Origin of the sequence: Micromonospora sp. WMMD1274 (assembly GCF_049179035.1) — a bacterium.
Taxonomy (GTDB): Bacteria; Actinomycetota; Actinomycetes; order Mycobacteriales; family Micromonosporaceae; genus Micromonospora; species Micromonospora tulbaghiae.
On sequence record NZ_JBMHMG010000001.1, the window covers coordinates 230,686 to 346,028 of the forward strand.

82 protein-coding genes, 9 pseudogenes and 2 riboswitches (1 of these 93 running past the window's edge) are annotated in these 115,343 nt (G+C 67.2%); of the genes and pseudogenes, 57 read left to right on the forward strand and 34 right to left on the reverse strand.

The genetic code is table 11. The features are described from left to right. The 3 genes from ACN27D_RS00795 to ACN27D_RS00805 form a co-directional block, all read right to left on the reverse strand. A protein-coding gene (locus tag ACN27D_RS00795; RefSeq protein WP_244933305.1) for a hypothetical protein crosses the window boundary here: on the reverse strand, window positions 1-206 show its 5' portion. 40 nt of this gene lie to the left of the window's left edge; the window shows 206 of its 246 coding nt (coding positions 1-206); its start codon is at window positions 204-206; its stop codon lies beyond the left edge, outside the window. Between the two features lie 10 nt (window positions 207-216). Continuing rightward, window positions 217-975, reverse strand: a complete 759-nt coding sequence (locus ACN27D_RS00800; protein ID WP_420900508.1) for a helix-turn-helix transcriptional regulator — start codon at window positions 973-975, stop codon at window positions 217-219. Window positions 976-1,163: 188 nt separating this feature from the next. Next, on the reverse strand, window positions 1,164-1,310 hold the full coding sequence (locus ACN27D_RS00805; protein WP_421498261.1) for a hypothetical protein: 147 nt from the start codon (window positions 1,308-1,310) through the stop codon (window positions 1,164-1,166). Between the two features lie 148 nt (window positions 1,311-1,458). Between ACN27D_RS00805 and ACN27D_RS00810 the strand changes: the two genes are divergently transcribed. The 10 genes from ACN27D_RS00810 (at window position 1,459) to ACN27D_RS00855 (ending at window position 14,992) form a co-directional block, all read left to right on the forward strand. After that, on the forward strand, window positions 1,459-1,728 hold the full coding sequence (locus ACN27D_RS00810) for a DUF2249 domain-containing protein (RefSeq protein ID WP_244933303.1): 270 nt from the start codon (window positions 1,459-1,461) through the stop codon (window positions 1,726-1,728). Between the two features lie 99 nt (window positions 1,729-1,827). Continuing rightward, the gene (locus ACN27D_RS00815; RefSeq protein WP_120569358.1) at window positions 1,828-2,268 is read left to right on the forward strand and encodes a hemerythrin domain-containing protein; all 441 of its coding nucleotides are present in this window, start codon (window positions 1,828-1,830) and stop codon (window positions 2,266-2,268) included. A gap of 497 nt (window positions 2,269-2,765) precedes the next feature. Further along, window positions 2,766-6,431: a nitrate reductase subunit alpha gene (locus ACN27D_RS00820; RefSeq protein ID WP_120569357.1), complete on the forward strand. Its 3,666-nt coding sequence runs from the start codon at window positions 2,766-2,768 to the stop codon at window positions 6,429-6,431. Further along, a complete protein-coding gene (narH, locus tag ACN27D_RS00825; protein ID WP_421498262.1) occupies window positions 6,431-8,128 on the forward strand; it encodes a nitrate reductase subunit beta in 1,698 nt (565 codons plus the stop codon). Before ACN27D_RS00820 ends, narH begins: the two co-directional genes overlap by 1 nt. Next, the gene (gene narJ, locus ACN27D_RS00830; protein ID WP_120569355.1) at window positions 8,125-8,745 is read left to right on the forward strand and encodes a nitrate reductase molybdenum cofactor assembly chaperone; all 621 of its coding nucleotides are present in this window, start codon (window positions 8,125-8,127) and stop codon (window positions 8,743-8,745) included. Before narH ends, narJ begins: the two co-directional genes overlap by 4 nt. Then, a complete protein-coding gene (narI, locus tag ACN27D_RS00835) occupies window positions 8,742-9,503 on the forward strand; it encodes a respiratory nitrate reductase subunit gamma (protein ID WP_421498263.1) in 762 nt (253 codons plus the stop codon). Before narJ ends, narI begins: the two co-directional genes overlap by 4 nt. Window positions 9,504-9,589: 86 nt before the next feature. Further along, a complete protein-coding gene (locus ACN27D_RS00840; RefSeq protein ID WP_120573723.1) occupies window positions 9,590-10,783 on the forward strand; it encodes a molybdopterin molybdotransferase MoeA in 1,194 nt (397 codons plus the stop codon). Between the two features lie 223 nt (window positions 10,784-11,006). Next, window positions 11,007-12,149, forward strand: a complete 1,143-nt coding sequence (locus tag ACN27D_RS00845) for an MFS transporter (protein ID WP_205776094.1) — start codon at window positions 11,007-11,009, stop codon at window positions 12,147-12,149. 1,191 nt (window positions 12,150-13,340) lie between these two features. Then, window positions 13,341-13,691: a histone-like nucleoid-structuring protein Lsr2 gene (locus tag ACN27D_RS00850; RefSeq protein ID WP_120569351.1), complete on the forward strand. Its 351-nt coding sequence runs from the start codon at window positions 13,341-13,343 to the stop codon at window positions 13,689-13,691. Between the two features lie 761 nt (window positions 13,692-14,452). Then, the gene (locus tag ACN27D_RS00855) at window positions 14,453-14,992 is read left to right on the forward strand and encodes a GNAT family N-acetyltransferase (RefSeq protein ID WP_350817332.1); all 540 of its coding nucleotides are present in this window, start codon (window positions 14,453-14,455) and stop codon (window positions 14,990-14,992) included. 15 nt (window positions 14,993-15,007) lie between these two features. Here ACN27D_RS00855 and ACN27D_RS00860 read toward each other — a convergent pair. Continuing rightward, window positions 15,008-15,882, reverse strand: a protein-coding gene (locus tag ACN27D_RS00860; RefSeq protein WP_350817331.1) for an IS5 family transposase whose coding sequence is annotated in 2 segments (ribosomal slippage) — window positions 15,008-15,535 and window positions 15,538-15,882 — 873 coding nt in all. Because the reading frame shifts where the segments join, the coding sequence is not laid out codon by codon here. Window positions 15,883-15,951: 69 nt separating this feature from the next. Further along, window positions 15,952-17,271 (reverse strand): IS701 family transposase, encoded by a 1,320-nt coding sequence (locus ACN27D_RS00865; protein WP_420891099.1) that lies wholly within the window; start codon window positions 17,269-17,271, stop codon window positions 15,952-15,954. 612 nt (window positions 17,272-17,883) lie between these two features. On the opposite strand from ACN27D_RS00865, the gene ACN27D_RS00870 reads away from it, so the two are divergent. Both ACN27D_RS00870 and ACN27D_RS00875 read left to right on the forward strand, forming a co-directional pair. Beyond that, window positions 17,884-19,074: a low temperature requirement protein A gene (locus ACN27D_RS00870; protein ID WP_244933301.1), complete on the forward strand. Its 1,191-nt coding sequence runs from the start codon at window positions 17,884-17,886 to the stop codon at window positions 19,072-19,074. 267 nt (window positions 19,075-19,341) lie between these two features. Beyond that, a complete protein-coding gene (locus ACN27D_RS00875) occupies window positions 19,342-19,860 on the forward strand; it encodes a hypothetical protein (protein ID WP_421498264.1) in 519 nt (172 codons plus the stop codon). Between the two features lie 855 nt (window positions 19,861-20,715). Here ACN27D_RS00875 and ACN27D_RS00880 read toward each other — a convergent pair. Further along, window positions 20,716-20,871, reverse strand: a complete 156-nt coding sequence (locus tag ACN27D_RS00880; protein WP_162959083.1) for a hypothetical protein — start codon at window positions 20,869-20,871, stop codon at window positions 20,716-20,718. Between the two features lie 104 nt (window positions 20,872-20,975). Here ACN27D_RS00880 and ACN27D_RS00885 point away from each other — a divergent pair, with 104 nt between their 5' ends. The 6 genes from ACN27D_RS00885 to ACN27D_RS00910 all read left to right on the forward strand — a co-directional run bounded on the left by ACN27D_RS00885 (window position 20,976) and on the right by ACN27D_RS00910 (window position 34,178). Further along, on the forward strand, window positions 20,976-21,359 hold the full coding sequence (locus ACN27D_RS00885; RefSeq protein WP_244933126.1) for a hypothetical protein: 384 nt from the start codon (window positions 20,976-20,978) through the stop codon (window positions 21,357-21,359). Between the two features lie 5,212 nt (window positions 21,360-26,571). Next, on the forward strand, window positions 26,572-26,817 hold the full coding sequence (locus tag ACN27D_RS00890) for a winged helix-turn-helix domain-containing protein (RefSeq protein ID WP_120569349.1): 246 nt from the start codon (window positions 26,572-26,574) through the stop codon (window positions 26,815-26,817). Between the two features lie 897 nt (window positions 26,818-27,714). After that, on the forward strand, window positions 27,715-30,348 hold the full coding sequence (lanKC, locus tag ACN27D_RS00895) for a class III lanthionine synthetase LanKC (protein WP_421498265.1): 2,634 nt from the start codon (window positions 27,715-27,717) through the stop codon (window positions 30,346-30,348). Between the two features lie 15 nt (window positions 30,349-30,363). Further along, window positions 30,364-30,483, forward strand: coding sequence for a SapB/AmfS family lanthipeptide (locus ACN27D_RS00900; protein ID WP_120569348.1), 120 nt, complete (start codon window positions 30,364-30,366; stop codon window positions 30,481-30,483). 72 nt (window positions 30,484-30,555) lie between these two features. Continuing rightward, entirely contained in the window at window positions 30,556-32,286 is a 1,731-nt protein-coding gene (locus ACN27D_RS00905) for an ABC transporter ATP-binding protein (protein WP_120569347.1), read from the forward strand. Between the two features lie 251 nt (window positions 32,287-32,537). Further along, entirely contained in the window at window positions 32,538-34,178 is a 1,641-nt protein-coding gene (locus tag ACN27D_RS00910; protein WP_421498266.1) for an ATP-binding cassette domain-containing protein, read from the forward strand. Here ACN27D_RS00910 and ACN27D_RS00915 read toward each other — a convergent pair. Next, window positions 34,062-34,661, reverse strand: coding sequence for a response regulator transcription factor (locus ACN27D_RS00915; RefSeq protein ID WP_120573721.1), 600 nt, complete (start codon window positions 34,659-34,661; stop codon window positions 34,062-34,064). The genes ACN27D_RS00910 and ACN27D_RS00915 overlap by 117 nt on opposite strands. Before the next feature lie 96 nt (window positions 34,662-34,757). Continuing rightward, window positions 34,758-35,285 carry a response regulator transcription factor gene (locus ACN27D_RS00920; protein ID WP_162959359.1) on the reverse strand — a complete coding sequence of 176 codons (528 nt, stop codon included), beginning with the start codon at window positions 35,283-35,285 and terminating at the stop codon, window positions 34,758-34,760. Between the two features lie 1,343 nt (window positions 35,286-36,628). Here ACN27D_RS00920 and ACN27D_RS00925 point away from each other — a divergent pair. After that, a complete protein-coding gene (locus ACN27D_RS00925; protein ID WP_120569345.1) occupies window positions 36,629-36,967 on the forward strand; it encodes a hypothetical protein in 339 nt (112 codons plus the stop codon). Between the two features lie 1,250 nt (window positions 36,968-38,217). Here the strand turns inward: ACN27D_RS00925 and ACN27D_RS00930 are convergent. From ACN27D_RS00930 to ACN27D_RS00960, 7 genes and pseudogenes are all read right to left on the reverse strand, one after another. Further along, window positions 38,218-38,564: pseudogene (locus ACN27D_RS00930) on the reverse strand (IS5/IS1182 family transposase); the annotation flags it as partial. A 1,339-nt stretch (window positions 38,565-39,903) separates the two neighbouring features. Beyond that, window positions 39,904-41,223 carry an IS701 family transposase gene (locus ACN27D_RS00935; RefSeq protein ID WP_420891099.1) on the reverse strand — a complete coding sequence of 440 codons (1,320 nt, stop codon included), beginning with the start codon at window positions 41,221-41,223 and terminating at the stop codon, window positions 39,904-39,906. A gap of 110 nt (window positions 41,224-41,333) precedes the next feature. Then, window positions 41,334-42,069: pseudogene (locus ACN27D_RS00940) on the reverse strand (IS701 family transposase); the annotation flags it as partial. Window positions 42,070-42,121: 52 nt separating this feature from the next. Continuing rightward, complete coding sequence (locus ACN27D_RS00945) at window positions 42,122-42,916, reverse strand: APH(3')-V family aminoglycoside O-phosphotransferase (RefSeq protein WP_421498267.1); 795 nt, start codon at window positions 42,914-42,916, stop codon at window positions 42,122-42,124. A 205-nt stretch (window positions 42,917-43,121) separates the two neighbouring features. Next, window positions 43,122-44,189 (reverse strand): annotated as a pseudogene (locus ACN27D_RS00950) (MAB_1171c family putative transporter); the annotation flags it as partial. Next, complete coding sequence (locus ACN27D_RS00955; RefSeq protein ID WP_120569341.1) at window positions 44,179-44,694, reverse strand: hypothetical protein; 516 nt, start codon at window positions 44,692-44,694, stop codon at window positions 44,179-44,181. The pseudogene ACN27D_RS00950 and the gene ACN27D_RS00955, both read right to left, overlap by 11 nt. 536 nt (window positions 44,695-45,230) lie before the next feature. Beyond that, complete coding sequence (locus ACN27D_RS00960) at window positions 45,231-45,740, reverse strand: hypothetical protein (RefSeq protein ID WP_120573719.1); 510 nt, start codon at window positions 45,738-45,740, stop codon at window positions 45,231-45,233. Between the two features lie 202 nt (window positions 45,741-45,942). Here ACN27D_RS00960 and ACN27D_RS00965 point away from each other — a divergent pair, with 202 nt between their 5' ends. The 12 genes from ACN27D_RS00965 (at window position 45,943) to ACN27D_RS01020 (ending at window position 59,954) form a co-directional block, all read left to right on the forward strand. After that, window positions 45,943-46,965 carry a zinc-dependent alcohol dehydrogenase gene (locus ACN27D_RS00965; RefSeq protein WP_421498268.1) on the forward strand — a complete coding sequence of 341 codons (1,023 nt, stop codon included), beginning with the start codon at window positions 45,943-45,945 and terminating at the stop codon, window positions 46,963-46,965. A 149-nt stretch (window positions 46,966-47,114) separates the two neighbouring features. Next, the gene (locus ACN27D_RS00970; RefSeq protein ID WP_120569339.1) at window positions 47,115-48,389 is read left to right on the forward strand and encodes a DegT/DnrJ/EryC1/StrS family aminotransferase; all 1,275 of its coding nucleotides are present in this window, start codon (window positions 47,115-47,117) and stop codon (window positions 48,387-48,389) included. 56 nt (window positions 48,390-48,445) lie between these two features. Continuing rightward, entirely contained in the window at window positions 48,446-49,585 is a 1,140-nt protein-coding gene (locus tag ACN27D_RS00975; RefSeq protein WP_162959081.1) for a 2-deoxy-scyllo-inosose synthase, read from the forward strand. A gap of 115 nt (window positions 49,586-49,700) precedes the next feature. Then, window positions 49,701-50,909 carry a glycosyltransferase family 4 protein gene (locus tag ACN27D_RS00980; protein ID WP_421498269.1) on the forward strand — a complete coding sequence of 403 codons (1,209 nt, stop codon included), beginning with the start codon at window positions 49,701-49,703 and terminating at the stop codon, window positions 50,907-50,909. Next, window positions 50,906-52,759 (forward strand): ABC transporter ATP-binding protein, encoded by a 1,854-nt coding sequence (locus tag ACN27D_RS00985; protein ID WP_120573718.1) that lies wholly within the window; start codon window positions 50,906-50,908, stop codon window positions 52,757-52,759. The genes ACN27D_RS00980 and ACN27D_RS00985 overlap by 4 nt, the downstream gene beginning before the upstream one ends. Further along, on the forward strand, window positions 52,756-54,546 hold the full coding sequence (locus tag ACN27D_RS00990) for an ABC transporter ATP-binding protein (protein WP_421498270.1): 1,791 nt from the start codon (window positions 52,756-52,758) through the stop codon (window positions 54,544-54,546). The genes ACN27D_RS00985 and ACN27D_RS00990 overlap by 4 nt, the downstream gene beginning before the upstream one ends. Window positions 54,547-54,602: 56 nt before the next feature. Beyond that, window positions 54,603-56,228 carry a GMC oxidoreductase gene (locus ACN27D_RS00995; protein ID WP_162959079.1) on the forward strand — a complete coding sequence of 542 codons (1,626 nt, stop codon included), beginning with the start codon at window positions 54,603-54,605 and terminating at the stop codon, window positions 56,226-56,228. 63 nt (window positions 56,229-56,291) lie between these two features. Beyond that, complete coding sequence (locus tag ACN27D_RS01000; RefSeq protein WP_421498271.1) at window positions 56,292-57,191, forward strand: radical SAM protein; 900 nt, start codon at window positions 56,292-56,294, stop codon at window positions 57,189-57,191. Next, on the forward strand, window positions 57,188-57,847 hold the full coding sequence (locus ACN27D_RS01005; RefSeq protein WP_120569333.1) for a histidine phosphatase family protein: 660 nt from the start codon (window positions 57,188-57,190) through the stop codon (window positions 57,845-57,847). The genes ACN27D_RS01000 and ACN27D_RS01005 overlap by 4 nt, the downstream gene beginning before the upstream one ends. Before the next feature lie 5 nt (window positions 57,848-57,852). Continuing rightward, on the forward strand, window positions 57,853-58,092 hold the full coding sequence (locus ACN27D_RS01010) for a DUF6137 domain-containing protein (protein WP_120569332.1): 240 nt from the start codon (window positions 57,853-57,855) through the stop codon (window positions 58,090-58,092). Further along, complete coding sequence (locus ACN27D_RS01015; RefSeq protein WP_120569331.1) at window positions 58,085-59,128, forward strand: hypothetical protein; 1,044 nt, start codon at window positions 58,085-58,087, stop codon at window positions 59,126-59,128. Before ACN27D_RS01010 ends, ACN27D_RS01015 begins: the two co-directional genes overlap by 8 nt. Beyond that, on the forward strand, window positions 59,121-59,954 hold the full coding sequence (locus tag ACN27D_RS01020; protein ID WP_120569330.1) for a PIG-L deacetylase family protein: 834 nt from the start codon (window positions 59,121-59,123) through the stop codon (window positions 59,952-59,954). The genes ACN27D_RS01015 and ACN27D_RS01020 overlap by 8 nt, the downstream gene beginning before the upstream one ends. Before the next feature lie 83 nt (window positions 59,955-60,037). On the opposite strand, the gene ACN27D_RS01025 is transcribed toward ACN27D_RS01020, so the two are convergent. Next, a complete protein-coding gene (locus ACN27D_RS01025) occupies window positions 60,038-61,906 on the reverse strand; it encodes a hypothetical protein (RefSeq protein WP_421498272.1) in 1,869 nt (622 codons plus the stop codon). 116 nt (window positions 61,907-62,022) lie between these two features. On the opposite strand from ACN27D_RS01025, the gene ACN27D_RS01030 reads away from it, so the two are divergent. Together ACN27D_RS01030 and ACN27D_RS01035 are read left to right on the forward strand one after the other, a co-directional pair. Next, window positions 62,023-63,273 carry an aminotransferase class III-fold pyridoxal phosphate-dependent enzyme gene (locus ACN27D_RS01030; protein WP_421498273.1) on the forward strand — a complete coding sequence of 417 codons (1,251 nt, stop codon included), beginning with the start codon at window positions 62,023-62,025 and terminating at the stop codon, window positions 63,271-63,273. Between the two features lie 51 nt (window positions 63,274-63,324). After that, window positions 63,325-67,134 carry a hypothetical protein gene (locus tag ACN27D_RS01035; RefSeq protein ID WP_421498274.1) on the forward strand — a complete coding sequence of 1,270 codons (3,810 nt, stop codon included), beginning with the start codon at window positions 63,325-63,327 and terminating at the stop codon, window positions 67,132-67,134. Here ACN27D_RS01035 and ACN27D_RS01040 read toward each other — a convergent pair. Then, the gene (locus ACN27D_RS01040) at window positions 67,123-67,296 is read right to left on the reverse strand and encodes a hypothetical protein (RefSeq protein WP_162959076.1); all 174 of its coding nucleotides are present in this window, start codon (window positions 67,294-67,296) and stop codon (window positions 67,123-67,125) included. The genes ACN27D_RS01035 and ACN27D_RS01040 overlap by 12 nt on opposite strands. Window positions 67,297-67,443: 147 nt before the next feature. Between ACN27D_RS01040 and ACN27D_RS01045 the strand changes: the two genes are divergently transcribed. The 13 genes and pseudogenes from ACN27D_RS01045 (at window position 67,444) to ACN27D_RS01105 (ending at window position 84,175) form a co-directional block, all read left to right on the forward strand. After that, window positions 67,444-67,857 carry a transposase gene (locus ACN27D_RS01045; RefSeq protein ID WP_421498275.1) on the forward strand — a complete coding sequence of 138 codons (414 nt, stop codon included), beginning with the start codon at window positions 67,444-67,446 and terminating at the stop codon, window positions 67,855-67,857. A 123-nt stretch (window positions 67,858-67,980) separates the two neighbouring features. Then, window positions 67,981-68,427, forward strand: a pseudogene (locus ACN27D_RS01050) (IS110 family transposase); the annotation flags it as partial. Window positions 68,428-68,536: 109 nt separating this feature from the next. After that, window positions 68,537-69,019 carry a transposase gene (locus ACN27D_RS01055; protein ID WP_421498276.1) on the forward strand — a complete coding sequence of 161 codons (483 nt, stop codon included), beginning with the start codon at window positions 68,537-68,539 and terminating at the stop codon, window positions 69,017-69,019. 2,145 nt (window positions 69,020-71,164) lie between these two features. Continuing rightward, window positions 71,165-72,346 carry a S1 family peptidase gene (locus ACN27D_RS01060; protein WP_421498277.1) on the forward strand — a complete coding sequence of 394 codons (1,182 nt, stop codon included), beginning with the start codon at window positions 71,165-71,167 and terminating at the stop codon, window positions 72,344-72,346. Window positions 72,347-72,765: 419 nt separating this feature from the next. Continuing rightward, a pseudogene (locus ACN27D_RS01065) lies at window positions 72,766-73,079 on the forward strand (IS110 family transposase); the annotation flags it as partial. Window positions 73,080-75,486: 2,407 nt separating this feature from the next. Beyond that, window positions 75,487-76,194, forward strand: coding sequence for a GntR family transcriptional regulator (locus tag ACN27D_RS01070; RefSeq protein WP_421498278.1), 708 nt, complete (start codon window positions 75,487-75,489; stop codon window positions 76,192-76,194). A 494-nt stretch (window positions 76,195-76,688) separates the two neighbouring features. Then, a complete protein-coding gene (locus ACN27D_RS01075) occupies window positions 76,689-77,579 on the forward strand; it encodes a dihydrodipicolinate synthase family protein (RefSeq protein WP_421498279.1) in 891 nt (296 codons plus the stop codon). Beyond that, window positions 77,579-78,580: a proline racemase family protein gene (locus ACN27D_RS01080; protein WP_421498280.1), complete on the forward strand. Its 1,002-nt coding sequence runs from the start codon at window positions 77,579-77,581 to the stop codon at window positions 78,578-78,580. Before ACN27D_RS01075 ends, ACN27D_RS01080 begins: the two co-directional genes overlap by 1 nt. Next, entirely contained in the window at window positions 78,577-79,983 is a 1,407-nt protein-coding gene (locus ACN27D_RS01085; protein WP_421498281.1) for an aldehyde dehydrogenase family protein, read from the forward strand. The genes ACN27D_RS01080 and ACN27D_RS01085 overlap by 4 nt, the downstream gene beginning before the upstream one ends. Beyond that, window positions 79,980-81,395 carry an aminopeptidase P family protein gene (locus ACN27D_RS01090; RefSeq protein WP_358177656.1) on the forward strand — a complete coding sequence of 472 codons (1,416 nt, stop codon included), beginning with the start codon at window positions 79,980-79,982 and terminating at the stop codon, window positions 81,393-81,395. Before ACN27D_RS01085 ends, ACN27D_RS01090 begins: the two co-directional genes overlap by 4 nt. Further along, window positions 81,392-82,540 (forward strand): NAD(P)/FAD-dependent oxidoreductase, encoded by a 1,149-nt coding sequence (locus ACN27D_RS01095; protein WP_120569317.1) that lies wholly within the window; start codon window positions 81,392-81,394, stop codon window positions 82,538-82,540. Before ACN27D_RS01090 ends, ACN27D_RS01095 begins: the two co-directional genes overlap by 4 nt. After that, window positions 82,527-82,781, forward strand: a complete 255-nt coding sequence (locus tag ACN27D_RS01100; protein ID WP_358177650.1) for a (2Fe-2S)-binding protein — start codon at window positions 82,527-82,529, stop codon at window positions 82,779-82,781. Before ACN27D_RS01095 ends, ACN27D_RS01100 begins: the two co-directional genes overlap by 14 nt. After that, window positions 82,778-84,175: an FAD-dependent oxidoreductase gene (locus ACN27D_RS01105; RefSeq protein WP_421498282.1), complete on the forward strand. Its 1,398-nt coding sequence runs from the start codon at window positions 82,778-82,780 to the stop codon at window positions 84,173-84,175. Before ACN27D_RS01100 ends, ACN27D_RS01105 begins: the two co-directional genes overlap by 4 nt. A 101-nt stretch (window positions 84,176-84,276) precedes the next feature. Here the strand turns inward: ACN27D_RS01105 and ACN27D_RS01110 are convergent, their stop codons facing one another. The 7 genes from ACN27D_RS01110 to ACN27D_RS01140 all read right to left on the reverse strand — a co-directional run bounded on the left by ACN27D_RS01110 (window position 84,277) and on the right by ACN27D_RS01140 (window position 93,555). After that, window positions 84,277-85,647: an L-serine ammonia-lyase gene (locus ACN27D_RS01110; protein ID WP_421501084.1), complete on the reverse strand. Its 1,371-nt coding sequence runs from the start codon at window positions 85,645-85,647 to the stop codon at window positions 84,277-84,279. Window positions 85,648-85,751: 104 nt separating this feature from the next. Next, entirely contained in the window at window positions 85,752-86,678 is a 927-nt protein-coding gene (locus tag ACN27D_RS01115; protein ID WP_421498283.1) for a proline dehydrogenase family protein, read from the reverse strand. A 90-nt stretch (window positions 86,679-86,768) separates the two neighbouring features. Next, on the reverse strand, window positions 86,769-88,037 hold the full coding sequence (gene glyA, locus ACN27D_RS01120; RefSeq protein WP_120569312.1) for a serine hydroxymethyltransferase: 1,269 nt from the start codon (window positions 88,035-88,037) through the stop codon (window positions 86,769-86,771). A 7-nt stretch (window positions 88,038-88,044) separates the two neighbouring features. After that, window positions 88,045-88,422: a glycine cleavage system protein GcvH gene (gene gcvH / locus ACN27D_RS01125; RefSeq protein ID WP_120569311.1), complete on the reverse strand. Its 378-nt coding sequence runs from the start codon at window positions 88,420-88,422 to the stop codon at window positions 88,045-88,047. A gap of 32 nt (window positions 88,423-88,454) precedes the next feature. Then, window positions 88,455-89,579 carry a glycine cleavage system aminomethyltransferase GcvT gene (gene gcvT / locus ACN27D_RS01130; RefSeq protein WP_421498284.1) on the reverse strand — a complete coding sequence of 375 codons (1,125 nt, stop codon included), beginning with the start codon at window positions 89,577-89,579 and terminating at the stop codon, window positions 88,455-88,457. A gap of 44 nt (window positions 89,580-89,623) precedes the next feature. Next, window positions 89,624-89,718: riboswitch (glycine riboswitch) on the reverse strand. Then, window positions 89,719-89,807, reverse strand: a riboswitch (glycine riboswitch). It abuts the riboswitch before it with no gap. Window positions 89,808-89,910: 103 nt separating this feature from the next. After that, window positions 89,911-90,873 (reverse strand): LysR family transcriptional regulator, encoded by a 963-nt coding sequence (locus ACN27D_RS01135; protein WP_120569309.1) that lies wholly within the window; start codon window positions 90,871-90,873, stop codon window positions 89,911-89,913. Between the two features lie 105 nt (window positions 90,874-90,978). After that, the gene (locus ACN27D_RS01140) at window positions 90,979-93,555 is read right to left on the reverse strand and encodes a collagenase (protein WP_421498285.1); all 2,577 of its coding nucleotides are present in this window, start codon (window positions 93,553-93,555) and stop codon (window positions 90,979-90,981) included. Window positions 93,556-93,829: 274 nt separating this feature from the next. On the opposite strand from ACN27D_RS01140, the gene ACN27D_RS01145 reads away from it, so the two are divergent. Next, window positions 93,830-94,567, forward strand: coding sequence for a response regulator transcription factor (locus ACN27D_RS01145; protein ID WP_421498286.1), 738 nt, complete (start codon window positions 93,830-93,832; stop codon window positions 94,565-94,567). A 645-nt stretch (window positions 94,568-95,212) separates the two neighbouring features. Here the strand turns inward: ACN27D_RS01145 and ACN27D_RS01150 are convergent. From ACN27D_RS01150 to ACN27D_RS01190, 9 genes and pseudogenes are all read right to left on the reverse strand, one after another. Continuing rightward, window positions 95,213-96,048 (reverse strand): annotated as a pseudogene (locus ACN27D_RS01150) (GNAT family N-acetyltransferase). A gap of 78 nt (window positions 96,049-96,126) precedes the next feature. Continuing rightward, window positions 96,127-96,513, reverse strand: a complete 387-nt coding sequence (locus ACN27D_RS01155; protein ID WP_421498287.1) for a hypothetical protein — start codon at window positions 96,511-96,513, stop codon at window positions 96,127-96,129. Between the two features lie 107 nt (window positions 96,514-96,620). Continuing rightward, window positions 96,621-96,800, reverse strand: coding sequence for a hypothetical protein (locus ACN27D_RS01160; RefSeq protein ID WP_421498288.1), 180 nt, complete (start codon window positions 96,798-96,800; stop codon window positions 96,621-96,623). Between the two features lie 232 nt (window positions 96,801-97,032). Beyond that, window positions 97,033-97,272, reverse strand: a complete 240-nt coding sequence (locus tag ACN27D_RS01165) for a hypothetical protein (protein ID WP_120569304.1) — start codon at window positions 97,270-97,272, stop codon at window positions 97,033-97,035. A 571-nt stretch (window positions 97,273-97,843) separates the two neighbouring features. Next, window positions 97,844-98,806: a LysR family transcriptional regulator gene (locus tag ACN27D_RS01170; protein WP_120569303.1), complete on the reverse strand. Its 963-nt coding sequence runs from the start codon at window positions 98,804-98,806 to the stop codon at window positions 97,844-97,846. A 506-nt stretch (window positions 98,807-99,312) separates the two neighbouring features. Further along, the gene (locus ACN27D_RS01175; RefSeq protein ID WP_120569302.1) at window positions 99,313-99,705 is read right to left on the reverse strand and encodes a universal stress protein; all 393 of its coding nucleotides are present in this window, start codon (window positions 99,703-99,705) and stop codon (window positions 99,313-99,315) included. After that, complete coding sequence (locus ACN27D_RS01180; protein ID WP_120569301.1) at window positions 99,702-101,207, reverse strand: tripartite tricarboxylate transporter permease; 1,506 nt, start codon at window positions 101,205-101,207, stop codon at window positions 99,702-99,704. Before ACN27D_RS01180 ends, ACN27D_RS01175 begins: the two co-directional genes overlap by 4 nt. Then, window positions 101,208-101,879: a tripartite tricarboxylate transporter TctB family protein gene (locus tag ACN27D_RS01185; RefSeq protein ID WP_421498289.1), complete on the reverse strand. Its 672-nt coding sequence runs from the start codon at window positions 101,877-101,879 to the stop codon at window positions 101,208-101,210. After that, window positions 101,876-102,859, reverse strand: coding sequence for a Bug family tripartite tricarboxylate transporter substrate binding protein (locus ACN27D_RS01190; RefSeq protein ID WP_421498290.1), 984 nt, complete (start codon window positions 102,857-102,859; stop codon window positions 101,876-101,878). The genes ACN27D_RS01185 and ACN27D_RS01190 overlap by 4 nt, the downstream gene beginning before the upstream one ends. 123 nt (window positions 102,860-102,982) lie before the next feature. Here ACN27D_RS01190 and ACN27D_RS01195 point away from each other — a divergent pair, with 123 nt between their 5' ends. The 6 genes and pseudogenes from ACN27D_RS01195 to ACN27D_RS01220 form a co-directional block, all read left to right on the forward strand. Continuing rightward, window positions 102,983-104,668 carry a sensor histidine kinase gene (locus tag ACN27D_RS01195; protein WP_205776026.1) on the forward strand — a complete coding sequence of 562 codons (1,686 nt, stop codon included), beginning with the start codon at window positions 102,983-102,985 and terminating at the stop codon, window positions 104,666-104,668. Further along, entirely contained in the window at window positions 104,665-105,342 is a 678-nt protein-coding gene (locus ACN27D_RS01200) for a response regulator (RefSeq protein WP_120569298.1), read from the forward strand. The genes ACN27D_RS01195 and ACN27D_RS01200 overlap by 4 nt, the downstream gene beginning before the upstream one ends. A 196-nt stretch (window positions 105,343-105,538) precedes the next feature. Then, the gene (locus ACN27D_RS01205) at window positions 105,539-106,939 is read left to right on the forward strand and encodes an IS1380 family transposase (protein ID WP_421498291.1); all 1,401 of its coding nucleotides are present in this window, start codon (window positions 105,539-105,541) and stop codon (window positions 106,937-106,939) included. A 207-nt stretch (window positions 106,940-107,146) separates the two neighbouring features. Next, the gene (locus tag ACN27D_RS01210) at window positions 107,147-107,926 is read left to right on the forward strand and encodes a transposase family protein (protein ID WP_421498245.1); all 780 of its coding nucleotides are present in this window, start codon (window positions 107,147-107,149) and stop codon (window positions 107,924-107,926) included. A gap of 658 nt (window positions 107,927-108,584) precedes the next feature. After that, window positions 108,585-109,133 (forward strand): glyoxalase superfamily protein, encoded by a 549-nt coding sequence (locus ACN27D_RS01215; RefSeq protein ID WP_421498292.1) that lies wholly within the window; start codon window positions 108,585-108,587, stop codon window positions 109,131-109,133. Between the two features lie 343 nt (window positions 109,134-109,476). Further along, window positions 109,477-109,846 (forward strand): annotated as a pseudogene (locus ACN27D_RS01220) (transposase); the annotation flags it as partial. A gap of 100 nt (window positions 109,847-109,946) precedes the next feature. On the opposite strand, the gene ACN27D_RS01225 reads toward ACN27D_RS01220, so the two are convergent. Beyond that, a complete protein-coding gene (locus ACN27D_RS01225) occupies window positions 109,947-110,918 on the reverse strand; it encodes an IS481 family transposase (RefSeq protein WP_421498293.1) in 972 nt (323 codons plus the stop codon). Between ACN27D_RS01225 and ACN27D_RS01230 the strand changes: the two are divergent. From ACN27D_RS01230 to ACN27D_RS01245, 4 genes and pseudogenes are all read left to right on the forward strand, one after another. Next, window positions 110,917-111,536 (forward strand): annotated as a pseudogene (locus tag ACN27D_RS01230) (IS5/IS1182 family transposase); the annotation flags it as partial. The gene ACN27D_RS01225 and the pseudogene ACN27D_RS01230 overlap by 2 nt on opposite strands. Window positions 111,537-112,085: 549 nt before the next feature. After that, window positions 112,086-112,526: a hypothetical protein gene (locus ACN27D_RS01235; RefSeq protein WP_421498294.1), complete on the forward strand. Its 441-nt coding sequence runs from the start codon at window positions 112,086-112,088 to the stop codon at window positions 112,524-112,526. 60 nt (window positions 112,527-112,586) lie between these two features. After that, window positions 112,587-113,365 (forward strand): annotated as a pseudogene (locus tag ACN27D_RS01240) (transposase family protein). A 938-nt stretch (window positions 113,366-114,303) separates the two neighbouring features. Beyond that, window positions 114,304-115,302: a TerC family protein gene (locus tag ACN27D_RS01245; RefSeq protein ID WP_421498295.1), complete on the forward strand. Its 999-nt coding sequence runs from the start codon at window positions 114,304-114,306 to the stop codon at window positions 115,300-115,302. The last annotated feature ends 41 nt before the right edge of the window (window positions 115,303-115,343 follow it).

A 115,343-nucleotide genomic window follows, 5' to 3' on the forward strand; every position in this document is an offset into this window, starting at 1 on the left:
CCCACCGGGCGCCGAGGGCTACCCCGCATTCCAGCGCCACCAGGGTGCCAAATGAAGCCCAGCACCATCAGCGGACCGTGCACCCGCTCCAGCGGGACGTGCGGCGCGGGCACCGGCGGGTCGAGCAGCAGCAGGGCGGCGTAGAGACCGCTCACCAGGGCGAAGCCGCCGGTGGCGAGGACGGGGAGCCGCCGACGCAGGGCCATCGGCAGGGGTTCATGCCGGCTTTTCGGTGATATTCGGCAGGGCCAGCCGCACCACGCAGGCGTCGGGTGCGCCGAAGGGTTCGAGCACAGCGCCGGCCGGTGGGGCACCGGCGTGTTCGAGCGTGCCGCGGACGACGCCGACGTGCAGCGCGCAGATCGCGTCGGGGTTGCGGTTAACCAGTTCCAGGAAGGGGCAGGAATGCAAATAGATCTCGGTCGTCCCGTCGGCCGTACTGTGCCGGCGAGGGCTGAAGCCGAGTCCGCGCAGGACGTCGAGCAACGTGTCGACCGGTTCCCTGCCGGGTGGGGTGGTGGCGGCGAGGTGACGTCCCCAGTCCTGGCCGGCGCGGGTGGCCTCCGCCCGGACGTCGCCGTGGCCACGCCGCGACAGGTATTCGAGCAGGGCGGCGGCGAGCGCCCGGTACGGAGCGGGTGCCGGGGCCTCCGCGACGGCAACCCGGTAACGCCACGCCGGCCGTCCGGGCTGGCCCCCACTGGCCCGCGCTTTGACCAGCAACCCGGCGTCGACCAGGCGGTCGAGGTGGGTGCGTGTGGTGGACAAGTGAAGGCCCGTCCGCTCCCCGACCTCGGCGATCGTCATGCCAGCGCCGGCGGCCCGCACGAGCTCCAGGATCGAGGCTCGGCTGGCAGTTCCGAGAGCCCGGTGGCGCTGCGGGTCGATAGTCTCGCCGACCGGCCCTGTTCTCGATGTTTCCACGGCAGAGAACGTTACAACGTCGTTCGCCCGCAAAACCCTGGAGGGTTCCATGTCCGCCTCACGCTCCCCTGCCGACCGCGAGGCCGCGCAGGCCGTCGTCCGGGGCCACGCCCAGCTCGCCGTCGACCTCGACCGGCAAGTCGGAAACCTGTTGACCGCAGCCGACCAGGGCGACGCCGCAGGGCGCTCCGGCACCGCGACGAACTGCTGCCGCACGCGCACGCCGAGTAGGACTCGCTCTACGCCGCCGACGGTGAGCTGCTGGTCCGGGGGATGCAGACGAGCACCAGGCGATCACCGGCCTGGCCGCCGAGCTGGAGACCGGTAACCGGCCGGCACGCCTCGCCGGCGCCGCGCACGCCCTCGCCACTCTCTTCGCCGTCCACCTGGCAAAGGAGAATGACCTGGTCGTCCCGCTGCTCGTGGACGTGGTCGACGTCTTGCTGGCGACATTGCTGGAGGGGATGCACGATCTACTCGGCTCCTCGGAAGGCTCGAATGGCGGCGTGTGCGGTGGTGGCTGCGGCTGCGGTGGTGACCGAGCCCCCGGCCGACGCGCCGGCCCCGACCTTGGGCATCGATCCCCGGCTGGTCGTCCGGCAGCTGCCGCACGACCAGCGCCACGCGCGGGTGCTGGAGGCGCTGCCGGGCGGTGGAGCGCTGGTGCTGGTAGCCCCGCACACACCCCGCCCGCCGCTGGCCGAGGTCGCAGCCCGCTTGGGCGACGGCGTACTCAGCGAGTGGCTGCAGGACGGGCCGGACGTGTGGCAGATCCGCCTCTCCCGCCAGCCGGCGGCGATCTGAGCAGTCTGCCGTCCTGGCGCACCGGGCCGTTCGTCCCTACTGGCCGGGGTTGCCGGTACGCACGATGAGGTCGTCCACCCCTCGCGGTCAGGAGACGAAGTGTGTTGCTACTGCGGCTGCCGGGAGTTCCCGGCGATCGGCCGGCTCTCGGCCGAGCACGAGGCGATCGCGAACGCGGCCGGTCGGCTGCGCGGCGCGGCGCGCACCGGCGGCCCGGGCGCCCTGGCGGCGCTGGACGCGCTGCTGGCGCTGCTGATGCCGCACACTGCCACAGAGGAGGATGGCCTCTTCGCGGAGCTGCGGGCCGAGGGCAGCCTGATCGAGGCAGTGGCGAAGCTCTGCGCTGAGCACGACGACATCCACGGCGTACTTGGCCGCGTCGACCGGGCCGACCCGGACTGGCCCGCGGTGCTGGCCGCTCTGGACCGGCTGCACCGACACATCGACAACGAGGAGCACGGTCTCTTCCCGGCAGCGGTGATCGCGCTGCCGGTCCCGGCCTGGGACCGGATCACCCCGGCGGCCGAGGCGTCCAGGTGAACCATCCCGGGGGGCAACTACCAACGCCGCCACGCGGCTACCGGCGGCTAACCGGCTGCCGCTTCGCCGTGCCGATGAGCGGTGGGCGCGTGCGCCGGGTCTTCGACGGACGGTGTAGTCCGGTCTGATCCGGCGGCCTCCGTTCGGTCCGCCTCGCGGAACCGCCCGGGAACGCGCCAGCCCTCTGCCCTGGGGATGCCGGACCGATCTGTTGGCCGTCTGGTCGCTCCCCCTGGTTCGTCGGCGCTGTCCGCGTCACGAGGCAGACGTTGGCTAATGGCAGCCGCCCGGGCCAGGGAGCACGTCACCGCCGGGGCGGACCCAAAGGCCCGCCGCGTTGCCTGCAGGTACAACGCCTGGTGATTTCGGGACCTTCGGCCCGGATCGGCGAGGTAATAGCTCGGCAGGATTGCCCGCGACGCCCCTGCTTGCGGTTGTGCGACTGCGCACCGTCGTGAAGGTGGGCATCACGGCTCCCTATCGAAGGAATGAGGCTCATGTCGCGAGCGACCGAGAGTGCGGGTCGAGCGCTGCTGGCGGTTGGCGGCCTGCTACGCCGGGCCGAGGTGTCGGCCGACGGCAGGACGCTGCACCAGATCGGCGGCCGGGAGGCGGACGTCTTCTACCGGGACCGCTGGTCCTACGACAAGGTGGTCCGTTCCACGCACGGGGTGAACTGCACCGGTTCGTGCTCCTGGAAAGTGTATGTCAAGGACGGCATCATCACCTGGGAGCAGCAGCAGACTGACTACCCGAGCGTCGGACCGGACCGGCCAGAGTACGAGCCTCGGGGCTGCCCCCGGGGCGCCGCCTTCTCCTGGTACACCTACTCCCCCACCCGGGTGCGCTACCCGTACGCGCGGGGCGTGCTGGTGGAGATGTACCGGGAGGCCAGGGGCCGCCTCGGTGATCCGGTGGCCGCGTGGGCGGACATCCAGGCCGACCCGCAGCGCCGCCGCCGCTACCAGAAGGCCCGCGGCAAGGGCGGCCTGGTCCGGATCGGCTGGGACGAGGCCCAGGAGATGGTCGCCGCCGCGCACGTGCACGCTATCGCCGAGTACGGTCCGGACCGGGTCGCCGGCTTCTCGCCTATCCCGGCGATGTCGATGGTGTCGCACGCCGTCGGCGCCCGGTTCCTGTCCCTGCTCGGCGGCTCGATGCTGTCGTTCTACGATTGGTACGCCGACCTGCCGGTGGCCTCCCCGCAGGTCTTCGGCGACCAGACCGACGTGCCCGAGTCGGGGGACTGGTGGGACGCCTCCTACTTCGTCATGTGGGGCTCCAACGTGCCGGTGACCCGCACGCCGGACGCACACTGGATGGCCGAGGCGCGCTACCGCGGGCAGAAGGTCGTGGTGGTCAGCCCCGACTTCGCCGACAACGTCAAGTTCGCCGACGAGTGGATGCCCGCCCAGCCGGGCACCGACGGCGCCCTGGCGATGGCGATGGGGCACGTCATCCTCAAGGAGTTCTTCGTCGACCAGCGCACCCCGCGCTTCGTCGACTACGTCCGCCGGTTCACCGACCTGCCGTTCCTTGTCACCCTGGAGCCGGGCGTCGACGGGGCGTACCGGCCGGGCAAGTTCCTCACCGCCGACGACCTGGGCGAGACGGACAAGGAGGCGGCTTTCCGGACGGTGCTCTGGGACTCGGCCACCGACGCTCCCGCCGTGCCGCGGGGCAGCCTCGGCGACCGTTGGGCCGAGCAGCAGGGCCAGTGGAACCTGGACCTGGGCGACCTGGAGCCGGCGCTGACCTGCCTCGGGGCGGGCGACGCGGTGGAGGTGGAGCTGCCTCGGTTCGACACCGACACCCCGCAGGCGCTGCGCCGGGGCGTGCCGACACGCACGGTGCGGGGCCAGTTGGTGACCAGCGTCTTCGACCTGGTGCTGGCCCACTACGGGGTAGGCCGCGACGGCCTGCCGGGCCAGTGGCCGACAGGGTACGACGACGTCGAGGCGCCGTACACGCCGGCGTGGCAGGAGCCGGTCACCGGCGTGCCGGCGGCGCAGGTGGCCCGGGTGGCGCGGGAATTCGCCGACAACGCGGACCGCTCCGGCGGACGGTCGATGATCCTGCTCGGCGCCGGCACGAACCACTGGTTCCACTCCGACGCCACCTACCGGGCGATTCTGGCGCTGGTCACCCTCACCGGCTGCCAGGGGGTCAACGGCGGCGGTTGGGCGCACTACGTTGGGCAGGAGAAGTGCCGCCCGGCGACCGGCTGGGCGCAGCTCGCGTTCGGCCTGGACTGGGTCCGCCCGCCCCGGCAGATGATCGGCACCGCCTTTTGGTACGTGCACACCGACCAGTGGCGCTACGACACCTACTCCGCCGACGTGGTCTCCTCCCCCACCGGCACCGGCGCGTTCGCCGGCAAGCACACCATGGACCTGCTGGCCCAGTCGGCCCGCTCGGGGTGGATGCCGTCGATGCCCACCTTCGACCGCAGCCCGCTCGACCTGGCCGACGAGGCCCTCGCCGCCCGGCCGGACGACCCGACGGGCTGGGTGGCCGAGCGGCTCGGCGAGGGCGACGTGACGTTCGCCTGCACCGACCCGGACGCGCCGGAGAACTGGCCACGGGTGCTGACCGTCTGGCGGGCCAACCTGCTCGGCTCGTCGGCCAAGGGCAACGAGTACTTCCTGCGGCACCTGCTCGGCACCTCCGCAAACCTGCGCGCCGAGGAGGCGCCGGAGGAGTTGCGGCCCAAGGACGTGACCTGGCGGGAGGAGGCCCCGGAGGGCAAGCTCGACCTGCTGCTCAGCCTGGACTTCCGGATGACCTCCACGACGCTCTTCTCCGACATCGTGCTGCCCGCTGCCACCTGGTACGAGAAGCACGACCTGAGCAGTACCGACATGCACCCGTTCGTGCACGCCTTCACCCCGGCGATCAACCCGCCGTGGCAGACCCGGACCGACTTCGACGCCTTCCACGGCATCGCGAAGGCGTTCTCCACTCTCGCCGGGCCGCGATTGGGCGTACGCAAGGACCTGGTCGCGGCGCCGCTGCTGCACGACACCCCGGACGCGATGGCGACCCCGCACGGCCGGGTCCGCGACTGGGCGGCGACCGGGGAGACCCCGGTGCCGGGCCGGACCATGCCGAAACTGGTGGTGGTCGAGCGGGACTACGGCGCAATCGCCGACAAGATGGCCGCGCTCGGGCCGCTGATGGACACCCTCGGCACCACCAGCAAGGGCTTCTCGGTCGACGTGCGGCCGGAGGTCGAGTATCTGCGCCGCAAGAACGGTGAGGTGCGCGGCGGCGCCGCGGACGGGCGGCCGTCGCTGGCGAAGGACACGCACGCCTGCGAGGCGATCCTGGCACTGTCGGGCACCACCAACGGGCGAGTCGCCACCGCGGGCTTCCGGGACGTGGAGAAGCGCACCGGGGTACGCCTGGCGGACCTGGCGGCCGAGCACGAGGGCAAGCAGATCACCTTCGCCGACACCCAATCCCGCCCGGTGCCGGTGATCACCAGCCCGGAGTGGTCGGGCAGCGAGCACGGCGGCCGCCGCTACTCCCCCTTCACCATCAACACCGAGCGGCTCAAGCCCTGGCACACGCTCACCGGCCGGCAGCACTTCTTCCTCGACCACGACTGGATGCACGAGGCCGGCGAGGCGCTGCCGATCTTCCGGCCGCCGTTGGACATGCACAAGCTCTTCGGCGAACCGCGACTCGGCCGCAACGGGGAGCTGGAGATCACCGTCCGCTACCTCACCCCGCACTCGAAATGGTCCATCCACTCCGAGTACCAGGACAACCTGATCATGCTCACGCTGTCCCGGGGCGGACCGACGATGTGGATGAGCGAGGCCGACGCGGCGAAGATCGGCGTCCGGGACAACGAGTGGATCGAGGCGGTCAACCGCAACGGCGTGGTGGTCTGCCGGGCCGTGGTGACGCACAAGATGCCCGAGGGCACGGTCTACATGTACCACGCCCAGGAACGGGTAATCGACGTGCCCAAATCGGAGACCAACGGCCGGCGCGGCGGCATCCACAACTCGCTGACCCGGCTGCTGGTCAAGCCCACCCACCTCATCGGCGGGTACGCGCAGCTGTCCTTCGCGTTCAACTACCTCGGCCCGACCGGCAACCAACGCGACGAGGTCACCGTGATCCGCCGCCGCTCACAGGAGGTGCAGTACTGATGCGGGTCATGGCACAGATGGCGATGGTGATGAACCTCGACAAGTGCATCGGCTGCCACACCTGCTCGGTCACCTGCAAGCAGGCGTGGACCAACCGCTCCGGCGTCGAGTACGTCTGGTTCAACAACGTGGAGACCCGCCCCGGGCAGGGCTACCCGCGCACCTACGAGAACCAGGAGCGCTGGCAGGGCGGCTGGGTGCGGACCCGCTCCGGCAAGCTCAAGCCACGCTCCGGTGGCCGGATGAAGAAGATGTTCAGCATCTTCGCCAACCCGAAGCTGCCATCCATGCAGGACTACTACGAGCCGTGGACGTACGACTACGAGCACCTGATCAACGCGCCGGCCGGCGAGGACACCCCGGTAGCCCGGCCGAAGTCGCTGCTCACCGGCCAGAACACGAAGATAACCTGGAGCGCCAATTGGGACGACTCGCTCGCCGGCGGCAACGAGATCGCCGCCGGCGATCCGGTGCTGGCGAAGGTCTCCGGCCAGGTGAAGCAGGAGTTCGAGAAGACCTTTATGTTCTTCCTGCCGCGCATCTGCGAGCACTGCCTCAACCCGTCCTGCGCGGCCTCCTGCCCGTCGGGGGCGATCTACAAGCGGGCCGAGGACGGCATCGTCCTGGTCGACCAGGACCGCTGCCGGGGCTGGCGGATGTGCGTGACCGGCTGCCCCTACAAGAAGGTCTACTTCAACCACCGCACTGGCAAAGCCGAGAAGTGCACCTTCTGCTTCCCGCGCATCGAGATCGGCCAGCCCACCATCTGCTCCGAGACCTGCGTGGGGCGGCTGCGCTACCTCGGGCTGATGCTCTACGACGCCGACCGCGTCGCCGAGGCCGCCGCCATCGCCGACGAACACGACCTGTACGACGCGCAGCGGTCGGTCTTCCTCGACCCGCACGATCCGGCCGTGGTTGCCGCCGCCCGCGAGGCCGGCGTCCCGGACGACTGGATCGACGCTGCGCAGCGCTCGCCGATCTGGGATCTGATCATGCGCTACGAGGTGGCGCTGCCGCTGCACCCGGAGTACCGGACGATGCCGATGGTCTGGTACATCCCGCCGCTGTCGCCGGTGGCTGACGTGCTGCGGGAGACCGGCCACGACGCGGAGGAGGTCGGCAACCTCTTCGGGGCCATCGACGCGCTGCGGATCCCGGTGGAGTACCTCGCCGAGCTCTTCACCGCCGGCGATCCGGAGCCGGTGCGCGGGGCGCTGAACCGGCTCGCCGCGATGCGCGCCTACCAGCGCCGGATCAACCTGGGCGAGGAGCGCGACGAGTCCATCGCCGCCGCGGTCGGCATGACCGGCGCGGAGATGGACGAGATGTACCGGTTGCTCGCCATCGCCAAGTACGAGCAGCGGTACGTCATCCCCGCCGCGCACGCCGAGGACGCGCACCGGCTGGAGAAGATCGCCACCGAGTGCAGCCTCGATTACGAGGGCGGCCCCGGGATGGGCGGCGGCGGCCCGTACGGCCAGGGGCCCTTCGGGGAGTCCTCCGGCACGCCGGTGCCGGTCCAGGTGGAGACCTTCCACATGCTGCGCGACCGGCAGACGACGGAGGGCTTCACCGACCCGGGCGACGAACCTCGCCGGGTCAACCTGCTCAACTGGGACGGCAAAGGCAGCCCGAATGGCCTCTTCCCGCCCCGCAGCCACGAATCCGCACCCGTCGACGGAGGTAACCCGTGAGCCAGCCGATCTGGCGGGCGGTGGCCGCCCGCGCGGCGTCCCTGCTGCTGCGCTATCCCGAAGAGGAGGTCCTCGCGGCGCTGCCCGCCGTGCGGGCCGCGCTCGACGGCCTGCCGGCCGAAGTCGCCCGGGCGCTGCGCGAGGTGGTCGCCCACCGGGAAGCCGCCGCGCCGGTCGACCTGCGGACCGCCTATGTGGAGGTGTTCGACTTCCGGCGCCGCTGCTGCCTGCACCTGACCTACTACACCTGCGGCGACACCCGTCGCCGGGGTGAGGCGCTGGTCGACTTCGCCGCCGCATACAAGGCGGCCGGACTGACCGTTGTCGACGGCGAGCTGCCCGACTTCCTGCCCGCTGTCCTCGACCTGGCCGCTGCCGACGACGACGGGTGGCGGCTGCTGCGGGAGAACCGCGTCGGCCTCGACCTGCTGGTCGAGGCGCTGGGGCGGGAGAAGTCGGTGTACCGGCAGGCCGTCGCCGCCGTCCGGGAGATGCTGCCGCCTGCCCAGGCCGGGGACATCGCCGCCGCCGCCCGGCTGGCCCGCACCGGGCCGCCGGTGGAGCAGGTCGGACTCGAACCATTCGGACTGGTCGACACGACTGGAGGACGCCGATGAACATCCTGCTGTGGGTGGTGTACCCGTACCTGTCGATCGCGGTCCTCGTCGGCGGCCTGATCTGGCGCCACCGCTACGACAAGTTCGGCTGGACGACCCGATCCTCCCAGCTCTACGAGAGCAGCATCCTGCGGTGGGGTAGCCCGCTGTTCCACTTCGGGGTACTGATGGTCTTGATCGGACACGTCGGTGGCCTCGTGGTCCCGAAGTCCTGGACCGAGGCGGTCGGCGTCACCGAGCACACCTACCACCTCATGGCCGTGTTTATCGGCACGGTAGCTGGCTTCTGCACCCTGATCGGGCTGGGCATCCTGATCGCCCGCCGCCGGTTGACCGGGCCGATCTTCGCCGCCACCACCCGCAACGACAAGGCGATGTACGTGGTGCTGGCGGGGGTGATCGTGCTGGGCCTCTGGGCCACGGTGCAGGCCAACGTCGCCGGCCCCGGCTACGACTATCGGGAGACCATCTCTCCGTGGTTCCGGTCGCTGTTCTACCTCCGCCCGGATCCGGAGATCATGGTCGACGTCCCGATGGGCTTCCAGATCCACATCCTGGCCGCCTTCGCGCTCTTCGCGTTCTGGCCGTTCACCCGCCTCGTCCATGCGTTCAGCGCCCCGGTCGGCTACGCCACCCGCCCCTACGTCGTCTATCGCAGCCGGGACGACCGGCCCGGACTGCGGCCGACCCGCCCCGGATGGGAAGGGCCGCCCCGGCTGCCCGCCCCGCGCGGCGGTCGGACCCGCTCGCGCCGGTGACCCACCGCAGCCTCGACCGCCTGGAGACCGCCCCCGGCTGCCTCCGGCGGACGGCAGCCCGACGTCCCGGCAGGGAGGAACCACCGGTGACCATCGCACCGCACCACACCGACAGTCACCATTCGCCCCGACCCGTGACGGAGTGGGCCGCTGCGCGGGCGCTAGCCCACCGGCTCTCCGCTCCCCTGCCCGCGGAGTCGGTGCCGCTAGCCTCCGCCGCCGGCCGGACCCTCGCGGCGCCACTGATCGCGGCGGTCCCGCTGCCCGGGTTTGACAACTCCGCGATGGACGGATACGCGGTGCGAGGGCCGGGCCCATGGCGGGTGGTCGGCCAGATCCTGGCCGGTCGCACCCACGCCGTCGCGCCCCTGGTAGAGGGGACCGCCGTAGAGGTGGCAACCGGCGCTCCTGTCCCGGGCCAGGCGGACCGGATCGTGCCCTACGAGATCGCCGACCGGATCGGTGACGTCCTGCGGGCGGCGCCGGGCGATCGTAGGCACATCAGGTGCGCGGGCGAGTATGCCGCCCGCGGTCAGGAACTGGTGCCGCCGGGTTCGCCGGTCACGCCGGCGGTGCTGGGGCTGGCCGCGAGCGTCGGCCTCGACCGCCTAACAGTCCGGGCCCGACCCCGGGTCCGCCTGTTGATCAGCGGCGACGAGGTGGTCCACGCCGGCCGTCCCCCGTGGGGCAGGGTCCGGGACGCGATCGGCCCGATGCTGACCCCGCTGCTGTCCGCCTGGGGAGCGGACCTCCTCGGTCCGCGGATGGTCGGCGATCAGCCCGACTGGTTCGCCGAGGCGATCGCGGACAGCACGCGAGAGGCCGACGTGACGGTCGTCTGCGGGGCGTCCTCCGTCGGCCCGGCGGACGGGCTGCACGCATCACTGCGGCACGTTGGGGCCGTGACGTACGTGGACGGGTTGCGGTGCCGGCCCGGGCACCCACAGGTCCTGGCCCAGGCCGGGGCCCGCTGGATCGTCGGCCTGCCGGGCAACCCGTACGCGGCGCTGGTCGCCGCGCTCACCCTGATCGACCCGCTGCTCACCGGGCTAGCCGGACGGCCGCCGGTCGATCTGGACACCGCCGTCCTCACCGATCCGTTGCGCCTCGACGAGCGGAACACCCGGATCGTGCCGGTCCGGCGCGGCGCGCAGGGCCTTCGGCTGGTCGGCGGTGCGCACCCGGGATACCTCGGCGCGGCGGCGGAGGCCGCCGCGCTGGCCGTGGTGCCGCCCGGTTGGCGTCCCGGCACCCCGGTCGGTCTGCTCACCCTGCCGTGACAGGTGGGACGTCCTCCTGGGCCAGGTCTTCCGGCCCTGCCGGGGTGGGTTGGCTCGAGCAAGGCTCGTACCGGTGAAGCGGACCGCGCATTCCCCTTTTGGCGCCGCGACAGCAGCACGACGATCCCGACGGAGTTGAACGATGACCAGCATCCGTAACCGGCAAGCCGGGTCCACCGCCCCGGTCGGGCGTCCCACCTCCGGCGCCGCCCTCCAGCTAGCCATGGCAACCGTCGGTTTCCTGGTGAACTTCTGGGCATGGGCACTGCTCGGTCCGCTGGGCCCCGGCGTCAAGGAACAGCTGGGGCTCGGCTTCGCCGCGCAATCCCTGCTCGTCGCCGTACCGGTGATCGTGGGCTCGCTGGGCCGCATCCCGGTCGGCGCGCTCACCGACCGGTACGGGGCCCGAGTAGTCTTCCCGCTGGTCACCGTCGCCACCATCGTGCCGGTGCTGACCCTCACCACGGTCTCCTCCTACCCGGCGCTGATCGTGACCGGCTTCTTCCTCGGCATCGGCGGCACCGCCTTCGCCGTCGGCGTTCCGCTGGTGTCCGGCTGGTACCCGCCGGCCCGGCGCGGCTTCGCCATCGGCGTGTTCGGTGTCGGCATGGGTGGCACCGCGATCGCCAACTTCACCACCGTCCGGCTGGCTGACACCTACGGGGAACGGGCCCCGTTCCTGCTGGTCGCGGCGATCCTGGCGGCGTACGCGGTGCTGTCGTTCCTGCTTCTGCGCGACGCTCCGGGCCCGGTCCGGCCCACCGGGTCGGCCTGGCAGCGGCTCGCTGGCGTCGCCCGGCTGACCATCACCTGGCAGCTGTGCTTCCTGTACGCGGTCGGGTTCGGCGGATTCGTGGCCTTCAGCGTGTACCTGCCGGCGTACCTGCACACCGCCTACGGGCTCAGTGCCGCGGACGGTGCGCTGCGGGCCGCCGGGTTCGTCGTGCTCGCCGTGCTGGCTCGCCCGGTGGGCGGCTGGCTCTCCGACCGGCTACACCCCGTGCCGGTGCTGGTGTGGTGCTTCGCCGGGGTGGCCGGGTTCGCCGTCCTGCAGGCCTTCCAGCCGGCCCTGATGCCGGTGGCCACGGTCGCGCTGCTCGGCATGGCGGGGCTGCTCGGCGCGGCCAGCGGCGCGGTGTTCGCCTTGGTCGGCAGGGTCGCCCCCGCCGACCAGGTGGGCGCGGTCACCGGGCTAGTCGGGGCGGCCGGCGGGCTCGGCGGGTTCGTGCCTCCGCTGGTGATGGGTTGGGTGTACGGATCGCAGGGCTCCTACGCTATCGGGCTGATGCTGCTCTCCGACGTCGCGCTGGCTGCCGCGGTGTTCACCGCGGTGAAGATGGAGGGCTTGGCCCGCCGCGCCGCCTGAATTGTCGTTCCGGACCCGGTCGGTCCGGCCGCGCCCTCGGCCAGTTCGAGGTCGTGATGGGGTCACTAGCGTGATAGTGGATGCGGCCCCGCCGAGCCGCCAATGCTTCATCTATGCAGGTGCTCGGACCAACGCTCGCTCGTCTCGTAACCTGCGACCGGGGGGTATCCTCCTGGCTGGGGTCGGCGAAAGACGATAGTCGCGAGGCAGTAACGGCCAGAGCAAAGTCGAAACCGGAGTCCTGTGGCATCCCCGCTGCGGATGCCAGCGCCTAGGGTGCGTGCGGCATCTCGGGAACCGTGACGGCGGTGAAGTTCTGCGGCATCAGCCACCTCGAAAGTAGCAGGTTCCGCGCGCCGCCTGCCGGCGTTTGGGACGCCCTCAAGGGTCAGCCCGATCCTGGTGCGAGTGGCCGCAGTCGTCTCCCCGATCTCGTAGAGGCAGTCGATGGTCGATCCCGCCAGTCGATGGAAATGAACGACAGCATCACGATGCTCGGCTCGATTCCACCAAGGACTTCTCCTTAACCCAGCCGCCTGACACCCATGAGTAAGTCAAGGCTTCTGGAGGCCTTCGTCATCACGTCCATCTACGTCGTGTCGCCACGCGACGTCGACCAACGTCCCTGGACAGTACATCTAGGCGTTGCAGGCACAGGGTGGAGTGGGATGGGTTCACGGCAAGCGAGAACGCTGATCCGTGGAGCCGCGGGGTGAGCTGCCGAGTGCGCCCCTCGAAGAGGCGGTCGGGCAGCCTGCCGATCTTCAAGTCGGCGTGCAACCGCCGGCAAGACTGCGAGCAGCGCGTGGCCATCGGGCTCCGGCAGCCCGCGGGAAGCCATTCCCGCCCACTCACCGTGAAACGCCTTCGATGCCACTCACCGTGAAACGCCTTCGATGCCACTCACCGTGAAACGCCTTCGAGGCCACTCGCTGCATCGGTGCTACGCGGGTCCGCACCGCGGCGAGGTGGTGATGCCGCCGACCGGTGGTATGGGATTGAGAATCGACCAGCTCTTGATGGCGCTGACTAGCCTGTATACCCGAAACGAGTCTGTTCTCGCTATCCCTGAGGAGGCCCAACGCATCAGCGCGCCCTTGTGGCTCCTGCTGGTGCGGCGCGCATCGGGTCGGGCTATTGTGCTCCTGGTAACCGCGAGAAGCATTACCTCCTTCGAAAGGAACGTGGGACGTGGCTAAGCAAATCGTTCATAAGCTGGTCGATGACCTGGAGGGCGGGGACGCTGACGAGGCCGTCAAGTTTGGACTCGATGGCGTGCAGTACGAGATCGATCTGACGGCAGCCAATGCCCAGAAGTTGCGTGACATATTCGCCCCGTATATCGCCCACGGCGCCAAGGTCGGTCGCGGTGGGGTGGTGGTCGGCGGCCAGGCCGCACGCGGCCGGAGCGGTGCTACCGCCGGTCGCGAACAGAACATGGCCATTCGGGCCTGGGCCAAGAAGGCTGGCCGGGACATCTCCGACCGCGGCCGCATCCCTCAGGAGATCGTCGACGAGTATCACGCGAAGGCGGGCCGCTGAGCCCACGCATGACAGCCCACGACGCCTTGCCCATCGGGTCGGTCAGCAGCTCTACCCGCGCACTATGTCGGCTATGTGCAGAAGCTGCTGACGTGCCAGCTGGAGCATCTCGCGCCGACGCACCCCGATGCCAGCCACGTCAATGTCCATGACGCGACGAACTCATGACGGGCGTCATGGCGGCAGCGCCGCACGCCGTAATGATGCTCACCATGGGCGCTCCCCTGGTTGCAGCCCCCGCGCCTGCGCAGTTCGATTAGGGCCCGGGCAAAAGCGCCAGGTGCCCGCCTTGATGCGCCTGGTGTGGAGCCGTGAGTCCGTGACGCATGCGGTGCCGTGCGCCGGTCCGGGTCGGTACATTCCTAACGGGCGGGCCACTGCCTTCGCCACCTGTTGGGCGGCCTGTTTGCGGATGGCGGCTGCCCCGGCCAGGGGGTAGGCCGCATCGGTGAACAGATGCGTAGCGAGCTGCTCATAGTGATCGTCGATGTGGGCATACCGCTGCCGGTCAGCTCGTCGGGGCGGCCGCAGGCGAGGCTCGTGGCCGTATGGTGACGCGCTCATCGATGTCGTCGGGCGATGTCGTAGCGCGAAGCTGTGTCGTCCGCCGGCGCGGTCGGTCGCCGTCGACGTCTGAGCCGTCGCCGTGGCCCCTGGGATCGCTGTCTGCGGAGCCGCCTCGGCCACCTGTTCGATCGTCGGGCTAGGGTCTGTTGCGAAAGTCGCTGGTCACGGGCCTTGGGCTGTGTTTCCATGCCGCAGTGAAGAGCGAGAACGTGTCCGGCGCGGATGTACCCCCGAGTGTTCGACAGCGGACTGATCGCGACCTCAGTGACTGTGTGCGGGTGCTGGCAGAGGTCCATGAGCGCGACGGCTATCCGGTGAACTGGCCCGATCTCCCGGACGCATGGCTCACGCCGCCATCGCTCATCGCCTCGTGGGTGGCGGAACTGGATGGCCGCATAGCCGGCCATATCGGCTTGTCCCGGAGCGACGCGGGAGACGCGGCACCTGGGCTGTGGGGCGCTCGTGCAGGTGTGAGTATCGACGCGACCGCGGTGGTCAACCGACTGTTCGTCGCTCCGTCGGCCCGCGGTCATGGGATCGGTGCGCTGCTGATGGCGCAGGCTGTCAGAGAAGCACAGGATCGCGGCTTGCATCCGGTGCTCGACGTGGTGGCTTCTGACACTGCGGCGGCGGCTCTGTACGAGAGGCTCGGCTGGCAGCTGCTGGCCACAGTCGAACAGCAGTGGAGCCCGGAGCAGAAGCTGGCCGTCCGGTGTTATGCGGCGGCAACCTGACGGTAGTGCCCCTGGTCACAGCCACTCGTTGAGGACTGCGACCAGCACGGTCGCCTCGTAGCGGACGGCAAGCTTGTCGTATCTCGTGGCGACCGCGCGGTGGCGCTTGAGCCGGTTGATGCCGCATTCGACCGCGTGCCGCTCGCGGTAGTCGGTCTTGTCGAACTTCGGCGGCCGCCCGCCGCGAGAACCGAGTTTCTGCCGGTTGCGGACCCGGTCCGCCGGGACCGGAATCGTCGCTTTGATACCGCGTCGGCGCAGGTAGGCGCGGTTCTTGCGGGAGTCGTATGCCTTATCGGCCCGGACTCGGTCCGGGCGCTTCCGCGGCCGTCCCAGGCCCAGCCGGGGAACCCGGATCGCTTCCAGGACCGGCTCGAACTGCGGGGAATCACCCCGCTGACCGGCCGTGATCACCACGGACAGCGGCTTCTGCCCCTGCTCGACCGCCAGGTGGATCTTGCTGGTCAGCCCGCCCCGGGACCGGCCAAGTCCGTGGTCGCCCGGCTCGACGAAGACCCCGCCGGGCGACTCCTTCTGGAGATCCCCCTTTTCGCGGCCCCGGCGGCGTGCTGATGTGCCCGGCAGACAGTCGAGTCGACGTTCACATCCCAGGTGATCAGACCCTTCGCGTCGGCCTGGGCCTGGAGCTGGGTGACGATCCGTGCCCAGGTGCCGTCCCTCTGCCAGCGCCGGAACAGGTCGTAGACCCGGTCCCATGGCCCGTAGCGTTCCGGGACGTCCCGCCACGGGGCGCCGGTCCGGGTCCGCCACCGTATGCCGTCTATCAACTGCCGCCGCGTCCACACCGGCGGACGGCCCGGCTTGATGCCCGAAGGCAGCAACGGCTCAAGCCGGGCCCACTGGCCGTTCGTCAGATCCCCGCGTCCCACAGAACCTGATCATTAACGATCAAGATCCACTTTCGCAACAGACCCTAGTACGGCAGCCGCCGTTCGGGATCATGGCTGGAGTTCGAGGTTGAGGCGTCGGGCGTAGTGGGCTTGGCGGGCTCGGGCTTGATGGCGGCGGCGCCAGTCTGACCAGCGCAGACGGTGGGTGAGGTCGCGGATCGGGCGGAGTACGAGGGTGTTGATCAGCCGGCGGGTCTCGTTGACGGTCAGCTTGATCAGTCCTGTGTCGGTGGAGTCGTCGTCGGCGTCGGCGGCGCAGATCGCCAGAACGGCGAGGGCGGCCAGGGCCAGGGTGGTGAAGCGGTGCCAGGAGTCCCAGCGGCGGACCTGGTGCTGGTCGAGGCCGACCTGGCCCTTGGCGGCTTGGAAGCTTTCCTCGACTGTCCAGCGGATGCCCGCGACCCGCACGAGTTGGGCAAGAGTGGCCTGTTGCGGGGTCCAGCAGCGGTAGAAGGCCAGCTCGCCGGTGGTGGTGTTGCGGCGGATCAGGAGGCTGTGGTGGCCGCCGTCGTCGGGGTCGGCATCGGTGCAGACGTCGTCGAGCCAGGCCCAGTCGTAGAAGCGTGGCCCTTTCGACCCGGCGCCTGCGCTGCGGCGCTGCCACACCGAGGCCGGTAGGTCGGCGGCGACCCGGTCAGCCCGCACCCGAGTCTTGCCGCCGTCGAGAGGGACCAGGTGACTGCGGGAGACGCCCAGGACATAGCCCAGGCGGTGTTCGCGCAGGTGAGCGCGGAAGACGCTGCTGTTGCCGTAGGCCTCGTCCGCAGCCGCCCACGCGGCGGGGACGCCGGCGTCGACCGCAGCGGTGATCATGTCGGCGGCCAGCTCGGACTTCGTGGCGAAGACGACCTCATCGGGAACCCCGGCGGCCTGGCATCTGTCCCGGTCATCGGTCCACGACACCGGCAGGTAGACCCGGCGGTCGATCAGCGTGTGCCCGTGCCGGCTGGCGTAGCCGCAGAACACCCCTACCTGCGCGTTCTCGATCCTGCCGGCGGTGCCGGTGTACTGGCGTTGCACCCCGACCGAATGCGTGCCCTTCTTCAGGTCCCCGGTCTCGTCGACGACCAACACCGCGTCCGAGTCGCCGAACCGGGCCACGACCACGTCGCGCAGATCGTCGCGGACGGCGTCGGCGTCCCACACCGCCCGATACAACAGCCTCTGCATCGCGTCCGGCCGGGCATGCCCGGCCTGCTCCGCCAACTGCCAACACGTCTTGACCTCGACATCCGAGAGCAGCCCGGCCACGAACGCCGTCGCCGTGCGCCGCGGCTCGACCCGCCCGAACCGTCCCGCGAACGCCTCGCACACCCCGGCCAGAACCTGCCGCCACCGGGCAGGGTTTACGCTGTGGCACGCGGCCACCGCCAGATCTGAAGTTATGTCCACAGCAGACAGACGATCACGCGGTGGCCGCACCTCGTCTACCCGGCCCCACCAGCGACATCTCAAACGGCGGCTGCCGTACTAGCAGCTGCCAAACCTTGCGCCCGTCGGAGGTGCGACTGAGGACCTCGGGTTCGGATGCGCAGGTGGTCGGTATCGGCGGCCGGGGAGGCAAGCCAGACGTCCCGCGTGGGCGGTGCGCCATGGCTTTTCTGTTGACCCGCCAACGCCGAAGCCGGGCAGAGAGGACCCGTCGCTTGCCCGCCCTTCGGGTAACCAGCGGGCGGGCTGCTGCCTCTGGCGATGATCGATACGGCGGGCCGCACTCGCGCGCCCACGACGGTGCCGATGCCGCCTTGATCCGCTCTCCCATCGCCAGCGCGGTTCACCCGAACGAGGCACCCGGATGCCATCCGGACGTGGCCATTCGGCGGGCCGGGGGTCGAAAGCGAGATCCCCCGTGGCGGTGAACACCATGGTCTCGACCGGCCCCGGCGGCATGGGCAAGTCACTATCTGGTCACCGGCCTCGTGGGCTCGTCAACCAGATCGGGAAGGGGCGGCAGTGAGCTGGCGATCCCGTCAGGGCCCGGTGGCTACGCCGATGGTGCGGCAGGTCCGCGCGACGTTCCTCGAGTTGTTCTTCGACCTCGTGTTCGTCTTCGCCTTGACCCGGATCGTGTCGAGGGTGTTCGAGCACCTGGTGATTGATCCCTACGGCAGCGCCTGGCCGGCGGCTATCGCCCAGGCCGCAAGGACACTACTGCTTCTGCTGGCTCTGTTCGGCCTGTGGCAGGGGACGTCGTGGACCACCAGCCGTTACCATCCTGACTCCCTTGCTGTGCAGGCAGTTGTCACGGTCGCGCTGGGAGCGGGACTGGTGATGGGTGTAACCATCCCTCGCGCCTACGACGGATACGGCCTCGCCTTCGCGCTGGCCTACCTGATCGGGCAGCTCGCTCGCCCGCTGATCCTTCTGCTCGCGCTGCCCGACAAGAACCGCCGGGCCTTGAAGACACGCATGCTGCTCACCTACGGCATCATCGGGCTCTTCTGGATCTGCGGCGCGGTCGCCGGCGGTGCGGCGCTGGGGCCGCTTTGGGCGTTGGCCCTCGCCCTCGAGTACGCCGCTTCACGCACCGGCTGGCCGCTACCAAGGCTGGGCCGCTCCGATGCGGAGCACTGGGACATAGGAGCCGAGCACCTCGCCGAGCGTTACCAGCAATTCTTCCTCATCGCCCTGGGCGAAACGATACTCGTCATCGGCTTCACCTACAGCACCGGGCCCTTCACCCGCAATCACACCCTGGCGTTCGTCACCGCCGCGATCACCTCAGCTCTGCTGTGGCGCCTGTACTACTACCGTGCCGGCCGAATCCTCGCCGACGCGATCACGCACGCACGTCGGCCCGCAGCGATCGGCCGGGCAGCAGCCGACACACATTTCATCATGATCATTGGAGTGGTGACCACCGCGCTGGGCTACGAGATCACCATCGAGCACCCCTTCACCCACGCTCCACCAAGCTGGATCGCGCCCATACTTCTCGGTCCCGCCATCTTCATCGCCGGACGTGCCCGCTTCGAACATCACGTGTTCGCCCGTGTATCGCCCGCCCGCTACCTCACTCTCACCGCGCTGCTGTTGTGCTACCCCGCCGCCACACGCACGCCGCCCATCACCGCCGCGGTGACCGCGACAGCGATCCTGCTCGCCGCCGCCGTCGCTGACGCCCGGCGCGCCCGTCGTCACCCAGATGAGCCCCCGACGCCGTCACGCTGACCAGCCACATCGACACTCGCCTCGCGGCCTTCGACCCGCAGCTACCGTAGTCACCAGGCGACGTGACGCTGGCCCACATCACCGCGGCCACCTCCTCGCGCAGTAGGCGAAAGCCCTCGACATCGCGTCCGAGGCTTCCACCAAGGCCGGCGGAAAGCTCTGGGCAATCTACAAGGGCGGACAGGACGAGCGGAGGAACACTCTGGCCGGTTGCGGTGAGTGATTCAGGGATGACGTGAATGAGATCTTCATGTTTGACTGACATTCATGCGATCAGGGCAGGCGCGGCTGGCGATCGACTACGGCAGCGCCGACACCACCGCCGTACTGGCATGGCCGGACGGCACCTGGACGCCGCTGCTCTTCGACGGCGAACCCGCCCTGCCCAGCGCCGTCCTCCTGAGCGAGGACGGCACCACCGTGACCGGCCACCACGCCTGGCGGGCCGCGCCGGTCACACCGCACCGGTTCATCCCGCACCCCCGCCAACCCTCCGAGCAGCGCCTCACCGTCGCCGACACCGACGTCGACCCGCTCGACCTGGTCGCCGCGACCCTGCGCCACGTCGCCGGGCAAGCCCACCAGCTCGCATGGCTAGACATCAACCGGCCCTCGGCAGAGACTAGGATCACAAACTGGGGAGTGTGGATCCTCTCGTGGGTGCCGACGATGACGTTACGCAGGTGGCCGCAGTCGATGGCCGCCTGCCCGCGTCCCGCAATCGGTAGAGCGCACGCTGGCCGGGAGAGTGCCAGAGGCGGCTCGATCTGCAAAGACCCTCGGTGAGGGCCGCGCGCAGTTTGCCCTCCATATGCCCCTGCGGGCAAGGTGCCGGCTTGCTCGGCCGTTTACTCGAAGGCGGCGTGCACGGCCATGCTGCCCCGCCGCTCGTTGCCATCGCCACACCCGCGTGCAGCGAGGCACCGAGCGGCCATCCTGTCATCAGCGACGAGGGGGTCTGATTCCCTTGGCCGGCGGCGTTTGGATCGCTGTCCGAGTCGCCTGCGACGTGCGTCAGCGCAGAACGTGGCCTGACTCCCGCTCCTGCTGCCGCCCTCACTGATGCTCCCCATGGGGCAAGGGTTGAGGCGGCCAAGTCGGCGCGTAGGGCGATGCAGAGTCGTGAACCGCCCCGGATCTTGTAGAGACCACGCGAACGGTGTAGTGATTGAGGCCGCCTCTCAGGAGAGCACGCGGGCGCAAAACGACCATTGGCCATACCGCTTTGCCATAAGGAGTCGATCACTGTCTGTGCTCAGGGGGCACTGGCGTTACCGTGGCTGAGCCTCGTCCACAAGGCAGTGGCGGTCCGGGTTGATGAGAGCCGGCTCGGACCGCCACTAGAGCCTGTTTCATAAGAACTGGTCAGCCTGCGCGGAGTCCGGACGACGACCGGCGACGTTGCGGTTTCGTCCGAGTACGACACCGGTATCTAAACGAAACCGCGCCTTGCCGGACCGCCGTCCGGACTCCGCCTCGGCTCGACCGCCCTCATGAAACAGGCCCTAGCCGAAGCGGCCCACCTCTCCCCGAGGAGGACAGGGGTCACTCGACGTTGGTTGGGACGTCGCCGAGGCTGCGGTGCCCGCCACTGCAGTGGCGTTGCACCGCGTCCGCGAGTGTGGTCACCACCGATTGGAATTAGGCGCCGGGCAAGGCGACCCCGAAGGCCTGGACGAGCAGCAGCCACAGGACCACTGTGGCGCGCAGCAAGTCGGCGAAGCCGGTGGACCCGGTCAAGGCGGCGAGGCCAGCCAGGACCATGGTGATGTAGAGGACGGGACGGGGACGATGCATCAGGGGTTCTCCTCAGACTCGCAGCCCTCGGATCCTCCGGCCGGCTTGGCCGGGGTCGGCTGCACGGCGGATGGATCTAGGGGGTTCCCCGGTACGGTCTCGGCATGGTGCAGGTGACGGCGTTGTCGCAGCGTGAGCGGCTGATCCTCGCCGAGCTGTCCGGCGTAGCCGGCCGCTACAGCACCGGCGTCGACCGGGACCGCTCCCAGGATGAGGCGATCGCCGCGATCCGCGCAGTCACCACCGACGCGCGGCTGCTCGGCATCCAGGCCGGGGTGGCGCTGGCCGACCCGTGCCAGATGAGCGGAAAAACGGTGCGACTGTTGAAAGCGGCCGGCGCAGACATGGCAGTCGCAGCCGGACACGCGATGGACGTACGGGAGCGGATGCGACGGCAGGGCGCCCGCTACCCCCACGAGGATCTGTCACCCCGTTGGGCCAGCGGAATCAGATTCGGCGGGATCGGGTTCGGCGGGTCCGGCTCGTGACCGGCGCAGCGCAGCTGATAGGCGTACCGGCCGGCGACCTGGCGCCAGAAGCTCAGCACGCAGACCTTCCCGGCGGCCAACCGCTCGCCCTCCCCGGCGCAGCGACCTAGAGCAGCCAACGCCGCCCACTCGGCAGCCCGGCACCGCAACGCAAAGACCCGCAGACCAACACCCACACCCACACCAGAGCGCCGGCACCCACCAGCCCGGCGACCACAACAACGACCAGCCGACCACTGGTCAACTCGACCCTCCATTACGGACATGCGCCTCCAGGCGGCCTCCCGCCGCCGGTTCGGACGAGTTCTCTGGGTCGGCCATGACCACCCGGCTCGCGCAGCCAAACTCGCCACGCTGCTGGCCCAGGCTCTCGTGGCCAGGTAGAACGACGCGGTGCGGCGACTCCGTCGGATCTAGCCGAGGCGCCTAGGGCGGCCCGAAGCTCGGACCGAGAAGACCCCTCTTTACGCCTGCCGATCATCAGCAAGCGAGCACAGCAGCGCTGCAGTGCGTGCCACGATCGACTGTGAGGTGATTGCTCCCAGCCGTTCACGAAACGCAAGTCAGTCGGCTACGTAGGCCACTGATCTAACAAGGTCCATCAGTTAAGCAGGCATGACGCAGCTGCGAGGAGCGGAACCGTTGCGGTAGAACATGTTTCGCCCGAGCCCGATAAGACCTCCTTCGTCGTTTAACATATCCCCCTCGATGGCGTTGGAGACGTCACGTAAGCAGGGTGGAGCCGCATCAGCGCTGCGGATACGCGGCGCCGCGCCCAGCACCTCGCCGCCGCCGTCGGCCCGGCGACCTATCGCCCCAAGTCCTTCCATGCTGCGCGCGCAGGCGATGGCTGTGGCTGCGCTGATCGAGCACACGGATGGGATAAGGCGGCATGAACCGTAAGGACGCAGTCCCGCCTCCGCCACTCGCGGCAGCCGCCTATGTGATCTTGAGTCGAAGGAGTTGGGAGGGCGTCGGTGCAGTGCCCTGACCGCGACGCTGGATCTGCCCCGCTCGGTCTGCGGACCTGGCAGTCCGGCATGTCACCGCTGTCGAGGCCGAAGCCACCGAGAGCAATACGGCGACGACTATGCCCTGCCTACGTCTTCCTTCGCCCCATCGACGCCCTCGAACTCCTTTGAGCCAGCCGATGACCTGCCGAGCTGTCCCCGCTGGCCGCCCTTCAGCCTAGCGCCGCCTCAGCCCCGCACGAATCGCGGCCAAGACCCCACCAGCGATCAGCACGAGGGCGGCAACTACACAGAACACCGTGTCGATAAGCCACATCTCTTCCACCATCTGACTGCATGTCGGCCTAGCGCCGCCTTCGACTAGCCCGGACCGCGCCGAACACCACACCGCCCACCAACGCGAGGACAGCAACCACGCAGAACACGGTGGCGACATGCCACGGCTTCACAGCACCCATGGCGCGGACCGTACCCAAGGCTTTTGGCAGCTGCTACCCACGGGATCGCGAATAGCACCCTGCGCTACCGTCCGACCACGGCAGGGACTGGTGCGCACGGGCAGCACACACCAGCCCCTGGGCCCCCGTGGGGCCGCCACCCGCATCCCCACGCCCAGCAACGCCAAACCCACCCGCACCCCTTCGAGGAGACCGCGACCTCCCCGCGCCACCTGCCTGCCCATCACCTGTCCGCCCCTCGCCGCGGCGGCGTAACCCTCCACTCATCCTCACCCGCCTCACCGGCGAAGAAGGGCCAAGATCACCCCTGAGGACTACGAGACGCTCGCCCTGCTCCGCTCCGGCGTCGGGTCGGCGCCACCCCCTCGTCCGAGACGCCACGCAGCGCAATCGCCGCCGACCGTCGGCAGCCCGCCTGAACCGCTGGGCTGGCGGCTCGCCTGCGTCCAGCAGCGCACCGCAGGTCCCGCCGGACTCCCGCTCGGTGCCGCGGCCTTCGTCGCCCGCGCCTCGACCCGCTCAACACGGGGTCAGAGTGAGCCGGGCTTCGATTACGGCATGCCGGATGCGGTAGGCGTCGCGCACCCCTGGCCCGCCGCGTCATCCTGAAGGGAACCGGTAGCCGTCCTGGGGCACGATGAGGCCATGAGTCAGCCGAAGATGTACCGAGCAGCCGACAAGGCTCGTCACCAGCCCCAGAATTGCCCGCAGTGCGGTAAACAGGAGGTGACACGGAGCTGGTCCAGAGATTGCCGATCAATCGGCACCTTCTATCTGCCGACCGACGGCTGCATCAACCCGGACTGTTCCCGAGGAACTCGCAATGGCAACCGGTGACAGCACGGCCTGGGGTGCGGGTGCGACACATCCCAGGCCGAGCCCGGACACCAACAGCCGGAGCCGCAGCCGCTCCCCAGAAATCGGGCGACAAGCGACCTTATGCTTGCGTTAGGCCAGGCGGCAGCCCAGGAAACGGCAGCGTTCCAGAAGGGCTGGGCGCTCATGATCCTCGACCTGCATACCGGTGGTGAGGCGGGCTCATCTGGCGGCACTCCTAGGCCGCGACGTCACATCCACCACAGCTGCTGGCGCAGACGCAGAGCCCTGACGGTCGTGTCCCCCTCGACGAAGCCGCGATCACCGAGCGGGACAACCGGATGCGGACAGGATAGGGGTCGACCGATCGAACTGACGTCGCGACGCCGCGCGAGAGAAGGGGGACGAACGGCTCGTAAGGCGGGCTCAGCTCCGCGGGTGATTCACCGCCCATGCGTAGTGGTGAAGCGACTGCCGCCACCCAGCGACTACACTTTTGTCATTTGCCGGAGGCGGCACCGGGCGACTTGGTGCAACGGGATCCGCTGAAGTGCAGCCGCTGCCATCGAGGCTTGGGGGCGACGCTCCGTACACGGGTGGTCCCGCCAGCTTAAGCTCGAGCCCGGCTAAGCTCTTCCGTCGCTTATCGCTTGGATGGTTAGGGTGCGCCCACGGCCCAGGTCGAGTCCCCACGGCTCCGCGGGCCGTCCTGCGTCCAGGGGCGCGCCAGGGATGCGGGAGCAGGGGCGGGGCGGCGAGGCGCAGCCGGATTGGCTTGGGGCGGATCCCTGCCCATCGCCCACCTCTCACGGTGAAGATGTCGCTGACACGCCGTCACTGACACCCTCGGGGATCGACCCTAGCGCACCCGTGAACATGCAGCCCAGGCAACACAACACGAGCAGCACCAATGGTCCCACCAGCCAGGCCACAATCACCCAAACGCCCACCATCGCACCCTTATTCGTCTGCTGATGCACCACAGCGGACGGCGGCGGAGGTGGGCAACGCGGCCCTACCGGCGGCGGAGGCGGGCAATACGGCCTCACCGGCGGTGGAGGGGGCAGGTACGGCTGCGGCGAATGCGGCTGCGGCTGCTGCTCGGGGTCCTGTGGATTCACGCTGGTCATAGTCCCGGCCATGCACCGCCGGCGGGGTATAGCAGCTAACCCTTCGATTTACTGATAACCGTCATTGCTTGATCGACTTCCTCGCAGGGCGCAGAAGCTCCCGACCCTGGTCGACCAAGAGCCGGGCCGTCGGCCATGCAGTCGGCGACCAAAGGGAGTAGAAGGGTGCCGGCATCCCGGGAACAGGAGCAGGGGCGCCGGACGGCGCACGGGGCCGAGTGTCAGGCCCGCCCGCGCACGTTGATGCTGGGGCGCACATCGCCAATCTTCAGACGCAGCGCGCCCACCAGTTAGCTGCCGACGAGCGCCGGGCGGCTAGTGCCTGGAGGAGTCAGTCGATGAGCCCGGCCTTCCTGATCGGGCTGTGCGCGCCCAGGGCGGTGGCTTCAAGGAATATTGGCGTCGGAGGATGTAGCGCGTGAGTCGTCGTTATGAGTTAACTGACGTCGAGTGGGAAGCCTTTGTCCAGATACCTGACGTTGGCGGTGTGGTGGTCGGCCTCGCGCCGATGACCGTCGGGTGCTCAACTGGATCGTGTGGAAGATCCGGGCCGGGGCGGCGTGACGGAGCATACCCGCCCGCTACGGTCCGGGCAGTCGATCTACACACGTTTCCGCAGGTGGTGATTAGATGACACGCTCGAGCAGATGCTCACAGGCGTCCATGCCGACGCGGTCGCCGCCGGGGATGTCGACTGGCTGGTCTCGGTCGACTCGGCCCTCGTGCGAGCCCACCAGTACGCCGTCAGCGCTAAAGGGGGACTCCGCGAAACGGAAGAAGCACAAGATCACGGCGCGCAGTTCAGTGCAGCTGTCGTCACGCTGATGGACGTGCGATCATCCGGGGAGAGGTGTTGGCAACCCGGGGGGAGCGCAGGTTGAGCGGCGAGTGGATGAGCGTCGTCGAGGCGTGTGCGGCCCTGGAGGTGTCCGTCCGCACCGTGCAACGATCGCTGAAGAATCCGCAGCAGCGCGCAACCGAGTGGGGCGGCGAAGGGCAGGGCTGGCGGTACAAGCCGCTGTCAACTCGGGGCATCTATCAGCTACGTCGGTCGTGGGTTAAGCGGAAGGCCGGCCAGCCTGAGATGTAGCGGCATGCTTTGGCACGGTTCAGGCATCTGACGCGGAGCGCCCCCACCTGCTCGGGCGTGGGCGCTCCTTATACGGCTAGGGCATCTATCGGGTCTCGACACCCTGGGCGGCCTGTTGGCACCGCTGGACGCGCCGTAGGCACTCCGTCAGCTCGTCGAGCTGGTGCTGGCGGCGTTCCGCTTCGTTGGCTAGCCGCACGGCAGGGGCCGGGTTCTGCTCTGGCCAGCGGTTCGCGCGGACGCTGCCGAGGAGCATCAGTATGGCGCCGACGATTCATCGGCAACGGGGACGGCCTGCACGATCATGGTGCGCCGAGCGCGGCCAAACCCTGGTCACCCTTCCCGTTGGCGGGGCAGCCGGCCGAGGGCTCGTGCGCGTTCGGCGCGATAGGCAGCGAGTGCCCGAACAGCGTAGGCGCCGGTTTCGCACTGCCCCGCACCGCAGGCCTCGCAGCCGCGGTGCGCTGCGGCGAGGGCCGCCGCGACCGTGACGTCCCCGCTGCCTCCCGGCGCGTCGTACATAGAGGTCACACACGGCTCCTGACATCGCGGGAGAGCTGATACCGGGCGGGTGCGCGTTCCTGGGGGGCCGACCCCCGCCCGGCCGGGTCGCCTCATGCCCAACGCCAGCCAGGTAGAAGGTAACCCGCCATCCAAGCTAGGTCACTCTGTGACCATTGGTCAAACAGTGGTTGAGGCTTATGGGCATGCGTGATGAAATCTGGATCGCCAGCCAGGGAGATCATCATGCCCATACCCATGTCCTCGCGTCAGATCGCCGACGACCTGACCGCCCGTATCCGCGGCCACGAGTACCAGGCCGGCGAAAAACTGCCCACCTTGAAGGAACTCGCCGACCTGTACTCGGTGAGCGTGTCCACCATCCAACGGGCCCTTGAACTGACCCGCGACCGCGGCCTGACGATCGGCCGCCCCGGCGCCGGCGTCTACGTTGCCGAACAGCCACAAGACGCGAGCCCTTCCCTCAGCTGACGAATCAGGTTCAAGAATCTGAACCGGCGGCACTTGTCACTCACCCTAGGAAGCTGGCTCTCACTCCACCCGGCCGCTGCCTGCTCTAAAAGCCGAGATTCTGTCAGCTTCGCTACCGCTGTCTGCAAGTGTGGATTGACGACGGCGGGCGGGAAGCAGGTCAAGGTCTGACTGCGCTGAACTCGTGAGGTGAGGTGACCCCTATCGGCCGGACCAAGGTGTCCGGTTTCAGGGGGTCGCTTCATCTTGACGCCGTCGCGATACGCCGCTACCCGCAATTCCACCGCGCAATGAGCAGTCGCGATGCTTACAAGCAAGCTGCACCTGGGCGGCGAGCAGAGGCACAAGCCCTTGGCGATGGTGCCAGCCGGGCGGCGAGGTACCAGTCCGCAGCTCATCCCGGCCTCGCTTCGATCCGTATACCGCGTGTGACCACCGCCCGCCGGCAGTGGATGTTGGCTCTGACAAGGCGTACGCATCGATGGTGATCCGGGCCGCCTGTGTCGAAGGGACCTCGCCGCAATCACTGCGAGCAAGGGCGACCAGGGCGGCCGCCGGCAGGCTACGGGTTCAAGAACGGGCTGCCTTCTACCCACACGCCTACCAGCAGGGTCACGTCGTGGAGGGCGAATCATCTGTCGGCAGCGCATTCGAAGCGTAGTAACGCGGTTCGACATCCTCATGCGCTACAAAGCCGCCATCCCCTAGCGGTCATCAACGCGCGGCTGCGACCGACTTGGACACAGGCCGCAAGCCATGACTGGTGTCATGTGTGTCCGTGGATCACGCACCATCACGTCATGACTAAGCACACTGGGATAGCGCTTCCGCAGCGATAAAACTCGACACCAACGCCGGTGCCGTCACCGGTCGGGGGATGTGGGAAGGGAGCGGGACGTGGACGATCGTTACGACAGTTACTGCGCGGCCGACCCGTTGTTCTACGACTCCCTGGGCAGCTCGGTGGATACGTCGTCGTTCTCCGCTGCCGAGCGTCCGGTGCCCGTCGGCTGGCGATGCGAGCCGCTCGGTGATTGGCTGATCTACGCTCCGGAGAGCGGCTCTCTCCCGCAACAAGGCTGGAAGGTCCATGTTTCGGCCAGCCTGCCGAACGCCGAGCGGGTGCTCACGGCCGTGTGGGATTACTGCGTGCCGCGAGGTCTGTCGTTTAAATTCATCCGCAGCCCGCGCGCGCTGCTATTGCGCAACTCCAAGTACGCCAACCGCAGTGCCAGCGGCAAGTTCGTCACCATCTATCCCCAAGACAATACTGAGCTGGAGTTAACCTGCAAGGAACTCGACGAGCTGCTCGCGGGCGAGCCAGGGCCCTATATCCTCAGCGACCTGCGGTACGGCGCCGGACCCGTCTACGTACGCTACGGCGGCTTCGCCGCCCGGTACTGCCTCTCCTCGGACGGTCAGGTGGTTCCGGCCGTGGAGGACGGCTCTGGGACGCTGGTGCCCGATCGCCGTGACCCGGTCTTCCACGTGCCGGCGTGGGTGACCCTGCCCGACTTCCTCGCTCCGCACCTCGCCGCCCGCAGCGCGACCAACACGGACGAGGTCCCCTACCGGATCGAGCGCGTGATTCACTTCTCTAACGGCGGCGGACTCTACATCGGCCGCGATGTACGCACCAATACGCCGGTCGTCCTTAAGGAGGCCCGGCCGCACGCGGGCCTGGACGCCGACGGCGTCGACGCGGTCGCCCGACTGCTCCGGGAGGCGAGCGTTCTCCGTCAGCTCGCGGACCTGCCGCAGGTTCCCAAGGTGCACGATGAGTTCGCTCTCGGCGAACACCGGTTCCTCGCCCTGGAGTACATCGAAGGGCTGCCGCTCAACAAGGCGCTCGTCGAGCGGTACCCGCTGATCGACGCGGACGCGACGGACGAGGATCGTGCTGACTATGTTCGCTGGGCCCGACACATCCACGCCCAGGTCGAGTCGGTAATCGGAGCGATCCACGACCGTGGTCTGGTGTACGGCGACCTGCACCTGTTCAATGTCATGATCCGGCCGGATGACCGGATCACGCTGGTGGACTTCGAGGTCGCAGCTCCCGCAGAGGGGCACCACCGCCCAGGGCTGCGCAACCAGGGCTTCGCCGCTCCACGTGACCGGATCGGACCGGCGGTCGACCGCTACGCTCTAGCCTGCCTACGCTTGGCGCTGTTCCTGCCGCTGACTCAACTGGTGCGCCTCGCGCCAGCGAAAGCCACCCACTTGGCCGACGTGATCGCCAGCGCCTTTCCGGTCCCACGGTCTTTCCTTGACCCGGCTATCGCGGAGATACTCCCTACCCCCCCACCTGGAACCAACTGCACGGCTTCCGCTGCTGGTGGGCGGACCGGGAACACTGACCCGGGGCGGCATCTGGCCGCCAACGACTGGCCTGGGCTGCGGGACCGGCTCGCCAGCGCAATCCTGGCCAGTGCGACACCCGAGCGAGACGACCGGCTCTTCCCCGGCGATATCGAGCAGTTTCACAGTGGAGGGCTGAACTTGGGCCACGGTGCCGCCGGTGTGCTGTACGCCCTCGCCATCAGCGGGGCCGGGCAGTGGCCGGAGCACGAGGACTGGTTGGTTCGGCGGGCGACCGCCCGCGTGGCCGGCACCCGGTGTGGCTTCTACGACGGGCTTCATGGCGTCTCGTACGCGCTAGAGCGGCTCGGCCGCCGCCAGGATGCCCTCGACGTGCTCGACATCTGCCTCGCCGAACCTTGGGAGCAACTCGACCATAGCCTGGAGAACGGACTGTCCGGAATCGCGCTGAATCTCGCCGAGTTGGCCGCACGCACCGGCGAAACCGCTCTGCACGACGCCGCCTTCCGGGTCGCTGAACGGATGATCGAGCAGCTGGCTGACGACCCCGGCGGCGACATTAGCGGCGGCCGTCACCCGTACGCCGGGTTGCTGCGCGGACGTACCGGGCCGGCGCTGCTGCTAGTCCGGCTCTACGAACTTACCGGCGACCTGAGCCTGCTGGATCACGCCGCCGCGGCGCTGCACCAGGATCTGCGCCGATGTCTCGTGCGCCCGGATGGCGCGCTGGAGGTCAATGAGGGCTGGCGGACCATGCCGTACCTGGGCCGGGGAAGCGTCGGCATCGGACTTGTCTTGCACCAGTACCTGGAACACCGCGTCGACGAACGGTTCGCCGAGGCGAGTGCGGGCGTCGCCCGGGCTGCCCGGTCGCCCTTTTACGCCCAGTCGGGCCTCTTCACCGGCAGGGCAGGCATCATCGCGTACCTAGCCGCCACCGCCCACGACGCCGACCTGCGACAGGAGCTAGACAGCCAGGTGCGGCGGCTGGCGTGGCACGCGCTGCCGTACCGGAATGGCATCGCCTTCCCCGGCGAGCAGTTGCTCCGGCTCTCGATGGACCTGGGAACGGGCACCGCAGGCGTGCTCCTTGCCGTGGCCGCTGCTCGGTACGGCCAGCCGCTGCCCCTGCCCTTCCTCACGCCCCTGTCGGGCGCCCAAAACTCCCCCGCACCCGCGGGGGCGACCGGAATGACTGGCAACAAGTGAAGGAGGTGACACGACATGGCGCTTCTCGACCTTCAGGGCCTGGAGATGGCTCCGGCCGACCGCACGGGCGGTGGTAGCCGGGCGAGCCTGCTGCTCTGCGGCGACAGCTCGCTGTCCATCACGACCTGCAACTGATCAGGTCACCAAGCGGAGCCCCGGGCGGGTATACGTACTCGCCCGGGGTTCCACGCGCAGCAGGAGGAGCGGATGAACGACCGGACCGCTGGTGACCGACTGCTACGTCGGGCCGCGCTGGAGGGTGGTAGCTGGACAGCCACCCTCGCGGTGGTCGCAGTGCTCGGCGCGATCGCCGAACTGCTGTTGCCTGCGACGCTGGGGCTCGCCGTGGACGCCGCCCTGGGCGGCGGCGCGGGTTGGTGGCCGGTCGTCGCCTGCGGCCTGATCGCCGCGATGATCGTCACAGATATTGTGGGCGGCCTGGCGGTCGGGTACAGCGCCGCGCGGGCCACCGCCCGGCTGCGCGGAACGCTGCTGCGACACGTGCTCGCGCTGGACGTGCGGACCGCCCGCAGGTACCCGGTCGGTGACCTGGTCGGGCGGCTGGTGAGCCAGGCGGCCGACGCCGGGCAAGCCGGCAACGCGCTGGTCTTCGGCTTGGTCGCGCTGCTACCGCCGCTGGGCAGCGTCGTCGCGCTCACTCTCTTGGAGCCGCTGCTCGGGGTCACTCTGCTCGGAGGGCTCGCCCTGATGGCCGTGCTGATGCGGGCCTTCGTCACCGATGCCTCCGCAGCCACCGCCGACTACCAACGGGCCCTCGGCACGATCGCCGGCCGGCTACTGGAGTCTCTTTCCGGGGCCCGGACAATCGCCGCCGCGGCGACCGTAGGACGCGAGGAGGAGCGGGTTCTGGCGCCACTGCCGGAACTGACCGACCATGGCTGGCGGAGCTGGCGGCTGCTGGCTCGAGCCAGCGCGCGTACCGCCGCCGTGGCACCGTTGCTGAACCTCGCCGTGATCGCTGTCGGCGGGTACGCGCTGACCAGAGGGTGGCTCACCACGGGACAGCTGGTCGCCGCTCTCCGGTATGCGGCCCTAGGTGCGGGTTTGGGCGCGGTGGTGGCCGCTCTCAATCGCGTGGTCCGATCCCGGGTGGGAGCGCGACGGCTCGCCGAATTGCTCGCCCGGCCGGTGCTGGCGGACGGTCACCGTGGCCTCCCACCCGGGCGTGGCGCTCTTCGACTGCAACGGGTCACCGTGCGTGGTGAAGACGGTCGGCCCGTCCTGCACGGCGTCGATTTGGCCGTGCCGGCTGGAGCCACGGTGGCGGTGGTCGGGATGTCCGGTGCCGGCAAGTCCACCCTGGCGGCCGTGGCCGGCCGGTTGTACGACCCGGATGAGGGCGAGGTGCTGTTGGACGATGTGCCATTGCCACAGCTACGGCAGGTGGAGCTGCGACGAGCGGTCGGACACGCCTTCGACCGGCCGGTCCTGGTGGGCCCGACGGTCCACGACGCAGTTGGCCTCGCCTTACCCGCCGACGCTGCGGCGCCGCCTGACGACGGATCGACGGCCACCGCGCCGGTGCTGCGAGCGACCCGGGACGCGACGGTCGAGGAGTGTGTCACTCGACTGCCGGAGGGCTTCCGCACCTGCCTCATCGATGCCCCGCTCTCCGGCGGGGAGGCGCAGCGGCTCGGGCTGGCCCGCGCTCTCACGGCGCGGCGGCTGCTCATCCTCGACGACGCTACCTCCAGCCTGGACACTGCCACGGAGCACCGGGTAACCCAAGCGGTCAGTGGGCGGGCCGGCGAGCGTACCCGATTGGTGGTGACCCACCGGATCGCGACGGCGGCCGCCGCAGACGCAGTGGCCTGGCTCGACGGTGGCCAGTTGCGCGCGTTTGCCCCGCACCTCCGACTCTGGGCAGATCCCGACTATAGGGCGATCTTCGGACCCTCCCTCCCTGGATCACCATGACCAAGGCGGACGTACGCCGGGTCACCTGGGCGGCGTTGCGGGCTAGTCGGCGTGACCTCTGCCGACTAGCCGCGTGGTCTGTGCCAGAGGTGCTGCCGGCCCTACTGTCTGGATACGTGGTGGCCCGCGCCGTGGACGAGGGTTTTCTTGCGGGCCGGTTTGGCACCGGTCTGGCCTGGCTGGGCGCACTCGCGCTAGCCGCGCTGCTTGGGGCGGCGGCGACTGGGCGGGTTTACCGTAGCCTAGGCGCCGTGGTGGAGCCTTTCCGTGACGATCTCGCCCGTCGAGTCGTCCGCGGGGCACTGTACGAGGCTACTGCCACGGGTGGCGCACCCGACAGCGCCGCCGTAAGCCGGCTGACCCACCAAGTGGAGATCGTCCGGGACACCTACGGTGGCCTGCTGATGGTGGTCCGGGATTTCCTGTTCGCCTGCGGGGCGGTCCTGCTCGGTCTACTCGCACTGGCGCCTGTGGTGGCGGCCCTGGTCGCGGTCCCTCTTGTCGCCGGGCTGGCCGTTTTCGGCGCGGCGCTGCCAAGGATGATCTCTCACCAGCGCACCTATGTGCGGGCTGGCGAGGCACTCGGCCGTTCGGTGGCCGTTGTGTTGGCGGGGCACCGCGATGTCGTCGCCTGCGGTGCGCAGGAGCGGATGGCAGCAGCGGTGGGCCGGGAGGTGGCTGCGCAGGCCGCCGCAGAACGGACCCTGGCCAGGATGACTGCGCTGCGCAGCCTCAGCCTCGGGCTGGCCGGCTGGCTGCCGCTGGCGGTGCTGTTGCTCGCCGCTCCCTGGCTGGTGCAGCGGGGACTTACTGCAGGCGCCGTGCTCGGCGCGATGGTCTACGTCGGGACCGGGCTGCAACCCGCCCTGCACTCCCTCGTGCAGGGGTTGGCCGGCGGTGGGCTGCGCTATGCGGTGACGCTGGAGCGGATCCTGTCGACCAGCCCACGTCCGGGTCACCTGAGCGATATGGCGGGCCTGCACCGGCAACGTGGCCCCTTTGGCGGTGCCGGCTCCGCTTCAGCAGTCCAGCTGCGCGCAGTGACCTTTCGCCATGGACCGCGGGCGCTGCCGGTTCTGGCTGATTTCTCGCTTACCGTGCCGGCTGGCGGGCACCTGGCGGTAGTCGGACCAAGCGGGGTCGGCAAGTCCACGCTCGCCGCGATCATGGCCGGGATGCTGCGGCCACAGGCCGGCACAGTCGAACTGGGCGGCATTCCACTGGCGAGTCTTGCGCCCGCCGCGGTCGCTGGCCTGCGGGTGCTGGTGCCGCAGGAGGCGTACGTCTTCAGCGGCTCGCTCGCCGACAACCTGCGCTATCTACGGCCCGAGGCGAAGGGTGCCGCGCTGGAGGAGGCACTGGGCGCACTCGGAGCAAGTGCTCTCGCGGCCCGCCTCGGCGGCCCGTCCGCTCTCGTAGAGCCCAATGCACTGTCCGCAGGGGAACGCCAGTTGATCGCCGCGGCCCGGGCTTGGCTCGCGCCTGCTGCACTGGTGATCCTGGACGAGGCGACGTCGCATCTCGACCCCTCCGCAGAAGCGGTCGTCGAGGACGCCTTCATGCGCCGCGCTGGCACGCTGGTCGTCGTCGCGCACCGAATCAGCTCGGCCATCCGGGCCAGCCAAGTGCTGCTTCTCGATGCCGAGGGCCCGGTGCTCGGCTCGCATCCGGAACTGCTGGCCCGATCGGCGACCTACCGGCAGCTCGTCGGGTACTGGGACGAGGCACCAGCGCCAGTCCGGGAAGCGCGTGGCGACGGCGACGAGGCCAGCAGGTTAGATCCAGCCCGCGTCCCGAGCGACCTGTACCGCCTCGACTCGGGTACGCGCACCACACTTGCGGGTGATTCGGGTCAGGTGGTTACGGACCGTGCCGGGGCGGAGCCCGAGTGACGCTGCCACCTCGGCGACGGGCGACCCTGCCGCTGTCAGCATCAGGACATCGGTCTCTCGAACCGTTAGCGGACCGTCCACGGGCGGCAGGTCGACCTCTAGCGCGGCGACGACCAGATCCGCGTCGACCACTGGTTCGCCGCGGGAAAGCCGCCGGACCCCGTCGACCACGGCCTGTGGCGGTACGTTGTTGCCGAGAATACCGATGGTCCGGCCGGTGGAAAGCAGGTCGCCGAGGCCGTGCGCCCGCCGAGGATCGGTGAGGACCAACAGCGGACAGGGGTTGGTAGCTATGGCCACGGCGTCGTCTACGAGATCGAGGTCAACCACTGCAACATCGGGCAGTTGCGTCCAGAGCGCCCGCCCTACCGGCTCTCCCCCGTCTAGCTCCGCAACCACCATGATGTCGTCCTCGGCGTCGAGGACGAGCGACATCGCACCACGGACCAGGGTGCCGTCGAGGGCGAGCAGTGTGCGAATCACGTCGTACCACTCCCATCCGAACAACCCCTCAGGTAACCGACCGTCATCATTCCAGCACGGGTAAAGTTATCCTGCTCGGTACGGATCCGTGCCCGGCTACAGCCAGCCGTGCTGTTGGGCCTTCCGGACCGCCTGCAGCCGGTTTTCGGCACCGGTCTTACGCAGCACTGCCGAGAGATAATTACGCACCGTACCGTGCGCCAAAAAGAGACGCTGTGCGATCTCCTTGAGTGGTAGGCCCTCGGCTGCGACCCGGAGCACCTCCAGTTCCCGGCAGGTGAGGGGACAGGTCGCAGGCTTCAGTACCGCCACGGCAGCGGTCGGATCGATGGCCCGCTGCCCCCCGGCCAAGGAGCGGACCATCCGGATCAGCTCGTCCAACGGCCCGTCCTTACCCACGAAGCCCCGCGCCCCGGCCTTCGCCGCTGCCTTGAGTACTCGAGGGCTCCACCGGCTGCTCATCGCCAGGACGGCGGCACCGGGGACCACGGCGGTGACATCCGCTATCACCGCAGTCGGATCGGGCGCCTCGACGGCCAGGCTGAGCAGTACAACGTCCGGTGGGCACCGGCGCACCAGGGTCGGCAGGTCGGCGACGTCGGCGACGTCGGCGACGACCGTCATGTCGCCTTGGCTGGACAGCACAGCGCATAACGCTGCACGCAGCAGTCCCAGCTCCTCGATGACGGCTACGTGAATCGACGGATGCTGGAGCGGCCAGCCGACAGCTGGCCCCCAGACGAGTCTGGTCGATTGCAAGGCAGTGTCGCCCGGCTTCGTACTGTCGCAGTTCGCGTCGCTCTGCGCGGGTGCGGACGAAGCCACCGAGTCCGCGTCGTGGGACCCGGTCACCACGCCGCAAAGGCGGCGAGCTGGCGGGGGAATGACACGACCTGCACATCCTTCCCTTCGCACCGACGCCGAATCATATCGCCGTGACCAATTGACGGCGCTCAGTAATGTCATCGTTTTGGCCATCAGCCCGACGAATGGGCAGCCATCCCCGCAGCCGGGCGGGGCTGCCTTCGTGATCGTTTCCAGCCAGGAACTTCGCAGTTGCTTGCCCGTGAGAACGACGTGCCCCTGTCGCACGGATGATTCGGGGTTTCGTCGCCAGGTGAGTACGACGGCGGACCGCTGGTGCCACAGCTGCTCCCTGCGAAGCTGGTTTTCTTCGTCATCTGGCTGTCGGTAGGCAGACGCCCTCGACTACAGCCAAGGCGGCGACGAGGCGTGGAGGCGGAGGGTGCGCGGCGAGCACGGCGCCTTCGCCTTAGCTTCGACGTCGGGCGTAGCGACACCAGGCTCGCGGGTTGGCAGCGTACGGCACACGGTTGCACGATGCGCCGTCGCCGAGCCTGAGGCGGTGCCAGCAGATGGCGGCACTGGCGAGGCAGGAATGCTCCATGAATGTGGACGCTGATCTCCTTGGGGGCCTGAAGGGGCGCAGAACTAGAGCAGCAGGGCGATGGCCAGCTCGACTACAAAACGTCGGGCAGCCAGTCCGCGCAGGGGTCAGTGCCGCGCTGGACGATGATGGAGTGGCCCTCTTCGCGCCTTACTGGCGACGATAGGAGTAGTAGCGTAGCTGCGGCCGGCGTGGACCCGTTCGGCTCGTTGCCAAGATGGCGCGGACACCATAAACCGGGGGACCTGTCGACATGGGCAGGATTTCACTGCCGCCGGTCAGGCTGACCGCAAGGGAGGTGCGGGGGCATCGGCAAGGCGTTGCGTTCCGACCTATTGCAGCATCAATGCCCACCGGTGTGGACTGGGTGGCAACTTCGGTCATGGGTCGCCGGGAGGTACGAGGCGTACGGGCATGATTCGGTGATCCCTGTCACTGCGGCAGGGACCGCTGCGAAGCCGGATGCGTTGAAAGGCTCGCACCTCATCGAGATGATCCTCACCAGATGCACTGGTGGGAGGGCAAAGCACCCACGGCCAAGACCTGACCTGAGGGACCAATGACTACAGAACCACCTGTCGACGTAACCGCAGAAATCACCGAGTTCACCAGCCTCATGCGAGCCCGCCTGCTCGGCGCGTTCGACGATGAGCACCCCGTCGGACAGTCACCTAACGAGATCCTCTGGAACCAGGTGCACGGCTGCGGCCGACTGGAGGCTGACACCGTCGAAGAGCTGCGGCGGAAGGTCCGGGACATGGTGGTCGTCAAACGCAACGTCGCCTGCCTCATCGCATTAGCGCTTGCGGCGGATCTGGCAAATCTCAGCGGCCGGTCCGCGATCGAGCACATCAACGAAGTCGAGCAGTGGCTGCTAGAGCAGCCCCCACCCGCATGAGCCCGCAGCGGCGGCGCTGGAGACCAGGACAGGAAGCCTCGGGATACCCAGGCGCACCTACCGTACGGCATGGCTCAATAGCCAGAAGCACCTCGGCACTTTGGCGAGACGGTGAAGTGCCACAAGAACTACCCGCGCTACAAGACGTCACTCGACTAGGTCTTGTCCCCCGCTGTTGGTCGATACCGCCGGCCTGGGTGCTCGTCGCGCTTGGGGGACAACGTTGTCTTTCCGAACGCGGAGGTGCGCGATCGACGGTGTGCGCGGGTCGCTGAAGGCCGTGACTCCAGGCACGAGGAGGGTGGGTGCGCTGGTGGCGGCGACGATCCTGCTGCGCCGAGCAGGCTGGGACGGGGCCACGGAGAGCAGGTGAGCGGCGGCGATGCCGCCAACGTCCGCCGTCGGCACCCGGACCGATCCCACGAGCACCGATGCGACGGTGGACTGGCGGCATCTAGGGGCGCCCGAATATCGGGGTTGGCCGTGGTAAATCTGTCGACGACATCGAGCCGCACTTGTACCACCCGAGGCATCGCCGTCCAGGACGGTTAAGAGTTGCCGCCCGGATGAACAGGTCCTCTCGGACAGCCGGGCGTTGTCCTGTCCGCATGCGGAGGTGCGCCCCCCGGGTTCCCGCAGGCCCGGGGGGCGCGGCTTACCGCCAGCCAACGGGGAGCCGCCGGCGGCAAGCGTTCGTGCCGCAACTGCGTGATCGACGGTACTGGACTTGGAGCCTTCTGGATCATTCGATCGTGGTATATGTCACCATGATCCGGCAGTGTCGGTGCCAGCCTGCGATAGCGGACATGCTGGCCATATCGCAGGGTGCAGAGCATGCCGGATCTCCGCGAGGCTGACCATGGGCCGCTATCGCGGAGACGGAGCGGTTCTCGGCCTCGACGACAGGCACCCCCTCGCGTGTCCTTATGAAGTCCGCCCGCCCGGCATTGCGTCGGCCGCGGGCCGGCCGACGAAGTCTGTCAAGCGTTCCTCACAGCGCAGCCGACACGGGAGGTAAGTGCTACACATACGTCATGTGCCACCACGGGCGTCCGACGTGTCCCGCAGCTCCCGCACACTGCCTACCTCACCCTGGCAGCGCCTCCCGCGAGAATTGTCCAGCCGCTAGCGGACGTGGCGCAGCACGGTGGAGGCCAGCGACTCTCAACCGGCGGCCGTTAGTCGGTGGCTTCGGCGTCATCGGGTAGAGAGATGCATTTGGCGTAGCCGGTGGCCAGGTCACGCAACTACTTGAGTCGGTCTAAGCAGCGTTCCACGGGGATAGGTCACCGTGTCGAAGGCTACTGGTCGCCCGCCGCTGCTGCCCCTTGGCAGCGCAGCGGCCGCCCTGGTTGGACGGGCGGGAACTGCATGCTCGGATACCGCGTTGCCGCAGCGCTCGGCGGGTCGAGTTGTGGGCGTCTCTCTTGTGCGCGATCAGCATGTCGGGGCGTTTGCGGAGCCGGCTGGGCCTGGGCTCGTTGACCCCGGATCGCATCGAGCAGCGCGTGGAGTTGAGGTTGTCGACAGCTGGCCAGGTCAGCAGGATCGACAGCGGCCAGCAGCGGCCGTGGATGGCGAGATGGATCTTCGTGCTCTACGGGCCCGGAGGTATGGTTGCGCCCCCCGCCCGGCGGCACCGCATGCAGCTTGAGCAAATCCAGAGCACTTCGGACGTTCTGGGCCTTGACGCAGTGCTGGGGTAGGCGGATCGTCGAGGGAGTGCCTCCTGCAAACTAGGGCACCTCCCTTTCCTCACTAGCATGAGCAGCTTGGTGGCGGCAATATTCACGGCGCCCACTGGATGGCCGGCCCGCTGTCACCCGCAACCGGGTCACCGACCGTTCTCGCTGACCCCGTCTAGGTGATTCCAGCCATGCGGCGGCACGTGCTACTCGGTAAGGCCCCTCCCGCCGAGGGCGGTTCATACCGAGGATCGGGTCAACTCGAATGCGACCATCGCAAGGACCACAACAAGCGACAGCAGACCAAGGATGAGGGCGCGTCGAAGGCTGACTGCGCCCCGCTCCGCAGCATCGGATGAATGTCGATTGAGTCTGGTCATCCCAACCTCCGGTACGTCGGTGATTGCGCAAGCACGGCACTTCCGCTCGCCGCGTCGCCTTCATGGCGTGTAGCTATCGGCAATAAAATAAGGATCAACGACTATCCGAACGCCCCCGGCCAGCCGAGTAACAGCAGCCGGTCCTAAACCAGGATCACGCGCCATTGCCCTGGCTACCGCTGGCGCAAGTCCAGGCTCGGCACCACGTCTGATAGGCCCAGCGGAGCTGGCAGTGGCAGGAGGATCAGCCACCATGGTTAGCGGTAGCTGGCCGCGAGCGCTACTCACTCCGTCACCGGTGCCACGACTACATCCTTCTGCGCGAAAGCGCCCCCACCAGCTGGTGGGGGCGCTTTCGCCTCTCCGACGACCGATCAGAGAGGGCTCACGGCCCCGCCCACGTCTGTGACCGAGGCCGCTCTTGGCCTGGGGGCCTAGATTAATATAGCTCTCGCGGGCGACGGCTTGGAACTAGCTATTTCCATCCTCTATGGACGGTCGAACGTGCATCGTGACCCCGTTGAGGAACCAAGACATCCCCGGCCTGCAAGCAGGGCATGCATGACCTCCGGTGATCACCTGTGGGCGCGCACAGACCGCCCGCTCTTCTGCACCGTGCTGGGCTGGACCAAGCCGCACCGGGCTCGGGGGCGGTCGACCCCGGTTTGCCCGACCTGATCCTGACCTACGGGCTCAAACCACCTGCGGGAGCACGCGCCAGAAGATCTGCCTGTGCGTCCTGAGCGAGACCGCCCATCGCAAGGCCAAGGGATCCCGAAGGCATTCGGCCGTCCGCGTTCGGTCCGGCCGACTACCGATTGCGGTGAGGCGCGGTATCAAGCAGCTCTAGTACGGCAGCCGCCGTTCGGGATCATGGCTGGAGTTCGAGGTTGAGGCGTCGGGCGTAGTGGGCTTGGCGGGCTCGGGCTTGATGGCGGCGGCGCCAGTCTGACCAGCGCAGACGGTGGGTGAGGTCGCGGATCGGGCGGAGTACGAGGGTGTTGATCAGCCGGCGGGTCTCGTTGACGGTCAGCTTGATCAGTCCTGTGTCGGTGGAGTCGTCGTCGGCGTCGGCGGCGCAGATCGCCAGAACGGCGAGGGCGGCCAGGGCCAGGGTGGTGAAGCGGTGCCAGGAGTCCCAGCGGCGGACCTGGTGCTGGTCGAGGCCGACCTGGCCCTTGGCGGCTTGGAAGCTTTCCTCGACTGTCCAGCGGATGCCCGCGACCCGCACGAGTTGGGCAAGAGTGGCCTGTTGCGGGGTCCAGCAGCGGTAGAAGGCCAGCTCGCCGGTGGTGGTGTTGCGGCGGATCAGGAGGCTGTGGTGGCCGCCGTCGTCGGGGTCGGCATCGGTGCAGACGTCGTCGAGCCAGGCCCAGTCGTAGAAGCGTGGCCCTTTCGACCCGGCGCCTGCGCTGCGGCGCTGCCACACCGAGGCCGGTAGGTCGGCGGCGACCCGGTCAGCCCGCACCCGAGTCTTGCCGCCGTCGAGAGGGACCAGGTGACTGCGGGAGACGCCCAGGACATAGCCCAGGCGGTGTTCGCGCAGGTGAGCGCGGAAGACGCTGCTGTTGCCGTAGGCCTCGTCCGCAGCCGCCCACGCGGCGGGGACGCCGGCGTCGACCGCAGCGGTGATCATGTCGGCGGCCAGCTCGGACTTCGTGGCGAAGACGACCTCATCGGGAACCCCGGCGGCCTGGCATCTGTCCCGGTCATCGGTCCACGACACCGGCAGGTAGACCCGGCGGTCGATCAGCGTGTGCCCGTGCCGGCTGGCGTAGCCGCAGAACACCCCTACCTGCGCGTTCTCGATCCTGCCGGCGGTGCCGGTGTACTGGCGTTGCACCCCGACCGAATGCGTGCCCTTCTTCAGGTCCCCGGTCTCGTCGACGACCAACACCGCGTCCGAGTCGCCGAACCGGGCCACGACCACGTCGCGCAGATCGTCGCGGACGGCGTCGGCGTCCCACACCGCCCGATACAACAGCCTCTGCATCGCGTCCGGCCGGGCATGCCCGGCCTGCTCCGCCAACTGCCAACACGTCTTGACCTCGACATCCGAGAGCAGCCCGGCCACGAACGCCGTCGCCGTGCGCCGCGGCTCGACCCGCCCGAACCGTCCCGCGAACGCCTCGCACACCCCGGCCAGAACCTGCCGCCACCGGGCAGGGTTTACGCTGTGGCACGCGGCCACCGCCAGATCTGAAGTTATGTCCACAGCAGACAGACGATCACGCGGTGGCCGCACCTCGTCTACCCGGCCCCACCAGCGACATCTCAAACGGCGGCTGCCGTACTAGCTGCACCGGTCCATGGCTGCCCGCTAGTTGTACTGCCCAAGGAGGTGGTGATGTCGTGTGCGCTCCCGTCCGCGTGGACGGCCAGTACGTAGTCGATTTTCCGGTCGGTCAGGCCGGCCGCTCGGGTGGGCGTTGGCGCCGTAAGCGGCGTCGGCCACGACCACCGGCGGCGTCATGGCCCAGCCGGCCAGCTCATCGAGCATGTCCAACGCCAGCCGCCACTTCTCACGGTGTCCGATCCCGTGCGGGATGCGGGTAACGGTGCGGCGGTCGGTGTCCGCCGCCCACCGCTTGGGCAGAAGCAGGCGCCACCGCAGCGGGCAGGAGGCGATGGCACTGGCGGCATGGACGCTGACCGGAATCTGGCAATTGGCGCGCTTACCTGTGGCCCCGCAGTCCTGCGGGGCCACAGCGACCGACATTCCTCCCTCCTTGGGCACAGACGCGTCGTCGATCACCCAGGCCGTCGGGCTGATCAGCGACAGCATTCGCTCCCAGATCCGCCGCTGCACCGGCACCGGGTTTCAGGTGGACTGTTTCACGAACTGCAGGTTCTACTCGCTGCCGTCCGGCAGCCTCGAGGCCATGGCCTGGACCGACGTGCGGGGGCCGTCCAGCATCAATCCCCACAGATAGCAGTCGCCCTTGGCCCGCTGGTCCTTACGCGGCGCCGATGCGAACACGTCAGCCACGTACAACGTCAACTTCGCCCGGACACGGTTCACTTCATGTGCGTCCATCCATCCACCATGTCCAGGAACAGACCGCACCCGAAGACCTAACGGAGCCTTTCTAGAAAAACTCGTCGAGCAGCTGGTAAAAGGCCATCTTGTTCTCGTCGACGTGGTGCGCGCCGTAGCGTTCGAGGAACCGCTGGGCGTACTCGGGGCCAAACCAGGGATCCTCGTCGATCTCCAGCTCGCGGGCGGCGAGGGCCAGGTCGGCGTGGCGATCGGCGCGGCCGAGGCGGCCCACATCGATCATTCCGGTGACTCGGCATGTCTCGGGATCGAGCAGCACGTTGTTGGGGCACAGGTCCCCGTGGCAGACGACCAGATCCTCTTTCTCGGGCCGCGTTCGGTCGAGCTCGGCGAGAAGCTGGTCACCGGACCAGTTGGCGTGCTCCTCTTGGAGGTCGTCCAGGTCCACGAGGCCCTCGCGTAGGTTGTGGCGGGCTTCGGCAACCGTCACCGCCAGGCTGCGATCGAAGGGGCAGCCACCGACGGGCAGTTCGTGCAGGGTGCGGGCGAGGTCGGCCATCGCCTCGACGACGGCGAAGCGCTGGTGCTCCGGCCACTCCTCGGCGGCCGATACGCCGGTGACGGCCTCGGTGACGAGGAAAACCGAGGTGTCGTCGCCGCCGCACTCGACAATGCACGGAACCGGGATGCCGTGGCGGGTGAGCCAGGTGAGCCGGTCGGCCTCGCCCGCCAGGTCGAACGCGGAATTTTCCGGTTCGCGCGGAGCGAATTTCACATAGAGCTCGGGCTGCTGTCCGGCGAGGCGGTAAACGGAGGCGCCCGAATCTCCTTCGTTCACGGAGGTCCATTCGTAGTGCTGGTATTTCCGGCGCAAGATGGCGTACATGGTCGGAATCATGGCAGAGGTCACGCGGCTTTCTCCGGGAATGTTGATACTGCTTGAACAATTTCGGACACGAGCGGTTCGGCTCACTGAGGATCGCCTGCGGGGGTGGGCGTGGGCGTCCGTCGAAGTCCCGTGCGCACGGGGAGAGATAAGCCTCGGTGAGCTGCAGCAGGAAGGCCGTCTCCGCTGCGAGGTCGCCCGTGTCCTGGTTGGTGCTGAGAACCACGGCGGCGGGGCCCGGCTGGGCGCCGGCCAGCTTGGCGGTGCGGGCCCGGCGGAGCACACAGGCGGTCACGTGGGCGTCCGTGTGCTCGGCGGGCACACCTTGGCGCGCCACATGGGCGCGCGCGCTACGCAAAACGGCCGGATCCGCGTAGTGGCTGAGGATGAGGATGGCGTCGCGGATCTCGATGACCGTCCGATAGGCCATCAGTTGACGCGGGACAAGAGGTTGGAGGAGCACTAGCACCCGGGAGCGGGTGGCCGACAGGGCGACGTGTGGTACGGCGTCGACCAGTTCCTGCCATAGGGGCCAGATCCGCCAGATGGTGCTGGCGTGTCGGACGGCGTGGCGCACTTCTACGACTGTGGGTACCAGGAGCGCGGCGGCGCGCAGAACGGCGTGCAGGCTCATCAGGGCGCGTAGCGCGGTGCCGGGGTTGGAGCCGATGGCGAGGAGCACAAGATGGGCGAGCCAAAACAGTCCAGCGAACGCGGTGCCCCATCCGAAGAGAGCCAGACCGAGGTTGACGGACGGGTGAGGGCCTCGCCGCCCGTAAGTCCAGCAGACCCAGACGCAGACCACGCAGGCCGTGATGTGAACAGCTGTGAGGAGCAACCAGTAGGCGGCGCAGGGGATGCTTGCGCGTGCGAAGAATGGCCCGTGGCTGTTTGGGGGGACAGCTCCGAGCCCTGCGAGTGCCAGGAGCATGGCCATCACGGTGGCCATGGCGGCGAGGAGTGCGCCGCTGCGGAGCCGTGCCCGGGTGGCGCGGACAGTGAAGAGCAGGACGGCGCCGGCGGACATCACGCCGATCTGGTTCCTGACGATGGCGACGGCCCGGGGTGAACCGGTCACGGCGGCGATCCACTCGCGGACCGGTTCGATGTTCAGGATCATGGCGAGAGCGGCGGAGGCGACCGCGAGCCACAGGGCCCGATGGTGGGGTTGGCGGATCGCTGGGAGGGCCCGCAGCAGGAGGGCCGCACACAGTAGGCCGATGCTGGAGAGGTCCAGTGCGAGGGCCCAGTCTCTCGGTAAGTCAGAGCTCATGGTCAGTGCTCACTCCGAGGGCCGCGTGCAGGTTGCCGTAGATGTTGGACGGCCGGCTCCGCTCGGCGCTGGCCTCTCCGAGGCGGATGAGCGTGGCCAGCATCTCGGCCTCCTGTTCCTGGCTGGTGGAGTAGTTGGTGCGGGCCAGCATGCGGCTGACCAGCCGAGGACTGAGGTCGCCGAAGAGGGCCTTCAGCGCGCCGGCATCGGTCAGGGCGTGGTGGCCGAAGAGCATGTGGCCGATCTCGTGGAGAACGATGTGTTCCTGGTGGGACCGTGCAGTGCGTTGCTCGTAGAAGATGTGGTCGTCGGTGTCGGTGGCAATCCACAGGCCGCATGCCCCGGCCGCGACGGCTTGAAGGGGAAGCGGGTGAAGGCGGAGCGGACGCCTGCGGTATGCCACGAGATACGCACACAACGTCTCCAAGGAGTAGGGGTGAGGCAGGTCGAGTCGGCGCAGCAGCGGCCGACAGCGTCGACGCAGCCTGGCGATCCTGTACGACATGCGGCAGTTACCGTTCGGCCTTCCTTTGGGCGGCATTGGAACACCGCGGACCGTCCACTGAGAGCTCGCCCGCGCGGCCGTGTGAGGCCGTGACGGCACGGCTGGAGGGCCGCGGGCCGTCTGGGCCGGATGGCGTTATGTCGGCGCAGCGGCCTGACGGCATCGGCGTCTCGCCCGCACGCACAGGGGGCGTAGCGGAAGGTCTGGGCAGGGCGAGCCACCAGACGGTCGCCGCATGTCGCGATGGCGAGGCGCGAGCGAAATAGTCGGTGGAGCGCTCCAGCATGCGGACAAGCGGTCGACGTCGACCGTGTCTAGGTCCGTGTGTGGGCCGTTGGTGCGCTACCACTCAGTCAGGAAGGAGGGGGAAGCGGTTATTCCCCGTCTCGGACCGCTCACGCAACTCTTGGCGGCGGGTGGCGTGGAGGGCATTACCCCACGCCTTCGTCGGTCGGTGTGAGAATAAATGACAGCCTCCCCATGTTGGGCGTCCTGGACGACGCCTATGGGCGTATTCCGGTCGCCCTGGATTTCGCTTACGTTGTATCCCCGGGTGTTTCGATCTGGCCGCCGTCCGGAGCGGCCTGGTGGTCCTGGTCGTCGAGAGACGCGAGGTGCTGCACCTTGCGTGCTGCGTTGACCATGATGAGAAGGGCGTCCAGGCTCTCTGCGGACAGTCCCTCGGCCCGCAGGGCGAGGTTGCGCACCCGGGCGTCGCGCAGCGCGGTGGCCAGCTTGAGCTGCGAGTTGACGCGTTCGGCCGTCTCCTCGTTGAGGAAGTACTCAGGCGGCACCCCGAAGAACTCGGCCAGTACGTCCAACTGCTCCAGTGTGACGTTGCGCTTCTTGCCCGTGGCCAGCTCCCACAGGTAGGTGCCCGAAATGGCGCCGCCCGTGGTCTCGCGGATCTCCTTGGCCAGCCGGCCGTAGCCCGGCCGTTTGCGCTCGTCCGGGTACAGGGCGGCGATCAACTCATTGAGGCGCTGGTCGAACTTCCGCAGCAGCGGACGCTCCGACGGCTTGGGGGTCGCCCCGCTGACCGGCATGCGCATCTCTCCTTCCCGCTCCGGCTAGTCCCCGGACGCGCCCGCTCAAGCGGACGCCATGCACCCGATCATCAAAACAGCCATCAGCCTATGTTGACAAGTTCGTGTCAACTCGGCGTACCATCATGCGCAGCTTCATCCACTTAGTGAACAGCCCGCCCGGCGGACCGCCGGGCCCTCCTGACCACGGAGGTTCGGCACGATGAAGGCTCTGGTATTCGAGGCCCCCGAGCGGGCTCTTCTCACCGACCGGGAGATACCCGATCCGGCTCCAGGCGAGGCCCTGATCCGCGTCGCCTACAACTCCGTCTGCGGCAGCGACCTCTCCTTCTACAAGGGTGTCTGGCACGGCTTCACCTACCCCGTCGTCCCGGGGCACGAGTGGAGTGGCACCGTCGTCGATGTGAACGGTCCGCAGGGTGCCGAACTGATCGGCACCAACGTGGTGGGCGACCTCACGTGCTCCTGTGGCACTTGTGCGCATTGCGAGGCCGGGAAGCCCACACTCTGCGAGGACCTCCAGGAGTTGGGGTTCACCCGGGACGGCGCCTGCGCGGAGTACATGACCATCCCGGTCGCCAACCTCAAGCGCCTGCCGGACAGCCTTCCGCTGCGTTCCGCCTGTCAAGCCGAGCCGCTGGCGGTTGCCCTCAATGCGGTGGACCGGCTGAATGTCACGGCCGGGGAGAAGGTGGCAGTCGTGGGTGCCGGCGGCATCGGACTACTGCTGGTCGAGGCCGTGCGGCTGCGCGGCGGCATCGTCACGGCGGTCGCCGAGCCGGTGTCGGAGCGCCGGGCCGCGGCGCTGGCCATGGGCGTTTCGGCAGTTGTGTCCGGTGAGCCGGGCGCCTTGATCGACCTGACCCGGAAGAATCCAGAGGCGGTGCCCGACATCGTCATGGAGGCGTCCGGCTACCCGGCCGCTGTACAAGAGGCCCTGGAGGCCGTCCGCCCAGGCGGACGGGTCGGTCTGGTCGGCTACCGCATCGAGGAAGCCGCTGTGATGGCCCCCCACCACATCGTGCTCAAGGTGCTCACCGTCCAGGCGTCCATGGGCCCCGGCACTCGGTTCGACGAGGCCATCGACGTCCTCGCGTCCGGCGCGGTCGATGTCGTCGCCCTGCTGAGTCACGAGTTCGCGCTCGACGACTACGCCAAGGCGCTCGACGTCGCGCTACGCCGCGCCGACGGCAACACCCGCTCCTACTTCAATCTTCAGGCCTGAACGCCAGCCCGCCGGAGCTGGGCGGGCGCCGCCGGCGCAATGACAGGGGAAACGCCCCGCACGGGCCATTCCTGGCGCACCGTCCGGCGGCTCCTCCCCTCCCGTTCACCAAGCGCAGATTCACGGCATCACTTCAGGAAGGAAGGCCTATGGCTTCCCGGTTGGCAGTCAAAGGTGGCGAAGCGTTGCGCGAGCGCCCCTGGCCGGTCTGGCCGCAGCCCGCTCCCGGTGTCCCCGGCGCGGTGGCGGAGGTGTTCGGCTCCGGCCGATGGTCGATCAGCGGCCCCTACCGCGGTGCCGATTCCCGCGAGCAGCGCTTCGCCCGGGCATTCGCCGCCTACAACGGCGTACCCCACTGCGTTCCCGCAGCCAGCGGCACCGCGAGCCTGATACTCGCGCTGGAAGCGTGCGGTGTCGGTGCTGGGGACGAGGTCATCGTGCCCGGCCTGTCCTGGGTCGCGTCCGGTTCCACGATTCTGGGCGTCAACGCCGTACCCATCTTTTGCGACGTCGATCCCGACACGCTGTGCCTCGACCCCGAAGCGGTCGAGGCACACATCACCGAACGCACCCGGGCCATCGTCGTGGTCCACCTCTACTCCGCCGTCGCCGACATGGACGCGCTGAAACGGATAGCCCAGCGTTACGGATTGCCCCTCATTGAGGACTGCGCCCAGGCCCACGGCGCGACATACCGAGGCGTCAAAGTGGGTGCGCTGGCCACCGCCGGCACGTTCAGCATGCAGCACGCAAAGGTCCTCACCAGCGGCGAGGGCGGTGCGGTGATCACCCATGACAGGGAGTTCGCCCGCCGTGTCGAGCATCTGCGGGCCGATGGGCGCTGCCTTTCCGCCACCCCTCCCGCGCCCGGGGCGATGGAACTCGTCGAGACCGGCGAACTGATGGGCAACAACCGATGTCTCTCAGAATTCCAGGCTGCCATCCTCGTCGAGCAGCTCACCGTACTCGACGAACAGAACGAGCGGCGTCGCGTGAACGCTGCACTGCTCGACAGTCAACTCGGCGAACTGGGCCTGCGTCCACAGGCCCCGTCCAAGGGCACGACCTTGCGTACATACTACACGTACGCGGTCCGCCTCCCCGAAGGCGTGCTGGAGGACGTCCCCATCGCCGACGTGACCGGCGCGCTCACCGCCGAGCTGCGCTTGTCCGTCGTGCCGAGCTACACCCCGATCCCGGCCAACAAGCTGTACGCGCCGCACACGCGCAGGCGCTACACGCTCGGCCAGGCCCACGAGAAACGAATCGATCCAAAGCGATTCACACTGCCTGTGTGCGAGGAGGCCGCCCGGCGGACCGTGACCCTGCCCCATTCCGCCCTGCTCGGCGACGCCGACGACATGGCTGACATCGCCGCGGCCTTCGCGAAGGTTCTGCGGCACAGCGCCGAACTGGCGCAATGACCACGGCGCCAGGCCGCGCCCCAGCCACGACAACCGCCGGAGGATCGGGAAAGCGTATGCAGTTCAACGTTATAGCGATGGAAAATGCATCGTTCCCCTACCGACTCGGAACCGACTGCGCCGAGGACATCGTCGCAAGGCTGGCTGCACTCGCCGCCAGCAGTTACATCGTGGTGGCGGACACGACGGTGGCCGCGCTCTACGGCCTCGACCTGACCGCCCGCATCGACAAGGAGGCCGGACCGGCCCACCTGCTCACCCACCAGGTGGGCGAACCGCACAAAGGGCTGGCCACCGTCGATGCACTCGCCGAACAGGCGCTGGAGCACGGCGCCGATCGCCGCACCGTCGTCGTCGCGCTTGGTGGTGGCGTGACCGGCAACATCGCTGGCCTCATGGCATCGTTGCTCTTCCGCGGCGTCCACCTCGTTCATGTGCCCACCACCGTGGTCGCCATGCTCGACTCGGTCCTGTCGCTGAAGCAGGCGGTCAACACCACCTTCGGCAAGAATCTGGTGGGTACCTTCTACCAGCCCGTCGAGGTACTCGCGGACACGGCGATGCTGCGCACACTGCCGGCCCGGGAAATCCGTTCCGGGACGGGTGAGGTGATCAAAAACGCTCTCGCCATCCGGCCCACCATGCTCGACGAGCTCGGGCGCTTGCTGCGCGCCGACGCACGCTACGACGACGAGACCCTGTGCTGGTTCATCGCCGAGAGCTTGGTGGCCAAGGCCGACGTCACCTGGGATGACAAGCACGAGCGCCGCTCCGGGCTTGTACTGGAGTATGGCCACACCGCGGGGCACGCCATAGAACATGCTTCGCGCGGCGCGGTTGCGCACGGCGCGGGCGTTGCCGTCGGCATGACAATCGCCGCCGAGGTCTCCCGCCGCCTGGGCCACGCCGACGCCGAGCTCGTCGCTCTGCACCGCGAACTGGTCGCCGCATGTGGCGTAGAGCCTGTGGTGCCTGCCCACGTCGACACCGCGCTCGTGAAGAACTGGCTCGCGTACGACAACAAGCGCGGCTACCTCGACAGTCCGTCCGGGCACACCCCGATGGTGCTGTTGTCGGCGCCCGGCGAAGTGCTGCGCACAGGCTCGCTGCCGCTCGTTTCCGTCCCGCTGGCGCTGCTGGAGGAAGTCGTCGACAGAACGGCTGCGCGGGGCGCAGGTACCGCCCCACTGCCGTAGCCGGCTACCGCATCGCTCACCGCTCTTGCCGACGGCCGTCCAAACCGTGGAGTTCTCCGTGCGTGTGCTGCGACTCACCCCCTTCTTCCACCATGACTGCGTCACTGACTGGCCTGTGGAATTCGACGCCGTCGGCGGTATGCAGGTGCAGATCCTCCGTCTGTCGCGGGAGCTGGCCGACCGCGGTGTGGAACAGCACGTTATGACCGTGGGTTTCCCCGGGCTGCCGCGCCTACGTGTTGACCGGCCCGGGCTCACCGTCCGGGTGACCCGGGCTCCCCTCCCTCGGCTGCGCTCGGAGCTGACCGGCCTCGTCGGGCTGAACCAGGCGTGGCTGGCCGCGGTGTTGGCCGCGTGCCTGCCGCTGCGCCGCAGATGGCGACCGGACCTGGTACACGTCCACGCCGACGGGCAACTGTCGGCGCTGCTCGTCGGGCCCCTCGTGTCGCGCATCGTGGGCGCACCCTACTGCATCACGCTGCACTGTTCGCGCCTGGCCGTGTATGAGCCCATGTCCCGCTTCGACCGGATGCAGCACCGCCTGGTGCACGCCGCCGAGCGGTACGCCCTACGGCACGCCCGCCGGGTGTCGACGCTCACCGCGCGCACGGCCGACGAGGTGGCGCGGCTGCTGCCTCTCGACCGTGCTCAGGTGGACGTGCTGCCCGACTCGGTCGGGGACGTACGGCCTGTGCCGGTCGAGGAGGCCGAGGAGTACGTGCGCTCGCTCGGCGTACCGGCGAGCGTGCCCGTGGTGGGCTGGGTTGGCCGGGTCGCGCATGAGAAGGGGTGGCGGGACTTCGTGGCCATGGCGGGGCAGTGGGACGCGGTGTCGGGGGCGCCGGGAGCGGTGTTCCTCGTAGTGGGTGACGGGCCCCAGGGAAAGCGGATGCGCGACGCCGTTGCGGCTGCCGGGCTGGCGGACCGGTTCGTGTTCACCGGCTTCCTCCCGCACGACGCCGTGCCGTCTGTGATGACTGCTCTTGATGCGCTGGTCATGCCGTCGGCCCACGAGGAACTCGGCGGCAGCGCCCTGGAGGCCATGGTGTGCGGGACGCCGGTAGCGGGCTACGCCGTCGGCGGGCTGCGCGACACAGTCGGCGGGGTTACCCCATCGCTGCTGGTGCCGCGAGGCGACGTGGCGGCACTGGCCCGTGCGGCCGGTGCCGCGCTCGCCGACGCGCCCCGGCACCGAAAGGCGGTCGACGCGGCGCTTCCGGGGCTGCTGACTGTGTATGGCGCCCACACCGTCGACCGGGCGCTGGAGCATTACCGGAGGGCGCTCGGCGACGGCTCTAAGGGTGATGCCGGGTGGACGCCATGACGTCGTTGCGGCGTTGCGCCCCCTACCTTCGCGCGCACCCCTGGCTGATGGCCGGGGCGTGCGGGGCGGCGTTCGGGTCGATGCTCGCGGGCTTGGCCATGCCGCTGGTGCTCCAGCGGCTGGTGGACGGTCCCGTGGAGGAGGGCGACTTCGCCGCACTGCCGTGGTTCATCGGAGGGATCGCGCTACTCGGAGTGTTCGAGGCAGTCCTCCTGGGGGCACGCCGACTGCTCGTGGTCAGGCCCGCGACCCGCCTCGAGACGGCGATGCGGGCGGATGTGTCGGCGCACATCCAGCGGCTCCCGCTGTCGTTTCATGCCCGCTGGCAGTCGGGACAGTTGTTGTCGAGAACCGTGTCGGACGTGACGGAGATCGGGCGGTTCGTGGCCTTTTCCGCGATCTACCTGATCGTGAACGTCGCGGCCCTGGCCGTCGGCTTGATTGTGCTGGCCTGGCTTGCACCGGTCCTGGCACTGAGTGTGTTCGTGGCATACGTGCCGATGGTCGTGGCCACCACGGTGTTCGAGCAGAGGTTCCGGTTGGTGGCGCGCTCCGCGCAGGAAGTGAGCGGTGACCTGTCCACCATGGTGGAGGAGTCGGTACTCGGCGTGCGGGTGCTGAAGGTGTTCGGGCGCGGTCCGCAGACGGTGCGCCGATTCACCGAGCAGGTGCACCGGTTGCGCGGCTTGGAACTGCGCAAACTGTCGTACACGGCGGGGCTATGGTGGATCATCACAGCGCTGCCCGACCTGGCCATCGTGGCCATGATCGGCTATGGCGGCCACAGCGTCGCCACCGGCACACTGACGCTGGGCACGCTGATGGCGGCGGTGACGGTGGCCACGTACCTCCGCTGGCCCGCCGACACGCTGGGCTGGCTGACCGCAGATGCCTCCACGGCTGCCGCTGCGGCCGATCGATACTGGCAGGTCCGGGACGAGCCGGTAACGGTGACCGATCCCGAGCAGCCGCGGCTCCTGCCGTCGCCACTGCGTGGCGAGATCCGCTTAGAGGACGTGCACTACGCACACCCTGGCGGGCGCGTCGCGGCGCTGCGGGGGGTGGCCTTGACGATCAGGGCCGGCACCACTGTGGCTGTGGTCGGGGCGACGGGTTCCGGCAAGAGCACCATGCTGTCGCTGCTGTCCCGGTTGGGCGACCCGACGTCGGGCCGTATCACCCTGGACGGTGTCGACCTGCGGGAGTTGGCGCTGGCGGATCTGCGGTCGGTGGTGTGCAGCGCCTTTGACGACCCGGTGTTGTTCTCCGGGACGGTGCGGGACAACGTCACGCTGGGCGTGCGGGGCGTCGACCGCGACCGGGGCGTCGGCGGGGCGCGCGAGAAGGCCGGTGAGGGAGCGGACGGCGACGCGGCCGTCTGGGAGGCGCTGCGGACGGTGCGGGCCGACGGGTTTGTCCGTGCGCTGCCGGAGCGGCTGTCGACAGTGATCGGCGAGGAAGGTCTGGGCCTCTCCGGCGGTCAGCGGCAGCGCCTCGCTCTGGCCAGGGCGATCCTGCCCCGACCTTCGGTACTCGTGCTGGACGACGCACTGTCGGCGCTGGACGTGCGGACCGAGCGCGAGGTGGAGGCCGCCCTGCGTGGACGTCTCAGCCGGGTCACCACGGTGGTGGCCGCGCACCGTCCGGGCACCCTGCGGCTCGCCGACCAGGTGGTCTTCCTCTCAGGCGGGCGCGTGGCCGCGACGGGCAAGCACGATGAGCTGATGACCCGTGAGCCGGAGTACCGGTTGCTGGTTCAGCCGTCCCTGCCTGCCCGGGCCAGGGCGCGGGGAGCGGACTGTACGGCCGGATCCGCGGGTGAGATCGCAGGAAAGATGCACACGTTATGAGCGGCCGCGATGACGGGCGGTCACGGGCCCGAAGGAACGCCCTGCTACGCATCCTGTTGTGGCCCAAGCGGCGGAGGCTTGCCGCTGCCACAGCACTCGCCCTGGTGGAGAACCTGTGTGGGCTGGTCTCGCCCTTGCTGATCGCCGCCGCCATCGACCGCGGCGTGCCCTCGGCGACCGATGGGCGGTGGATCCCTCTACTCGGCTTCACGTCCGCCGCGCTGGCGGCCGGGCTGACTACGGCCACCGTCAAGTACTGCTTCCTGCGCTACTCGGGCAGCATCGCCCAGGACCTGCTGTTCGAATTGCGGCACCGGGCCTTCGCCCACGTCATGGGCCAGCCGTTGCCGTTCCACGAGTCGTACCCGTCGGGCCGGGTGGTCGCCCGGCTCTCCAGCGACGTGGAGTCGGTCGAAGAGATGCTGGAGATGGGCCTGGACGGGCTGTTCTCGGCACTCTTCTCCATGGTCGGCATCCTCACGGTGATGCTCTGGCTGGACCAGCCGATGGCCGCGGTCGTGGTCGCGCTGTTCGTCCCGCTGTACGCGCTGACGAGGTGGTTCCGGCACCGGTCCCGGCAGGCTTACCGCCGCACCAGGACGGCCGTCGAGGGCGTGGTCCAGCACACCATGGAGGCGTACAACGGCATCCGGGCGGTACAGGCGTTCCGCCGTGAGGAAACCAACGCGCAGCGGCTGCGCGAGATCGACACGTCCTACGCCGCGGCGCGCGCGGAGGCCGGCCGGGTCAGCGCAGCCTTCAGTGGCGGAGTGAAGCTCATCGGCAACCTGTCGCTGCTCGGGCTGCTGACGCTGGGCGTGTACCGCATCGACCAGGGCCGACTGGAACTCGGCACACTCACGGCGTTCCTGCTCTACGTGCATCGGCTGTACGACCCGATCGACGAACTCGCGAGCTTCGCCAACGCGTTCTCGGCAGCGTCGGCGGGTTTGGAGAAGATCGGGACGCTGTTCGTGCGTCACCCGGCGGTCGCCGAGCCGGAACACCCCGTGGCGCTTCCGCCCGCGGGCAGTGGAAGGGCGGAGATGGGTGCCGTGCGGTTCGAAGGCGTGCACTTCCGCTACGGCGAGCAGGGTCCGCCAGTACTGTCCGGTATCGACCTGGCACTCGAACCGGGCCAAACGGTGGCGCTCGTGGGTACCACCGGCGCCGGCAAGTCCACCATCGCCAAACTGCTGGCGAGGCTGTACGACCCCACGGCAGGCCGGGTCACGCTGGACGGTGTCGACCTACGCGACCTGTCCGACGCCGAACTGCGCGGCGCCATCTCGATGATCACCCAGGAGTCGTTCTTCTTCTCCGGTTCGGTGGCACAGAACATCGCCCTTGGCCGCGCGGATGCCTCGCGCGCCGAGATCCTGTCTGCGGCTGCGGCAGTGGGCGCACATGGGTTCATCAGCGCCCTGCCTGACGGCTACGACACGGACGTGCACAAACGTGGCACGGGTCTCTCAGCCGGTCAGCGGCAGCTCATAGCGGTGGCGCGGGTGATGCTGATCTCGCCGCGCGTGGTGATCCTCGACGAGGCGACATCCAGCATGGACACGCCCTCGGAGAGGGCAGTGCACGACGCGCTGACCCAGGTCCTCGCAGGCCGCACGGCCGTGATCATCGCGCATCGGCTCTCCACGGTCGCCATCGCCGACCGGGTCCTGGTCATCGAGGACGGGGCGGTGATGGAAGACGGTCCTCCGGAGGATCTGAAGGGAGCGGGTGGGCGGTTCGCCGGCATGCATCAGGGGTGGCTGGCCGCGACGTCCGCGTAATGCGCACCCTTCACCGTCTCCCTTCCACGCAACTCCCCTTCGACGAAAGGCACACGATGGAGCGCCTCAGGGGCACCCTGCCCACGGACACCAGGCACGCGTGGCACCCCGATCCGCTCGGGCCTGCGCACCGCGATGGGTGGGATTCCCAGGACGACGGCCGGGTCTGGGACGTCGTCGTCATCGGCAGCGGCGCCAGCGGGTCGGTGGCCGCCGACCGGCTCGTCCGGCAAGGGCTGGACGTTCTGATGATCGAGGAGGGCTTCCGGCTCTCCCCGGACCTCGGCAACCCCGAACTCGACGACATGTGCCGCACAGCGCTGGTCCGGGACGGCGACGGCGGCTGGTCCGACGAGGGCTGGCCGTGGACGACGTCCAACCTGGGCGGCGGAACGGTCTTCTACGGTGGCGCTTCCTGGCGCTATCGACCGTTCGACTTCGACCCGAGCGAACTGATCGACGCCGGTGACCTGGATGTGCGCTGGCCATACGGGCTCGCTGAAATCGCCCCATACTACGACGTACTGGAACGTCGGCTCGGCGTGTGCGGGGGCGAGGGGAAGCAGAGCAGCCGTGGTGCGGCGCATCCGCCGACGGCGGCCGCGGAGGTGCTGTACGAAGCGGGCACGGAGCTGGGCTACGAGCCGTTCCCCACACCGCTGGCTATCAATCGCCACGCATACGACCGGCGATCGGCCTGCGCCCGGACTTCGCTTTGCGTGAGCCACCAGTGCTCAACCGGTGCAAAGGGCGACGCCGTGGCTGTCTTCCTGGCACCGATGGCTGGACATCCCAACTTCACGTTGCGGACCGGGGTAAGGGCACTGCGGCTTGACCAGGACAGCCGCGATGCGGTCACTGCCGTCACCTGCCTGGACCGGCTATCCCGTACCGCGCACCGGATCCGCGCTTGGTCGTTCGTCGTCGCCTGCAATGCGATTCAGACAGCCGCTCTACTGCTGCGGTCCCGCGGCGTACACGCCCCGGATGGCGTAGGCAACCACTCGGGTCTGGTGGGACGTGGTCTGACAATGAAGCTCAGCGAGTACGTCGCAGGCTACGTCGAGGCTCCGGCGGGGACGACGCTCGCGGACTGGCGCACGCACTCAGGGCCGTTCTCCACGATCGCCTTCCTGGACCACTACCTGGACACCGACTGCCCCACCGGGGTGGGAGGCCTGATCTACGAGTCGAAAAACGACATGCCCGAGCGCTTCCGGGACGACGTACTGGAATTGCGGATCGAGACGATCCTTGCCGACCACCCGAACCTGGACAACCGGGTGCGGCTTTCCCGCCACGTCGATGAGGATGGCGTACCCGCCGTCGTCATCGACTACACGCCGGACCCGCGTGACCTGCGCCGCCTCTCCTACATGACGGACCGTTGCGAGCAACTGCTGCGACAGGCGGGCGCGACCGGCATCCAGCACGAGGAGAGCGACTTCGCGCACGGCAGCTGCCATCTGCACGGCACGTGCAGGGCCGGGAGCGACCCCGCCACGTCCGTGGTGGACGGCTGGGGCCGGGTCCACTCCGCGCCCAATGTGTATGTGGTCGACGGCAGCTTCATGCCGTACCCCGGTGGTCTGAACCCCACCCTGACCATTCAGGCCCACGCATTGCGCAGCGCCAGGGCGGTGGCGGGCGATCTTACGACCCGGCACGCCGTACATGCCTGAGCCACCCGCCGCACAAACCCTTCTCACCCGAGCACCCTTCACACTCAGCGAGGAGTCAGGACCATGGCATCCGACATCATCTGGCCGCCGCCCGTACGGCAGATCCGCGCCTACCGCAACATCGTCGTCGACGGCGCCTGTAACATCCGGTGCTCCTACTGCGAGGTCAAGAAGACCCGGGTCGACCAGCCGGCCACAATCCGCTCCTTGGACCGGATTTTCGCCGAGTACGAGCCCGACACTGTGCTGTTCCGGGTGGAGTCCGACGGTGAGATCACCCTCTATCCCAAGATCGTCGATCATCTGCAGAAGCGCGCCGCCGAGGGCTACCGCGTCGAAGTGCTGAGCAACGGCACCAAGCTACCGAGGGCCTTGGAGGGCCGACCGGACCTGCTGTGGGTCTTCTCGGTCGACGGGCACACCGAGGCGATGAATGCCAAGCGCGGCCTGAAGCAGGAGCAGGTCGACCGTATCCTCAACGCCGCCGTCGAATTGAACGCGGAGCTCCAGACTGTCTATTGGGGCCAGTCGGTAAAGGAGGTCAACGCCTACATTGACCTGCTCAAGTCCCGCGACTATCAGGGCCTGCTGCACTTCATGCCGCTGCTGGCCTTCAAGGGGCAGCCGCTGACGGTAAACCTACGCTACGAGGACCTACACCCGGCCGACTTCCTCGCACCGCCAGAGTACTTCCGCCGATGGAACCACATCTACGAGACCGGCAAGCGGGACGCGGTCTGCGACCAGATCACCAACGGCTACAACTACCAGGTGTCCGGGGACGAGATCCGGATGGTCAAGTGCGACTGCTACTCGGTGCCCAAGCACACGGTGCACGGGTTCGGGCCGATCCGTGAGTTCGACAACTGGCCGTGTGGTACGTGCATCGCCAACCAGGAGTTCAACAACTCACGCGAGCGGATGCGCGTACCACAGGGGCGCATCCCGCTGCCGCTCGTATGACCGCTGCCCAGCGGTTCGTGCTGGTCCGGCACGCGGAGGCCGACGTCAACGTACTGCGGGACGAGGACGTCCTGCCGGGCATCGACCCACACGCCGGGCTGACACCGCTCGGTGAGCGGCAAGCCCGGGCACTCGCCCGCCACCTGCCCGGGGACCCGGCGGTGCGGACAACAGACCCCGGCGTGCGGATATTCAGCAGCCCGCAGCGGAGAGCGGCGCGCACGGCGCAGGTTCTGGGCGCGGCGCTGGGCATACCCGTGACGGCGGACGCCCGACTGGCCGAGCTGCGGGCGCCGGAGATCTTCCCGCGGCCGATCACGCTCCGGGAGTGGGACGCGGTGCTGGAGGAACGGCTGTGCTTGCCGACGACCGAGGTATTCGGCGTGGAGAGCTGGACAGCGCAGCGTCGGCGTGTGCGGGAGTTCCTGGACGAGCGCTGCCCGGCGGGCCACGGCGGCGGACCGTGGGTGCTCGTGTCGCACTCCGAGACGATGCAGGCCCTCCTCTTCGAACTGATGGGACTCGACGACGACCTGCTCCACCACACTCGCTTCAAGATCAGCAATACCGGTGTGTTCATCGTGGACAGAATGGAGGACGGATGCGCTTTCTTGGTGGTGGCGAACAGCAAAACGCACCTTGCCAGGACCGCCTGACCCGCATGCTCGTCCTGAAGTGCCTCAGTGACGAGACCGGCGACGACGCCGGTGACATCGTCACCCAGGGGTTCGTGGACGTCGACGACCGCGAGTTCGTCAACATCGTCAACCGGCTGGAGGGCTATTTCGACTGCACGCTCTCCCTCCGGTCGGAGCCCGGCCGGCGGTTCGTGGTGCGGGACCTCGTGGCGCGGGTGACGGCGGCGATCACACGGTGCTCACCGGAGGCGGACCATGTCTGAGGTTCCGAGCCGACGAGCGGCGAGAGCCCTGTTCGAGATCTACGACGAGGGCTTCGACTCCCTGTCGTGGGGTGGGGTGGAGACAGCCCTGTGGCACCTTGGGCGTGCGCTGCGCGAGGCCGACGTCGACGCGGAGTTCTACCGCGAGTCGGGGGAAGCCGACCTGGACGCGCTCTCGGCGCGCGTAGAGCGGGACCGAGTCGACGCGGTGTTCCCCCTGGTGGAGAGCGCGCTGTTCGGGGGCGACGCATGGCGGCGGCTGCCGGGGCTGCACTCCCGGACGGTACGGATCTGGCACGACGTCAGTCGGCTGTCGGTGGACCTGTCCACGCCGCGGCCGTGTCCGGTGCACGCCTCCGAACCGGCCGCGTCGGGCGCGACCACGGAGGACTCGTGCCCTGCGCGGGGCACGCACCCGGACGGTCCGATGCGCGAGGTGTTCCTTCGGGATCTGCCTTGGACCTGGTGCTTCCGGCGCCGGTCGGTCATCCCTTGGGCTGCCGACCACGTTCCGGCGAGGGAGCTGCACGACCCATCCGGGCCGGTGGTGCTCCAGCTCGGCAAGATCGACACGCCCGACGCAGAGCGTTGCCTGCGTCGACTGATCGGCGCCGGTGTGCCGCTGCGGGTCATCTTCGCCACCTGGTCGCGGCGGGGCCGCGAGGCCAGGGAACTGGTGCACGCGCAGCGAGAGGCGGGCCAGAAGATCGAGATGTTCGACACGTATGACATCCGCACAGACTGGGAGAAGGTCTTCGGCGGCGCCGCACTGTTCCTGCTGCCGTCGGTGTTCCACGAAACGTTCAACTTCGCAGCGGCCGAGGCCGTCCAACTCGGCGTGCCGGTGGCCACGCTGGGCGAGGGGGGCAACCTGCCCCAGTTCGCGTCGCTGCGCGCCCCCACCCTGGACACGCTGCTGGACCGGGTGCTGGCGGACAACCGGACGCTGGCGCCCCAGCCGCGGCTGACAACGGGCTGGCGGGACGTGGCTGCCCGGTACGCCGAGGTCATCCAGGAGGGACGGTCTGATGGGTGAGCCCATATGGGAGGCGACCGAAGAGCCGGGCCGGGGCCTGGCAGCGCGGCTGCGGGAAGGGCGCACACTACTGGTCTCGCCGCACCCGGACGACGTGGCGTACTCGTGTGGCGGGCTGCTGGCCACGGTGGGCCGGCCGGCGCATGCCACGCTGATGACGGTGTTCACCCGGTCCGCGTGGGCGCTACCGAAGCGGCTGCGGCGTGCAGGGACGCGCATCATCAGCGCCCAGCGTCGAGAAGAGGAGCTGCGTTACTGCAGGCTGCGCGGCCTGGCGGACTATCAGCCGCTGGGGTTCGACGACGCGAGCCTGCGCGGCTACGACGATGAGGCGGAGATCTCGTCGCCGGCCGACACGGACAACCTGCGCGGGGCGGTGGAGGATGCTGTGGCGACCGCGGTCCGTGCGTCGGGTGCCGACACGGTATTGGCCCCGGCAGCCGTGGGCAACCACATCGACCACCTGCTGGTGCACGGTGCGGTGCGCGGCGCGGTCCGGGAGGGCACTCTGGTGCTGTTCTACGAGGACCTGCCCTACGCAGGTCAGCACGAGCTGGCGGACGTCGAGCGCACACTGCGGAACGAGCGCGGGCTGTTGCCCTACACCGACATCGACATCTCCCAGGTGGTGGAGCAGAAGGTTCGCGGCATGCACGTGTACAGCAGCCAGACCGACGACGAGTGTGTGCGAGAGACGTTGCGGCACGCCCGTCGCACTGCAGCGGCTTTCCGGACCCATGTGGAGCCGGCTGGTCCTGTCGTCACGGCCGCCACGCCCCAGGCCGAGCGGGTGTGGACCGTGGCCAGTACGGCGGAGGAGCGGTGAACGGGCACGGCGGGTCAGGTGTCCCGGGCCTTCGGCGTTTCGGTGGAGCCGAGCTCGGGCCTGGCAGTCCCCTGGGCCGGGGCTCAGCCCAGCCCGACTACGTAGTTTGCCTGCGCGGTGAGTTCGGCCTCGATGCGGTCGGCTGCGGCACCGCTGACGACGGGACAGCGCCGCAGCCACGTCTTGATGTTCCAGTACAGGGCCTCGCCGCACAGCCGCAGCCCCGCGTCGAACGCGCGGGTGTCGCCCATGACGGTGCCCACTGCCTCGCGCAGGAGGTCCCGAGCGGGGCCATCAAGCCGGTTCTCGACCGTGAAGGAGGCGATCTCGCTCTCCAGGCAGCCGCCGCCGCCCCAGATCCAGTCGAGTCCGAACCGCCGCAACGCGGGCGCAGCTCCGGCATCTTCGATGCCGGTGAGCTGCCAGTGCCAAAATCCGTGCCCATAGGGAAGCGGAGTGCGGAACAGGACGCCGTCGGTCCCTCCGAGCAGTGCCCGGTTTGGCACGTGGCGGGTGAGCCAGGTGTCATCCACGGCCAGAGAGCGGCGCATCCGGTCGCGCAGCTGCCGCAGCGCGTGGCCGAGTCTTTCCCGCGGGTCGTAGACGGCGTCTGTACCAGGGCGGCCCATCTCGCCGACGCTGCGCAGCGCATGCCAGGACCGGGCGACCGCGCCGAGCACGTGCCGCCGCTGGCGCTCCGTCAGACTGAGCAGGTTCTCCCGCAGCGGCTGCAGGCCGGTTTCATGAGGAGTGACCAGATAGCCGTCCACGAAGGCGAGGCCGGGCGGCAGCAGTTCAGACATGGCGCGCAGGGCGCGGTAGCAATGCAGGCCGTGCGGCCCGGTTCCGATGAACCGGAAGTGGTACGCCGCTGCCTGGTCCTGCCGGCGGATGTCACCATCGACGACCAGGCTGAATGGGCGCGTGCGGGGGTCGATGCGGCGGGCGCCGCCATCCTTGGCAGAGGCCGGAACAGTGCCGTACGTGGAAAGGAAGGGGCCCCGGAACGGTATGGAGCGGTGGACGCCGCCGGAGGCGAGGGGCACCCCTGCCGAACGGGCCCGGTCGGCCAGCCGGACGATGTCGCCCGCGTCGGCGTGCTGCCAGAGGCGGTCCGTGCCGTTGCGCACCACCGGGCGTTCGGCCAGCACCTTCATGACGGGTCCGTTCGGATCGTACAGCCGCCCCGGCGCCGCGAGGGTGATGTCCCGTACCGAGGGGAAACGTTCGGCAAGACAGTCGCGTACGGCTTTGGCGGTGACCCCGGTGTCCGGCTGATCGTCCACCAGGACGACGACCGTCCCGGACGGCAGCTCCGGCGGGAGCGCGGCCAACTCGGCCTCGGAGAGGATAATGCCGCCCTCGGCGCGCACAGGACGGACACTGTGCCACGGCCCCGCCGCACGACCGGCGTCCTCGGCAGCGGCCTGCCAAAAGGGCGCCAGGTACGAGCCTCCGGTGCGGACAGCCACGACGAGGACGGGCTCGTGCCCGGGTCGGGTCGTGAGCCAGTCGGCGGCCTGGGCCAGGGAGAGTTCGGGGTCGGCGAGGTCGTAGCCGTAGCATTCCGGGGTCTTCCAGTCGGCGGCGTGCCGCAGCAGGGCCGCGGTGCGCTCGCCCCGGCGTGCGGCGGCGGAGCGCCACACCACCTCGACGACGGCCGTGGCCCGGCCCAGCGCGCGCTCCACCACCGCGATCCGCTCGTCTGCCGCACGAGCCGGTGCGGCCGGGTCGGTAGCCATGTCGCGAGCGAGCACCGTGCACAGCTCGCGCAGCTCCTTTATCAAAGGGGCCAGACCGGCGGCGTCGACCGCTGGCGCGGCCGCGGTAGTGTCGGAGAGCAGCTGCTCGGCGAAGCACACGCAGGCGTGCAGGGCTGCCGTGCTCCCGTCCCGCCGGACCGTGTCCACGAAATCACGATGCAGAGCGGGCAGTGCCACGCCGGCTGTCATCACGTCCATTCCTCCCGAGTGCAGGTCACTGTTCGGGCGCTTTCACGCCTGGACTACCCCACACTCTGCGCCCGGTCGCCCTTATTTGCAACCATGTATTTGCGGTGAGGTGAAAGATGACGGAAAGCCCTTCCCTACTGGCCGAATTCCCCACATGTCCGCGCGACGCGAATGGTCGTCCGCGCAATTTCGTTTCAGCCTCCGGAGCCTATGTGGCTGATGAATCCGGTTTCCGGTGGATCGATTTCGACAACGCCCGCGGATCGACGCTTCTGGGGCACGGCGACCCCAGCATTGCCGACGCAGTGGCACGGGCGGCGACCGGTGTGGACGGTTCGGCCACCGGCTGGAGCCCTCGAGTCGATGTGGTGCTGGAGCAGCTACACGCACTGTGCGGCGGTGAGGTGGTAGGGCTGTTTCGGTCCGGTACGGCGGCGGTGCGGGCGGCGGTGCTGGCCGTGAGGGAGGCTACCGGCCGGCCGCTACTGCTGAGCTGCGGTTACCACGGCTATGACCCGATGTGGTACCCGTCCGGGACGCTGCTGGAGCCCAACGCGGACGGCGTGGTGGACTTCTTCTTCGACCTGGGGCTCCTCGAGGAACTTTTGGGCACCCCGGAGCGGGTCGCCGCGGTGGTCGTATCGCCCGACCACATGCACTTGTCGCCCGCCTGGTGCCGAGAAGTGCGGCGACTGTGCTCCCAGGCCGGGGTGATTGTGATCGCGGACGAGGTCAAGGTGGGCCTGCGCTACGCGCCCGGTCTGTCCACAGCGGAAATACTCGCCCCGGACGTCTGGGTGGTGGCCAAGGGCATGGCCAACGGCCACGCGTTGTCGGCGGCCGGTGGACCGCGCGCGCTGCTCAGTCCGCTGAAGGAAGTTTCGTTCACCTCCTTCTTCGAGCCGACGATCCTGGCCGCGGCGGCCGTCGCCCTCCGCCGGGTAGCCACCGGCGAGCCGCAGCAGGCCGTGCGTGAAGCCGGCGAGCGGTTCCTGCGCCATGCGCGCAAGGCGCTCACGGACGCGTCGCTGCCCGTCGAGATCGCCGGTGACGGCACCTTCTTCCAGTTCGTCCCCGCCTCCGAGGAGTTGGAGGACGACTTCTATCGGGCCGCCAACGCAGAAGGCCTGCTGTTCTACGAAAGAGACAACCAGGCCGTCTCCGCCGCCTTCGATGACGCCGTGGTGACGGACGCCGAGCAGCGGTTCACGCGGGTGTGCGACCGGCTCACACAGCACGCCGGATCAGGGCCGGTCAGTGACGCGGCCCGCTACCGAGCCGCGTGGAACGTGATGGACGGCCTGCGTGAGACCGAGCGTGACCGGGAAGCGACCGAGAGATGGCTGGCGCGGCTGCTGGACGACTGACGTCGCGGCCCGATTCCACCGCAGGACTGAAAAGGAAGCGAGGCATCCCCAATGTGGTCCGAGATTTCCGAGAAGAAACCTGATGACACCCTTGAGGAACGATTCTGGAAAGACAGTGAAAGATACGGTGCCAAATGCGCCCGGCTGATGATGCTGCACCGTGACCCTGGATTCAGCGCGGTAGCCCTTCCTGTGTATCCATGTGACCTTGCCGACGCGCACGAGTACGTGGCGCGGGCGGGCTCGGAGGGCAAGTCCGTGAAAGAACACGTCGCGGGCTATTCCGCCTTCCTGAAGAGTCGGCGCCCCGGCCTCGCCGAACAGCTGCGCGAGGTGTGCGGCGACGCCCCCTGGATCGTCCGCAGCTCGGGTGTGGAGGACCAGGAGGACAACGTCAACGCAGGTGGCTACGAGAGCCTGGTGTGCCGCCGGGCCGAGGACCTGTACGCCGCAGTCGCAGCGGTCGTCTTCAGTGGGTACAGCGAGCACTCCATTGCGCAGCAGCGGCTGGCGGACCAGTCATACCGTCCGTCGCCCATCACCGCATTCGTCCAGCCCCTCGTCGAGACGACCGGTCGGGCGGCGAACCCGCCTGTCGCCGTGTCGGAGACACCGCTGCTCGCGGAGGACGACATCACCGGCCTGGTCGGCCTGCTCACGCACCTTCACCATCGATTCGGCATGCCAAGGGTGGACTCGGAGTGGGTGCTGGAGACAGACGTCGGCACGGTGTCCATCACAGCCCTTACGGAACTCGCCACGGACGGGCGGCTCGTAGGCCAGCTGACTCTGGGATTCGGCTTCGCCTCGGCGCAGCGCCTGGGCGCCGGCGATAACAGCCTGGCCTGGCTGACCGGCCGGATCGGTGCGACGCTGTGGCATGGAGCCTTGCTGCGACAAGTGGCTACGATGCGGACCAGGCTGGTCCAAGTACGGTCGGCCGCCGCGTTCGACCCAGAGCCATTGCTGGACGTTCTTACAGACGCCTGCCGGGACAGATGGCGAGACGCTTGTGTGGCCGCGCCTGTTGACATCCTCGTGTCGCCGCGCCGCGTGGTCGCCTCCTCGTTCCTCACGTCGGTGCGGTTGGAGGACGCCTGGAGCCGCTATCTGCGCCTCGACCCCGAGCAGCGAGCACGGCTTGGCCACGTGCTGGTGGAGCGCGGCAGCCCCGCCGAGCACGCGGCGGTGATGTTCCGTCAGGAGGGCGTGGCCGTGTTGCGGGGCCGCCCGGAGGACATCCCGGAAACAGCGTCGTACGTCCTGGCCGATCCATGGACGCAGGAGTGCTACTTCGGCGTCGGCCGGCCGCCTGCGGTGGAGACCTGCAGGCGGCGCATGTCAGCCATGCCGCAAGGCTGCCGGCTGCTGTTCGCGCCCGCCCACGGCGCGGAGGCAGTCGCCGCAGCAGGCCGCGACGGGCATCCACTGGGACCCGCGCTGATGCCCGGTGTCACGCACCTATACGAGTTGCCCCACCTGCCCCCGCCAGTGCGAGACACGATTCTGCTGAACAGCTTCCTCCCGGCGCCGGACACGTTCGTCAGGAGAGGCGCAGAGGTGTCGTCACCCGCATTCGTGGCGCGCGCGGCAGAGGCTCTGCTCGCCGGAGGCCTGTCGATGGCGCGGGCGGCGGACCTGTTGCCGGAGGCAGCGCTGGAGTATGTGCGCGGGCTGGCCGCGACACGGGCATCGGATGCCCAAGGCGTTGCTGCGGTGCTGCCGCGCTGCGCCTCGGCGGCGCCCGAGAGGCTCGCGGCGGCTGTTGCGGGGACCCCCGACGTACGGCTGGCGGTGGCCCTGGCTCACCTGGAGACGTCGTCCACGGTGTCGGACGCGGCGCTGGAGAGCGTGGTTTCCACGGCGCTCGTCCTCGCAGGCGGCGTCCAGGGCGCGGCGGGTACGGAGGCTGCACTGGGCCTGTTGGCGGCAGCAGAGGCTCTGGCAGCGGCCATGCGCGCTCTGGACGTGTACACCACTCAGGAGCGCGACGTTGTCATCGCGCGCGTGGTGGCCGCGCTGCCGGTGGAGGACGCGGCCCGCACCGAGGCGCTGTGCCGGTTCGCAACGCGCTCATCGGCGCCGCCCGCGGAGATCTACCGGCTGCTCGACCTGGCTGCGCAAGATGAGGAGTTCGCCGCGCTGTACCTGGCGGTGGAACATGGCCGGGTCGACTTGTCGGGCGCCGATGCGGGGGACGCAGTCCGTCGCGGCCGGGCTCTGAACGACACGTATCGGGCATACGAGAGCGCCGCTGCTTGGCGTGGCGGCGGCGACGCAGTGCTGCTGGACCTCACCCGCAACGATCTCATCGAGGCGTACGACAGCACTCTCAAGCGGCTGCTGCTGGAGCTGGTGGACCGCCCGGAGCCCGGACCGTACCGTGCCTACCTCGATGTGCTGGCTCAGTGGCTTGACCTGGTGAGGGAGTTCGGGCTGTCGCCGCGGGAGGAGCGTGCGGTCGCGGGCTTCGGCGTATGGATCGCGGGCTGGCGTGAGGCGGCCCTTCCCAGCGACTTCGCGCTGAAGGAAGACCAGACGTGGGAACGGCTGCTGGATATGGCTGCCGAGGGCGTGATGGTCGACAGCGAGAAGGGGCCGGGCAATCCGCACCAATTGCACAACGCCCTGCACCAGTGGTTGCTGGACAGGACCGCCCGCTACCCCGCCGAGCGGGCCCCAGCCGGAGTCCGGGAGTTGCAGCGCCTTTCGGACCGGTTCGGGCCGGGAGGCAATAAATTGTTGCGGTTCACGCGTGACGCGATCGAACTGGACGTCCCACTCGGCATTCACAAGGCGAGCCTGATGTTCCGCCCCGACCGGGTGGAGGGCGAGTGGACGGAGCCGCCGGATGTCACCCAAGCGGAGATTGGGCGGCTGACTGGTCTTGCTGTACTGCTGGATCGCTGCGGTACGTGGTTCCCCGAGCTGGTGTTCCGCTGGGAGCGGGTGCTGCTGGCGGGGACGTGGACGCTCCGCGTCGAGGCCCGTCCGTCGGCCGGGGCCGAGCAGTTCACGTTCGCTCAGATGTCGCTGGCGCTCGGTATCTTCCGGACGCTATTCGACGGCTCGTACGACTTCTCCTACGTGCCGACGCAGGATGTCGCGGACCTGGAGGCGGCGTTCCGCGAGCCGGAGTGGGCGGAGGCGTTCCGGGCGCTTGTCGCTTACCGACTCGTCTACGACGACACGGAGCTGTTCGAGACGCTGGAGACGCTGCCGCTGGGCACCGCGATCGGCACGTTGTGCACCGATGCGCGGATCCGCGCAGAGGTAATGGCCGCCTCCGTCGAAGGGCCGGAGGGCGCGCTGGGGCGGCTGGACGGAGCCTGGCGGCGGCTGGTCGGCACGGCGGACCCCGACGAGTGGATCGCGGGATACAACGCCGTCCAGCAGTTGGCGCTGCTGGTGGCCGCCCGGTTCCCGGAGGCGGCGGTGGCGGCGGTGGCCGCTGCGGCCCCTTCGGGCTGGGTGGACGTGCTGGCCGCAGCGGTGCTGCCCCGTGCAGACGTACGGGAGGAGATGGTACAGGCATTCGAGAGCAGGTCCGGCGGCGACGGGCTGCTACTGCGCCGGGCGCCCTGGCTGGTGGTGTCGGAGGCGAACGCGGTGGACGTAGCCCGCAGGGTTGCGGTGGAGCCCCGGTCGTATCGCCGCTGCAAGCAGTTCCTGGTGCATCGGTACGCAGATGTGCTGGAGAACGCCGGGCTGCTCGCTGGCCTCGTGGCCGAACTGGAGGTCGTGCCGTACGGGCACGACCCGCGGCAGGAAGTGCCGCTGTCGGCGGCTGTAGTGGCGGTCGGCGGGCGGCTGCGGTGCGACATCCGCACCAAACCGGGAGTCCGCGCTTCAGCGGTCTGAACCGTGCGATCGGGCGCTGCGGACGAGGTCATCGCGGTGTTCGGTGAGGCATCGCAGGGCGGCGATGGCCTCATCCACCACGGCGGTGTTGAGTCGAGCAGCGGTGTACTCGGCGATCCCGACCGATGGAGCGTCGGCCAGCCTGGTCAGGATTGCGGTCATGCACCAGATCGTCAACCGGCTGCATGCGCTGCTGGCACAGCTCATTCCGCCGACCTGTCCCGCGGACTGACCGCCGACAGCACGGGCCGCTGCGCTGCGCAGCATCCGCTCACGGGCCGTGCTGGCCCGCACCATACGCAGGTCGCCGTGGAACTACTCGGAAAGCTGCGCCGCCTCGACCGGCGCATCGCCGAAGCAACAGCAACACTGTCCGCGGCGGTCGCGTCCTCCAGCGCCACACTGACCGATCTGCACGGCATCGGCGACGTCACCGCCGCGAAGATCCTGGCCCGCTCCGGCACCGTCAACAGGTTCCGGTCGGAGTCCGCGTTCGCCTCGTACAGCGGCGTCGCGCCGATAGAAGTGTCATCCGGTGACGTCCAACGCCATGGCCCCTCACGCGCCGGCGACCGTCAGCTGAACTACACCCTGCGCGCTATGGCCATGGCCCAGATCAAACGAGCGACCCCGGGCCGGGACTACGACCAGCGCAAATGGACCGCAGGCAAACCCACAGGGAAGCCACGCGCCGCCTGTCAGACGTCGTCTACCGCACCATGATCAAAGACGCGGGACCTCTCTGCTGCCGACGCCTTGATGGCATGAAGGAGCGGGGCCTCGCTCCTCGTGGGTCCCGGGCGGGATGCTCGGGGTGCTCACGTCTCACGACGAAGGAGGCCCCTCATGCAGGCAGAGTACGACGGCCGGCAGATCGTGGGTATTGATCTGCATCGCCGCCGGTCGGTGATCGTGCGGATGAGCGAGGCGGGCGAGAAGCTCGAGACGGTGCGGATCGACAACGACCCGGTCGCGCTCGGGTCGGAGATCGCCAAGGCCGGCCCGGACCCGGAGGTGGTCCTGGAAGCCACCTACGGTTGGTACTGGGCAGTGGATGTGCTGACCGCGGCCGGCGCCCGGGTGCACATGGCGCATCCGTTGGGCGTGAAAGGGTTCGCCTACCGGCGGGTGAAAAACGACGCCCGCGACGCCGCCGATCTGGCGGACCTGCTGCGCATGGGCAGGCTGCCGGAGGCGTATGTCGCCCCGCCGGCGGTGCGGGAGTTGCGCGAGCTGGTGCGGTATCGAGCCAAGCTGGTGGCCTGGCGCAGCGGGTTGAAGGCGTCGGTGCACGCGGTGTTGGCCAAGCAGGGCGTACACATCGCGGTATCGGATCTGTTCGGCGTTTGGCGGGCGGGAGCTGCTCGCCCGGGCGCCCCTGGACGGCGCGTATCGAGGTCGGGTGTCCTCGCTGTGCCGGCTGATCGACGCAGTCGACTTCGACATCGACGCCGTCGCCGGGCCGATCCGGGCCAGGCTCTGCGGGCACCGCGGCTACACCGCGGTCCAGGCCATCCCCGGCATCGGCCCGGTCCTGGCCGCGGTGTTCGTCGCCGAGATCGGCGAGATCGACCGGTTCCCCGGCCCGGCGCAGCTGGCCTCCTGGGCCGGCCTGACGCCCCGGCACCGCGAGTCTGACCTCGTCGTGCACAGAGGGAGGATCACCAAACAGGGCTCGACCCTGGTGCGATGGGCGGCGGTCGAGGCCGCCCACGGTGTCCCGCACACCGCCGGCTGGTTGACCTCCACCCGTGCCCGCGTCGCCGAGCGACGCGGACGCAACATCGCCACCGTCGCGGTGGCCCGCAAACTGCTCACCCTCGTCTACTACGGCCTACGCGACGGGCACATCCGCGCCCTGCATCCGGCCAAGGCGGCGGCGTGAGCAGGTTCGGACGTGACCGGACGCGAGGCCGTTCTGTGTCTGACCCCCGTCGGCCGACGGCGAGGCCGCCCGCTTGATTGACCCCGTCCGGTCACGGTCGCACACCACCATGCCCCCAACCCAGCGGGGCGAATGGATGACCGGCAGCCGAACCCGGCCTGTCCCCTCCCGACAGCAGTCGGAAACCTGGCGACGCGACCACACCCCACAACACCCGTCATCCGGGCATCACCACGATGGCGTCCACGGCGCCGACGTCAAGGCCAAGCCCTACGGGTGGGCCTCCGGCCCAACCTTGACCCCGACGCCGCACACACACCTGCCCGAAAGCCGTCCCGGAAGACGGGCAGAACAACGTCACCAGGTCAAAACCCCCAGCCTTGACCGGCCCCGCTCCTTCATGGATGACACAGAGAGGTGCCGTTAGATCCACAGGCCCGCATCCGGGAATCGCATCTCGCGAAGGCCAGTAAGATCGGTTTCATGCCTCGGCTACGCATGGCGTGGGCTGACATTCGAGGGGACGAGCGGAGGAGTCCCGACCTTGACTAGGAGATCTCTGCGGCAGCAGCGTTTTCTCCGCAGGTAGGGCTCGCTCCGTGTTGTTGTGGCCGCCAGCCGCGGGCGTCGATGACGCACACAGCCCACCAACTGAGCCAGAATCTATAGGCAGATGACATAGAGCTATCGGGTAGTGAAATCGAGCAGATGGCTGCACCATGAGTTGCCTCACTCTGGGGAGAGAGGACCGGAGCGTTTGGCGGTGGCGGAGAGACGCGTTCCGGGCGTGGCGGGGCGACCGGTCGAATCCGAGCGGGCGCCCCGCTGTTCTTCGCCCTCAGCTTCCGGGCGAAGGTGCTCACCGCCGAGAGTGACGTCACCGCCATCTCGGGCGATCGAACCAACGACGGAACCGCGCCTCACCAGCGCTTCCGCCGGCTCCATATCATACTCAGATGAGTGTCGAACACACCAACGTGTAGGACGCTATACCGCCCCTGAATAGCCCTCCCAACGCGAGCTCCTCCTCACCAAACGACAGCGGCAAAGGCGCCAGCCGCCGCTTGCGCATGGTGGGAGGTGGCGAGTACCAGAGTCATCGTCAGGATGTGTGGACCGCCAAAGTTCACACATTGGTTCCGATGGTGCAGCCGAGATGGGTACGCCATCGGCGCTCGAAGGTCCCGGCTGCAGCACACGGCGTGGCAGCCATCGGTCCATTACTGGCCTGATCGGAGATCGTGGTCACGGACGGGTCGCCGAACAGCGGAGCGATGGCCCTGCCGCCCCTTGTGCCGCGCTCGGCCCGTGAGTAGGCGGTGGCAAAGCATGGGGCGGACGCGCATCCTCCGGCGCTGCGCGGGCGCACAGCGGGCATCGAGCCATGCGCGTAGGCTTCGTCGCCACGATGGACCCCGTGCGCTCGCCGGGATAGCGCCTCCCTATCGAGCGCCGACAAGTCGCTAACACCGCCCAGCCACGCGGGTCAGCACGAGCGCAGCGCGTCTGCCGTGCGGAGCTCAGAGCGGCCATCATTGACATCGCCGCCCCGACGTCGCCCGTCACAAGCATCGAGGCGTCCCGCTGGAGGATGAAGAATCCGCGATGCCCCAGCCACGATCGGTCACCCGCCGCCTGGGACGAGGCCATGAACACACGCTCATCCCGAATGTCGTCCCACGAACAGGACGTTGACGTTCTGCGCTCGCGGTTGGCGCCCGAGACCGGATTAAACGGGCGTTAGATCCCAAGCCATGATCACGGAGCCTGCCAGGCGCCCATCTTGCCAGCTTGGGCGCTAGCTAGCGCCGGCATCGCAGCCGGACTAGAGCGGCGTACCGCCAAGCAGGCAGCGCGATAGCTCAGTCCTATCACCACTTCGTAGTAGTCGAGGGCGACGTGACGGGACCAACCTGATTTGAGCCATCTACGCATGACGATGCGATTGGCCCTGCGGCAGGAGAAGGGAGATCCCGCAACGCGCGACGCCAGCCAGTCTCGACAGGCGCAGAACACCAAGCAGATCGAAGGTGAAGCATGAGCTATCACTCCTTGAGCCACAGAGCTGCGGCGGTAGCTGCTGCAGCGGTCCTTGCGGCGGCCTCTGCCGCAGTGGCCACAGGGGCCGCACAAGCAAGCCCCGTCATGCCCGCGGAATCAGCCCAGAGCAATGTGCTCTCCAGCGGCACTGATCGTTCGTCGCACGCTGCCAGCGCGGCAAGCCAGCTAGCTAGGGACTACCGAGTCTCGGAGGCGGAGGCGACTCGCAGGATCAGCCGCCAGGAATCTCAGTTGCGATTGGCAGGTGACCTGCGCGAGAAATTCAGCAAGCGCTTCGGTGGTGCATGGATCGACCAGAAGAATCAAGGCAAGCTGATCGTGGCCCTCACGGGGAGCTCTTCCGGAGAGCGCACCGTCACCGCAAACAAAGTTGCCGCAGCCGCGACCGCAAGCGGTCTTGCCGACACGACCACAGTTACGGTCCCGCGTGCCGAATCTGAACTGGAAGACATACAGGAGAAAATCGCCCGCAGAATCAGCGCAGCCAACAAGGGCGCTCGAAACGGCCTTCAGTCCTTCGTGGATATCAAGGCTAACAGCGTGCAGATCGATCTCCCAGAGGGAAAGAAGCTGACGCCTGCCCAGCAGGCCGTCGTTCAATGGGCGACGAAGCGCTACACGAAAGCCGTACGGCTTGGGACATACAAGCACCCTTCCGTCCCGCTGTACTGTGGTGACCAGTATGCCTGCGACCCCCCACTAAGGTCTGGTGTGGCTGTCTACATGGGCGGAGGGCGCTGCACCTCGGCCTTCATGACATATTCGGGAAGCTCCTACTACATGCTCACCGCCGGGCATTGCGCGGAGATGGGCTACTCGTTCTACGTCCCGACGTACAGCTACGGCAACCAGTACGTCGGGTCGGCGGCCGGGTATGACTTCGGCTACTACGGCGACTCGGCCGTTGTCCGGATCGAAGATTCGGGGTGGTGGCAGCCGCGGGGCTGGGTCTTCCCGCAGACGTCAATCAGGTCCTACGGCACCGACTATGTCGGGCAGTATATCTGCAAGGAAGGATCAACGACCGGTTACACCTGCGGGGAGGTCACTCAGACAAACGCGACGGTCTACTACCCGGGGCGGACACTGACCGGCATGACGTGGAGCACCGCCTGCGTGGCAGCGGGAGATAGCGGAAGTGGCGTCTACTACGGGTCTCTGGCGTACGGCATACTGAGTGGTGGACCCAATTCAGGCTGCGGCATGATCCATGAACCCGTCAAGCGGGCCTTGCGGCGGTGGGGTGTCAACATTCTGCCTGGCTGATTCCAGGCCGGCTGACATCACTGACGGGCCAGCCTCGACAGGGATGGCTAGGCGACACCTAGCTTGCCTAGCCATCCCTGGCCAGTGCTTAGCGCCCCTCCCCCCAGCCCTACACCTACAGGCCCTCTTCTGCCGTCGGGCGGAGGCTAAGCGTGCGCTCAATTTGCGGCACCCCCGTTGCCTTCTGATTGTTCCCGGCCGGGGACCTCGGTCGGTCGGTCCGGTATGACTTCCTTCCCTGTCGTTGCGATGATCCGGGGGCGTTGTCGCCGGTCGGGGCGGCGTCGGTGGACCTTTGATAGGGGCACGGCCGCCCGTGGGGTTGATCTCTTCGTACCATGGCTGCCGGCAGTGCGACGCTCAGACCAGCGGCCGAGACCACGGACGATGCGTGAAGGCGAGTCTGGTACGCGACGGATATTGGCCTCTACCTCGGCTTGGACGTCGGCACAGAGGGCCACCACACGGTCGAGCTGGCTCCGGAAGGTAGACGGCTACATGACGCGGCGTTGCCGAATACTGAGGGCGACTGCGGCAGTTGTTCGACAAGCTGGCCTGCCAGGGACGGGTGCTGGTGGTGGTCGACCAGCCGACCTCGATCGGCGCCCCGCCGGTCGCGGTGGGGCATCAGGCGGCCTACCTGCCCGGCCTGGCGATGCGGCGCATCACGAACCTGCACCCCAGCACAGCAAAGACCGACGCCCGCGACGCCTACATAATCGCCGATACCGCCGCTTGGGCGAACGCCTGGTCGAGCAGGTCATGAGCGCCCTCGACGAGCAGACCCGCCACCGCCCCCGGCAACACCACGCCGGAGACGATCCTGCCCCGCCCTCGCCGAACGCCTCCACGACGTCCTGCGCCACCCCCGGCCACTTCGCCGCCTGCGCCAGGCTGGCCCCCGTCACCCGACGCTCCGGCAGCAGCATCCGCGGCGAACACCTCCCACCTGACGCCGCTGCGAGGTCCCATACGCCATGCTCCGCGACAAAAATCCTCTACCGGCCACGGGCCACCGACCCCGTCCCCGCTAGACCAAACCCATAGAGACACCGCCCCCGGATCACGGCAGCCAGCGCGCTAATTGGCCGGAGCTTGAGCGGAAATGGTTTGAGGGCGCGAACCGAATGGCACTATCACCATCAAGGTGCACACTTGGACCTGCGTCCTATCTATTCAACATGATTGTGACCGAGGAGCCCGCATTCAAGACGCATGCGCTGAAGCTCATGTTCCATTGCTCGACACGAAGACGATTTTAGTTGCGTCTGGCGGTGAACAGAGATCGTATGATCAAGCAAGCGCTGGGCGGAATCGCATCGCCCGCTTCTGTACAGAACCAAGGCAAGCGTCGCCTGCGCTCGAAGCGTCGCAAATGATTTCGCGCCTTCGCTTTCTGCATGATGACATACGAGATCGCTGTACGAGCTTGCTGCCCGCTCGAAGTCATTGGTGGCAAGGTAGAGCGAGGCTACGACGCTCAGAGCCTCACGCGCCTCCTTTGACGTTCGTCCTAGTGCGTCGCGGAGGAAGGACTGAGACCACACCGCCCAGGGCAATGCCGATGAGGACTGGCCGCAACGCGACCTCAGCTTGGCGTAGAGTAACGCCGATGCTGCAATCTCCACACTCGGCGGTGGCGATCCGCCGAGCGGATCAAGCCCCGCTAGAAGATGCTGGAGTTCTTTAATGGCGGCGCGGGAACGACCGCTTTCAGCGAGTTGGCGAGCATGGGCGGCAACTGCGGCAGGAGGGACAGAACCCGCACGGCCCGGGCGGCCCTGCCGCCATGTGATGAGAAGGTCGCTGACCGTTCCGCCGACACTTACTCGCTGGACAGCTCGGGAGACGAGTGCGCTGTCTCTGCTCCACGTGCTTCGAAGCGAGGAATAGCTCACGCGAGTCACGACCGCCGATGTCACGGTGACGGCGAGGCTCGATGCAGGAATGGGCCTCCTCCTGCACGATGATCCGCATCGATAGACCACATCCTGATGCGGCAACTCCACCGGTATCATTAGGCGTTCACAGAATCGACAAAAGGCGACGTCGGGCGGGAGGAGCGGAGGCAAAGGGACTCGCGCCCTATCAACCCACTCCTTAACCGTTACCAGGGAAATACCGTGCCGCCGGGCCAGGGTAGCTGCCATTTCGTTTTGACTAAAGCGATCCGCCTGTGCCAAAACTTCAGTCACCACGTCAGCAACGAAACCGACCGTCCACGTCGAGTTGCCAACGGGAGTCAAGGCATCTCCTTGCAGCCTGAGCGGATTCCGCTACTCATCTCGAATTTAAAACGATTAGGACTCTATCTTTGGCATCGATGGCATCCGGCATGATATCGGGAAGCAGTGGAGATCCCTTCAATCAGCGGAGCGTGCAACATTAATACCGGCAAGTAGCCGCAATGTCAAGCACGCTCTACAGGATGAGGCAACGCTTCCCAGCTCGGAGGACGTTCCATTGCGTCAGGCTATGTCTACAATGAATGCCCCACGCCGGCAAGGGCACGCCTGGGCGCGGTCACCATAAGGCTCCACGCACGGCGTCGTTCTTGCCATCGTGGTTAGCGAGCGGCGAAGGCATACGTAATTAGGCCCAGCCGGGCAACCTTCCAAACAGATCATCGGCCTCGCACTCATCTATTGTGTGGAGAACTGGTTCCCGCGCGCCATGTCGTGCCGCTTACGCGGTGCGCCGCCGTCACATGACAAGTAGTGCCGTGCGGCATCGGTCTCACTCCTGACTCGAGGGGCGCCCGGATCACGTTCAGGCGAGGGGTACACGAAGCAAGAGGTGTTCCGCCAGATGTTCCGCCTGGACGCCTCGGCCGCTGGATGAGGCTTGCTCGGGTGGGGATGACTCCGCCGATCATGGCATGCAAGAGCCGGCCGGCGGCATGGTGTCAGCGGGAGCTACCCCTCCGCGCGGTCGGTCTTGTAGGCATGTTCGACAGGCCTCAATACCTTGCGCGGCGAGCGAAACCCACCGGGCCGAGCCGGGTCGCCTGCCGGGGTTAGGTAAGCTCCAGAGCCGGCGTGCACTAGAAGGGCATCACGCATGCTGAGGGCCGGATGGAACTACCGCCTAGATGGCGATGTTCCCAGGCGCTTGACTGACAGGCCCGGAGCGGAGCAGGCATGGAAGAGGATCAGTGGACCGGCAGTAGAGGTGACGCTGCGCCTGGCCTGCAGATCACAGCACTTCAGAACCGGCAGAGTCTTCGCGAGGGCGTAGCGCATGCCCTTCGCGCAGCCATCGTTGCTGGAAGCCTACGGCCCGACTCGATCTACTCGGTCCCAATGCTGGCCGAGCGCTTCGGCGTATCGCCTACGCCAGTTCGGGAAGCGATCCTCGACCTGGCGAAGGAGGGCTTGGTCACGATCGCCAAAAACAAGGGTTTTCGCGTCAAGGATCTGACCGAAAAAGAGCTAGACGACATCACTCAGATCCGGGAGCTCCTGGAAATTCCCATCGTAGCCGATCAGGCTGGCAGACTTACGGCAGATCAATTGAAGGATCTGCGAGCGCTGGCGGGCCATATCGTTTCCGCTGCCATGCGTGGCGACCTGGTGAGCTACATCGAGTCGGACAACGCCTTCCATCTCACGCTGTTAGGTGCGGCCGAGAATGTTCGGCTTGTTGAAACGGTTAGCGACCTGCGCAATCGCACACGGCTCTACGGCCTTGACGCGTTGGTGAAGAGCGGAGGGCTAGTTGCCTCCGCGAGCGAGCACCTAGAACTGGTGGAACTGATAGCTGCAGGCAATCGAGAGGCAGTGGTCCACCTCATGCGGCACCACTTGCACCATGTCCGGGGCATCTGGGCGGCGCGGCGCGAGGGCTGACCCGCAGCTTCTACGGCCAGATGAGACGCAATCGCTGCTTCACACGGGATGCGACGACCCAGACCCCGCGTTGCCGCTAGCGATGTGACACTGACGCAGGTAGCAGCCAGATGCGCGGCCGGCCAAGGATGCCAGGGCCGCTGACCCGCCGGCCGCCGAAGCACGGGACGCCCCGCTCGAACACCGGCGTCGAAGTCTGCTCGGCCTTATCGGACTCATGATCATCAAGAGATAGCGATGGATGAGCCCAGGCGGCTGCCTTGGTGACGACGCCGTCGTTGCTGGAAAACCTCCCAGGCTAGGCCCCTGCGGCGGACCAAGCTCGCGCGGCAGCTCGGCGACCTCACCGCGGCTGGGGTGCGCAGCATCTCGCTCGATCGCGGCATACGCGCCCGTCCATCCAGGCCGCCTGCGACACATGAACCGGCTACGCCTCTTGACGGGATCCTCAACAGCGCTAATGTAGTATGTAACATATTACTGATGGAGGCCGCATGGAAAAGATGCCGTGGCGCGGAGTGCTCGTGGCGACCGCTCTACCGTTCGCCCCCGACCAAAGCATCGACCTCGGCGCTTACGCCGCGCACGTCGGATGGCTCGCCGACAACGGTTGCCATGGCGTTGTCCCTAACGGCTCCCTCGGCGAGTACCAAGTGCTTAGCGTCGAGGAACGAGCGGCTGTGGTACGCACAGCCGTGCAGTCCGTCCCCCGCGGATGCGCGGTAGTGCCAGGCGTGTCCGCCTACGGCGCCGACGAAGCCCGCCGATGGACCGAGCAGGCCGCGGAGGAGGGCTGCGCGGCCGTAATGCTGCTGCCGCCTACTGCGTACCGCGCCGACGAAACAGCCGTACTGGCCCATTACCGCGAGGTGGCGAAGGTTGGCCTGCCGATCGTCGCCTACAACAATCCTCTGGACACCAAGGTGGATTTGTCCCCTACTCTCCTGCAGCGTCTGCACGAGGAGGGTCTAATCGTCGCGGTCAAGGAGTTCAGCGGCGACGTCCGCCGCGCTTACCAGATCGCGGAGGCAGCGCCTGGCCTCGACATCCTGGCCGGCGCGGATGATGTCGCACTTGAGTTTCTGATTGCAGGGGCAGTGGGATGGATCGGCGGCTACCAAAACGCCATTCCGGCAAGCTGCGTCCGGCTCTACGAGGCCGCGGTTGCGGGTGACCTCAGGACCGCTGTACTGCTTTACAAGGCGCTTCACCCACTGTTGCGGTGGGACTCGCGCACCGAGTTCGTTCAGGCGATCAAGCTCTCAATGGACGTCGCCGGTCGCACTGGTGGCCTCGCACGTCAGCCACGGCAGCCACTGGCACCGACGGACGCTGCGAAGATCCGCGCTACGACCGAACGGCTACTCGCAGCAGGACACCGCTGATGCGCAGCACCCGCGTCATCCATGTCGTTGACTCCCACACTGAGGGAATGCCCACCAGGGTGGTGACCGGAGGGGCGCCACTCCTCCCCGGAAACACCATGGCGCAACGTCGCGAATACCTGATGAACCACCGCGACGACCTCCGAACATTCTTGATGTACGAGCCACGTGGACACTCCGCTATGTCCGGGGCGATCTTGCAGCCACCCACCCGCCCCGATGCCGACTTCGGGGTGGTCTATGTTGAGGTATCCGGGTGCCTGCCGATGTGTGGGCACGGCACAATCGGTGTGGCGACCGTGCTGGTGGAGACCGGCATGGTTCCGGCGACAGAGCCTTCCACGACTATCCGCCTCGACACTCCAGCAGGGCTAGTGGTTGCATCCGTCACGGTGGCACAGGGGCGCGCCACGGACGTTACGATCCAGAACGTCCCTTCATTCCTGACGGAACAGGACGCCGTGGTAGACATTCCCGGATACGGACGGGTGCGCTACGACCTCGCGTTCGGTGGAAACTTTTACGCGATTGTCGACCTGCCGGAGTTGGGACTGCGACTGGACCACACCGACAAGAACCGGTTACTGGACGTCGCCCTCGCAATCATGAAGGGCGTGAACGATACCGCCCGCCCCGTCCATCCGGAGCAGCCTCACATTTCCGGATGCCATCACGTCTACCTAGCTGCGGAGGGAGCAACCGCTCGGCTTTCCCGGCATGCCATGGCTATCCATCCTGGCTGGTTCGACCGATCCCCATGTGGCACCGGCACGTCAGCAAGGATGGCTCAGTTGCATGCCCGTGGACTGCTTCCCCTCGGCCAAGATTTCATTAACGAGTCAATTATCGGTACTCGATTCACCGGTCGGCTGGTAGAGACCACCACGGTCGGTGGTCGGCCCGCGGTGGTACCGACCGTAACAGGACGAGCATGGCTCACTGGCACCGCCCAGTTCTTCCTCGACCCAGACGACCCTTTCCCTGCGGGATTTATGCTATGACCCTCATTCAGAGCCGTTCCCCACAGAACCCAGACGACATCGTCGAAGAACGAGTCCCGGTTACCCCTGAACACGTGCAGGTTCTAGCTGGCAGGGTGCGAGCCGCGCAACTCACGTGGCGTCGCCAAGATCCCTCCAGTCGTGCCGCTGCCCTGCGTGGTGCGGCCGACCGATTGAGAACCCGGGCGGACGAAGCGACCGCCCTCATCGTCCGTGAGGTGGGTAAGCCGGTAATGGAGGCGCGCGCCGAGGTCAGCCGGGCCGCTGCCATCCTGGACTACTACGCCCAGTCATGCTTCGCGCCGACCGGCGAACTGCTGGCACCGACGCTGCCAGCAAATCAGCCCGGCCTCCTGTTCACCGAACGCCGACCGCGAGGTGTGGCTGGTCTCGTAACTCCGTGGAACTTCCCGCTGGCCATTCCGGTATGGAAGGCCGCACCAGCCCTCGCAGCCGGAAACGGCGTGCTGCTCAAACCATCGCCGAGCGCCCTAGCCTGCGGCAATCTGGTGCAGCAGCTGTTCGACGGGCTGCTTCCCGCCAACCTGCTACATGTCGTTCCGGGTGGGGCGGACACCGGCCAGGCGGTGATCCAAGCGGCCGATGTCGCCTCTTTCACCGGCTCCGAGTCGGTCGGTAGGAAGGTCGTGGCCGCCGCTACTCAAGGCGGACTGCCGGTTCAGGCCGAGATGGGCGGGCAGAACGCCGCTGTCGTGCTGCCCGACGCCGACCCTGCCACCACCGCCATCATGCTTGCTGGTGCCGCGATGGGGTACGCGGGGCAGAAGTGCACCGCCACCCGGCGAATTATCGTGGTGGGGGACGCCGCTGTATTTACCGAAGCTCTGGTGGCGGCAGTGGCGGCGCTGCGCGTCGGCGACCCGACGAATGTCGACGTCGTCGTCGGTCCTGTCATCACCGAAGCCGCACGTCACCGAGTGCTCGACGCCGTCACCGCGGCACGCGCTGCAGGCGGCCGGGTTCTCACCAATGACATCGCCACCAGGGACGGCTTCTATGTAGCGCCAACGCTGCTCGACTCGGTCGACCCTGGCCACTCGGTCGCGTGCGAGGAGACATTCGGGCCAGTAGCCACGATCTTTGCAGTGCCAAATGTCCGCGCGGCCGCATTCTTGGCCAACAGTGTTCGATTCGGGTTGGTCACATCCGTGCACGGCCGCGACATCGGCCGGCTGTTCGAACTGACCAAGGCCATCGACACAGGCCTAATCCGGGTCAACGCACCTACCACAGGGGTGGACTTCCACGCGCCGTTCGGCGGCGAAAAGGCGTCCAGCCACGGCCCACGAGAACAGGGTACGGCGGCCTTGGACTTCTATACCTCGTTGCATACCGTCACCTTCGCCACTCCCCCGCTCACCTCTGCTGAGGAGGCCTCATGACTCGGGTCGATCTAAACACTGGTAGCCACGACCTACCAGTCAGCCCCGCGTTGGAGGAGTTCATGCTCTCGGGCTGGGCAGACAGCGAGCAATACCATACGGCTGCCGACGAGGTTGCCATCTGGGCCGTCGCCCGGCGGAGACAGCTACACGACCGCTTCCCCGGAGAACGGCTCATTGTTCCGGCAGGAAGCTTCAAAAGACGCTCCAACGATCAACACTACCGATTCCGACCGCACTCGGCCTACGTATGGCTGACGGGTGATCAGTCGTCGGACGGGGTCCTGGTCATCGAGCCGGACGGCGAGGCAAGCCTCTTCCTCCGACCTCGCTCCGACCGGAGCACGCCCGAGTTCTTTCGTGACCGCGTGTACGGGGAGCTATGGGCCGGACGCCGGCCCTCCTTGGGAGAGAGCGAACGTCGGCTGGCCATCGCCACACACCATCTGGCCGAACTGCCGCCTGCCTTGGCCGGGAACGGCGTTGCCACCCGCGTTCTACGTGACGTCGACGTACACGTGGACCGGCTAACAGCAAATGCGGCCGCACCGGGCGACGCGGAGTTCGCTGCGGTACTGGATGAGCTGCGACTGGTGAAGGACGCGTGGGAGATCCGCCAGCTGGAAGAGGCGGTAGCTATCACCACCCGCGGCTTTGAAGACGTGGTAAGGGCGCTGCCGATGGCAAAGCGCACCTCTGAGCGCTACCTAGAGGGGGTGTTCTGGCAGCGCGCACGCCTGGAGGGCAACGACGTCGGATACCACTCCATCGTGGCCGCGGGCGCACACGCAGCAACGCTGCACTGGATCGACAACGACGGTCCGGTTCGTGACGGGGACCTGCTGCTGCTGGATGCAGGCGCCGAGACACGGTCCCTCTACACGGCGGACATCACACGCGTCCTACCGGTCTCCGGCCGGTTCAGTCCACTTCAGCGCGATCTTTACGAGCTGTGCCTCAAAGCAAACGATGCCGCTATGGATTGCCTCAAACCAGGCATGGAGTGGCGTGAGTTCCATCGGGCGGCGATGACTGTGCTGGCGCACGGCCTCGCGGACCTAGGCGTGCTGCCCGTGCCGGCAGAACGTGCCCTTACTGAGAAGTCCGGCCTCTACCGGCGATGGACGCTATGTGGATCAGGGCACATGCTCGGCCTGGACGTCCACGACTGCGCCGCTGCTCGCGCTGGCAGCTATCTGCAAGGACAACTAAAGGCAGGTCAGGTGTTGACTGTTGAACCTGGCCTGTACTTCCAACCCGACGACGAGTTGATCCCGGCCGAGCTACGCGGGATTGGGATGCGAATCGAAGAAGACGTTGTCATCACTGAGGACGGCTACCGAATCCTCTCCTCCGAGCTACCTCGGCAGCCCGACGATATCGAAACCTGGATGCATCGGGTGTCATCGTGACCGAGGCCGGCGCGGACATCGTGGTCGTCGGTGCCGGGATGACCGGTGCTGCCTGCGCCTACTATGCGGCTCGGGCCGGTCTGACAGTGACCGTGGTGGACCGCGCTGGCGTCGCATCGGGCACCACCGGCGCAGGAGAGGGAAACATCCTCCTTTCTGACAAAGCGCCTGGCCCGGAACTCTCCCTAGCGCTTCATTCGGCCGAGCTGTGGGATGAACTAGGCGAGGCCTTAGGCAAAGCACAGATCGAACTGGAAAACAAGGGCGGACTGGTGGTGGCGGCGTCCGCGACAGAGCTCAACGCCCTGAAAGCGTTCGCCGAGCGCCAGCGCGCTGCCGGGGTCGATGCGCGTTATGTCGCATCCCACGAACTGCCCATCTACGAACCACACCTGGCCTCGCATCTCGCCGGCGCGATGCATTACCCGCAAGATATGCAGGTCCAGCCGATGCTCGCCGCAGCTCACCTGCTCCGTACAGCCGGGGTGACGGTGCTGACCGGCACCCGGGTAGTAGATTTCGTCCGCGACGCGGCCGGGGCAATTCGAGGTGTGCGGACTGATCGTGGGCTGCTCTCCACGAGAGCGGTAGTGAATGCTGCTGGCGTGTGGGCTGGCGAAGTCGCGGCGGCGGCCGGGGCTGAGCTGCCGGTCTTGCCTCGTCGTGGCTTCGTCCTCGTCACCCAGCCGCTGCCGGCGCTCGTACGGCACAAGGTCTACGCCGCCGATTACGTCGCAAATGTCGAGCGCAGCACCGCCGACCTGCAGATCTCGCCCGTAGTCGAAGGGACCCGGGCGGGCACGATCTTGATCGGCTCCAGCCGGGAGCATGTCGGCTTCAATCCGACCATGTCATTGCGGGCGATCAGAAAGCTTGCCGCAGGAGCAATCGGCCTGTTCCCCATCCTCGGCGGCGTATCCGCGATCCGTGCCTATCGAGGTTTTCGGCCTTACAGTCCGGACCATCTACCCACCATCGGCGCGGATCCGACCGTTCCAGGGCTTTACCATGCAGCTGGCCACGAGGGGGCAGGTATCGGACTCGCCCCCGCGACCGGGCACGCCATCGCCGCCCTTCTGACCGGGAGTTGCCCGCACGTCGATCTCAGGCCGTTCGCACCGGAGCGTCACTATGTTCACCTTTGACGGCCGCCCGATTCCTGCGGAGGAGCAGCAGAGCGTCGCTGCGGCCCTGCTCGCCGCCGGCATCCGTTCTTGGCGAAGCACCCGTATAGGAAGCCGACCTCGGGGCGTTTTCTGCGGCATCGGCGTGTGCTTCGACTGTCTTGTCAGAGTCAACGGTGTGCCGTCGCAGCGAGCCTGTCTGGTCGTAGCTCAGCAGGGTGACGTGATCGAACCTCAGGACGAGCTGCGGGAGGGCCCATGAGCACGTATGACTTAGTGGTAGTTGGTGCGGGGCCGGCCGGTATGGCCGCGGCGGTTACGGCAACCGATGCCGGCTGCCGGGTCGCCATACTGGACGCTGGGTTACGACAAGGCGGACAGTACTGGCGGCATCGGACGGAGGCGGACGCTCGGAGCTACCAGGATGGATCGCTGTTTGCCGGGCTGCGCGTACAGCTTGAAGGCGTCGACCACTACTCAGATGCGGCAGTATGGTTCGTCGAGTCTCAACCAGATGACAACGGTCCGCTGTTCTTCCTCCATACCCGCTCAACGGTCGTGCTCGGCCGCAGACTCGTCATCGCCACCGGCGCCTACGACCGGGTTGTGCCCTTCCCTGGATGGGATCTGCCGGGGGTAGTCACGGCTGGCGGAGCTCAAGCCTTGCTGAAGGGCCAGGGGGTGGTGTTCGCGCGACGCGTCGTCGTGGCAGGCACCGGACCATTCCTATTGCCGGTCGCCACCGGTCTAGCCGACGCGGGCGCCACCGTGGCCGGCGTATACGAAGCAAACGATCCTCTCCAATATGGGCGGCACGTCCGTGCAGTTCTCGGCGCAGCCAGCAAGTTAACCGAGGCCAGCCGGTACGGCTGGCGAATGCTACGGCGCCGGGTGCCGTACCACCGCCGGAGGGCAGTGGTGGCCGCGCACGGCAGCGAGCAGCTCACTGGCGTGACCGTCGCAGCAATCAGCCAGGGAACCGTCGTGCCCGGGAGCGAGCTCCGCATCGACTGCGACGGCCTCGCTGTCGGCTTCGGATTCACACCTCAGCTTGAGATGGCCGTGGCCCTCGGATGCGCGACACACCTAGGCCACGACGGCAACCTCGTGGTGAAGGTCTCGCCGGATCAAGCAACGTCGGTGGTGGGCGTATACGCCGCGGGCGAGGTGACCGGAGTCGGCGGGGCTAAGCTGGCGCTGGTGGAAGGGCACCTGGCCGGTGACGCGGTTGCCCGTTCTCTCGGTCGTGCAGCCCCGCTTCCTACAGGCCGACGCAATAGATTGATGCGGAACCGGCACCGTTTACGGCGTTTCGCCGCGGCGCTTCACGCAGTCCATCCCATGCCCCCGTACTGGCCCGATCTTTGCGATGACGACACGCTCGTCTGCCGCTGCGAGGAGGTGTCAGTCGGCACTGTCCGGCAGGCGATGCGTGAAATGTCTGCTGCCGATGCCCGAGGCACGAAGCTGTTGACGCGAGCTGGAATGGGGTGGTGTCAAGGACGGATCTGTGGCTATGCCACAGCCTGCCTGACCGCCCGGGAGGCGTCCCGGCCGCCGGGCTTGCCAGATCTAGCCGGCCACGCTTCTCGCCCGCTGATGCAGCCGATCACACTCGCCGACCTCGCGGGCAACCAACGCGCCGGTTTGGACTGACTTCGCGGCGGTGCGTCAGCAGCCAGTGGTTGCCACCCAAAACCGTTTGACGAGCTGGACCCGGGACGCTTGGCGGATACTCCGGCTCTGCGCGATCCGTCTCAGCACTCGATCACGTTGACGGCGAGCCCGCCGCGCGCGGTCTCCTTGTACTTGACCTTCATGTCCGCGCCGGTCTCCCGCATGGTCTTGATGACCTTGTCCAGCGACACGTGGTGCACCCCGTCGCCGCGCAACGCCAGCCGGGCCGCGGTGATCGCCTTGATGCTCGCCACCGCGTTGCGCTCGATGCACGGGATCTGCACCAGGCCGCCCACCGGGTCGCAGGTCAGCCCCAGGTTGTGCTCCATGCCGATCTCGGCGGCGTTCTCCACCTGCTCCGGCGTGCCGCCGAGCGCCTCGGCCAGACCGGCCGCCGCCATCGAGCACGCCGAACCCACCTCGCCCTGGCAGCCCACCTCGGCCCCGGAGATCGACGCGTTCTCCTTGAACAGCACGCCGATCGCGCCCGCCGCGAGCAGGAACCGGACCACGCCCTCCTCGGAGGCGCCGGGCACGAACCGGGTGTAGTAGTGCAGCACGGCCGGGATGATCCCGGCGGCGCCGTTCGTCGGCGCGGTGACCACCCGCCCGCCGGCCGCGTTCTCCTCGTTGACCGCCAGCGCGAACAGCGTCACCCAGTCCATCGCGCGCAGCGGATCCTGGCTGCCGGTCTCCGCCTCCAGGCTGCGCCGCATCTCGGCCGCGCGCCGCCGGACCTTCAACCCGCCCGGGAGTACGCCGTCACGGGTGCAGCCGTTCTCCACGCACTCGCGCATCACCCGCCAGATCTCCAGCAGCCCCGCCCGTACGTCCGCCTCGCTGCGCCAGGACAGCTCGTTGGCGAGCATTACCTCGCTGATCGACAGCCCGGTGCCGGTGGTGACCTCGAGCAGTTCCGCGCCGGTGAGGAAGGGGTGCTTCACCCGGGTGCTGTCCGCCTTGATCCGGTCCGCCCCGGCCGCCGCCTCGTCCACCACGAACCCGCCGCCGACCGAGTAGTACGTGCGCGACCGCACCTCGTTCCCGGCCGCGTCGTACGCCGCGAACGTCATCCCGTTCGGGTGGTACGGCAGCGAGCGCCGGCGATGCAGCACCAGATCCGCGTCCGGGTCGAAGTCGATCCCCTGGCTGCCGAACAGGTCGAGCCGCCGCTGGGTGCGGATCCGCTCCACACGCGGCCCGACCGAGTCGGTGTCGACGGTCTCCGGAGCCTCGCCCTCCAGCCCCAGCAGCACCGCCCGGTCGCTGCCGTGCCCGTGACCGGTCGCGCCGAGCGAGCCGAACAGCTCCGCCCGTACCCGCGCCACGTCGGCGAGCTGCCCGTCGGCCTTCAGGCCCGCCACGAACGTACGGGCGGCCCGCATCGGCCCGACGGTGTGCGAGCTGGACGGCCCGATACCGACGCTGAAAAGATCGAAAACACTGATCATCACGATCGTGCTCCTGTCGTCGCCGCTATCGTTTACACATCCTGGGCCGCTTCGCTTATGGCTCTCGACTCTGCACCGTGGCCGGCATCGAACTACTTCCTTCTTCAGTTGGCCGCGCCGGGCTTGAAGGAGCGAGCCAAGAGGAGAAGATTCGCAGGCTTTTCGGCCAGCCTGCGCGTGAAGTAAGCGTACCAATCACGTCCGTAGGGCAGGTAGACCCGCACCCGGTACCCCTCTTCCGCTAGCCGCCTCTGTTCATTGGTGCGAATGCCATACAGCATCTGGAATTCGAAATCCGTGATGCCCCGGCCCGCGCTCCGGGCATGATGAACGGCCCTTTCGATGAGGCGAGGGTCGTGGGTCGCCACCATGGGATAGCCCTCACCTTCCATCAGGACCTGCAGACAACGATCAAATGCCTGGTCGATTTGTGGACGATTCACGTAAGCCACCGAGGACGGCTCCGCATAGGCTCCCTTGACCAGGCGGACCCGACTTCCCGCGACCGCCAGGCGCCGGCAGTCCGCCAGTGTGCGATGCAGACATGCCTGCAGTGCCACCCCCACCCAGGGAAACTCGGCGCGCAAGTCGTTCAGCACGGACAGCGTCAGGTCAACGGTCGTGTGATCTTCCATGTCGATGGTCACTGTGGCATCCACGGCAGCAGCGGCGGCGCAGATATCCCGAGTCAACTGATAGGCATGCGTGCGTCCGTTATTTGGCAATGCGCTACCAAGCGCTGACAGCTTCACCGATACCTCAGCCATGCCGGGCATCCGCAGTCCGGGAAGCAGACTGAGGTATGCATCGCGTACTGCAGTGGCCTGCTCGGCTGTCGCCGCGCCTTCGCCGAGATGGTCGATCGTCACCTGCATTCCGGAGTTGATGATTCGCCGTGCCACCACGATCACCTCGTCGTCAACCTCGCCGGCGACAAAGCGGCGTGCCACCCCCCTTCCCAGAGAGGATCCGGCGATGATTCCTCGAAGGCGATCACTGGCAGCGGCCATAAGCAACAGCTTATTAGGCAACCCACTTTCCTTCCTGATCCCCTGCTACCGAATGGTGACAGCGAACGACGAGGCGACGACACCACCATGGGCGGCCGCGTAGGCGTGTGGTCAGAACGCTCGCCCGGAATAGAGCGGGTGACGATCCACGAGGCGAGCGACTCGCGTGCGCAGTGCTGCACCTGCCTCCGCACTGACCAAAGTGGCAGCGATGATGTCAGCTACTTCCGTAAAATCGGCGTCAGAAAACCCGCGAGCGGCCAGTCCTGACGTGCCGATCCGCAGCCCGGAGGTGACCATAGGTGGACGTGGGTCAAAGGGCACGGCGTTGCGGTTGACAGTGATGCCAACGTTCTGCAGCAGCCGCTCAGCCTGCGCCCCGTCGAGGTTCGCCTGGCTTAGGTCGACCAGCACCAGATGCACGTCGGTGCCTCCGGTGACCACACGGATGCCGGCCTTCAACATGTCGGCAGCGTTGAGCCGATCAGCAACGATTTTCGCTCCCGTTAGGGCACGCCGCTGCTGGTCTTGAAACTGCGGGTCGCTGGCGATCCGGAATGCAACCGCTTTCGCCGCCACGACGTGCGCCAGCGGACCACCTTGCTGGCCTGGGAAAACAGCAGAGTCTAGCCGCCGCGCCATGTCGGGGTCCGCGCTAAGGATCGCGCCACCTCGGGGGCCGCCGAGGGTCTTGTGCGTGGTCAGAGTGACGACGTGTGCATGAGGCACCGGGTTGGGATGCAGCCTAGCCGCCACCAGGCCAGCGAAATGTGCCATGTCTACGAGAAGTAGAGCTCCCACCTCGTCGGCAATTCGCCGGAACCGAGCGAAGTCGAGCGTTCTAGGGTAAGCCGACCAGCCAGCGATGAGCATCTTCGGTCGGTGCTCCCGTGCCAACTCTTCGACCTCATCCATGTCGACCAAGCAATCGGTTACGTTCACGTGATAGCTCACGGCCCGGTACAGCCGGCCCGAGTAGTTGATGCGCATGCCATGTGTCAAATGGCCCCCGTGGGCAAGGTCCAGCCCGAGAATGGTATCGCCCGGTTTGAGCAGCGCAGCCATGACCGCGGCGTTTGCCTGAGATCCGGAGTGTGGTTGCACATTGGCATATGTGGCAGCAAACAAACGCTTGACTCGCTCAGTTGCCAGGCGTTCAATATCGTCGATGTACTCGCATCCACTGTAGTAACGCCGCCCGGGGTACCCCTCCGCGTACTTGTTGGTGAGGACCGATCCCTGCGCCTGGAGGACCGCTCGGGGCGCTAAGTTCTCCGATGCGATCATGCCCAGGCTCTCTTGCTGACGCCGCAGTTCGCCGGCCACCGCTTCAGCGATCGCCGGATCGAGGTCGGCTAGGTCGTCGTCGAAGGATGCCATTTTCTACCTACCGAGACTCGTTGCAGAAGGCGAGGTATTCATCCGAGGACATCAGTGGTGGCGCCTCCGCTAGCCGAACGCGCACGAGCCAGCCTTTGCCGTACGGGTCGGCACCGATAAGACTCGGATCTGCGAGAACCTCCTCGTTGACGGCAACGACCTCACCGCTGACGGGCAGATACAACTCGGCCACCGATTTCGTGGACTCTACTTCTCCGCATGCGTCGCCAGCAGTCAGGTGGTTTCCCGGCTCAGGCAACTCCACATAGATCACATCTCCGAGCGCGGTGGCTGCAAACGCGGTGATTCCCACCTCTGCCGGATCGACGGACTCGTTGACCCATTCGTGGTTGATGCTGTACCTGAGATGCTTCGGCACGTTCATATCGCTGTGTCCTCGTGAGTTCTGGCCGCGGGTCACCGCGGACGGCGGTAGAAGGGAAGGGGGGTAATCTGGACCGGCTCGGCGGTTCCCCGGATGATCACGGCAAAGCGTGCTTTCTCATCAGTGCTGGATTGGATGCTGGCCATCGCGACCGGTCGTTTCAGCACCGGCGAAGGGATACCGCTGGTGACGATGCCAACAGGCTCGCCCAGGCCGACGTCGGTCAGCGTTACGACCTGATGGCCTGCGCGTGGAACTCTTTGTCCAGCGGTGACGAGACCCACGAGTCGGCGCGCTGCCCCTGCCTTGCGCACCTCCATCAGCGCGGCCCGCCCGACGAAGTCGCCAGCTTTGTCGAAGGAAACCACCCGTCCCAGTCCGGCGTCAAAGGGGGTTGCTTCTCGATCGATTTCGGAGCCGTACAGCGGCATTCCGGCCTCGATGCGGAGCGAGTCGCGGCAGGCCAGCCCTGTCGGCGACAGGCCGTGGCGTCGTCCGGCTGCAAGTGCCAGTGTCCAGATGCCAGAAGCGTCCTTAGCATCGACGAGCAGCTCGAAGCCGTCCTCCCCGGTATATCCGGTGCGAGCGACCAACGTTGGGCGACCATGGATGGTCGACGTTGTTGCGGTGTAGTAGCGGAGATCGTTGACCGCGGTATCGGTCAGGCCTTCTACGACAGCGGCGGCACGTGGACCCTGCACGGCGATGATGGCCCGCTCATTGGTCCGGTCGGTGACTGCGGCCGCGTAGTGTGCGCAGCGGTCCTTCAGTGCCTGATACGCGGTTCGCGTGTTGACGGCGTTGACGACTAGCAGATACCGGTCGGATGCGAGGCGATAGGCGACGAGGTCGTCCAACACGCCGCCCGTCGCCTCGCAGAGCATGGTGTAACGGGCGCCGCCGACTTGCATCGCTGAGAGGTGGCCGACCAGGGCATAGTCTAGGGCCGAGGCGGCTTCGGGACCCGCAACCTCAAGCTGGCCCATATGACTGAGGTCGAAGAGGCCGGCCTGTTCACGTACAATCCGATGCTCCGCGATTTCGCTTCCGTAGCGGAGCGGCATCCACCAGCCGCTGAACTCGGTAAATCGCGCGCCGAGCGCTACATGCAGGGCGTGCAGCGGTGAGCGAAGCAGGTTCGCGGGACCGTCGTGCATGGAGGCTCTCCTCGTCTCGACGCACGGGCGTCGAACGGTTGGGGGCCTCCCGCTCTGTCATTGACCTGAGAGCTTCACCGCTGGGGCAGCGGCTTGCACCGTGGGTGAGACGAATGGTCGTCTGCTTTCCAGAGTTCACCTTGCCCGCGCGGTAATGGGGCCTGAGAGTTTCTTGGGAGTTTGCTCCTTCGGCGCTCCGCATGACGGAGGCTCTCCCGCGCAGGTTCGAATGGTGCCTATGTAGTTATGAACCTATCGCAGGTTAGGCGATGGCGTGCACCACGTCAACATCATCCAGCCCAGTGCTCGGTCGGCGGCCGAGTCCTCACGCCTACTGCACCATGTGGTGAGCATGGGGGTTATCCTGCCACCACTGAGCGAAGGCGGGGTTGTCGTGCACGTGATCTAGGTAGGCTCGACCGACGGCACGGAACAGCACGGAGCTCTGCTCGTTCGTCAGAGCATCACGCCGCCAGACCACCACCAGTCTTGCCAGCAGCTGCGGCTCGCCCTGCAGGGGCAGCACCCGAGTCCCCGCAGCCGGAGCCCAGGACGGGTCGACCAGCCGAACTCCGTCTCCGGCTGCCACCAACGGGTGCGCGGCACCGCTCGGCGCCTCGTACCGGATCTTCGGCTCAAAGCCCGCCGCCCGACAGGCTCGCCGCAATGAGGCGAGAGAGCCGTCGTCCGGTCCTGGCGGGCACACCCAGGATTCGTCTCGAAGGTCAGCCAATTTCACCTGCTCTCGGCGGGCCTGCGGGTGAGATGCGGACATGGCGACGAAGATCGGGTAGCGGGGCACCAGCGGCCGAGCAGTGAGTGTCGGGCCGATCGGCACCTCAAAACCCTCGAGGATGCCTAGCAACGCGGCATCTAGCTGGCCGCGGTTAAGCGCCTCTACCAACAGCCGCGAGGACGGCTCGATCTGCAGCGCAATCTCCGGATCCGGGAACACCTCCGCAATGCGGCGCACGAGACTCCCCGCGCATGCGATGTGAACGGTTCCGATCCGCAGCAGACCAGGGATGGGGTGCCGGTCGCCGAAATCCTCAACAAGCGCATCCACCTCTGCCAGCACGACGTGGGCACGCCGGAGCACCTGCTTGCCAAGCTCGGTCGGGTGCATGCCGCTGCGGCTACGGACGAACAGCGGGCCTCCGAGCATCTTCTCAATCCGATGCACCTGCGCCGTCAGCGCTGGCTGCGACATGCCCAGGAGGGCGGCGGCACCCGTCACGCTTCCGGCCTCTGCAATGGCACTGATCGCCCGCAGGTGGCGCACATCGATGCCCATGACCGAGATTATGCACGCGGCGGCGGGCAGGTTCGGCGGCAGGTCAAGCGGGCGCGCCGCCCGGTCTCCCGATCGGGCGGCGCGCCTGCATTCGTCACGGTTGGTTCAGTAGCGGGTACTTATCGTTGCGCCCGCGCAGGAGGTCTTCCCATACAGGCTGATGTAGTGGTAGCCGGCGGCCGGACTGGCGATGGCCAGAGACTCGTCATTGCCGGCACCGGTCGAGGAGCGGGTAGCGTTGCTGATGGTGGCCCAACTGGACGGGCTGTAGTAGAGATCGCAGTTGCCCGTGCCGCCGACCACGCCAACAGTGAGGGTGCTGACACCCGCAGGCAGGTAGATGTAGAGGTAGTCGTAGTTGCCGGCCGTTGCGGAGCGCCCGCTGCGCTGACAGTTACGGTCGAGGGTGCGTGTATCCGCACCGGTGCACTCCGGCAGAGTGCTTCCTCCACCCGCCGAGACCGAGATCGTCTGAGAGGATTTCGCAGTCGCTCCTTGGTTGTCGGTGACCGTCAGGGAGACCGTGTAGGTGCCAGCCGCCGCGTAGGTTTTGCTCGGGTTGGTGGCCGACGAAGTGCTTCCGTCACCGAAGCTCCACTGCCGGGAGGCAATGCTGCCGTCGGCATCTGTAGACCGGTCGGTGAAGCTGGCGGTCAGTCCGCTGGTCACGACGCTGAAGGAGGCGGTCGGCGGCTGATTGGTGGGAGGCGGAGTCGTGCCTCCACCGCAGTCACCGACCGCGCAACGAGTCAGCCAGGCGTCGAAGTCGGCGTTGTAGCGCGTGCCGATGGTGCTGGTCAGGTACGTGCGTGCGGCGTTGAAGGCGCCCGACCGGTAGTAGCCGAGGACGGTCGTCATGTCCTGCCGGTGCGATTGCATCATGTACCGCACGGCGAGATAACCCCAGTTGTAGATGCGCGTCTGGTCGTTATTGTAGGTGGTGTCGAACAGGGTACGAAGCGTGTACGTGTGATTACCTGCCTGGGTCTGCGCGCTGGTGTAGGTGACGTTCCGGTAGGAGTAAGAGACGTACTCGGCGAAGCCTTCGATCCACCAGATAGTAGGCGTAGCGATGTTGGCGCTGAAGTCGCCGTACATGTTGAACCGACCATCGAGGTAATGGGTGTACTCGTGGTTGAGGTTCCAGATTTGGAAGGTTGGCCGAACCCACTCGGCTTCGTAGGCGATAAATCTGGCCTGGTTGTTGGGGTCCGAGGGGTTGCCCTCCAGGTACATGCCGCCGTTATTGGTGTCGATGCCGTAGATGGCGCCCGCGTAGGTCTGGTAGTCAGTGCTCGAGTCGAAGACAACCACCTCAATGTCGTCGTTGACATCACCCGCGACGGGCCCGCTATCGGCAACCATGTTATGGAAGTAGGCGTCTTGGCCCTTCAGGCTGGCGCAGGATTCGCTCAGCTGAGCTGACGTCATGTCCTGTGCGACGATTTTGATCGATGAGCTGCAGGTGTAGTTGATCTTCAGGACGGCGTTCGTCAACTGGGCGGAGAGGTTGCAGGTGGCGTAGTAGGAGCAGTTGGCGGCGTCGTAAGCCTGCGTCATCTCCGCGACGCCCACCCAAAGCGGCGCCGTCCTACCGGTCATGCTGCTTCCCTGAAGCAGCGCCAACGCCATCGGACGCACCGTCGGCTTGAGCGACGCGTGCTGCAAGAATCGTCCGAGTTCTCGGCCAGCGTTCGAGGTCAGGTAACTCTTGTCCGTCCCAAGAAGATTCGCGTGCCTGTTGGCGAAGTTGTACAAATTGTCGAGCACTGTGCGATCCGCCTGGACAGCGGACACGAATGCGGGCACCTGGTGACCGCGGAAGAGCACCGTGTACACGTTGTTGACCGCGTTGGTCATGTACCACGAGGAGGTGTACGACGAGTTGAAACTCGTCAGAAGCCGGTTCACCACGTAGAGATAGCGCGCATTCTCCTGGGCGCTGTCGATGAGGATGACCGCCTCCGCCAAGGTTTCACCGTTGGCGTCGGTGACCTCCCACGCCCGGGAATTCGCAAAGAAGGCGTCAAGGGCCGATCGGATCGCAGTCTGCAGGGCGGGCCCATATGTTCCCACGTTCGTGTCGTACCACTGAACGTAGTAGCCGGCGCGCAGGTAGAGGACGAGTTGGGTCATGCTGGTGGAGTTGTTTCCAGGGTAGCTAGCGGCACCATCGCGCACCGCGTAGGCGACGCTCACCATCTGCGCCTCACGGAAGGCGTAGTAGGCATCGCTGCCGGAAAGGCTGAACAGGCCGTTGATACAGTCGACGGAGGAGGCTTTGATCTGGCTTACGAGCGCCGATCCGGTTCGACTCGTGAAATCTGCCGTGCTGCACGCGGCAGCCGCGCGGGCACTGCGGTCCGACGGGCGCGCGCGGCGCTTTTGAGTAGCCGGCCGGTCGTAGTCGACGCGGCTGGCGTCCTTCGCGGCTGGCTGCGGAGGACGCTTGTGCGCGGGAAGCGACCGCTCGCTGACATGATCAGCGTCGCCCTTCCCGTGGCCGCTGCCGTCGCCCGCCGCCGGAGGCACCGCGTCGGCCGTCTTGATCTGCGGTTTTACAGATACCGGCCAGGTCGAGTTCGCGGCCGCCGGCGCGGCCATGACGCCACAGGAAAGCGCCAGCGCGGTGAGCGCGCCGCACAGCTGGCCTAATCTTCGCCGCAGCAGGTGTCCAGACATGCTCTCTCCTCATGGGCGAGGTGTGCTCCAGCGAAGGCGATTACGTGCTTCGATGGACGCTTGGGGGGTGGACGCTAGCTACCCGGCTCGGACGGCCACAACAAGGCCACAGGGATCGATGAGAGCGAGCGGCTCCTGCCTTGCCAAAACCTAAAGTCGAGGACGCAGAGGTTGCACGAGCGATCAGTCGGTGTGATGGACACATGACATGAGAACGGGTGGCCTGTGCGTGCGATCGTCCAGGTGTTCACGAAGTAGACACCGGATGGCAACCATGGCGAACATCTTGCTCATCGACGAAGACCATCGCTATCGACGTCTGCTCAGCGACCAGTTGACCAGTCTCGGCCACGCGGTCACAGAAGTCGCCCTGCACGAAAGCGGCCGAACGCTATCTGATCTGACCTGCCATACCCACCAGCGACCGGATGCCGTGATCGTGGATCCGATCATGCCCGCAGTGGACGGCTTACTCCTAATGCGCCTGTTGTGCGTCGCGTCACGGCGGCCGGTGGTGGCGCATACGCTCAACCGCACCGACGACGACGTTGTGAGCCTGCTACGCGCGGGCGCAGACGGTTTCCTGCCCAAGCCATGCCCGCCAGCGGTAGTTGACGCGTGCATTAGCGCCCTGCTGCGTCGCGTGCCACCTGCGCCGCCTCCGGCACCGTCGGAGGTTGGCACGCTCCGCATCGACGTCGCAGGCCGCAGTGTCACAGTAGAGGGACAACCGGTGACGCTGACACGCACTGAGTTCGACCTTCTTTCCTGCCTGGCGGAGCATCCTGGCCGGGTAGTGTCGCGGTCGCTCCTGAGGACAAGAGCGGGAGGAGATGCGGTCTCGGCCGCCTCACTTGACGCTTTGCTGTGCCGCCTCCGGCGCAAGCTCGCTGAGCGCGCTGCCGGTACCAAGTTCCTGCATACCGCCCGAGGCCGCGGAGTCTCATTGCATCCCGTTCCAAGACAGCAGCATGTTGAGAAAGCGTCTGCGAGCGGGCCGACGTGCCGATAGGCATGCATCGCTGCCGAACCCAGGATGGCTGGACGGCGAGGTCCGAAAGCAAGTCGTGGTCGGCCGGGCGCCAAGTCTTCGCGATCTCGGCGCCTCGATGGCGGGAGGAGACTTCTTGCCAGCTCTCATTGACGCAGAGTCATCCCTGTGGAGGTTTGCGGCGGACTGTGTGACGTGAGGCGCCGAGCCACGTCTGTAAGACAGTTCCGTCACGCCCGGCCGGATCCTGCTGTTGATGCTCGCCGAGGGCGCCTGCGTCTCTTTCGCAGAGAAGCCGCCAGTTTGTTCTTCCAGCGGGTCTCCGACCACAAGTGACAGGCAGGCCTGGTCATCACGAGCAAGAAGCCTCCGGCCCTCTAAGGGCGCATGTGAGGTGCAACTTCGCCGCAGTCATGATCGGCAGCCGATGCGACCAGCCCTCAGCTAGTACGACTGCCGGCGTTTGGGATCATGACTAAAGTCCGAAGTTGAGCCGGGGTGTGTAGTGGGCTCGTCGGACTCGGGCCTGATCGGGTGAGTGAGGCAGGCGTTGATCAGGCGGCGGGCCTCGTTGGCCTGAGCTTGATCAGTCCGGCATCGGCGGGGTCGTGGTCGGCGGCGTCGCGGTATTCACCGGGAACCGCGGCGCAGATCGGTCACCTCGGGTTACGGCGTGCAATCGGCCGAGGCGTAGGTAGCTACGGCGCCGACATTGGAGCTCTCCACGCACACTCGCGCCGGACGAACCCATGTCCCGAAGGGCCTCAGCGGCGGCAAGCGTGATCGCGGTGCCGTTACCGTGGCCTCGGTGACTGCGGTGCACGCCCATCGGTTCCAGCAGTCCTGGCCGCCCCGGGCCGACTGATCAAACAGCCGCGACTGCCACAGCGTCGTCGTTTTGATCGAATGCCACGGGGCAGCGCGTGTCAGCGTAGAACGGGCCACCGGCTATCGCTCGCCAACGCCCGACCATGCGGCGACGGTCGGCATCGCTGAAGGGTGAGCCGCGGAACGCGGACCAGTGGAGGCCGACCCACACCTCGGCGCGGTCGGTCTCGATCGTCTCGATGCGCACCCCGCGCTCCTGTACCGGGTCCGAGACCGCGGTGGAACGTTGTCCACGGCTCATTCCGCTCCAGCAGCAATTGGGTGAGACGCTCCGCACCTCGGGCTTCGACGGTCCCACCGTCAGGAGCCAGGACACGCCTTGGGGTGTCGAGATCAGCGGTGAACCGGTGGGCCAGTGCCTCGTCATCATGCCAGTCGGGAGCGGCCGCCATGCGCACCAGGTCGGCGCCGTCCAGTGGCCCGATCGCGAGAGCCTCCCCGTTACGCGACCACGCCCGGATTGCAGCGGCCGTAGCCGCCGCACCATGTAACGAGTGCCACCCAAGATCGCGGGAACGCAGATGCAGTGGCCCTCCGTCGTACTGCCACCGCTTGAGCGCATGCACCGCTGGTGACAGCTCATCAACGCTGGGGGTCTGCAAGTTGATGCTCATGAGTGCGCTCAAACCCAACGAGCGGCCTGGCGCCATCGACTTTCGAAGGAGCCAGCATTAATCACGGCTCGTCGATGTCTACAGCCAGGTCGTCATCAGGCCGTCGGACGCCATCTGCAACGACGATGAACAACGACTGGCGACGAGGTTGCGGCGCGCGCGTAAGTGGGATCGTCGGGCTCGGGCTTGATGCCGGCCCCGCCACTGCGACCAGTGTAAACGGTGAGCGAGGTCGCTGATCGGGCGGATGATGCAGGTATTGATCAGGCGGCAGCCCTCATCGACTAGCTTGATCGGTCCGGTGTCGGCAGGGTCATGGCGGCCCGCGTCGGGGGCGCAGATCGCCAGGGCGGCCAGGGCGAGGCTGGCGAAGCGGTGCCAGGAGCCCCAGCGGGGGACCTGGCGCTGGTTCAGGCGGACCTGGCTCTTGGCGGCCTGGAAGGCTTCTTCGACGGTACAGCGCATCCCGGCGGCGCGGACGAGGTGGGCGAGCGTGGTCGGCCCGGGGATCCAGCAGCGGTAGAAGGTCAGCTCACCGGCGCTGGTTTTGCGGCCGGATCAGCAAGACTGTGTCAGCCGCCGTCGTCGGTGCACACGTCGTCGAGCCAGGCCCACTCGTAGAAGCGCGGGCCCTTGGATCCGGCACCGGCCGATTGGCGTTGCCATGCCGAGGCGGGCAGGTCAGCCGCGATGCAGTCGGCGCGGACGCGGGTCTTACCGCCGCCGAGCGGCACCAGGTGACCGCAGGACACCGCCAAGACATAGCCGATCTCGTGTCCGCACAGGCAGCACGGAAGACACCGCTGTTGTCGTAAGCCTCGTCCGCGGCCGCCCCCCGGCGGCACTTCGCGTTCAGCGCGGCGGTGATCATCTAGGCGGTCAGCTCCGGCTTGGCGGCGAACCCGACCTCGCCAGAGCACCCCAGCAGCTGCGCAGAGATCCCATTCGGCGGTCCACGACGCCGGCAGATACACCAGCCGGTCGTCAAGCGGTGCACATTGGCGCCGGCGTAGCCAGGAGCACCCCGACCTGGTGTTCTCCATCCGCCCCGCCGTGCCGGTGTACTGCCGCTGCACTCGACCGCGTGACGCCTTTCTTCAGGTCACCGATGTCGTCGACGACCAGGATCGCGTCCGGATCACCGAACCGGGAGGTGATCATCTGCCTCAGGTCTTCACGGCCGGCGTCGGCATCCCACACCGCCCGGTACAACAGTTGCTGCATCGCATCCGGCCGGCATGCCCGGCCCGCTCGCCCAACTGCCAACACGTCTTGACCTCGCAATCGGGAGCGCAGCCCGTCACGATTGCCCCGCGCTCGAGGCGCTCGACCCGCCCGAACTGGCCGCGCAGCACCTCAGCCAGCACCCGCTCCCACCGGCCAAGGGCTACGTTGTGGTACTCGGCCGCCGCCAGATCTGATGTGGGGTCCACAACGCACAAACGATCCTGCGGTCTCCACCCCCGTCCACCCCGTCAGAGCAGCGACATCTCAAACGGCGGCTGCCGTACTAGCAGCCGGTGTCGACCAGCAGACCCGGGCGGGTGGCCGCCTGCGGCCCAAGGCCAACTTCTGGTGGCCTGGTCAGGTCCCACAGGGGGAAGGAAACCGCCCGCAAGGACAGGCCATGAAGTGCCGAAACTCTCCCGGCTAGGGCTGGACGAGACCCCCTACATCGCTATTACTGCGCCCTCAGGGCACAATGAGATAGCCCGCCTGGCTTCGCTGAAGTGTAGGAAGCACCAGTAAACCCTGTACACCCGGTTACCCGGGGCTCGCGCCACCGATAACCGCGCTATTCACCGTCGCCAGGCGCCTCGGGAGTCGCTGGTGGACACCTCGACCACCGGGGCTGGAAAACACGACTCTCCATTGCGAAGATGGAGTAGGTGTCGAGGACAGCCTGGAAGAACTCGTCGGCTTGCTCGACGCTGATACGACGCCGGTGCCACCACAAGGTGAGGTGCATACGTAGCGGCTCACCAGCAAGCGGGACGATCGTAATTCCCGGGCCGCCGCGAGAGGTAGGCTCCACAAGCCGAACAGCCCGCCCCGACGCTATAAGCGGCCCTCCCCCGCCGCTAGGGACGTCGAACTGGATCTTCGGGGTGAATCCCGCCTTGCGGGCCGCCTCCCAGAAAGCGGACAGGGAGCCGTCCTCTCCACCCGGTGGCCTAATCCACGACTCCTCGGCCAGCTCTATTAGTGGCACCTCCTGAAGTGCGGCCAGTCTGTGAGAGCTGGAGATGGCGACGTATACGGGGATCGCCGGCGCAAGCACCCTCTCGCCTAGCTCTCGCGGGAGCGGTATCTGCTGGGATTCCGCGATAGCCAGCACCGCGACGTCCAGGTCGCCGTGCACGAGACGCTGAGCCAAAGTCGAACTGGAAGGCTCAACACACATGGAGAAGGAGATGTGCGGGAAGCTGTCCTCAAGGCGCTGAAACAGTGACGATACGCACTCCATGTGAACGGACCCGAAACGGATCACACCAGCTGGCCCCACGATCTCTCCTCCCAACGCATCCATCTCAGCGACCAGCAGACGAGACCGTCGCACGAACTGCTCTCCGAAGGTAGTCGGGCGAGCACCGCTGCGGCTACGCAGGAATATTTGATGACCGGCCAGTCGCTCGACTCGCTGGAGCAGAGTCGTTACAGAGGGCTGCGAAATCCCGAGCTTGGACGCCGCCTTGGAGATGCTGCCGGTGTCCGCGATTGCGCAAATAGCCCTAAGGTGCCGAATCTCCAGATCCATATAACCAGCCTATCCGCCCACGTCTGGACAAGGAAGTCACCCCACCCCTTCCCCCAGCAAACCCGGAGTGTCCGCACCAACTGTAAGGAATACGTATAAATCTCGGAACCAGAGCGATCGAGCTCGATAGTCGTGCTCTATGGGCCTTCGCTATAACAAACGGTCGATTCGAGCGAGAACACCGCTGTGCAGCTAAGCGAGGTCTTCCAGCAGGTGCCCCGCGAGCGCTTGATGATCCCGGCACCGCGCAAGAGGGTCGTTCGTCATCCGACTCCTCCCCAGCCCTAAGGCAGATCACTCGCGACCTCTGGGCAACGAGTCACCGCGGTCCATGTCCATCGTTGTTAACTGGCTCACGCAGACATCTCATTGCACGGAGGTGTCCGTTTTGCCCTCTACCGCAGCCTCATTCGGCCGGCCAACTGGAGAACAAGAACTAGAAGACCGGTGCGGGCCACTCGGTGGCAGGTGACCGACGTGCGGCATGTCACGGCGATCGGACGAAGTCAGCTGGCTTTCACCGCCAGCACGGGGCAGGATACCCGAAGCAAGATCTCCTGGGCGGTCGATCCCAGGATTAGTTTGCCGATAGGGCTTCGATGCCGTATACCGATGACCACCAGTGACACATCAGCCGCCTCCGCGAGGTCGGCGATCTCCTCGGCTGCATCCCGTCCCTGCATGAGCTGCCGTATCGCGTAGCGAACCTCAGCCGCATCTAGCTCGCGGGTCACCAGATCTAGATCAGGCTGCTGGGCAAAGCACGGGTCTACGTATGCGTCCCCTCGAGAGGTATTAACTACGAGCACCGGCTCGTTGCGAAACCGTGCTTGAATGATAGCGGCGCGCAAGGCAGCCTGGCCCATGGGTGAGGGAACATATCCAACTAGGACCGTCATTCGGTCGCCAACCTTCCGTTCCACCGGCGGAGAACAAGCCGTCGGATGAGGGGCCAGAGAAGCACCACCAGGACAGTCGTGTAGATCAAGTAAGACACCCAGCCGCCTAACAGCCCATGCAATTCACCACCGGAGAGCTGCAATGCGCGTCGACCTTGGAGCTCAGCACGCGGGGCCAGAATCACGCCGACGATCAGCGGCAGGATCGGGAGCCCGAATCGGCGAAGGCCGAAGCCGAGCAGTCCGAGAAGGAGCAGTAGAAACAAGTCGAAGGGCTGCGCGTTGACGGCGTAGGCTCCCATTGAGGCGAAGAAGAGGATACCTGCGTACAGGTAGGGCCGAGGCACGCGCAGCAGCCGGGCCCAGGCTGGAGCGAGCGGCAGGTTCAAAACCAGCAGCAACAAGTTGCCGATGAAGAGGCTGGCGATCAGGGTCCAGACGAGCCCGGACTCCCGTTCGAAGAGCAGCGGACCAGGTTGGATGCCGTACTGTTCGAACGCCGCCAGCATCACTGCGGCCGTGGCGTTGGTGGGCAGGCCGATGGCCAGCATGGGAACTAGTGTGCCGGCGGCCGATGCATTATTAGCGGCTTCGGGGCCGGCGACACCCTCGATGGCGCCTCGGCCGAATTCCTCCTTGTGCTTGGACAACCGCTTCTCAGTGGCGTACGACAGGAACGTGGGAATCTCAGCTCCTCCGGCAGGCAGCGCTCCGAAGGGAAATCCATAAGCGGTGCCGCGCAGCCAGGGCTTCCATGACCGTCGCCAGTCTTCGCGGCCCATCCACGGCCGTCCCACGGGAATGACCTCGGCGGCTCTGCGGCGGAGGTGTGCCGCGATCCAGAGCGCTTCCCCCACGGCGAAAATGCCGACAGCAACGACAACCACATCTATCCCGTCAGCAAGCTGTGGAATGCCGAGAGTGAGTCGCTGCTGTCCGGTCACCTTGTCGATGCCAACCAAGCCGATCAGCAGACCGAGCAGCAACGAGGCGAAGCCCCGCACTCGCGAGGCGCCCAGCACCGCAGTTACTGCGACGAACGCGAGCAACATCAGGGCGAAGTAGTCCGGCGCCCCTAGGCTGATCGCAAAGCGGACCACCGGTGGGGTCACCACTACCAGCAGCAGGGTGGCGATGGTCCCAGCGACGAACGACCCAATCGCAGCTGTAGCCAACGCCTGCGCCGCTCGACCGGCCTTGGCCATCTTGTTGCCCTCGATCGCGGTCACCACGGACGAGGACTCACCCGGAGTGTTGAGCAGGATCGAGGTGGTCGACCCGCCGTACATGCCACCGTAGAAAATGCCGGCGAACATGATGAAGGCCTGAGTGGGCTCCATGCCGTAAGTGACCGGCAGTAGAAGCGCCACGGTCATCGCCGGGCCGATGCCCGGCAGCACGCCGACCGCGGTGCCGATGGTGACGCCGAGCAGCGCGATGAGCAGGTTCATCGGCGTCACAACATGAGCGAATCCATCAAGCAGTGAGTTGAGATTCTGCATTTACAGGATCCCTCTCAGAACGCCGGCCGGCAGGTTCACGCCAAGCCCGATAGCAAATGTGTAGAATGTAAGGAGCGAAAGCCCAAGGGCGAGCAGCAGGTTCCGGATGTGGTGGCGGTTTCCGAGCGCGAAGGCTGCGCCCCAGAAAAGGAGAGTCCCGCTGATCACCCAGCCGAGCGGTTCGATCAGCACCGCGTTAGTCAGGAACACTCCGACGAGAAGCAGCACGGTCCGCCAGTCGATTGGCGTGTCAAGGTCGACGTCCTCGCCGGCCTCAGGCTCGCCAGCGCCGCCTCGGGCCACGTCGATGGCGTAGAATGCGGCGACAGCCAGCAGAAGCAGCCCGAGAAGGATCGGCACCGGTTTGGGGCCCAGAGAGTCGGCACTGCTCACCGCCTGCCCGATCCGTGCTGCGTCGAAAATGACACCGCCACCGACCAGGGCGAGAAAGGCGCAGACGAGGTATTGCGCTCGGTCCGGCTTCGATACAGGCGTTACGGCACCTGCTACCGAGCCGGTCGCTCTCGTAGTATCAGGCGCAGGAGATGCAGGTGGTACTGTGCCATCTTCACTGGATCCCTCGGACGCTGGCTGAATCGGGGTGTCGGGCAGGACCGGTGACCGAGACGGCGAAGCGCCGTCTCGGTCCGGCCGGGAGGACGGGCGGGTCATGCCAGGCCGAGTTGCTTGAGTAGATCGGCCACCGACTTGTCCTGTTCGGTAAGGAAGGCGGCGAACTGATCACCAGTTAGGAAGGCGTCGGTCCATCCACGCTTAGTCAGTTCAGTCTTCCATTCGGTGGAGTCGTGCATTTTTGTCAGAACGTCGATCCATACCTTCTTGTCGGCGTCGCTGATCCCAGGAGGCGCTACAACGCCCCGCCAGTTGGTGAAGACAAGGCCGATGCCAGCGGACTTCAACGTCGGTACATCCTTGAGCGCGTCAACCGGTTCTTCGCTGGTTACGGCGAGAACGCGGAGCTGCCCGGCCTCAACCTGGTCGAGGAATTCCCCGAATCCGCTCGCACCAAAGGCCACCTTGCCGCCGAGGAGAGCCGGTAGCAGCTCGCCGCCACCGTCGTAGGAGATGTAGTTGACTTGACGGGGGTCGATGCCGACTGTTTTCGCGAGCTGCATAGGCAGCAGATGATCCGGACCACCGGGGGAGGAACCTCCGCCGACCGCGATGCTCTTCGGCTTGGCCTTCCAGGCCGCGACCAGGTCGTTTATCGTTCGGTACGGCGAGTTCTTCGGTACGACGATGGCACCGGCCTCCTCGATCATCTTGGCCAGCGGCGTCGTTTTTGTCAGCGTGGCGGACGACTTCGAGGTGTAGGAAGCTCCGACCACGCCGAGGCCCATCTGCATGGCGAGCTTGCCGTTACCCTTCTCGTTCACGATTCTCTGTAGTCCCACCGTGCCGCCCGCGCCGGGGAGGTTGAAGACCTGCACTCCGGTGGCGATCTTTGCGTCGTCCATCACCTTCGCGGCAGTTCGGGCCGTGGTGTCATACCCGCCCCCCGGGCTGTTCGGCACCATGATCCGCAGACCGGTGACCGGCTTCCCGTCGCCGCCGGCCCCCGCCTCCTCCTTCCCTGCGGTGGCGCCACAGCCCCCGAGGGCAAGGGCCGTAGCTGCCGCGACACCTACCACTAGTGCGTTCCATCTGGTTGTCATCATGTTTCTCTTCCGTTTCGAATCAGACCGGCGGCAAGATGATGACCCCTAGGCAGGCAACCCGTCTGCCTTCTGTCACCAGCGGAAGTTGAGGTCTTTGTGGTCGCGGTCATGTCTCGGCGTCGCACGCTCGCCGGGCAGCTCCTCGCCCTCCAACTAGCGATCATCGTCGTGGTCCTCACGGCGGTGGCGGCTGTGTCGCTGGCCCAGTCAGCGGCCACGTTCAATCGAGTCGAAGGCCGCCGAGTTGCCGCCCTTGGGGAGCAGCTCGCCGGCAACCCCCTGCTTCGCGATCGTCTCGCCCGACCAGCGCCGGGCGAGACGATCGCCTCTCTGATACAAAACCTGCCGGTTCAGGCCAACGTGACAACCGTCAGCGTCGCCGACGACAGCGGCCGGATCGTCACCTCTACCAACCCGACGCTTGTGGGCAGTCCCATGGCGCTCGGTGATCCGCGGGTCGCACGCGGTCGAAGCTGGTTCGGCGAGCTCACCGTAGGCGGGACGCGGGAACTCGTGGCACAGGTGCCGGTCCTGGGCGACAGGAAGGAGGAGAACCTCGGGCGACACCTCGGAGTGGTAATGGTCGGGGAGGCGCCACCGTCTTGGTCCCAACGGCTGGTCGGCGCTTCTTCGTACCTCTTCACCTACCTCGGTATTGCCAGCGCTCTGGGGGTGCTGGGATCTTGGCTACTGGCGCGGCGCATCAAGCGGCAAACCCTTGGCCTTGAGCCACGTGAGATCGCGGGGCTGGCCGAACATCGTGAGGCGCTGCTACATGGCATCGCTGAAGGGGTTATCGCTCTGGATCCGCAGCACCGGATCACCCTGGTCAACGCCGTGGGTCGGCGTTTGCTCGACCTGCCCGACCACTGCATTGGCAGCACCTTGTCAGACCTACGGATCGGGGGCCGGTTGCGGGACGTCCTGGCCGGTGCTGACAGCGGGCTGGGGACGCGGGACCAGGTCGTGGTGCGGGGTGGCCGGGTGCTCGTGATGAACCGGATGACGGTAGCCAAGGACGGACGCCGCCTAGGCTCGGTCACCACCCTGCGGGACCGAACTGAGCTAACCAAGCTGGAACAGGAAATCGGCTCCTTCCGCAGCACGACCGAGTCGCTTCGCGCGCAGACTCACGAGTTCGCTAATCAGCTCCACACAATTTCTGGGCTGATCCAAATTGGCGAGCACGAGGAAGTCGTCCGGTACGTCGATGCCCTCAGCAGGCACCGCGCCTCGCTGGATCTCACAGTGACAAGCCGGATTCACGACACTGCGGTGGCAGCGCTACTCATGGCGAAGTCAGCAGTGGCCTCAGAGCGCCGAGTAGAATTGCGAATCTCCGAACGGAGCAGGCTAGACCGGCTCGAGATGGCAGTCTCTGCGGATGTCGGGACGGTGTTGGGAAACCTCATCGACAACGCCATCGAGGCCGTCGCGGGAGGCCGCGATTCTGCCGCTACAGATTCAGAGGTAGTGTTACGTGCCGATGACGAGCTCGAGGTCATTCCCGAGTGGGTGGAAGTCGAGCTACGCCAAGACTCCTCTTCGATTGAGATAATCGTACGTGACTCCGGACCGGGAGTTGCACCCAAACTGGCTCAGGAAGTATTCGCCCATGGTTTTACGACAAAGGCGGCGGAGGGCGGAGAGCGCGGGATCGGGCTGGCGCTCACTCGGATGGTTTGTCACCGTCGCGGCGGTGAGGTCGCGGTGACGAATACGGAAGAGGGGGCCATGTTCACCGCTAGAATATCGGCAGCGATGATCGGGGCAAGCCGATGATAGATGTCCTGATCGTAGACGACGACTTTATGGTGGCACGGATCCATCGCGGGTTCGTTGAACGGATCGAAGGTTTCAGAGTTGTGGCGTCAGCGAGCACCGGCGAGCAAGCGGTCGCCGCCGTCGCCGAATTTCGTCCCCACTTGGTACTGCTTGATCTCTATCTGCCCGACATGTTCGGCCTCGACGTGGTTGCTCGACTACATGGCACGGGGCACGACTGCGACGTTATCGTAATCACCGCCGCCCGGGAAGCTGAGGCCGTGCGCCGAGCGGTCCGGTACGGCGCGGTAAACTACCTGCTGAAACCATTTAGCTTCGAGGAGCTACGCGGTAGGCTCGAACAGTATGCCATTCGACGCAATTCACTGTTGACCAACGATGTGTGCGACCAAACGGACATCGATCGGGCACTTTCGTGTTCTGCTCCAACCACCACCGGCTCGACCTTGCCCCGTGGGCTTAGCTCAGAGACGAGCAGGCTGGTTGAAGAGATTCTGCGAAATCAACCAGCCACCTTGTCTGCTGCCGAGTGCGCGAGCCAGGCCGGAATCTCTCGTGTCAGCGCCCGCCGTTATCTTGAGCACTTCGCAGCTATCGGACGGGCTGCCGTAACTCTTAAATACGGAAACACTGGCCGCCCTGAACGTCGCTACCGCTGGATGGGACGCTAATACTGGTCGTTGACTTCGCCGTTGGAGTCGCGTCAGCTCTGCTTACCCCCAAGCCGTATTAATTCGGTCCACTAGCCTCAGCCCTTCGTTAAGGGCTGTCCACGGGTTGGGCTGGAAACGCAGAAGTGCCTTCTGATCAGGGAAAATAGGGCTTGTCGAGAGTCCTGATCGTCCCGTCACGGAAGGCACTTGCTGGGTGAAGGCTACCGCAACACGTCCGAAGATCGTGGTGACCGGCGACGGGCGAGGGGTGGTCGGTCACGTCGGTGCCCGCCTGCTCGCCGATGTGGCGGACGCGACCGGGTTGACCAGCGCGTTCAGTGAGGCTCTCGCCGGGTTGCGGCAGCGGCAGGGCGGTCACGATCCGGGCCGGATCGCGGTCGATCTGGCGGTGATGCTGGCCGACGGCGGCGAAGCGATCGCCGATCTGGCGGTGCTACGGGATCAGGCCGGCCTGTTCGGGCCGGTCGCCTCCGACCCGACGGCGTGGCGGACGCTGTCACAACTGGACGAGACGCTGCTGGCCGAACTGCGGGCCGCGCGGGCTCAGGCCCGGCAGACGGCGTGGGCCCAGCACGCCGAGACCCACGACCAAGCCTTCCCGCAAGTCAGCGTGGCTGGGCAGATCGTTGCAGGCCTGATCTTGGACATGGACGCCTCGATCGTGCTCTGCCATTCCGAGAAGGAATCGGCGACCCGGACCTGGAAGAAGACGTTCGGATATCACCCGTTGTTCTGCTTCCTGGACAACACTGGCGAAGCACTGTCCGGCCTGCTGCGCGAGGGCCGGGCCGGGTCCAACACCACCGCCGATCACATCACCGTGCTCGACCAGGCCCTGGCCCAGATCCCGGATGAGCACCGGCACGGCGTCCCGATCCTGATCCGCAGTGACTCCGCCGGCTCCAGCCACGGCTTCCTCGCCCACATCCGCGGCCTGCGCGAGCAGCACCTGGACGTCCGGTTCTCCGTCGGCGCCGCGATCACCGAACCCGTCCGGCAGGCCATCACCGCCGCCGCCGGCTGGGTCCCCGCCCTCGACACCGACGGTGAACTACGCGAGCACGCCGAGATCTGCGAGATCACCGGACGGTTCAATGCCACCGGCTGGCCCGAGAGGACCCGGTTCATTGTCCGCCGCGAACGCCCGCACCCCGGCGCCCAGCTGTCGCTGTTCGACACCATCGAAGGCTGGCGTCACCAGCTGATCGCCACCGACACCCCGCCTGGGCAGGGCGGCATCCAGTTCCTGGAGGCCCGCCACCGCGCTCACGCCCGCGTCGAGGACCGCATCCGCTGCGGCAAGAACACCGGCTTCGGCCGGTTCCCCTCCCGACACTTCCCGATCAACCAGGCCTGGCTCCTGCTGGCCCTGACCGGCATCGACCTACTCGCCTGGGCTCAGAACCTGCTCCTCGACGGCGACCTGGCCCGCGCGGAGCCGAAAAAGCTGCGCTACCGGCTGCTGCACGTCGCCGCCCGCCTCACCCGCACCGCCCGCCGAACCCGCCTCGCCATCGCCGCCGGCTGGCCCTGGACGAAAGCGCTGGTCACCGCGTTCGGGCGCCTCGCTGCACTACCACGCCCCGCCAGCTGAACCAGCACCCCCAACGCTCGACAACCGCCACGGAGGAACCCGGCCCACGCGCCGGGCCTTCACCATGCCTGCACCCAGCACGGGCATCCTCAAGCCGGGTTCATCGAGTCGCACCTATCAAAACGCGCCGAAATGAAAGACCGAGGCTAAGGGATGTCTCGTAACCCTGGTGTCTGTCTGTTGAGGACGATCGGGCAGGATGCCTGGGTGCAGGTGATCACCGCGGCCCACTCTGAGTGGATCTTTCCGTTCACCGGGTTGCAGCCCGCCCAGTTCCGCAGGCTGGTCCGGCTGGTCGCCGAGCGTGGCGGTGACGGCATCGCTGACGGCCGGCCGGGTCGGCAGTGGGCCCTGGACCTGGCCGATCGGGTGCTGCTGGTGGCCACCTACTGGCGGACGAACTTGACGATGCGGCAGGTCGGCCCGCTGTTCGGGGTGTCGCACTCGGCTGCGCATCGGGTCATCGACACTCTCGCGCCGCTGCTGGCCCTGGCGCCGGTGCGTAAACGGCCGGTCGAGCAGATCGCGATCGTCGACGGGACTCTGATCCCCACCCGCGATCACCGGCTGGCCGCCCGGAGTAAGAACTACCGGTACTCGACGAACCTGCAGGTCGCTATCGACGCCAGCACCCGTCTGGTCATCGCCGTCGGCGACCCGCAGCCGGGCAACCGCAACGACACGATCGTCTACCGCACCTCGGGCATCGCCGAGAAGCTGGACGGGCGGCCGGTGATGGCTGACGGCGGCTACCGCGGTAACCCGGAGGTGATCATGCCGTACCGCAAGCCCGCCGACGGCAGCACTCTGCCGGACTGGAAAGAAGCCCTCAACATCGAACACCGCACCGTTCGAGCAGGGGTCGAACACGCCCTGGCCAGGATGAAGTGCTTCAAGATCCTGCGCGACTACCGCCGCGCCGCCCACACATTGGCCGACGCCGCTTCCGGCATCGCCAACCTCCACAACATCATCCTCGCCGGCTGACCACCAGCCCGGTGCCGGGCAACGCCTTCAACCAGTTACGAGACGTCCCTTAGGCCAGTCAAAGTCATACTCTTGGAGATGTCCCGTCCGTCGGCGGACCCCGAGTGCTCACCGTCGATTTCACCACGATTGGGTCGCCGCTAACATGCACCGGCATGCTGACGCCGGCGCCAACCCTGGCTTCGAGTCTCGGCGTGAATCCCCTTCCATCCTCGTCACCGGAGACCTCCTGCCCCAGGCCAACACAATCCGCTCTTGCCAGACTTTGCCGTTTTAGCACGTCACAATCTTCGATACAGTATCCCCGTTAGCCCTCGGCCTCAGGCGCAGGCGTGGGGCCGGCTGCCGGGTCCACTCGCTGTCTGCGAATCCACCGCTCATGCCATGCCACACGGCCCCTAAGCCGAGCGCCTGTCGGCGACCCTGACGCGACACTCCCCTCTTCGTCAGGAACACACCTACGACTACTACCCACGGCCTGACCGGCGCAGCAGAGGCAGGGTGCGTGGTAGGCTGCGGGTGGCCAGTGCAGCCCGCCGCTCGCATCCCATCGGGACAGGTGAATGCACACGATATTCTGTCCACTTAGGCTTCCCTCGAGCGTGGGACATGCTGACAACGCGAGCCTCGGCGATCGGTGCCACGCGGAAGGCTGACCGTGACATATAGCAACGACTCAGCTAAGAAACTCGCGAAGTTGCTGCGCAATAATCTGTCTAGGGCGGGCGTAGAAATTCCTCACAGCTTGGCATTGGAAATGATCTCGCAGCTGGCTGGTTTCAGAGACTGGAACGCCTTGACAGCAGTACTACGCAGTGGGCAAGAACGCACCTCGCCACCGGCCATGGACTCGGCTGTTCCGGTTCTACGAGTGATATCTGCAGAGGTTGCGCTTCGGTTCTATACCGAGTACCTAGGTTTCACCGTGGACTGGGAGCACCGCTTCGAGCCCGAGCTGCCCCTCTATGTGCAAATATCGAGGTCCAAGGCGGTGCTGCATCTGTCTGAGCACCACGGAGACGGAAGTCTACATGGAGTGGCGTGGTTTCCGGTCGCCGATGTCTACGCCTTGCGGGACGAGCTGCGCGGCCACTCCGAAATCCCACTGAGGCCGGACGTGGACGAGGAATCCCCCGGGGGCCCTACCCTCGAAGTCATCGACCCCTACGGTAACGTCTTACGCTTTACTCAGCTGATCGATAGCTAGTGCCTCGAACGTTCACGTTATTGAATGGGACGCTGTCCGGCCTGTCGGCCGGGCGGCGTTCTAGGCGGTCAGGCTGTCGCGGTGGCAGATCCTGTATGTGTGCGGCGGCTGAGTGATCAGGAAGGTCAGCAGCTGATCAGGATCACCCGCCAGGGCACCCGTTTCACCACCCGACGGCGTCGGGCATGGTCGTGCTCGCATCTGCCGGCGGCAACACCGTGCCAGCGACCACCCGTCTCGTGCAGGCCGACGAGGACACGATCCGGCAGGTTGTCCGCTGGTTCACCGGACGCCTTCCAGCGGACAAGACGTGGAAGGAGACCGACAATCCGCAGTGCGACGCTACTCCGTCGGTGACGACCAACTCTGGGGCGTCGTGCGGCACCGCAAGAACGCCACGAACACCCTCGCCGCGCTCAAGTCGATCCGCGCTGCCCGCCCGGGCGGAGCACCGATCTACGTCTCTGGACAACCTGTCGCACAAGGGCCTCAAGATCCGCAGATGGGCGGCCCGGAACAAGGTGGAGCTCTGCTTCGCCCCGACTTACGCCTCCTGGGCCAGCCCGATCGAGGCTCCGTTCGGGCGGCTGCGCATCTTCGTCATCGCCGGCTCGGACCAGCCCAACCACACCGTGCTGACCCAAAACCTGTGGGGCTACCTGCACTGGCGCAACGCCAACGTTCGCCACCCCGGCGTCTTGGCCGCTCGACGTTGAGAACGCGCTCACATCCGCAGCGAACGCCAACGACGCTGGGACCAACCGCCACCCGCGCAGCCTGACCCCAACGCCGTGAACGTTCGTGGTCAGAGCACTAGTTGTAATGCCCAGCAGCGTTGTTGACGCGGCTGATGGGTGGTTTGCCGCCGAGCGAGGTGTGGTTGCGGTGGTGGTTGTAGGTGTGCAGCCAGGCGGGTAGAGCGTCAGCGCGTTGCTGGTTGTTGGTGAAGGGTTGGGCGTAGGCCCATTCGTCGCACAGGGTGCGGTTGAAGCGTTCGGCTTTGCCGTTGGTCTGTGGTCGGTAGCGGCGGGTGAAGCGGGCGGTGGCACCGAGGTCGGTCAGGGCCTGGTGCCAGGCTCGGCCGCGGCGGTAGGCCAATGCGTTGTCGGTCATGACGCGTTCGACGCGGGTGATTCCGTGGGTGGCGAAGTGCTCGGCGGCGCGGCGGAGGAAGCCGGCACAGGTGTCGGTCTTCTCGTCGGGGTGGATCTCGGCGTAGGCGAGACGGGTGTGGTCGTCGATGGCGCAGTGCACGTAGTCGAAGCCGACACGGCCGGCGGTGCGGGCACGGCGGTGTTCCAGGCTGTCGCGGCCCAAGATGCGCCAGCCGCCGCCGTCGCGAACCCGGCCGAGTTTCTTGACGTCGACGTGGATCAGCTCGCCGGGCCGGTCGCGCTCGTAGCGGCGGATGAGCTGACCGGTGGGCCGGTCGAGCCAGGCCAGGTGGTGTAGACCGTGCCGCGTCAGAACGGCGTGCACCGTCGAGGCCGGCATCCCGAGCAACGGTCCGAGCCGGCGAGCCCCGAGTTTGCGTTCCTGGCGCAGTTGGCAGACCCGCGCCTCCAACTGGGCGGGCGTCTTGTGCGGCTGGTGGTGAGCCCGGCTGGATCGATCCCGCAGACCAGCGTCGCCCTCGGCCCGCCACCGCTGTAGCCACTTGTAGCCGGTGGCCCGAGAACAGCCCAGTTCCTTCACGACGTGGGCCACCGGCCGACCCTGGTCAACGACACGCGTGATGAGCAGCCGCCGGCCGTGGATGGTCAGCCGGGCATTACGGTGGGCCATGGAGACCTCCGGTTCCGTGTGGGCGTCAGCACCTCACACCTCGCCGGAGGTCTCGCCTCGTCTCAAGCCGCCACGCCGTCAACAACCCTCATGGGCATTACAACTAGTGCTCTACACCGCGATCGCCTGGGAGTACCCGGCCCAAGAGCTGGGTTTCGGCTCGGGGATGACCTGCTGACGCCAACTGCGGGACTGGAATGACGCTGGCGTGTGGCAACGCCTGCACGAAGTGCCACTCGGCACACTCCGCGCCGCAGGCCGGTTGGACATGTCCCGCGCGGTGATCGACGGCTCCCACGTCCGGACGTTCAAGGATGGCCCAACACCGGTCCGAGCTTCGTCGACCGCCGCAAGCCATGTTCGAAACACCACGTCACCACCGATGCAGGCGGCATCCCCCCTCACCACGGCGCTGACCGGCGACAACCGCCACGACGTCACCCAACTGCTGCCCCCGGTCGACGAAATCCTCGCATCAAGGGCATCCGCAGCTGTCCCTGACAGCGCCCCGATCACGCCCAGACGCGGCACCGGCCACGGCTCCGACTCGGCACCCGACGGTGGGTCGTCGAGCAGACCATCGCCCTACTGCACAGGTTCCGCCGCCCGCGCATCCGCTGAGAGATCCGCGACGACATCCACGAAGCGTTCCTCACTCTCACCTGCGCCAGCCGACTCCGACGCTCAATCAGTTAGGGGCTCTAAAGACGATCACCGGAGCCTGCTGCAGCTGGCTTCCCGCTGCAGCCGTTCGGTTCCAGCGGGGCTGCCCTGGGGCGCGGGCGCGAGACAAGACAACTTCTGGCGTTCAACCGGACAGGCGATGCCTTGGCCTGCGGAATCGAGTACTGCCCCGACGAGAGCGCTCACCTAAAGCCGTCGCTGTCGACTCATTCCCAGGGCATGCAGCCGCAACAGAACGATCACTGCCGGACCTCCAGGTGCCCACGGTTCGAAGTCGAGCAGTGCGGTTCCGGCGAGGCGGGTGCAACGCCACCATCGGCACGGCCAACTGCGGCAACGCAGGTTCAACCTCGCGCCGGCACGATCACTACCATCCGCCCTCCCTCGGACGCCCGCAGGCTATCGCAAGGTTCGATGACTGATGCGCCACGCGCGGCAGTAGCCTGCTTGCCCGATCAGTTAAATCAACCAGTGAGGACCAGGATGGCTAAGCAGGAACAATCCAGGCAGTGGCCTTACGCACCCGACAATTCCGGCTTCACCTCGAATCCGCACCACGACCTCAACCCGCTCGTGCCGGGTCTCTACGCCTTGGCCGCGATCTTGCTGGCCATTGCCGCAGCCATGTACCTGACCGACAACAAACGCGATCACCCGCCGCCGAGTGTCCCGTCGACCGATCTAACGAGTGTCCCTACCTCCCTGGCAGCCTCGCCGGGCGTCGACGGCGCTCACGGATCGGGTCATCGCGTGATTGTTGACAAGAAAGCCAACCCCGCGCCGACTCCAGCTTCACGGCCGATGGTCGGAGGACAAGACGGCAAAGCCACTGCTCAGGGCGGTAACGACACAAGCCATAGCGCCCTCTTGTCAGCGGTATCATTTAAGGCCAGCGCGATGACGCCACACCAATCGTTTGCGTGATCGAACTGGCTAAGGGACGTCTCGTAACTCGGTGACCGGTCCATGGTGGATCATGTCGAGGTGCAGGTGATCTCGGCGGCTCGCCAGGAGTGGATCTTCCTGTTCACCGGGCTGCAGCCCGCCCAGTTCCGCAGGCTGGTCCGGCTGGTCGCCGAACGTGGCGGTGACGCAATCGCTGACGGTCGTCCTGGCCGGCAGTGGTCTCTCGACCTCGCCGACCGGGTGTTGTTGGTCGCGGCGTACTGGCGCACGACCTGACGATGCGCCAGATCGGCCCACTGTTCGGGGTGTCGCACTCCGCCGCCCACCGGGTCATCGACACCCTCGGCCCCCTGCTCGCTCTGGCACCGGGACGCCGACGTCGGGTCGACCAGATCACCATCGTCGACGGCACCCTCACCCCGACCCGGGACCACCGCCTGGCCGCCCCGAGCAAGAACTACCGCTACAGCACCAATCTGCAGGTCGCCATCGACGCCCACACCCGCCTCGTCGTCGCCCTCGGCGACCCGCAACCCGGCAACCGCAACGACACCATCGTCTACCGCACCAGCGGCATCCAGCAGAAACTCGACGGGCGGCCGGTCATGGCCGACGGCGCCTACCGCGCCAACCCCGACGTGATCATCCCGTACCGCAAACCCGCCGACGGCAACGAGCTACCCGCGTGGAAGGCGGACCTGAACAAGGAACACCGCACCGTCCGCACGCAGGTAGAACACACCCTCGCCCGCATGAAGACCTTCAAGATCCTGCGCGACTACCGCCACGCCGCCCACACATTGACCGACACCGCCTCCGGCATCGCCCACCTCCACAACATCATCCTCGCCGGGTGACACCAGCACCGGCGCCCGGCAACGCCTCCACCGAGTTACGAGACGTCCTCTAGACGGGATTTGGGCGAATCGCTAAACGCTGCTAGCGCAGCGGCGAGCACACCGAGCGTTGGTAAGAACCTGACAAGCTCGTGCGCACTCCACTCGCGCCGCGCGTCGAGCGACAGTATCCAGCAGGCATCTGGCTGCACACGACCGCCAAAGGCGCGGAGTCGCGCCAAGAACTGTACAACCGTCGAGTGACGGTAGGTGATGATGTCACCTGCATGCGAAAGCTATAGCTGGATGACATGCCGCTTGTGGCGGCGGAGCCGCGAGACAACCTTGCTCTGGCAACAAAGCCTCTGATCAGTCCCGCGTAGCAGTCGCTCCCCTGGCATCGACTGATGCCATCGAGTCGACATCAAGGAGTTACGAGCCGCCTCTGGAGGCCGCAGGCCCTGTCTTTCTCACGGGGCTATGTCGACGCGGGCCGGCAAAGCGCCAGGTTGACGTGGTAGCCAGACACACTGATGGACTATGTAGGGGTTGCCGCCCTTAGCCGCCCGCAACCGGCGCTGCGCCGCAAAGGTTTTGTTCGCCCACGTCGTCGGCGAACGCTGTGGAGTCAGCTGGGCCAGGGTGGCGGTGCCGCAGCGCCGGCGCCAACGCTGAGTCGGCCAGCGCCCCAGCAGTGGTCAGAAAGCCGATCCCCGGCTCTTGCTTATCCGATTCCGTCGCACATAATGGTGCTCGAGGAGGGGAGTATTCCCCAACAGCGGAGTCGTCAGCACGGAAGGGCGCCGACACCACAGGCGTTCCGACCCGGCTCCGCCGGTCGCCATCCCTAGTTGCGGAAGGCGGCGGAAGAGACCTCCGACAGTCACCCGAGTGAGCGTCTGCGCATCTGCCTTCAGGCTACCCGTGCACTGACGCTGCGTGTCTGCCGGAGGATGGATTTGAACGTGTCCGCATTGGTGTGGGCGGTAACGCTGATCGCGATGATCGCGGTCCTGCTCGCCGACCTGTTCATCATCGGCCGGCGGCCGCACGAGCCGAGCGTCCGCGAGTCCAGCCTGTGGGTGGGCTTCTACGTCGGCCTGGCGCTGCTCTTCGGCGTGGTGCTCTGGCTGACCGCGGGTGGGCGCGTGGCAGGGGAGTTCTACACCGGCTGGCTCACCGAGTACAGCCTCTCGGTGGACAACCTCTTCGTCTTCGTGATCATCATGGCCCGGTTCGGGGTGCCCCGGCAGTACCAGCAGAAGGTGCTGCTCGTCGGCATCATCCTGGCGCTGATCATGCGGGGTGGGTTCATCGCGGCCGGCGCGGCGCTGATCTCCCAGTTCTCCTGGGTGTTCTACATCTTCGGCGCGTTCCTCATCTACACCGCGGTGAACCTGGCCCGGCAGGGCGAGCCGGACGAGGGCGAGTTCAGCGAGAACCTGCTGATCCGGTGGAGCCGCAAGGCGCTGCCGCTGTCCCGCGACTACGACGGGGCGCGGATGACCACCCACGAGCACGGGCGGCGCCTGTTCACCCCGATGCTGATCGTGATGATCGCGATCGGCACCACCGACCTGATCTTCGCGCTGGACTCGATCCCGGCGATCTTCGGCATCACCCAGGAGCCGTACCTGGTCTTCACCGCCAACGTGTTCGCGCTGATGGGGCTGCGGCAGCTCTACTTCCTGCTCGGCGGTCTGCTGGACCGGCTCATCTACCTCAGCTACGGGCTCGCCGTGGTGCTCGGCTTCATCGGCGTGAAGCTGGTGCTGGAGGCGCTGGCCGAGAACAGCCTGCCGTTCATCAACGGCGGCGAGCACGTGGCGTGGGCCCCGCACATCCCGATCTGGCTCTCGCTGACGGTCATCCTCGGCACCCTGGCCGTGGCCACGGCCGCCAGCCTGGCGAAGTCGTCGCGGGACCGGCGCCGGGAACTGGCCCAGGCACGTCGCTGACCCACCCGTACCGTCGGGGCGCTCCCATCCCGGGGGCGCCC

Bases quoted from the DNA above. Each gene is read 5' to 3' on its own strand.
- ACN27D_RS01040 (WP_162959076.1), bottom strand. From the start codon at position 67,296: ATGACCGCAATCCTGACCAGGCTGGCCGACGCTCCATCGGTCGGGATC.
- ACN27D_RS01165 (WP_120569304.1), bottom strand. From the start codon at position 97,272: ATGCAGCAACTGTTGTACCGGGCGGTGTGGGATGCCGACGCCGGCCGT.
- ACN27D_RS01135 (WP_120569309.1), bottom strand. From the start codon at position 90,873: ATGGGCATCGATGTGCGCCACCTGCGGGCGATCAGTGCCATTGCAGAG.
- ACN27D_RS00925 (WP_120569345.1), top strand. From the start codon at position 36,629: ATGACTACAGAACCACCTGTCGACGTAACCGCAGAAATCACCGAGTTC.
- ACN27D_RS00885 (WP_244933126.1), top strand. From the start codon at position 20,976: ATGGTGCAGGTGACGGCGTTGTCGCAGCGTGAGCGGCTGATCCTCGCC.
- ACN27D_RS01080 (WP_421498280.1), top strand. From the start codon at position 77,579: ATGCGCAGCACCCGCGTCATCCATGTCGTTGACTCCCACACTGAGGGA.
- ACN27D_RS01170 (WP_120569303.1), bottom strand. From the start codon at position 98,806: ATGGATCTGGAGATTCGGCACCTTAGGGCTATTTGCGCAATCGCGGAC.
- ACN27D_RS00875 (WP_421498264.1), top strand. From the start codon at position 19,342: ATGCGATCAGGGCAGGCGCGGCTGGCGATCGACTACGGCAGCGCCGAC.
- narH (WP_421498262.1), top strand. From the start codon at position 6,431: ATGCGGGTCATGGCACAGATGGCGATGGTGATGAACCTCGACAAGTGC.
- ACN27D_RS00820 (WP_120569357.1), top strand. From the start codon at position 2,766: ATGTCGCGAGCGACCGAGAGTGCGGGTCGAGCGCTGCTGGCGGTTGGC.
- ACN27D_RS01035 (WP_421498274.1), top strand. From the start codon at position 63,325: ATGTGGTCCGAGATTTCCGAGAAGAAACCTGATGACACCCTTGAGGAA.
- ACN27D_RS00965 (WP_421498268.1), top strand. From the start codon at position 45,943: ATGAAGGCTCTGGTATTCGAGGCCCCCGAGCGGGCTCTTCTCACCGAC.
- ACN27D_RS01005 (WP_120569333.1), top strand. From the start codon at position 57,188: ATGACCGCTGCCCAGCGGTTCGTGCTGGTCCGGCACGCGGAGGCCGAC.
- gcvT (WP_421498284.1), bottom strand. From the start codon at position 89,579: ATGCACGACGGTCCCGCGAACCTGCTTCGCTCACCGCTGCACGCCCTG.
- ACN27D_RS01010 (WP_120569332.1), top strand. From the start codon at position 57,853: ATGCTCGTCCTGAAGTGCCTCAGTGACGAGACCGGCGACGACGCCGGT.
- ACN27D_RS01110 (WP_421501084.1), bottom strand. From the start codon at position 85,647: ATGATCAGTGTTTTCGATCTTTTCAGCGTCGGTATCGGGCCGTCCAGC.
- ACN27D_RS01155 (WP_421498287.1), bottom strand. From the start codon at position 96,513: ATGCGCTGTACCGTCGAAGAAGCCTTCCAGGCCGCCAAGAGCCAGGTC.
- ACN27D_RS01020 (WP_120569330.1), top strand. From the start codon at position 59,121: ATGGGTGAGCCCATATGGGAGGCGACCGAAGAGCCGGGCCGGGGCCTG.
- ACN27D_RS00800 (WP_420900508.1), bottom strand. From the start codon at position 975: ATGGAACCCTCCAGGGTTTTGCGGGCGAACGACGTTGTAACGTTCTCT.
- glyA (WP_120569312.1), bottom strand. From the start codon at position 88,037: ATGGCATCCTTCGACGACGACCTAGCCGACCTCGATCCGGCGATCGCT.
- ACN27D_RS01175 (WP_120569302.1), bottom strand. From the start codon at position 99,705: ATGACGGTCCTAGTTGGATATGTTCCCTCACCCATGGGCCAGGCTGCC.
- ACN27D_RS00960 (WP_120573719.1), bottom strand. From the start codon at position 45,740: ATGCCGGTCAGCGGGGCGACCCCCAAGCCGTCGGAGCGTCCGCTGCTG.
- ACN27D_RS00890 (WP_120569349.1), top strand. From the start codon at position 26,572: ATGCCCATACCCATGTCCTCGCGTCAGATCGCCGACGACCTGACCGCC.
- ACN27D_RS01060 (WP_421498277.1), top strand. From the start codon at position 71,165: ATGCCCGCGGAATCAGCCCAGAGCAATGTGCTCTCCAGCGGCACTGAT.
- ACN27D_RS00905 (WP_120569347.1), top strand. From the start codon at position 30,556: ATGAACGACCGGACCGCTGGTGACCGACTGCTACGTCGGGCCGCGCTG.
- ACN27D_RS00985 (WP_120573718.1), top strand. From the start codon at position 50,906: ATGACGTCGTTGCGGCGTTGCGCCCCCTACCTTCGCGCGCACCCCTGG.
- ACN27D_RS01235 (WP_421498294.1), top strand. From the start codon at position 112,086: ATGGCTAAGCAGGAACAATCCAGGCAGTGGCCTTACGCACCCGACAAT.
- ACN27D_RS01000 (WP_421498271.1), top strand. From the start codon at position 56,292: ATGGCATCCGACATCATCTGGCCGCCGCCCGTACGGCAGATCCGCGCC.
- ACN27D_RS01225 (WP_421498293.1), bottom strand. From the start codon at position 110,918: ATGGCCCACCGTAATGCCCGGCTGACCATCCACGGCCGGCGGCTGCTC.
- ACN27D_RS00845 (WP_205776094.1), top strand. From the start codon at position 11,007: ATGGCAACCGTCGGTTTCCTGGTGAACTTCTGGGCATGGGCACTGCTC.
- gcvH (WP_120569311.1), bottom strand. From the start codon at position 88,422: ATGAACGTGCCGAAGCATCTCAGGTACAGCATCAACCACGAATGGGTC.
- ACN27D_RS01105 (WP_421498282.1), top strand. From the start codon at position 82,778: ATGAGCACGTATGACTTAGTGGTAGTTGGTGCGGGGCCGGCCGGTATG.
- ACN27D_RS01100 (WP_358177650.1), top strand. From the start codon at position 82,527: ATGTTCACCTTTGACGGCCGCCCGATTCCTGCGGAGGAGCAGCAGAGC.
- ACN27D_RS00990 (WP_421498270.1), top strand. From the start codon at position 52,756: ATGAGCGGCCGCGATGACGGGCGGTCACGGGCCCGAAGGAACGCCCTG.
- ACN27D_RS00955 (WP_120569341.1), bottom strand. From the start codon at position 44,694: ATGTCGTACAGGATCGCCAGGCTGCGTCGACGCTGTCGGCCGCTGCTG.
- ACN27D_RS01140 (WP_421498285.1), bottom strand. From the start codon at position 93,555: ATGTCTGGACACCTGCTGCGGCGAAGATTAGGCCAGCTGTGCGGCGCG.
- ACN27D_RS01025 (WP_421498272.1), bottom strand. From the start codon at position 61,906: ATGACAGCCGGCGTGGCACTGCCCGCTCTGCATCGTGATTTCGTGGAC.
- ACN27D_RS01030 (WP_421498273.1), top strand. From the start codon at position 62,023: ATGACGGAAAGCCCTTCCCTACTGGCCGAATTCCCCACATGTCCGCGC.
- ACN27D_RS01200 (WP_120569298.1), top strand. From the start codon at position 104,665: ATGATAGATGTCCTGATCGTAGACGACGACTTTATGGTGGCACGGATC.
- ACN27D_RS01145 (WP_421498286.1), top strand. From the start codon at position 93,830: ATGGCGAACATCTTGCTCATCGACGAAGACCATCGCTATCGACGTCTG.
- ACN27D_RS00880 (WP_162959083.1), bottom strand. From the start codon at position 20,871: ATGCATCGTCCCCGTCCCGTCCTCTACATCACCATGGTCCTGGCTGGC.
- ACN27D_RS01085 (WP_421498281.1), top strand. From the start codon at position 78,577: ATGACCCTCATTCAGAGCCGTTCCCCACAGAACCCAGACGACATCGTC.
- narI (WP_421498263.1), top strand. From the start codon at position 8,742: ATGAACATCCTGCTGTGGGTGGTGTACCCGTACCTGTCGATCGCGGTC.
- ACN27D_RS01185 (WP_421498289.1), bottom strand. From the start codon at position 101,879: ATGACCCGCCCGTCCTCCCGGCCGGACCGAGACGGCGCTTCGCCGTCT.
- ACN27D_RS01015 (WP_120569331.1), top strand. From the start codon at position 58,085: ATGTCTGAGGTTCCGAGCCGACGAGCGGCGAGAGCCCTGTTCGAGATC.
- ACN27D_RS00945 (WP_421498267.1), bottom strand. From the start codon at position 42,916: ATGTACGCCATCTTGCGCCGGAAATACCAGCACTACGAATGGACCTCC.
- ACN27D_RS01070 (WP_421498278.1), top strand. From the start codon at position 75,487: ATGGAAGAGGATCAGTGGACCGGCAGTAGAGGTGACGCTGCGCCTGGC.
- ACN27D_RS00920 (WP_162959359.1), bottom strand. From the start codon at position 35,285: ATGACGGTCGTCGCCGACGTCGCCGACGTCGCCGACCTGCCGACCCTG.
- ACN27D_RS00970 (WP_120569339.1), top strand. From the start codon at position 47,115: ATGGCTTCCCGGTTGGCAGTCAAAGGTGGCGAAGCGTTGCGCGAGCGC.
- ACN27D_RS01180 (WP_120569301.1), bottom strand. From the start codon at position 101,207: ATGCAGAATCTCAACTCACTGCTTGATGGATTCGCTCATGTTGTGACG.
- ACN27D_RS00995 (WP_162959079.1), top strand. From the start codon at position 54,603: ATGGAGCGCCTCAGGGGCACCCTGCCCACGGACACCAGGCACGCGTGG.
- ACN27D_RS00975 (WP_162959081.1), top strand. From the start codon at position 48,446: ATGCAGTTCAACGTTATAGCGATGGAAAATGCATCGTTCCCCTACCGA.
- ACN27D_RS01075 (WP_421498279.1), top strand. From the start codon at position 76,689: ATGGAAAAGATGCCGTGGCGCGGAGTGCTCGTGGCGACCGCTCTACCG.
- ACN27D_RS00900 (WP_120569348.1), top strand. From the start codon at position 30,364: ATGGCGCTTCTCGACCTTCAGGGCCTGGAGATGGCTCCGGCCGACCGC.
- ACN27D_RS01090 (WP_358177656.1), top strand. From the start codon at position 79,980: ATGACTCGGGTCGATCTAAACACTGGTAGCCACGACCTACCAGTCAGC.